This window comes from Sphingobium sp. (genome assembly GCF_003248505.1).
Lineage (GTDB): Bacteria > Pseudomonadota > Alphaproteobacteria > Sphingomonadales > Sphingomonadaceae > Sphingobium.
This window is the reverse complement of sequence record NZ_QFOA01000002.1, coordinates 1-115,343: the sequence shown is the minus strand read 5'-3', so window position 1 is coordinate 115,343 and position 115,343 is coordinate 1. Positions and strand designations below refer to the sequence as shown.

Genomic DNA, 115,343 nt, shown 5'->3' with positions numbered 1-115,343 from the left:
GCACCCGCGCCGATATTCAGGCGAGCCTTTCCGCCCCGCATGGTACTGAAGGGCCGATCTATCCGGGCACGTGCCGCGCTCTGGGGAAGGATGAACGGGCCAGCCGGATCGCCGGGGGAACGCCTCACGCTTGGCGCATCGACATGAAAAGCGCCGTGGCGCGCGCGGGGCCGCTCGGCTGGACCGCCCTGCCCTTCCCGCCCACGCCCGGTGCGCCCGTCGCCGAAATCGTCGCCCGCCCGCTCCTCCACGGCGACGTGGTGCTCGCGCGCAAGGACGCTCCGGCGAGCTATCACCTCTCCTGCACGCTGGACGATGCCGCGACGGGCGTAACGCACGTGCTGCGCGGCGAGGATCTGCGCGGAGCGACGGATATCCACCGGCTGTTACAGGCGCTTCTCGGCCTGTCATCGCCCGCCTATATCCATCATCCGCTGCTGGTCGGATCGGATGGCAAGCGGCTGGCAAAACGCGACGGGTCGATCGCGCTGGCCGATCTGCGCAGGCAGGGTGTCGCGCCCGACGCACTTACCCTTGCCCTAAGAGACAGGCGCTTTCCGGTTGGCATCGGTCTGGCAAGCGCTTAGGCTCCGACCCATGAACACGATCCTGGTCATCGCCCTCATCCTTGCCATGATCGCGACGCTGGTCGCGTTGATCCGGGGGATCGTCGCCTTCCTCCAGACCACGAAGGAGGATCTCAACCGCCCCGAAAGCGAAGGGCCGAGCCCCGCACGGCTCAAGCAAAACAAGATGATGATCAACCGTGTGCTGTTCCAGGCGGCAGCAATCATCATCGTCGCCATCCTGTTGCTGGCGAAGGGCCACGGCTGACGTTAAGGACTGCGGCCATGGTGAAGCTCAACAAAATTTATACCAAGACCGGGGACAACGGCACTACCGGCCTCGTCGACGGCAGCCGCGTTGCCAAGGACGCGCCGCGGATGCAGGCCGTGGGCGACGTGGACGAAGCCAACAGCGCCATCGGCGTTGCGATCGCGACGCTTGGCGACCGGCCCGAAACCGCTTGGCTCACCACCATTCAGAACGACCTGTTCGATCTCGGTGCCGATCTCGCCACACCCATTCCCGAAGGAGCGGACGAACCCTGGGCGCTACGCGTCGTGGAAAGCCAGATCGCGCGGCTTGAAGCGCAGATCGACGACATGAATGCCGATCTTGCGCCCCTCGACAGTTTCATCCTCCCAGGCGGTAGCGCGGGTGCGGCGGCCCTTCATCTCGCTCGCGCGATCACGCGCCGGGCGGAGCGCAGCGCGGTGGCCGCCGCGCAGCGCGATGCCCTCAACCCGCAGGCGCTCGCCTATCTCAATCGCCTGTCGGATCTGCTGTTCGTGATGGCCCGGCGGCTGAACGGCAATGGTGCCCGCGACGTGAAATGGGTGCCGGGCGCATCCCGCTGACCCGCCATCCACCATCCTTTCGACTCACCTCAGGCACGGCCCGCCCGGTACCGCTCGGTTAACCCTGTTCCTTCAGCCGTGGTTTAGGCGCTTGGCAGGATGGGTGCAGGGACATCATCAGGGGCCGTCCGTGCAATTTTACCTCGCCACATCCTTCCTTTTTCCCCGCTCGCTCCGCCTGAGACTTTTCAGCCTTTGCTTCATCGCGACCCATCTGCCGCTTGTCGGCTATCTTGTATGGGGCTTTGCGGGCGGCCGGATCATGCTCGGCGAATTCCTGTTCCTCACTGCGATGACCGTGGTCGGCACGGGCATCGCGCTGATCGGCATCGGCGCATTGCTGACGCCGATACAGGCGCTGGCATCCGCGCTGCAGCCCGGAACGACCAAGTCGGAAACGCTGCCCGAGGTCGGCGATATGATCCGCTCGCTCTATACCGGGCTTGATCGCGCTGCCCGCGAGACGGGCGACCGGATCGACCGGCTGCATCGCGCAGCGCATGAAGACGCACTGACAGGCATCGCAAACCGGCGCGGATTTCTCGCTCATCTGGCGCAGCGTCCGGATGGAAGGAAAAAGGGGTGCGTTGCCCTTATCGACATCGATTATTTCAAGCGGGTCAACGATCTGCGGGGGCATGAGGAAGGGGACCGGGTGCTTGTCGCCTTTGCAACCCGATTGTCCGCGCTGGTGCGCCGCGCCGATCTGGTCGCGCGCTGGGGCGGGGAGGAGTTCGCGATCTTTTTCGAGGACTGCATCGAGGACGAAGCGAGCTGGACGCTCGCCCGTATCGCGGCTCAGTTGCGCGACCGACCAATCAGTGAAGTCCATGGTCGCCCGATCAGCTTTTCCGCCGGGATAGCTCGCTGGAACGGTGCCGATATCGGGGAAGCGATTGCCCGCGCCGATGCCGCCCTTTACGATGCTAAACAACAGGGGAGAGATCGAATTTCCCGTGCCATGCCGTCACCGCAAAACGCCTGAAGCGACATCTCAAGGGAACAAAGCTCCGTCCCGTTCGCTTGGAGTTTAGAGAGGGGCTCAACCCTATCGAGAAGGGGGCAGACATGGCCAAAAGCTGGATGGATGCCCGGCAGGACGATTTGGCGGCGCGCTATAGCGCGGTTCGCGAACTGACCAATGCTCTTACCGCGCCGCTATCCGATGCCGACGCCACAGTTCAGTCCATGCCTGACGCTTCACCGGCGAAATGGCATCTCGCCCATGTCAGCTGGTTTTTCGAAACATTTGTGCTGCGGGATCATGTCGAAGGCTATCGGCCATTCGATCCGCGTTTCGCTTTTCTGTTCAACAGCTATTACGAGGCCGAGGGTGATCGCCATGCCCGGCCCCTTCGTGGCATGCTGACCAGGCCAAGTCTGGACGACGTGCGGGCCTATCGCGCTCATGTCGACGAAGCGATGATCCGCGCGATTGGCCTTTTGCCGCATGCGGCGCGGGCTCTGGTCAACTTGGGCCTCCATCATGAGCAGCAGCATCAGGAATTGTTGCTAACGGATCTGCTGCACCTGTTTTCGCTCAATCCCCTCGAGCCTGCTCTGTTCGTGTCGCCGCCGGCTGCGTCGGTTGACCTGCCGGGCGCCTTGCACTGGATCGAAGGGCGTGAGGGCCTGGTCGAGATCGGCGACGACGGACGGAGCGACTTTTCCTTCGACTGTGAAGGCCCCCGTCACCGCGCAATTCTGCACCCCCACGCCCTTGCGCATCGACCTATAACCAATGGCGAATGGATCGAATTCATCGAGGATGGTGGATATCGCACGGCCTCTCACTGGCTGTCCGATGGCTGGGCGTGGGTGAAAGAGGAGCGGATCGGCGCTCCTATGTACTGGAAACATGGTGAGCAGGGATGGACGCGGTTCGGGCTCGACGGACGCCAACCTGTAAATCCCGCAGCGCCCGTCACCCACATCAGCCTTTATGAAGCGGACGCCTATGCCAGTTGGGCAGGCGCGCGCCTGCCGACGGAAGCCGAATGGGAAAGTGCCGCGCAGAACATCCCTCCCGCCAGCGGCAATCAACTCGACGGAGCGGGTTGCCCTCGCCCTCGTCCGGCTGATCAGGGAAGTACGCTCGACCAGATGTTCGGCGACGTGTGGGAATGGACCGGCAGCGCTTACCGTCCCCACCCCGGCTTTCGCACCGCACCGGGCGCTGTCGGGGAATATAACGGCAAGTTCATGTCCGGTCAGTTCGTGCTGAAAGGCGGCAGCGCCGCGACGCCGCGCGGCCATATGCGCACCAGCTACCGCAACTTTTTCTACCCCCATCAACGTTGGCAGTTCACAGGGCTGCGCCTCGCAAAGGATCTGTAACGACATGCTGCTGACCGAGCGGACCCCGACTTTCTCCGCAGCCATAGATCCTGCGTTCCGCCGTGACATATTGGAGGGCCTGTCCCGCTCGCCCAAGGCGACGCCGCCGATCTGGTTCTACGACCGAAAAGGGTCTGAACTGTTCGAGCAGATCACGGACCTTCCCGAATATTATCCCACGCGCACCGAAACGGCATTGCTGAAGACGCATGGCAACGATTTCGCAGCTGCGGTCGGTCAAGGCCGTGCGGTCGTGGAATTTGGCGCTGGCTCGTCCCGCAAGACGCCGCACCTCCTTCGCGCGATCTCGCCTGCTGCCTATGTGCCCATCGATATCAGCGGCGACTTCCTTCACACGAGCAGCGCCGAACTGGCCGGTGCATTTCCGGGCCTTCCCGTTCTTCCGGTCGTCGGGGATTTCAACGGCCCGCTCGATTTGCCCTCCGCCATTGACGGGATGCCGCGCCTCGGCTTCTTCCCCGGATCGACCATCGGCAACATGGAACCATGTTCCGCCGTCGATCTCCTCCGAGCGATGCGGGAGCTTTTGGGGCGCGATGCCATGCTGCTGATCGGCATGGACCGCATCAAGGACCGCGATCGGCTGATCCCCGCCTATGACGATGCGGCGGGTGTAACTGCCGCATTCAACATGAACCTCATCGAACGGATCAATCGCGAGCTGGACGGTGACATGCCGCTTGACGGTTTCACCCACCGGGCGATCTGGAACGACGCGAAAGCCCGGATCGAAATGCATCTGGAAGCTTCGCGGTCGTTGCAATTTCACGTTGCTGGCCAGCCTTTCCAAATGGATGCGGGCGAAACCATCCACACCGAAAGCAGCCATAAATATGGCGAACGTGACCAGCGACTTCTTCTGCGCGCAGGCGGTTGGGAACCAGTTGAGGAATGGACCGATGACGAGGGTCTGTTCGGCATCGTCCTTGCCAAAGCGGGCTAGCTCGTCGCCATCAGCAGATCACGCAAATCTGTAAGGCTCGGCAACACCGCCGCGCAAGCGAGCGTCAGTTCGTCGGTGGGCGGCAGTAAGTCGGGCACCATCACCGTTGCCATCCCCGCCGCCGCTGCCGAGCGTACGCCCGCATGGCTGTCTTCCACCGCGACACAATGCGCAGGATCGGCGCCTAAACGTCGCGCAGCCAGCAAATAGGGCTGCGGATGGGGTTTGGGTCGCTCCACGTCGCTCCGCGTTACCACGACATCGAAATATCGAGCCAGCCCCGCCCGCTCAAGCCTCTGTTGCGCGTAAGGGGCGGCCGTCGATGTCGCCAGCGCCATGGGAATGCCTGCGTGAGCGAGATGCTCCAGCACCAATTCCGCGCCGGGCCTCAGATCGATCCCCGCATCCACCGCCGCCTCGAACAATGCGTCGCTGTCGGCGTAAAATCGGTCGAGCGGGAAATCCGGCCCCATCGCCCGGGCCAGCATCCGCTCATTTTCGTCGCGGTGGATGCCGACCATCGACAGCAGCAGCGCCTCGGACATCGGCCAGCCAATTGCTGCGCCGGTATCTCGGAACGCCTGCCGATGGGCCGCTTCCGTATCCAGCAACGTGCCGTCCATGTCGAAGATGACGGCGTTGATCGGATCGGGAAGCACCGTGCGGGGCGGGGCGGAGGCGCGAGAGGCGAGTGTCATGCAGTCCCATATGGCACCGGCACGTTCCATTTCCATTGCAAAGCGCGCGCCTGCGATTGCACTTGCCCGGTTATTGTATGACCTGCGCTGTCCAGGTGGTGATCCATCTCCATGCGCCCCGACATTCACCCATCGAAGACGCTTCCACCAGACGGAAGCGCGCTCCGTCCCAGACGTAGGTTTCGGCATTGCCGCAATCGCCGATCCCGCGCCCCTTGGCATAGCTTGCCAGTTCCGCCTTGTCCGCCGTCCAGCCGGCATTGACCAGGACGAACCGGCCCTCCGGCTCACCGAAAGCCGCCCTATAATCGAAATCGGCCAAGTGAAAGCTGCGCCGTCCCTGTACGCCCGTGGCGATGACAGGAACGGCCGTCATATTATAGGCACCGCTTCCGCAAGGTACGAGGATCAGCGTCTGTGTGCGTGACAGCGGATGCTGGTCAGGTGCCTCCGCCTCCTTCATCTCGTCAGCGCAGCCGGTCAATTTACCGAGCGTCGTCAACTCTTCGCGCCACAACGGGGCGGGCGGCGGCAATGTGGGAATGACGGCGCGGCGGATCGTAACGAACGGCGGCGCAGGCCGTACGGCATTCGCACCCAGGGGACCGGTGGCGACCAGCGCAGAACTCGTCCCCGCCCGCCCCTGCCGTGCATCCATGTAACGCAACGCAGCCCCCGCTCCGGCAAGCGAAGGCTTGCCCAGAACCCGGGTGCCGTCGCGAATTTCGAGCATGCTCCCGCGCGCCAGGGCAATAGCGAGCGCATCGGCCTGCGCGCCTCGCACCGCCGCTTCGCCATTACGGCTTTGCACGGTCGCCACAGCCCGCCCGTCGACGATGAAACGCATAACGCCCGATCCCCGCGCGTCGCGGCTGGCCCACACTTCGGTAACGCCGCCGGGACCGGCTTCGCGCGCGACCCCGACCATTACCGGATTGTCGGGGATCGCCCCGTCCTGCGGCAACAGCGCGACAGCTTCGCATCGGTTGCGATTGTCGCAGCCGATCGTCCAGTCCTTATAGGTTTCGAGCGTTCCCGGCCTTGGCGCCTGCGCGCTCGCCGTCATCGCCCAGCCCAGTGCCGCCAGCGCGGTCACGCCGTAAGAAAATGCCCCCATGACGTGCAGCTTAACCTGCCCACCGTGGTTGCGGCAAGACCCCGTATCAGAGGCTGAGCATCAGACCCGCCAGCGCTGCGCTCATCAGGTTGGCAAGGCTGCCTGCGACCAGAGCCTTCAGCCCCAGCCTTGCGATCATCGGACGCTGGTTGGGCGCAAGGTTGCCCGTCACCGCCATCTGGATCGCAATCGAACTGAAATTTGCAAAGCCGCACAGGGCGAAGGTAATGATAGCGATGGTCGCAGGCGACAGCCCGCCCTGCGCCTGGCCCAGCGCGATATAGGCGACGAATTCGTTCAGCACGACCTTCGTCCCGAACAACCCGCCCGCCACTTGCGCTTCGGCCCATGGGATATTGAGCAGGTACATGACCGGCGAAAAAACATAGCCGAGCAGCATCTGGAAGCTGAGGTTGGGTTGGCCGAACCATGCACCGATGCCCCCCAAGATGCCATTCGCCAGAGCCACCAGAGCCACGAACGCCAGCACCATCGCGCCTACCGCAACCGCCAGCTTGACGCCTGTCTGCGCGCCCTGCGCCGCGGCCATGATGAGGTTGGCGGGCTTTTCCTCATCGTGGGTGGCGACCGGCATCGGCTCGCCGGGTGTGGTTTCCGCGTTGAGCGCTGCGGGGCCTGCACCGCTGCGGCGTGCCTCGGGCAAATGGATATCGTCTTTCAATGGCAGTTCGGGCTCGCGCGCGGGCTCATCGGGCATCATGATCTTGGCCATCAGCAGCCCGCCCGGTGCCGCCATGAAACTCGCCGCGAGCAGATAGTCGATCTTGATCCCCATCGATGCATAGGCAGCCAGGATCGTACCAGCGACCCCTGCCATGCCGCTCGTCATCACCGCAAAGAGTTGCGGCGGCGTCAGAGCCGCCAGATAGGGGCGGATGACGAGCGGGCTTTCGCTCTGCCCCACGAAGATGTTGGCGGCGGCGCACAGGCTTTCGACCTTGGACACGCCCGTCACCTTTTCGATGGCTCCGCCCACCCAACGGACGATGAACTGCATGATGCCCAGATAATAGAGGATCGAAACGAGGCTGGCGAAGAAGATGATGACCGGCAGGGCGGCAATCGCAAAGCTTGCGCCGCCGATGTCGGGCCGGGCGAGCGGGCCGAAGATGAAATCCGTCCCCGCCTGCGCATAGCCGAGCAGGTTCGCCACGCCCTTCGACATGGTGCCGATAATCGTGCGCCCAGCCGGAACATAAAGCACCAGCAGCGCGATCCCCGCCTGCAACAGGAACGCCGCGCCCACGACGCGCGGACGGATGGCGCGACGGTTGGACGAAAGAGCGAAGGCGATAGCGAGAATGAGGAGAATGCCGGCCAGGCCGATAAGAAGATGCATGAAACGCTTTCGCGAGGAGAACAAACCGCGCGACTATATGGGCGGGCGCGCCGGTGCGCCAGTTTTTTGCGTCAGATGTCCGGGCCGAAGGTCAACGAGAACCAGCTACTCATCGCGTCGATCGCGAGCGGGGTCAGCCGCAACGCTCGGCGGCGGCGGCTGTTGGGCGATCCGCGATATTCGAAAACCAGTCCCCGCCGCTCCAGAACGCCTACCTGCCCGATGGTCGCGTTGAGAGACAGACGCCCCGTTTCGCTCAACTGCTCCAGCGTCAGCGCCTCGTCCTCCAGATCGGCCTGGAACAGCATCAGCAGGATATCCCAAGCCGGATCGGAAAAGAGCGACTGGCCGAACAGCATCGCACGCGCCCGTCGAGCCTGAATATATCGGCCCAGCGCCGCACGACGGTCGACCGCCTCTCCATCCAGGATTGGCGGCACGGCCTGGTCGGCGTGAAAGCTGGTGAGGCAGCGTTGCAGGGCGACGACCAGATCGACCGCCTGCTGGCTGTCGACCGCCCGCTCAGGCGGGTTGTGAACGGTCATGGAACGCCTTCCGATCCAATTCTATGCCGATGATGGTAAAGAGCAGCAGGGGAATGACCCACACGGTGCTCAATCCCGCATATATGCGGTCGGAAAAACTGCCGAGAAGCAATGTGACGACGTGGGTGAGCACGGTCAGGAACTGGCTCGCCGCTGCCCATATCGGCCAGTAATAGCGGCTGTTGAGCATCAGCCAGAACATGAAGGCGAACAACGCGCCGTCGACCATCATCAACCAGATCTGGGTGGCGTGCCATGATCCCGTCAGCTGGGCGGGAATGGTGAGGACCACGGATCCGAGGAAGACGGCCGTGAACCACCGCCCCTCACGTCCACCGAAAAGTACGGCGAACAGGCATCCGGCCAGCGTCAGGAGCCAGAAGCAGATAGATACCAGGTAGGTAAAGGAAGCCGCCGGCATCTACATCTCCAATTGAGAGGGGGGCCAAAAAGTTATGCAGATGCCGACGACTTCCCACCTGATCAAGCGACCAGGGTCAGGTGACGCGCCGTTTCCTGCTGTTCCAGTTCCAGGCCGATGGGACAGCCGACGGAGGTGACAGGAATGGCCCTGTGTTCGAGACAGCGGGTGAGAAGTGCGGTCGCGCGGATCATGTCGCCGCGTCCCTCGATGATCTTGGTGGCACTTTCGTGAATTTGCTTGAGAATACGCTGGCTTTCCGTTGCCGTGAGGCCCGATCCTTGCGAGGCGGTCAGAAAAGCAGCCGTCAGTTGAGCGGCCTGTGCGAGCGCGCTGTCCATTGCGGCAAAAGCTTCGCGGTTCTGGTCGGCAACGGCCTGTGTTTTTTCGCGGTCAAGGTTCAGCACAAGTCTTCTCCTTCGCACAGACGCCCTTCCAGGCGGTGCGTTCGTCAGCATGGCGATGGCGGCAGGATCAACCCAGAGCGCGAAAGGCTCCGGCAATCAGAAGCAGCAAGGTGACGACACCGACCCCGGTCAAAACCGCAGCGCGGACCATCGCCAATATGCGGCCGTCGATACTCAGTTCATTGATCGATCCCCCAAGCGGCGGGCCGAAAGCAAAGATGCGGCGCGGGAACGATGGGCGTTCCGTTTCCGCATCCGGGCTGTCCGGCTGATCCGTCGATGGGGCAGGTTCGGCATCGGAGGCAAGCGGCTCCGATTGATGTATCAAAGGCTGATATGTCTCGGGATGGGGCGCCAACTGCTGGTGCGAAACGAAAAGCCGCGCCGCTTCCTTGCGGGACGGGACGCCGAACTTGCGCAGGCTCGTGCGGACGCGCTGATCCACCGTGTGCTCCGACACGTGCAGCTGGCGCGCGATCTCCTTGGAGCTGAAGCCCTGCGCGACGAGGCGCAGGCACTGCTTTTCCCCTTCGCTCAGAGCCGGCAGAGTGTCGACCACTCCCACTATTCCTCCTGCATGGTCCAATCCGGTAACGCATGACCGGGCCGGGCGGTCCAGCCGCGTGCCCGGCGTAGCCGGGCAAGGTTGCGATTCGGTTCCTGTCGGCAGCAAGGTGCCACGACCCGGCGCGATTGTGAATGGATGGGCGGTGGGACGAATCATCCGTAGCGTTTCAGCCCCATGAAAAAGGGGCGGGGAATTGGCCCCCGCCCCGTTTCTCGCTTCAGGCCGCTGCCTTCGCGCGGCTCATCCGCTTGCGTTCGTTGGGGTCGAGGAACCGCTTGCGCAAGCGGATGGTCTTGGGCGTCACCTCGACCATTTCGTCGTCGTCGATATAGGCGATGGCCTGTTCCAGCGTCATCTTCTTGGGCGGGGTCAGGCGGATGCTGTCATCCTTGCCGCTGGCGCGGAAGTTCGTCAGCGCCTTGGACTTCATCGGATTGACTTCGAGGTCTTCGGGCTTGGCATTCTCGCCGATGATCATGCCTTCGTAGAGCGCTTCGCCCACGCCGACGAACAGGATACCGCGTTCTTCCAGCGGACCCAACGCATAGGCATTGGCTTCACCCGCGCCGTTCGAAATGAGAACGCCGTTCTTGCGCCCTTCGATCTTGCCCTTGTGCGGGCCATATTTTTCGAACAGCCGGTTCATGATGCCCGTGCCGCGCGTGTCGGACAGGAATTCGCCATGATAGCCGATCAGGCCGCGCGAGGGCGCGGAGAAGGTGATGCGGGTCTTGCCGCCGCCCGAGGGGCGCATGTCGGTCATTTCCGCTTTGCGGATGTTCATCTTGTCGACAACCGTGCCGGAAAATTCATCGTCCACGTCGATGACGACGGTTTCATACGGTTCCGTCTTGCCGCCATTTTCATCTTCGCCAAACAGCACGCGCGGGCGGGAAATGCCCAGTTCGAACCCTTCGCGGCGCATCGTTTCGATGAGCACGCCCAGCTGGAGCTCGCCACGGCCTGCGACTTCGAAACTGTCCTTGTCTTCCGATTCGGTGACCTTGATCGCGACGTTCGATTCCGCTTCGCGGGCCAGGCGGTCGCGGATCATGCGACTTGTCACCTTGCTGCCCTCACGACCGGCCATCGGCGAATCGTTGACGGCAAAGCGCATCGACAGCGTCGGCGGGTCGATCGGCTGCGCCTTGATAGGCTCGCTGACCTGCGGGTCGGCGATGGTGTTGGCGACGGTCGCGACGGTGAGGCCAGCCAGCGAGATGATGTCGCCCGCCTTGGCTTCGTCCACCGGCACGCGGTCCAGGCCGCGGAAGGACAGGATTTTCGACGCGCGCCCGGTTTCGATCACGTTACCGTCCACATCGAGCGCGTGGATCGGCTGGTTGACCTTGAGCGTGCCCGACTGGACGCGACCGGTCAGGATGCGACCCAGGAAATTGTCGCGGTCGAGCAGCGTCACGAGGAAGCTGAAGGGCGCATCTTCGTCCAGCGACGGCGGCGGCACATGATCGACGATCTTCTGGAACATCGGCTCCAGCGTGCCTTCGCGACGCTGCGGATCTTCGCTGGCATAGCCGTTGCGGCCCGAAGCATAGAGCACGGGGAAGTCGAGCTGCTCGTCGGTCGCGTCCAGCGTCACGAACAGGTCGAACACTTCGTCCAGCACTTCCTGGATGCGTTCGTCCGGACGGTCGACCTTGTTCACGACGACGATGGGCTTGAGGCCCAGCGCCAACGCCTTGCCGGTCACGAACTTCGTCTGCGGCATCGCACCTTCCGACGAGTCGACCAGCAGGATGACGCCGTCGACCATCGAGAGGATGCGCTCCACCTCGCCGCCGAAGTCCGCGTGGCCGGGCGTGTCGACGATATTGATGCGGGTGCCGTTCCATTCGACCGAGGTCGGCTTCGCCAGAATGGTGATGCCGCGCTCCTTTTCCAGGTCGTTGCTGTCCATCGCACGCTCTTCCACGCGCTGATTGTCGCGGAACGTGCCGGACTGCCGGAAAAGCTGATCGACGAGGGTTGTTTTGCCATGGTCGACGTGCGCGATGATGGCGATATTACGCTGGGACATGAACGGCCTTTGTGGAACGGGCTTCCCGACCGGCACAACGCCAGCCCGGAACTATCGGGCGCGCCCCTACAGGAAATGACGCGGTGCGGCAAGGGCTGCGGGTCCGATGGACCAGTCTGGGGATGGTACAGGATATCATGGAATCCCTTGCACACTCGTATAACTGTCTTATGGAGGCAACGCAGGTTGCCCATCAGAAACAAGGATTGCCCATGCGGTTTGCCGCCACGATCAGCTTCGCTTCCCTCCTCGCCCTCGCCGCCCCCGCGCTCGCGCAGAAGGACACGCCGGATGCCGCCAAGCAACATGCTGAAAAGGTCGCCGACGATGTTGCCGCCAACTGGGCCAGCGCGCCGGTGGAAGAAGCCAATGTGAGCAGCAAGGGCACGGCTCGCGTCGACGGAAAGTCCATTCCCTACACCCAGACCGCCGGCACCCTCACCATTCGCGACGAAAAGGGAAAGCCGGTCGCGAGCATGTTTTACACTGCCTACACGGCGGCGGGCAGGAACCGGCCCGTGACCTTCTTCTATAATGGCGGGCCCGGCTCCTCCTCTCTGTGGCTGCGCATGGGCAGCTTCGCGCCGATGCATGTGCGCACCGGCGACCCGCAGGCGGTCAAGCCTGCGCCCTTCGACGTGGGGCCGAACAACGACAGCCTGATCGGCAGCACAGACATGGTCTTCCTGGACGCGATCGGGGCAGGCTATTCGCGCCCTCTGGGCGATGCCAAGCCTTCGGATTTCTACGGCGTCGATCAGGATGTCGATGCCTTTGCCAAGGCGATCATCCGCTACGTGACGAAGAATGGGCGCTGGGGCGATCCCAAATATATCTTCGGCGAAAGCTATGGCACGACCCGCTCGGGTGCGCTTGCCTACCAGTTGGAGGATCGCGGGCTGGCGCTGAACGGAGTCGTCCTTCTGTCCTCGATCATGAACTACGGTGTGCGCCAGTCCGGCTTCGACACGATCTATATCGGTTATCTGCCGAGCTACGCCGCGACCGCCTGGTATCATAACCGCGTGCCCGGCGGTCGCCCCGCCAGCCTGGAAGCGTTCGTCGAAGAAGCGCGCGTCTTCGCCAACGGCCCCTATGCGACGGCCCTGCTCAAGGGGCAGGACATCACGCCGCAGGAAACCGACCAGATCGCCCAGCAGTTGAGCCGCTTCACAGGCCTCTCGGTCGATTATCTCAAACGCGCCAACCTGCGCGTCAACCTGTCGCGCTTCCGCAAGGAATTGCTGCGCGACGGGCATTCGACCGTCGGTCGCTTCGACAGCCGCTACACCGGGATCGATGCGGACGCGGCAGGCGAGGAGCCGGAATATGATCCGTCGAGCACCGGCATCACCGGCCTCTATGTCGGCAGCTTCCTCGATCAGGTGACGCGGCAGATCGGCTACAAGACCGACCTGTCCTATCGCCTGAGCGCGCGGGAAGGCGGCGACTTCAAGTGGGACTGGAGCCATGAGGCGCCCGAGGGCGGCAAGCAGAATGTGGCCGACGTCACCGCCGATCTTTCGTCAGCCATGCGCACCAATCCGCATCTGCGCGTCCTGTCGCTCAACGGCTATTACGACATGGCGACGCCCTTCTTCTCGACCGAGCGAGACCTCAAGCATATGATGCTTGAACCGCAGCTGCGCCAGAACCTCCAGTTCCATTACTATCCTGCGGGCCACATGGTCTATCTGAACCCCGAAGCCCTGCACCAGATGCGGCTCGACATGGAACGCTACTATGCGGAGGGCGCGCGCTGATTGCATCGGGCGCGGAGCCGGGCCATATTCGCCATTGAAGACGACTGTTATAGTCACATATAACAGTCAGTGCGATTTCGCCGTTGGGAGATGACATGGCCAGCACCGCGCCCACCACGACTGCCGATACGCTAAACCTGACGCCGCCGGACCCGGTACCGACGGTCGCGCCGGAAAAGGCGGCGGGGCTCGTCCCGATCGAGGAAGGCACCCGCAGCAAGCTGGATGAAAAGGTCGACGCGTTCATTGACGATCTGGTGGCGCAGGACGCCAACTCCCCCGAATTCGGGAAGCGCGTCGACCAGCTGACCAATATGGGCCGCAAGGAAATCGCCGAGGCAGCAGGACATTCGAACCGCTTCCTCGACCGCCCCGTCCGCGCCATGGACAGCGACAGCAAGGTCGGCGCGGACCTTGCCGAGCTGCGCCGGACGGTGGAGGATCTCGATCCCGGCAAGCGCGGCAGACTGCTCGCGCCCAAAAAGCTGTTCGGCATCATTCCGTTCGGCAACAAGATGCGCGACTATTTCGACGGTTACAAAAGCGCACAAGGCCACATCAATTCCATCCTGGGCAGCCTGGCGAGCGGGAAGGACACGCTGATCAAGGACAACGCCGCCATCGATGTCGAGCGGCAGAATATGTGGGCCACCATGGGCCGCCTCGAACAGATGATCCATATCAGCAAGACGATGGACGCCAGGCTGGAGGCCAAGGCTCTGGAGCTGGACGCGACCGATCCCGCCAAGGCGAAGGCGCTGCGCGAAACCGCGCTCTTTTACATTCGCCAGCGCACGCAGGACCTGCTGACGCAGATGGCGGTGACGGTGCAGGGCTATCTCGCACTCGACCTCGTCAAGAAGAACAATGTCGAACTGGTGAAGGGCGTGGACCGCGCCAGCACCACGACCGTCGCGGCGCTGCGCACGGCGGTGACGGTGGCGCAGGCGCTGGTCGGGCAGAAGCTTGTGCTCGAACAGATCACGGCGCTCAACGCCACCACCGCCAACATGATCGACCGCACCGGCGAGCTGCTGAAAAGCCAGACGGCGCAAATCCACGAGCAGGCCGCGTCCAGCACCATTCCCATCGAAACGCTCCAGCGCGCGTTCCAGAACATCTACGACACGATGGACAATATCGACAGCTTCAAGCTGAAGGCGCTCGAAAACATGAAGACGACCGTCAACACGCTGTCGAACGAGGTGGAAAAATCGAAGGGCTACATCGCTCGCGCCGAAGGCCAGGCGCAGGCCGCGCAGGAAGCGCGCATCGACAATCCGCTGCTGAGCGCGATCGAGGGATAGGCGCGTGAGCCGATCCGACCGGGTGCTGGCCGATGCCGAAGCCGTGCTGCGTCGCCACAGCGACCGTGGCCGCAGCCTTTCGGCGCGCGCGCGCGAGCGGCGCAATGCGGGGCTGATCCGCAAGGTTAAATATGCTTTCTGGGCGGTGCTGGCCGTCCTGCTGGCCAGCGCGGTCGCCGGGTTTATCGTGCCGCTGGGCGTAACCGGGGTGATGGTGGCGCTGGGCGTCATCGTCGCCGCTCTCATTCTCATCGCACTTATTCCTACGGAAAGCCGGGTGCGGACCGAAACACTGGCGCAGACCGATCTGGCCGCCCTGCCGCTCAAGACCGAAATCTGGCTGGAAAACCAGCGCAAGGCCCTGCCCGCCCCCGCGATCACGCTGGTCGACAGCATTGGCGTTCGGCTCGAAACGCTGGCGCCGCAGCTGGAGCGCCTGGGCGAAGGCGATCCTGCCGCGCAGGAGATTCGCAAGCTGCTGGCCGATCACCTTCCCGAGTTGGTCACGGGCTATCGATCCATTCCCGAACCCCTGCGCCGCGAGGAGCGGAACGGACGGGTGCCCGAAAAGCAGCTGGTCGACGGCCTGTCCGTTATCGACGCGGAAATCGCGCGTATGAGCGAGACGCTGGCGAGCGGCGACCTCGACAAGCTGGCGGTGCAGAACCGCTTCCTCGAAATCAAATATCAGGAAGCGAAGGAACTGGGGCAGTAAGCCCGGCGCTTGCCCCGTTCATGATCCACCTGACACTCATCATCGTCGATTTCCTGACCGGCCTGCTGGCTGCCGGCGCATGGGCGCTGGCGTCCGCGGGCGGCGCCATCGCGGCGCTGCTGGGGGGCGGCTTTGCGGGGGTGACTTTATGGCGGCGGTGGCGGCGCAAATAGCGTCAGATCTCGAGCTGCGACCCCAGTTCCACCACCCGGTTTACCGGCAGTTTGAAGAATTCCATCGGGCTTTCCGCGTTGCGGATCATCCACGCGAACAGCTTTTCCCGCCAGATCGCCATGCCCGGTCGCGATGACGCGATCAGCGTCTGCCGACTGAGGAAATAGCTGCTGTCCTTGATAGTGATCGGTCCGCCGCAATCGTGGACGCTCTTGAGTTCGGCGGGGATATCGATCTCCTCCATGAAGCCGTGGTTCAGGATGATACGATAAAAACCTGCGCCATGATCCTCCACCCGCGACCGCTGCGTCGAATGAAGGTGCGGCACACCATGGGTTTTTACCGTCAGGATGATGTTGCGTTCATGCAGGATGCGGTTGTGCTTCACATTGTGCAGCATAGCGGGCGGCACGCCCTCGGTGGTCGACGACAGGAAGATCGCCGTCCCCGGCACCCGTTTCAGGCTGTCCATGGTGGACCGGATGAAGAGGTCCAACTCCATCGCCCCGTCGCGCAGCCGCTCGCGCATGATCCGCCGCCCGGTCGCCCAGGTCGTGAGCCCGACGAAGGCGATGCCCGCGACCAGCAGCGGGAACCAGCCGCCATCGGGAATTTTGGTCGCATTGGAAGCGAAATAGGCGCCGTCCACGATCAGGAATACCGCCGTGACCCCGCCCGCTGCAACCGGGGGCCATTTCCAGACCTTATAGGTCAGAATGCCCAGCATACAGGCGGTGATAAGCATCGTGCCGGTCACCGCAATGCCATAGGCCGCCGCAAGATTGGTCGAATTGCCAAAGCCCAGCACCAGCAGGATGACGAAGGCAAGGAGCGCATAGTTGACGAGCGGCACATAAATCTGTCCCGCCGCCGATGCGCTGGTGTGCTGGATGCGCAGGCGCGGCAGGAAGCCCAGTTGAACCGCCTGCTGCGTGACGGAGAATGCGCCGGATATCACGGCCTGGCTCGCGATGATGGTGGCGAGTGTCGCCAGGATCACCAACGGCAGCCGCGCCCAGTCGGGGGCCATCAGGAAGAACGGATTTTGCGCTGCATCGGGTTGGTCGAGCAGCAACGCCCCCTGCCCCAGATAGTTGAGCAGCAGGCATGGCAATGCGGCATAGAGCCAGGCGATACTGATCGCCTTACGCCCGAAATGCCCCATATCGGCATAAAGCGCCTCCGCACCCGTCACCGCCAGCACCACAGAGCCTAGCGCCAGGAAAGCGAGCTTGGGATCGAGCGCGAAGAAACGGACGGCCCAGAGAGGATTGACGATGGCGAAGATATCGGGGTGGCGCAAAATATTGGCGATGCCGAGCGTTGCGAGGACAACGAAGTAGACAGCCATCACCGGCCCGAACATCGCGCCCACCCGGGCCGTGCCATGGCGCTGGATCAGGAACAGACCGACCAGGATGACGATCGCGATCGGCAGCACCAGCTGCGTCATACCCGCTTCCACCACGGTCAACCCTTCGACCGCTGACAGCACGGAAATCGCGGGCGTGATGATGGCGTCACCGTAAAAGAGCGCAGTCGCCAGAACGCCCAGCGTCGCGATCAGCGGGGTCCATCGCGATTCGCCCAGCGTCCGGCGCACCAGCGCGAGCAACGCCATGCTGCCGCCCTCGCCATGATTGTCGGCGCGCATGACGATAAACACATATTTGATCGTCACGATCAGCGTCATCGTCCAGAAGATCAGCGAGAGCACGCCGTAGATATGCAGCCTGTCGACCGTCAGCGGATGATGGCCGACGAAACTTTCCTTCAGCGCATAGAGCGGCGACGTCCCGATATCGCCGAACACGACACCCAGCGCGCCAAGTGCCAGTGCACCGGTGCGTTGTTCCGGCCCGGCATGGGAATGCGCCGGGTTTTCTCCTGATTCGTCCATCACCGCCCTGACCCTCGCCGACCTTCGAGGATGGGGAATGCCACGGGATGGGGTTTAGTTTCCATATGAAGAATGAGGCATCCGCATAGTGTTTGCATAGGATGGCGCGGGCCTTGCGCACAATCCTATGAAAATACAACGGACGCGGTCGGTTCCCGCTCTCGAATTGCTATGGCGCGACGGAATATATGGCGGGCGTTTTCCGGGCATGGAAGGGCGCAGCTATGGAACAATGGCAAGCTGGCGCGGCGGCGCAGATCGGGTTGAGGATCGTCGGCCTTGGCCTGTTGGCGGGACTGGTGCCCGAAAGCCGCTGGCTCCACGCGGCGGTCGCGCGGTCTGCCGCGATTACTCCGGTGCAGGCACTGCTGGCGATGCTGTGCTTCCTCACGGCGAGCGCCGGGGCGGCGTTGCTGACGATGGGACCGGAACTTTGGAGGCCGGTAGCGGTCGCACCACGCTGGTGGTCGATCGACGATCGGGCGGGATAGCCCCGGACAACCCGCGAGGCGCGTGCAGTTCGCCGTCGGGCTGTCCGGGATCGCAACATCGTCAATCTTGGAGAGGACGTGACAACGCTGTCCCGTTCCGACTACATCGTCCGCTTCCCCGGCGCAAGCCTCATTCGAAAGGGTCGGATCGGAAAAATGCGCCCCGTTGTCTCACGGTCAGCGCTTGACCGTCAGGCGGTAGATCATTTCGTGATGATAGGGCTTGCCCGGATCGACGCGCGCCGACACGAACGCCGGTTTATTGGGTGCGTCGGGGAATTTTTGCGGCTCCAGTGCGATGCCGTCGCCCATGCGATAGACATGGGCATTCTTGCCGACGAACGTGCCGTCGAGGAAGTTGCCGGTATAAAATTGCACCCCCGGCTCGGTCGTCAGCACTTCCAGCACACGGCCCGACGCCGGATCCTCCAGCCGCGCAGCCAGCCCCGGCGTCTTGGTCAGTCCCTTGTCCAGCGCGAAATTATGGTCGTAGCCGCGGCCCGCCACGATCTGCGGATCGTGCCCGTTGCGAATGCCGTCGGCCACCCGCCGCCCCTGCCTGAAATCGAACACCCCGCCATCGACCGACTTCAATTCGCCTGTGGGAATGAGGTTGGCATCGACCGGCGTGTAGGCTCTGGCCGGAATGGTGAGCCTATGGCCCAGCGCGCCGTCCGGAGACCCTTCGCCCGCGAGGTTGAAGATCGCATGGTTGGTCATGTTGACGATGGTGGGCTTGTCGGTCTTCGCGTCGAAGACGATGCCCAGATTGCCCGCTTCGTCGAGCGTGTAGGTCACGGTTACGTCCAGCTTGCCGGGATAGCCTGCATCGCCGTCGGGACTGGTATAGCCCATCACGACGCTCGCCTTCGGTCCGCTCCTGATCGACAGGATCTTGAAGACCTGCTTGTCGAACCCCTTGCCGCCGCCGTGAAGCGAATTGACCTTGTCGTTGATCGGCAACCGGTAGGACTTCCCGTCGAGCGTGAACTGGCCGCCCGCGATGCGGTTGGCGTAGCGGCCTACGGTCACGCCGAAATAATTGGGCAGCTCGACATAGCCCTTGAGGTCATCGTAACCGAGCAGGACATCGGCCTGCCTGCCCTCCCGGTCCGGCGCGTAAAGCGACTGGAGCGTCGCGCCATAGGTCAGGATCTTCGCCGACACATCATGACCGTTGGAAAGAGTGACGGTCTCGACCGCCGCGCCGTTCGCGGTTCCGGCAGGAGCGCGGCTCGCTTCGGCAGCGTGCGCAACGCTCGCGGCCCCCAGCGCCAGTCCCATCGCCAACCCGCAGGACAACACCGCTTTTCGACCGAAGACCTTTGCCACGCACTTCCTCCCGATGATATCGACGCCCATTGACGAGCGGTTGGACGATATATACTCGGACATATTCACGGGAAGCAAGCCTCGACATCATCGGGTCGCAGGGCCGCCCCGCAGGGAGAAGGATCGATGGCAGGACCGATTTCGTCAGGCGCAGGCGCAACCGCGACCCATACGCCCGGCACGCGCTACGGCCCCGCGCTCGCGTTGCTCGCCAGCCTCTTCTTCATGTGGGGCTTCATCACCGTCATCAACAACACGCTGCTGCCCCACCTGCGCAGCGTCTTCGACCTCAGCTATACCCAGACGACACTGATCGAATCGGTGTGGTTCATCGCCTATTTCTTCGCCTCCATCCCCTCGGCCAAGCTGATCGAGCGGGTCGGCTACCAGAAATCGATGGTGATCGGCCTCCTCGTCATGGCGGCAGGCGCGCTCGGCATGACGCTGGCGGCGTCGATCCCCTCCTATGGCGTCACGCTCGTCATGCTGTTCGTCATCGCGAGCGGCATCACCCTGCTTCAGGTCGCGGCGAACCCCTATGTCGCGGTCGTCGGCAAACCCGAAACCGCCTCCTCGCGGCTCAACCTGGTTCAGGCGATGAATTCGATGGGCACCTGGCTCGCACCGTCCTTCGGCGCCTATCTCATCCTCGGCCGGTCCAAAAGCGGCACGGCGCAGGCAGGCACGGTCCTGACGCAGGCCGAACGCCTGGCCGACGCGCAATCGGTCGTTCTGCCCTATGCGCTGGTGGCGGGCGTCCTGATCGTGCTTGCCATCGTCATCGCCCGCTTCCCGCTGCCTGCCATGGGTACGGCGACGCAGCGCCATGACCGGGAAGAGCGCAAGAAATATTCGCTGTGGAATCACCGCAACCTCGTCTTCGGCATCCCTGCGATCTTCATCTATCTGATCGCGGAAATCGGCGTCGCCAACCTCTTCATCAATTTTGTCAGCCAGCCGCAAATCGCCAACCTGACGCACGAGCAGGCGGGGAATTATCTGACGTTCCTGTGGGGCGGGATGATGGTCGGCCGCTTCGCCGGATCCGCGATCATGCAGAAATTCGACGCAGGCCATGTCCTTGCCGTCTTCTCGGTAGGCGCGTTCCTCGTCATGCTGGTGACGGTGTTCACGACCGGGCCGGCGGCGATGTGGTCGCTGATCCTCGTCGGGCTGTTCCACTCGATCATGTTCCCCACCATCTTCACCCTCGGCATCAAGGGGCTGGGGCCGTTGACCGAGGAAGGGTCCGGCCTGCTCATCATGGCGATCGCGGGCGGCGCGCTGGTGGTGGTGCAGGGCTGGCTGGCGGACCGGTACGGCCTCCAGACCAGCTTCCTGCTGACCGCTGCGTGCGAACTCTATGTGCTTTTCTATGCGCTCTGGGGATCGAAGGTGACCAACGCGTTGCCGGACCAGCAGGCCGAGGAGTAACCACCGGGGCCTTGCCCTAGCACGCAACGGAACGCATCCCGGCATCGCGCTGGTCGTGTCCTCCTGTGCCATGCCGTTCCCTCCGCCGTGGACACAAGCATTGCCATGGGCACTGCCGTGCAATATGTCGGAGTAAATATCGTTTGAAAGTCGGAAGGGAATGAGCATGTCGTTGCGCCTGTTGCAACATCGGTCGGGCGAAGGCGTGCGATCCGTCATCGCGGCACAGGGCGATGCCGCCCACATCGTCCCCGGCTTCGCCACCGTGCGCGCGCTGGCGCTTCGGGCGATCCGGGAAGGCATGTCGATCGCGAAACTGGTCGAGAGCGCGGGCCGGGGCGATGCCGTCGATATCGAAGCGGAATATGCCGCCGGTCGCCTTCTCGCTCCCATCGACCATGAAGACGGCGCCCACCTCCTCATGACCGGCACCGGCCTCACTCACCTCGGTTCGGCCGAGGGGCGGGACAAGATGCACCGCGAAGCCGCTGCCGCCGAAAAGCAGACCGATTCGATGCGGATGTTCCTCGAAGGGCTGGAGGGCGGAAAGCCCGCGCCCGGCAACGTAGGGCAGCAGCCGGAATGGTTTTACAAGGGCGACGGATCGCAACTGGTCGGCCCCGGCGCGCCGCTTGCCATGCCTTCTTTCGCGAAGGACGGAGGGGAAGAGCCGGAGCTGGCGGGCGTCTACGTCATTGCCGACGACGGCACACCCTACCGCATCGGCCTGGCACTCGCGAACGAGTTCAGCGACCATGTGACCGAACGGCACAATTATCTCTGGCTCGCGCACAGCAAGCTACGGCAGGCGGCGCTCGGGCCGGAACTGCTCGTCGGGCCGCTGCCCACCCATGTCGAAGGGGTCAGCCGGATCGTGCGCGACGGGGCTGCGATCTGGGAAAAGCCGTTCCTGTCGGGTGAAGCGAACATGTCGCACAGCTTCGCCAACCTCGAACATCATCATTTCAAATATGATCTCTTCCGCCGCCCGGGGGACGTGCATGTCCATTTCTTCGGCACGGCCACCCTCTCCTTCTCGGACGGTGTCGAGACGCGGGAAGGCGACCTTTTCGAGATCGAGGCCGCCCCCTTCACCCTGCCCGCCCGGAACCCGCTGATCCGTGCGCAACCTGTCCACGTCGCTGTTCGCGATCTGTAACGGCGAAAGGTGAAAGCAAGGGCAGGGAAGGAATACGACGACCCTTACCCTGCCCAGCCAGGCCCGCAACGCCCCGCCTCCAGCAATGGTGTAAAGGCACGTAGTAACGTCGAGTTCTGCGGCGGATGCATCGCCGTCCGCCCCGCCATCGTCTGCGCCGGTGCCATCCCTGCGGTCGGCGAAACAGGCGTTACCGCGTCACGAAGGCGCGATTTCCCCTTGCCCCGACGCGTTCCCCATGCACAGAGCTTGCCAACCGCTCCCAAGGACGCCATTTTTCACGCGCGCAACCAAGGGCGACCGCCTGCAAGGACGAGATGATGGACGATGTGATGACCCCTGACCGCACCGCAGGTCCCCGCCCCCAGGTCCCGCATGAGGTGGGCGACGGGCTTTCGGTCATCTCGATCGCCAAAAGCTACGACAAGCGCGTGGTGCTGTCCGACGTGTCGCTGACCGTGGGCAAGGGCGAGGTCGTCGGCCTGCTCGGCCCCAACGGCGCGGGCAAGACGACATGCTTCTATTCGGTCATGGGCCTCGTGCGTCCGGACCACGGTCGCATCGTGCTCGACGGGCAGGACATCACCAACCTGCCCATGTATCGCCGCGCGATCCTGGGCCTTGGCTATCTGCCGCAGGAAACGTCGATCTTTCGCGGCATGACGGTCGAGCAGAATATCGGCGCGGTGCTCGAACTGGCCGAACCCGACAAGACGGCGCGGGCTGCGCGGCTGGAGCAGTTGCTGGAAGAATTCGGCCTCATCCGCCTGCGCGATTCCGCGGCGATGGCGCTATCTGGAGGCGAACGCCGTCGCTGCGAAATCGCCCGCGCGCTGGCCGCCAACCCGTCGATCGTGCTGCTCGACGAACCCTTCGCAGGCATCGATCCGCTCTCCATCGCCGACATCCGCGATCTGGTGAAGCAATTGAAGACGCGCGGCATCGGCGTTCTCATCACCGACCATAATGTGCGCGAGACGCTGGAGATCGTGGATCGTGCCTGCATCATCTATGGCGGGCAGGTATTGTTCGCCGGCAGCCCCACCGAACTCGTCGCCAACGCGGAGGTGCGCCGCCTCTACCTGGGCGAGAATTTCCAGCTCTAGGATGGCTTTCATCCCCGCCTTCGCCATGGACCGGGACGTGCCCTGATGGCGTTGGGGCCGCGCCTCGACATTCGGCAAAGCCAGTCGCTGGTGATGACGCCGCAGCTTCAGCAGGCGATCAAGCTGTTGGCGCTGTCCAATCTGGAGATTGAGGCATTCGTCGCGGCGGAGCTTGAAAAGAATCCCTTGCTCGAAGCCGGTGGCGACGATCCCGCGCCGCCGGCGGACGGCATCGACCGGGTGGAGGATCGCCCCACCCTCGCCGCCGAAACCGGATCGGCGGACGACCTTATCGCACAGGGCATGGGCGCGGGGGACAGCCCGCTCGACATGGATCAGGGCGCGGACATCTTCATCGACGATAGCCCGGCGGACCGGATGGCGGGCCCCGGCGGCGGCCTGGATCTGGGCGGCGGCTATGCCGAAGACGCGCCCGATTTCGACAGCTTCGCCGCGCCCGCCACCAGCCTGCACGAATATCTGATGGAGCAGGCCCGCGCCGCGCTGTCGGGCATGGACCTTGTCATCGCAACGCAATTGATCGGCCAGATCGGCGAGGCGGGCTATCTGGAGGCGAACCTTCTTCAAACAGCCCATGCGCTTGGCATCCCACTCCATGATGTAGAGCGCGTTCTGTCCGTCATCCACGGTTTCGATCCCACAGGCGTGGGCGCGCGCTCGCTATCCGAATGCCTTGCGCTCCAGGCGAAGGAGGCGGACCGCTACGATCCCTGCATGGCGCGGCTGCTTGCCAATCTCGACCTGCTGGCAAGGGGCGCGCTCCCGCAGCTGCGCCGCATCTGCGGCGTGGACGAGGAGGACATGACCGACATGATCGCCGAATTGCGGGCCTATGATCCCAAGCCCGGCCTGCGTTTTTCGCAGATCAGCGCCGCGCCGGTCACGCCCGACCTTTTCGTGCGTCCGACGCGGGATGGCTGGGCGATTGAGATCAACAGCGCCACCCTGCCCCGCCTCCTGGTCAACCGCACCTATTATGTCGAATTGTCGAGCGGACCGCAGGACCGCACCAGCAAGGCGTGGCTCACCGACTGCCTCGCCAGCGCCAACTGGCTGCTCAAGGCACTGGACCAGCGGCAAAAGACCATCATCAAGGTGGCGAGCGAAATCCTCAAACAGCAGGAAGCCTTCTTCCGCGAAGGCGTCGCGCATCTGAAGCCCCTGACGCTCCGCGCGGTGGCCGATGCCATCGGGATGCACGAAAGCACGGTCAGCCGCGTCACCTCGAATAAATATCTCGCCTGCCCGCGCGGCCTTTACGAACTCAAATATTTCTTCACCAGCGGCGTTGCGGCGGCGGGCGGCGACGGCGCGGTGTCGGCCGAAGCGGTCAAGAGCCACATCAAGGCGCTGATCGGCGCCGAAGACCCGCAAGCGATCCTGTCCGACGACACGCTTGTCGATCTGCTACGCGCGAAGGGAATGGACATCGCCCGCCGCACCGTCGCCAAATATCGCGAAGCGATGGGGATCGGATCGTCGGTGCAGCGGCGGCGGCAGAAAGCGCTCAAGGGCAAGGCTGCCTGACGGCTTGACCCGGCCCACCCGATCGGCAAGAGCGACGCGCGACCCGACCCGATCAGGAGCCACCGTTCATGTCCATCGCCTGTCTGAACGGCGCATTTCTCCCGCTGGAGGACGCACGCATCTCCCCGCTCGACCGGGGATTCCTCTTTGCCGAGGGCATCTACGAAGTGGCGGCGGTGATCGACGGCAAGCTGATCGACAGCGCCAGCCATCTCGCCCGGCTGGAGCGGTCGACCGGTGCCATCGGCATCGCCCTGCCTATGCCTCTCAAAGAGATCGAGGCGATGCAGAAGGAATTGATCGCCCGCAACGCCCTGACCCAGGGGATGGTGTATCTTCAGACCACGCGCGGCGCGGACCGGTCGCGCGACTTCCTCGCCCCGGCCGACCTCTCGCCCACCCTTTTCCTGTTCGTCCAGCACAAAGACTTTCTCGATACGCCAGCCGCACGCGAAGGCATCGCCGTCGCGACCATGCCGGACCTGCGTTGGCAGCGGCGCGACATCAAAAGCGTGGGGTTGTTGGCGCAAGTGATGGCGAAGCAGGCTGCGCATGATGCGGGCGCGCAGGAAGCCTGGATGGTGGAGGACGGTTTCGTGACCGAAGGCGCGTCGTCCACCGCTTTCATCGTGACGGACGAAGGCATCGTCACTCGGCCCTACAGCCATGCCGTGCTGGCAGGCTGCACTGCCACCGCAATCAACGCACTGGCAACGGAAAGCGGCATCGCGGTCGTCCGCCGCTCCTTCACCGTGGCGGAGGCACTGGCGGCGAAGGAGGCGTTCATCACCAGCGCGTCGACGCTATGCCAATCGGTGGTGAGGATCGACGGCCAAGCCATCGGCGAGGGACGGCCCGGCCCCCTCGCGACCCGTCTGCGTTCGCTCTACATCGACTTCGCGCGACAGACCGCCGTCTAATTGAATCCATTATGGATGGATCTATTGAAAGCCGATTTGCCGCCGATCCGGAGGAAAGCCCCCTATCCGCCCGCATTGGGAGGCGCCACCGACACTGACCCGTCGTTATTGAACCTATTTTGGTCCGACATCGAACGAAATCGCAGTGATTCAATCCGTTCTTGCGTTATCCTTGAGAACGAAGGTAGAACAGGAGACGATGATGACGCTGGATTTCGCCTATCCGTCCGCAGGGGACAGCCATCCGATAGCGTCGCCCGACGCTCGGCTCGGACTGTTGGTGATCGGCGATCGGATCGATTTAGACGATGTGTCCCCGATTGCGGATGCCGCAGGGCTGCGGCTGCTCGGCGTCACCGGCCTCGACCAGGCATCCACGCGCCTTGACGATCAGACGCGTTGCGACACGCTGCTGATATTTTGCCCCGTTGGCGGCACGATGCTGGAGCGGTTGCTGGTTCAGGCGGAAACGCAGGCGATCCAGACCGGAATGGCGGTGATCGTCGTGGCCGGATGGGACACGATGGACCTCGCATATGCCTGCATACGCAGTCCCTATACCCAGCTTCTATGCGATCCGGACCGGACCGAACTGGCCGCCGCGCTGGTCGCGTCGGCCGACCGAAGGCCTCAGCACAGTCTCGTCCATGACATCAACGGCGAAAGCGCACGACTCCAGCGATTGAGCGAGGAAGTCGGACGGCTGGCGCGCACCATCGATGCGTTGAGTCAGCGCCCGCACGGTGCCGCGCCCAGTTTCGATCTTGGCCCCCGCATCTCGGACCGACCGAGCGACTATATCGGAATGCCGTCGGCGATGACCGACGCGGACCTTCCTTATGCCAGGAAGGCGGACGGAAAGGATACGCACCGCCCCGTCACGGCGTCGCAGATCCGCGACCTGTTGCGCGCGCGCCGATTGAGGGGCGATTTCATGCCGGGCGACCTCTTTGCAGACCCCGCATGGGACATGCTGCTCGACCTGCTGGCCGCGCATCTGGATCAGGGCCGGGTGTCGGTATCCAGTCTTTGCATTGCCGCTGCGGTTCCGCCGACCACCGCGTTGCGCCATATCCGCACGCTCACCGACCGAGGACTGGTGGAACGGCAGGCCGACCCGCATGACGGCCGCCGCGTCTTCATCGCTCTGACGCAGGACACCGCCGACTCGCTGATTCGCTGGTTCGGTGCGAGCCGTCGATTGATGTGCGGCTGACGTGACGCTTGACCGCCGCGCATTTTGCTCGCAATAGGCCCCGACCCGCAAACGGGGGCGATTAGCTCAGTTGGTAGAGCGTCTCGTTTACACCGAGAATGTCGGCGGTTCGAGCCCGTCATCGCCCACCAGTTTCCCGTCAAACCGGCCTCATCCGCTCACCGGCACGGCATCGCGCTCCGATATCGCATCGGGACGGTTACGCTGTCTCCTCGCCCCTTCGCTCGCGAGCGCAAAGGCCATATTGCGACGCTGCGGACGCGCTGCTAACGGCTTTCGACATGATCCAGCCGCCTGAAATCATCCGAGTCTCGAAATCCCGCGTGTCCTGCGATGGATCGGGGGACATTCCCGCCGCTTTGGGCCACCCGCGCGTCTTCCTCGAAATCGACGAGCATGGCTATGTCGACTGCGGTTATTGCGACCGCCGCTTCGTCCTGATCGGCGGGGTCGCGGATACAGCGGACGTCGGCGCGAAGCCCGATATCGCGTCGGGCGCGAGCCTCTAGGCTCATTCCGAGATAGCAGCGCCGCCGCGTCGCTGCGTTTTTGCTGTTGGGCAAGTGGGGGAGCGCGCCTATATCGGGCGCATGACCGATCTCGCTTCCCATTTCACTGACGCTCGTGGCCTCCTTTATCGACCCGGCCTGCTCGATCCGGATGCCGCACGCCGCCTGACAGCCGATGCGCTGCAAAGCTGCGACGATGGCGAGCTCTATCTCCAATATCGTGCGAGCGAGAGCTTCGGCTTCGACGACGGACGGCTCAAGACAGCCGATTATTCGACCGACGCGGGCTTTGGGCTACGCGGCGTGTCGGGCGAGATGACGGGCTTTGCCCATGCCAACGACCTGAGCGAAGCGGCGATCCGCAAGGCGGCGCAGACGCTGACCCTGCTCGATCCGGCGAAGGGCCAGCCCGCCCCGCCGCCGCAGCGGACCAACCGCCATCTCTACACCGACGCCAACCCGCTGGAGATCGTCCCCTTCGCGGAAAAGGTGGCGCTCTGCGCGCAGATCGACGCCGCCGCCCGCGCTCGCGATCCCCGCGTGGCGCAGGTTTCGGTGAGCCTTGCCGGCAGCTGGTCGGTGGTGGAGATCGTGCGCGCCGACGGCTTTACCGCAACCGATATCCGCCCGCTCGTCCGCCTCAACGTCTCTGTCATTCTGGAGGAGAATGGACGCCGCGAAACCGGCGTGTTCGGCATCGGCGGGCGTTATCTTTACGACCGGGTGACGGACCCCGCGGTCTGGAACCGGGCCATCGACGAGGCATTGGCACAGGCGCGCGTCAACCTGATGTCGGTCGCCGCGCCTGCGGGGGAAATGACAGTGCTGCTCGGATCGGGCTGGCCCGGCGTGCTGGTGCATGAGGCGATCGGCCACGGCCTGGAAGGCGACTTCAACCGCAAGGGCACCAGTGCCTTTTCCGGGCGCATCGGCCAGCGCGTCGCGGCGTCGGGCGTGACAGTTGTGGACGATGGCAGCATCATGGACCGGCGCGGATCGCTCTCCATCGACGACGAGGGCACGCCGACGCAGGAGAATATCCTGATCGAGGACGGCATCCTGCGCGGCTATATGCAGGATCGCCTCAATGCGCGGCTCATGGGCGTCGCCCCAACCGGCAACGGGCGCCGCGAAAGCTACGCCCATGCCCCGATGCCCCGCATGACCAATACCTTTATCAAGGGCGGGCAGGACGATCCCGCCGAGTTGCTGTCGCGCGTGAAGTCGGGCATTTTCGCCAAGAGCTTCGGCGGCGGCCAGGTCGACATCGTGTCGGGCAAGTTCGTCTTCTCCTGCACCGAAGCCTACAAGGTCGAGAACGGCAAGCTCGGCGATCCGATCAAGGGCGCAACGCTGATCGGCGACGGCCCCACCGCGCTGACCAAGGTGATCGGCGTGGGCAACGACTGGGCGCTCGACGAAGGCATCGGCGTGTGCGGCAAGGGCGGGCAGAGCGTGCCCGCAGGCGTCGGACAACCGACGTTGCTGATGGAAGGTCTGACCGTCGGCGGCACCGCAACCTGACCCAATTCGCGTGGAGGCACGGAACCGCCGGGCCTCTACGTCATTGAGTCAGCATGACATCCTATGCCGACAGCCATGACGCCGTGACCGCTGACTGGGCCGCGAGCCTGCTCGATTTCTGGTTCAACGAAGTTGGCGAAGAGGGGTGGTGGAGCCACGACCCGAATGTCGACCGGGCCTGCGCCGATCGGTTTCACGACATATGGGATGCCAGACGGACTCAGCATGCCGAACAGTTTTTGGGGCGTGCCGACGAGGCGCTGGCGGCGATATTGTTGTTCGACCAGATACCCCGCAACATGTTCCGGGGCGGCGCCGACGCCTTTGCAACCGATCCGCTGGCCCGCGATATCGCGCGGGGCGCGGTCGCGCATGGCTATGACGTGCAGATCGGCGGCGCGGGGCGCACCTTCTTCTACATGCCGTTCATGCACAGCGAAGCGATGGAGGATCAGGATCTCTCCGTTTCGCTGTTCGAAGCGGCAGGATCGCCCGAGCATCTGGATTTCGCCCAGAAGCACCGTGCCATAATCGTGCGTTTCGGGCGCTTCCCGCATCGCAATGCCGCTCTGGACCGACCGACGAAGCCAGAAGAACAGGATGCCGTAGCGCAGGGTGAAGCCTGGTAGACCGGATGCCTGTTTTTTAGGCAGAGCCAACCAGCTGCTCAAAAATGCAGCGCGCGTTCGCATTCCTTACTTTCGAAAAGGCGCATTAACGCGTCATTAGCAAATTGGCACGGCCCTTGCTGGTATGTCCCCGCACACCAACAAGGGGGCGACATGAAACTTGTCATGGCTATAATCAAGCCGTTCAAGCTCGACGATGTCCGCGAGGCACTATCCTCGCTGGGCATCGCGGGAATGACGGTCAGCGAAGTGAAGGGCTTCGGTCGCCAGAAGGGGCAGACCGAAATCTATCGCGGCGCGGAATATTCGACGAATATGGTCCCGAAGATCAAGATCGAGGTGGTCTGCGACGACGACCTCGCGCCCCGCGTAGTCGAAGCGACGCAGGCCGCCGCCAATTCGGGCGCCATAGGCGATGGCAAGATTTTCGTCCTCGACGTGGGTCAGGCGGTGCGCATCCGCACCGGCGAGACCGGCGAAACCGCGCTGTAAGAAGGGGGGAATGATGACCTTTTTCAAGAAAATTGGCAGCGTTGCGGGGGCGGGCGTCCTGACGCTCTGCGCCGCTGCGCCTGCCTGGGCGCAGGCCGCTGCGGCCCCTGTCGCCACCGTCAACAAGGGCGATACCGCCTGGATGATGATTTCCACCGTGCTGGTGCTGGCGATGATCCTGCCGGGCCTCGCACTGTTTTACGGCGGTCTGGTTCGTACCAAGAACATGCTGTCGGTCATGACGCAGATCGGCGCGGTCGCGTGCCTCGCGATGCTGATCTGGGTGATCTACGGCTATTCTATGGCGTTCGGCCCCGATTATACCAACGGGCTGTCCAACTTCATCTCCACCTTCGACAAGGCGTTCCTGAAGGGCATCACGCCCGCGTCGCAGGCTGCGACCTTCACCGCCGGTGTCGAAATTCCCGAATATGTGTTCGTCTGCTTCCAGATGACCTTCGCCGCGATCACGGTCGCGCTGGTGCTGGGTTCGGTGGTCGAACGGATCAAATTCTCCGCCGTCATGGTTTTTGCCGCCGTTTGGCTGACGATCGTCTACTTCCCGATCGCGCACATGGTCTGGGCGGCGAGCGGTCTCTTCTTCAAGGCCGGCGCGCTCGACTTTGCAGGCGGCACGGTGGTGCACATCAACGCGGGCGTATCCGCTCTGGTCGCGGCACTGATCCTGGGCAAGCGCCTGGGATTCCCCAAGGAGCCGATGGCTCCGCACAGCCTCACCCTGACAGGCGTGGGCACCGGCCTGCTGTGGGTCGGCTGGTTCGGGTTCAACGCCGGTTCCGCGCTGGAAGCCAATGGATCGGCCGCGCTTGCCATGATCAACACCTTCGTCGCCACCGCATCCGCCGCGCTCTTTTGGATGCTCGCCGAGCGTCTGAACGGGCACAAGGGATCGGCACTGGGCTTCTGCTCGGGCATCGTCGCGGGTCTCGTCGCCGTCACTCCGGCTGCGGGCAACTCCGGTCCGTTCGGCGCCATCGTGCTGGGTGCGGTCGCCTCGATCATCTGCTTCTACGCCGTCACCGTCCTCAAGCCCAAGCTCGGCTATGACGACAGCCTCGACGCCTTCGGTATCCACGGCATCGGCGGCATGATCGGTGCGATCGGCACCGCCATCGTCTATGCCCCCAGCCTCGGTGGCCCCGGCGCTGCGGACTATAACATGGCGGCCAAGCTGATCGTCCAGATCGAAGCGGTCGCCACGACCATCGTCTGGGCGTCGATCGGCACCGTGATAGCCATCTTCATCGCCAAGGCCGTGACCGGCCTGCGGGTCAGCCAGGAAGTCGAGTATGAAGGCCTCGACCTCGGCGAACATGGCGAGCGCGCCTACAACCCGTAAGTTTCCACCATTGGGCCGGGCGGCGATCCTGCCGCCCCGCCCCTCACGATGTTCCTCCTGCGAACACGCCTGGGCCGATGCGAAAGCGTCGGCCCTTTTTTGTCGGGTCAGCGCGGACGGGTCCAGAGCGATGACGGGCGCGGCGTCGCACGCGGCCAGCGGCGCGCGCGGCCTATCGCCTGAACTCCTGCCTTCGCGACCCAGGCCAGCTTCTCGGCCTTTCGCGTCACCACCCGGTCGTCCCAAGCCCCACCGCCCCGCCGCGCGACTTCGCGGGCGATATCGCCATAGATGCCCGCCGCTGCCAGCACCGCCCAGGCCGCGCGCGGCGGCAAAGCGCCGGTCCCGTGACGCGCACTGTCTTCGTAGGCCGCCGCGCGTTCCGCCAGCCGCCGCCCAAGGATCGTCAATCGGGGCCGCGCGTCCCGCGTCATCAGGCGCGCGGGGTCGATCTCCGCCTCTGCCAGCCATTCGGCGGGCAGGTAGCAGCGCCCCGCCACCGCATCCTCGCCGATATCCCTCGCGATGTTGGCGAGCTGGAACGCCAATCCCAGATCGCACGCCCGGTCCAGCGTCTCTTCGTCACCCGGATCGACCCCCATCAGCACGGCCATCATGCAGCCGACCGCGCCCGCCACATGGTAGCAATAGCGCATCAGATCGCCTTCTGTGACCGGTCGCCATTCCTGCGCATCCAGTGCGAAGCCGTCGATCAGATCGTGGGCATAGCGCGCGGGGATGGCGCATTCGCGCATGACCAGGCCGAAACCGTCGAACGCGCGATCGCCGGTGGGTTCTCCCCGCAACGCCGCGTCGGTGCGTGCCCTCATGTCGGCGAGCCTTGCCGGGCCGTCCGTCACGCCTGCCAACGGGCCGCCATGGTCCTGCCCATCGGCGATGTCGTCACACTTGCGGCACCAAGCGTAGAGCAGCCAGGCGCGTTCGCGCGTGCGCGCGTCGAACAGTTTCGACGCCATCGCGAAGCTGCGGGACCCGCGCGCGATGCTGTCACGCGCATGAGTGACGAGGGCGGGTCGATCGTAGCGGGGGGCATCGGTCATGAAGGTGCCATGCCCTCCCCCGCTCGCCGCGTCGAGGGGGCTTACAGGCGATCCGCCTTCATCGCGAATATCGTCTCGTGCGGTTGATAGGCCGCCATGGCATCCACCAGTTCTTCGATCCCGTCCGCATGGATCAGGATGCCCGCATGCTGCGCACGGATAAAGCCCGCTTCCACCATCTGCCGGTTGAAGCCGATCAGCTGGTCGTAGAAGCCCGCGACGTTCAGCAGGCCCACCGGCTTGTCATGATAGCCCAGCTGAGCCCAGCTGATCGCTTCCCACAGCTCGTCCATCGTGCCGACCCCGCCCGGCAACGTCACGAAGCCGTCGGACAGGTCGGTGAACATCTGCTTGCGCTGGTGCATGGTGTCGACGACGTGCAGTTGCGTGCAACCCTTGTGCGCCACCTCCGCACCGACCAGTGCCTGCGGGATCACCCCGATCACTTCGCCACCCGCTTCCAGCGCCGCGTCCGCAACCGCGCCCATCAGGCCGAGCCGCCCGCCGCCATAGACGACGCCGATGCCCCGCTGCGCCAATGTACGCCCGACATGCCGCGCCGCGTCGATATAGGTAAGGTCGGCGGGTGTCGCCGACCCGCAGTAAACCGCCAGTCTCTTCATCTAAATCCTGCCAAGATCTTCCAGCATCAGCGCCGCGGTCGCCTTGGCGCTGCCCACCACGCCGGGGATGCCCGCGCCGGGATGGGTGCCGGCCCCTACCAGATAGAGATTGGGAATGACATCGTCCCGATTGTGCGCGCGGAAGAAAGCGCTCTGCGTCAGCAGCGGCTCCAGGCTGAAGGCGCTGCCCATATGCGCTGCCAGATCCCGCCCGAAATCCTTGGGCGTATAATGGAACTGGGTGACGATGCGCGACCGGATATCGGGGATCAGGCGGTGCTGGATTTCGTCCAGGATGCGTTCGGCATAAGCGGGCGCGAACTGGTCCCAGTCGATCGGCAGCTTGCCCATGTGCGGTACCGGGGCGAGCGCATAGAATGTCGAATGCCCCTCCGGCGCCATCGACGGATCGGTGACGGTCGGGTGGTGCAGATAGAGCGAGAAATCCTGCGGCAGCACGCCATGATCGTAAATGTCGGTCAACAACCCCTCGTATCGCGGCCCGAACAGGATCATGTGGTGCGGAATGCCGGGCCAGCTGCCCTTGATCCCGAAATGGAGGACGAAGAGGCTGGGCGACCAGCGTTTACCCGCCAGTTTCTGTCCCTGCTTCGCGCCCCGCGGATGATGGGCAAGGAGGTCGCGATAGCTGTGCATCAGGTCGCCGTTGGTCGCGACCGCGTCCGCCTCAGCCCGCCATCCCGATGCTGTGTGCACGCCCGTCGCCCGGTCGCCATAGGTTTCAATCCGCGTTACCGGATCGCCCAGCCGCATGACGCCGCCCAGCCGCTCGAAATGCGTGGCCATCCCCTGCACCAGCCGGTTGGTCCCGCCCTTCGCGAACCAGACGCCGCCATCCTTTTCCAGCTTGTGGATAAGGGCATAGATCGAACTGGTCTTCATCGGATTGCCGCCGACCAGCAGCGTGTGAAAGGACAGCGCCTCGCGCAGCTTCTCGTTCTTCACGAAGGACGAAACCATCGAATAGACCGAACGCCAGGCCTGATAGCGGGCGAGCGCGGGCGCGGCCTTGATCATGGACGCGAAGTCGAGGAACGCGACCGAGCCGAGCTTGCGATAGCCCTCCTCGAACACGCCCGCCGCATAATCGAGGAAGCGGCCATAGCCTGCGACATCGTTGGGATCGAGCTTGGCGATCTCCGCGCGCAGTTGCGCTTCGTCGTTGGAATAGTCGAAGTTCGTCCCGTCGCGCCAGTTCAGGCGGTAGAAGGGCATGACCGGCATCAGAGTCACGTCCTGCGCCATGTCGTGACCCGACAGGCGCCATAATTCGGCCAGGCAGTCGGGATCGGTGACGACCGTGGGCCCGGCGTCGAAGGTGAAACCGTCCCTTTCCCACACATAGGCTCTTCCGCCGGGGCGGTCGCGCGCCTCCACCAGCGTGGTCTGGATACCGGCGGACTGGAGGCGGATGGCCAGCGCCAGCCCCCCGAAGCCCGCACCGATGACGATCGCGGTTCTGGACATCAGGCGGGCGGGTTCAACAATGTTCGCATGGCGCTCCTTATGGGGACCGGGGGCTTGCCGCACAAGATGCGCAAACGGTCAGACATGCTCGATTGCCCGGCGTAGAAGCGCTGGATGAGCGCCGGGTCGAGCCGGTAGAACCGCTCGAAAATACGCCAGCGCTCATCGGGGCGGGCGGCACCGAACAGCATCCGGCCCAGCATCCGGTAATAGCCGCCCCGCCGCCAGTGCGCGCTGGCATAGGCGCGGGCGGCGCGGGGCAGATCGTCGAGCGGCCGGTCCGCCATCCGCAGGGCGAACCGGACCGCGTCGGGCAGCGAATAGCCGGTCATCGGCTGGAACAGGCCGGCGCGCACCCCTGCCCGCGCCACCGGATCGCTCGGCGGCCAGTAAAGATCGAAATCGCCGCCATGCACCACCGGCAGCACGCCTTCTTCCCGATGGACGATGTCGTAGCGCCAGCCGCGTTGCGCTGCATAGGCGGCGATCCGCGCGTCGATGGCAGGCACGTCGAGGTCCGGCGTGTCGCTGTAATAGGTGTCTTCGACGAACAGCGTGCGTTCGTCCCACGGCAGCAGGTAGACGAAGCGGTAGCCGTCGATCTGCTCGACCGTCGCGTCCATGATGACCGGGCGGTCGATGCCGTGCGGCGCTTCGCAGCGCAGGGCGTGCCCGACGAATTTCTGCCAGCCGCAACGCAGCGCGCTCATGTCCCCCGGACCGCGCGCATCGATGACGGCGCGCGCCGTGATATCGCATCCTTCGGCGAGCGTCACCGCATGGCGTGCGACCCCGCTGACGGCTGCGCCGGTCAGCAAGCGGTCGCCCAGCTGCCGTTCGAGTGCGACAGCGAAGTGGACAGATGTAACGCTGTTATACGGGGTCGAAAGCTCTCGGCTGTGACCGGGGAAATGGACGGCATGGCCCTGCGGCCAACGATGCGCGACGAGCGGATCGATCAGCCAGCGATGCTCGCGCGCTACGTCGCCGTCGAAGAAAGACCAGATATGGTTGCCGCCGGGCCGATCCCCCGCCTCGACCAGCAGCAGGCGCACTTCGGGCCGCAGCGCGGCGAACGCCAGTGCGATCAGTCCGCCTGCCAGCCCGCCGCCTACGATGACGAGGTCATGCTCTGTATCCATGACGTTGCTGGTAGGGGAAGCGGCGCGGCAAAGGAACCGTCCTTTCGCACGCGCTTGCCGAGGGGCGGATTATAGGATAGGGGGGTATGCTATGCATATCGTGGCTGACAGAGACAAGTTGCTGGCGCGGGTGCGCCGTATCGCAGGGCAGGTCGCGGCGGTGGAGCGGCAATTGACAGGCGACGCAGGGTGTTCAGAAACCCTGCAACTGGTCGCCTCCGTCCGGGGTGCGGTTGGCAGCCTGATGGAGGAACTGATCGAACAGCATATGCGCGAACATGTCGCCCGCCCCGGTCTGTCCGATGAAGCCCGCGCCGCGGCAAGCGACGAAATGCTGGCCCTTATCCGACGCTATGGGAAATGACGATGCACGACCATCACCACCATGCCCATGATCGTGACCATGCGCCGGAATATGATTCGACTGTCCACATCGCTGTCTCGGACGAAGGCGAGGAACGCCACTATTTCGACCATGTCTACCTTACGGACGGGCATGACCGGAACGAGCGGCGGACGATCTGGGTCCTGTGGTTGACCGCAGCGACCATGGTGGTCGAAATCGCGTTCGGCTGGCTTAGCGGGTCGATGGCGCTACTCGCCGACGGCTTCCACATGGCGACCCATGCCGGGGCCATGGGTGTCGCCGCAGCCGCGTATCGCTACGCCCGAAAGCACGCACGCAGCGCCCGCTATACCTTCGGGACCGGCAAGGTCGGCGATCTGGCGGGCTTTGCGTCGGCGCTGGTGCTGGCGATCACTTCCATCCTGATCGCAATCGAATCCGGCACCCGCCTGTTCCAGCCTGTGACCGTCGCGTTCGGCGAAGCGGCGCTGGTCGCCGTCATCGGCCTGCTCGTCAACATCGCCAGCGCTTTCATGCTGGGACACGATCACAGCCACGACCATGGCGACGGGCACGCGCACGACCATGCCGACAACAATCTGCGCGCCGCCTACATCCATGTGCTGACCGATGCGCTGACGTCCGTGCTGGCGATCGCGGCGCTGGCGGCGGGTTATTATTTCGGCTGGTGGTGGATGGACCCGGCGGTCGGCCTGCTCGGCTCCATCGTGATCGGGAAATGGGCGTGGGACCTCATGAAAGACACGTCCGCCATCCTGCTCGACGCAGCGGAACCCGCGCTGACGGCACGGATCAAGGTCGAGGTGGAGGCGCTGGGCGGCTCGATTCGCGACCTGCATGTCTGGCGTATCGGCCCCCACGCCCACGCAGCCATCGTCAGCCTCGCTGCCGGAGCGGACGATGCCGCGATCCGGCAGCGGATCGGCGCGCTGCCCCGCATGGCGCACGTCACCGTGGAATGCCACCAGGACGCTAAGGCCGCTCGTCCCACCGCAGCAGTCTGACCGCGCCGCCCTCCACCGTCAGCTCGCCCCAGGCCCCGGTTCGCAGCTTGAGGCTCGTTGTCGGCAGGCCCGCCGCGATCGGGGCGAAACGGGCGGCTCCGTTGCTCGTCACCAGCAAGTCGACGCCCTCGTCCGTTTCCCCGAAAAAGGCGCGCCAGCCCGCAATCCGTGCGTCCGCGTCCACTGCCCAGCCGGGCGGCGCGATACCGCGTTCGTCCCAGTCGGCGATGGCCTGCGGCCCCAGCCGGGCGACGACCTCCGCCTCCGGCTTTCCCTCGTCGGGGCCATGGTCGATTTCCGAAAGCCAGTCGCGAATGCCGTCGATCCCGTGTCCGGTCGCGTCCGCAATCGCCTGCGCCGTCTGTCGCGCGCGGAGAAGAGGGCTGGAAAGCAGCCGCGTGACGGCGAACGGGCGCGCCGCGAACCACGCCCCCAGGGCCTGCGCCTGCCGATGGCCGCTTTCGACCAGGGGGATGTCGGTGCGGCGACCGATGCGACAGGCCTGCGCGCTGCTGGCGAAGGTGTTGCCGTGACGGATGACGAAGATGCGGCGCATCAGAGCGGCGGCGTCGGATCGCCATGGCGCGCGATCAGGGCTTCGACCCGCGCGATATCGGCTTCGGTATCGATCCCGCTGCTGTCGAACGACGGTGGATCGACCGCCACCGTCGTCACCGGTAAGCCGAGTTCGAGCAGGCGCAATTGCTCCAGCCCCTCCAGCTGTTCCAGCGCGGTTGGCGGGCAATCCTCGAACCGGCGCAGCGCGTCGAGGCTGTAGCCATAGAGGCCGACATGCCGCCACACCGGCGACAGCGGCTGCGTCACCCGCAGCCTGTCCTCATCGCGAATTGCGGGGATGATCGTCTTGGAAAACCAGTAGGCCCGCCCGTCCGGCGCGCGCGCGCAAGTGGTGCCGCTGAACGGCGAGCGCGTCTTATGATCGCGCAACGCATCGAGCGCGGCCCAGTCGAGCGCGATGACAGGCGTCGCCACCTGCGCTCCGGTTCGCAGAGCCGCGATCACCGCCGCCAGAGCGCCCTGCGGCTGGAAGGGCGAATCCCCCTGAAGGTTGACGATGAGTTCTGGCAGCGCGGGCTGCGCCAGCGCGGCGGCAAGGGCGCGACCCGATCCCGTCGCAATGGCGCTGTCCGTCATCACCGCTTCGCACCCCGCAGCGCGCGCGTGATCGGCGATGGCGTCGTCATCGGTCGCGACGACCAGCGACACGTCGGACTGCACCCCGATAGCCGACCGCGCCATCGCGACGGTGCGGTGAAGCAGCGTCCGCCCGGCGATCAGGCGAAGCGGCTTGCGCGGCAGGCGGGACGATCCCGCCCGCGCGGGAATGACGACGAGAAGGCTCAGGCGACCCCGGCGTGCAGCAGGTCGTGCATATGCAACGCGCCCACCAGAGCGCCATTTTCACACACGAAGAGCAGCGTGATGTTCCGCTCATGCATCAGGCGGAGCGCTTCGGACGCCAGCTCATCGGGGGCGACCGCCAGCGGCATCTTCGTCATGAAGCGACCCACGGCTTCGGTCAGATTCTGCTTACCGGTGACTGCACGGCGCAGGTCGCCGTCGGTAAATGCGCCGATCAGGCGACCGTTGCGATCCACCACCGCCGTGCCGCCTACCCGCGCGCGCGTCATTTCGATGGTGGCGTCGAGCAGCGTGGCGTCTTCGCGTACCATCGGCACATCGTTGCCGGTCGCCATCAGTTCGGCGATCTTGATCAACTGGGCGCCCAGACGGCCATTGGGATGAAATTTGTGGAAGTCGTCCGCGGAAAAACCGCGCATCTCCATCAGCGAGATCGCCAGCGCATCGCCGAACGCCATCTGCACCGTGGTCGATGTCGTCGGTGCGAGTAGGTTGGGGCAGGATTCCTCGACTTCGGGCATCAACATGCAGTGATCGGCGGCCTGCGCGACCGTGCTTTGCGCGCGGGCTGTCATAGCCGCGAGCGGAATGCCGAAGCGTTTGCAATATTGGATGATCGGTCCGAGTTCGGTCGATTCGCCCGAATGCGACAGCATCAGCACCACATCGTCAGGCGTAATCATGCCCAGGTCGCCGTGCCCCGCATCGGCGGGATGCAGGAAGATGGCGGGCGTGCCGGTGGATGTCAGCGTCGCGGTCATCTTGCGCGCGACGATGCCGCTCTTGCCGATGCCGGTCACGATCACCCGGCCCCGCACCTGCATGATGACGCCGACGACACGAAGGAAAGTGGTGGAAAAATCCCGATCCTCGAACCGGGCCTCAAGCGCGGCCAGCCCCGTCGCGGCGATGGACAGACTGCGGCAGGCGCTTTGCACGATACGGCCACCCGATCCGAACGGAACGACCTTTGAAACTGATGTCGACACAGCTTAGCCCTTTTTTCCGCTTTCTTTCCGACAATTCGGTCCGATTGCGGCGACGATCCATCGCATTCGATGCGTCGTCCTCTTTCCGTTGCGCGACCCCCCGACCGGTCCCAACCAGCCTGCTCTTTGGCTTACGCCCTTTCCACGCCCAAAGGCAATCTGTTTTGCAACTGCGAAATCACTTTTGTCGATTGCCAAGAAATGTTTTGAAATAAAGGGGTTAAGCCGGTCGAAGGACGGGACGAAAGGTGGAACAATTTCTTCCCTATGGCAAGAATGTCACGGTTCATTCGGCTCCGGATATGCTTCCATCGCGCAAACTCGCGGGATTTAGCCTTTCCCTAATCTTTCCCGTCTAACGCGGACGCATGGATATGGCTTCCCATCCCACGCTGCCGCGTCGCGGTGCGCCGGCGGCTGCGCAATGGCAGGCGCTGGCGGCTTCGGCGGCGGAGGCCAATGCGTTCTATGCGCCCGATATGTTGATCCCGGCCCTGACGCATCTGGCGCGGGGCGACGACGTGCATGTGATCGAAGCATGGGCGGAAGATCGACTGATCGGGCTGCTGCCCATCAACATTCGACCGCGCCATGGCCGACTGCCCCTTCCCTGCATCGGCAACTGGATGCATCCGCATTGTTTCTTCGGCACGCCCATTGTGCTGGCGGGGCGCGAGCGGGAGGCGTGGACGATGTTTTTCGACCGGCTCGATGCCGCGCCATGGGCCAGAGGGTTCCTGCATCTCGAAAGCATCGACGCCGCCGGTCCCAATGCCGCCGCCATCGAAGCGGTGTGCGTCGCGCAAGGGCGCGGACGGCAGGAAATCCACCGCTACGAGCGCGCGATGCTGCGGTCGGACCTCGACGCCGACGCCTATTGGGAAGCGCAGGTCCGGTCGAAGAAGCGCAAGGAATTGCGCCGCCTGCAAAAGCGGTTGGCGGATATGGGCACGGTGACGACACGCCTGCTGGAAGACGCGGCGGATCTCCCGGAATGGTGTGAGGCGTTCCTGACGCTGGAGGCTGCCGGATGGAAGGGCGCGAACGGGACCGCCATGGCCGACCGTGCCGATCATGCCGCCTTTTTCCGCGATGCCTGCGCCGCCGCCTTTGCTGGGGAACGGTTGCACATGCTGCGCATGGACCTTGACGGCCAACCCGTCGCCATGCTTGTCAATTTCCGCCATCTCGACGGCGCGTTCTCCTTCAAGATCGCGTTCGACGAAGCGCTGGGCCGCTTTTCGCCCGGTGTCCTGATCGAAATCGCCAATCTCCACGCGGTGCAGGGCGATCCCGAAATCGCGTGGATGGACAGTTGCGCCGCGCCCGATCATCCGATGATCGACAGCCTCTGGGCGGAACGCCGGACCATCGTGCAATATCGCATCGCGCTGCGCGGCCGGGGATGGTCCGGCCTACGCCGCCGGATCGCCTTTTTCATCGCCGACCATGCCGAAACCCTTGCCCGTAAATTGAAAGGATTGCGATGACCGTGCATCGCCCGATCGCCCCGGCAACCCACGCGACCTTTCCGCCCGCCGCCCGTTCGCTCTTCGCGCAGGCCTATCCTGACGAGGCGGTCAAGCTGACCCATGAGATGGCGGGTCATCCGTTGCTGACGCTAAACGCGCTCGCGGCGCTGGCCGAACGGATGCCGCCCCAAAGCGTCGAATATAATCTGGGCCGGCTGCCGCTGGGCGTGCGTGCCGAAGACACGCCGTCCAACGGACTGACGCTGGGCGAAACCATCCGCACCATAGACAGCAACGGCAGCTGGGCCGTGCTCAAATATGTCGAGCGCGATCCGGCCTATGGCGCTTTGCTCGACGACGCGCTGGCGGAATTGGCGCCCATCGTCGCGGACCGGACCGGACCGATGCTGCATCGGGAAGCCTTCATCTTCCTCTCCTCCCCCGGCAGCGTCACGCCGTTCCACATGGACCCGGAACATAATATCCTGCTTCAGATCATGGGCACCAAGACGATGACCGTCTTTCCCGCCCGCGACGAGGAACTGGTGCCCGCCCAAAAGAGCGAGGATTTCCACGGCGGCGGGCATCGCAACCTCGCCTGGCAGGACGGGTTCAAGGCACGCGGCACAGCGGTGACGCTGATGCCGGGCGAGGCGATCCATGTGCCGGTGAAAGCTCCGCATTTCGTCGAGAACGGTCCCACCGTGTCGGTCAGCCTGTCCATCACATGGCGGTCGGAACGCAGCGTGGCGGAGGGGGAATTGCACGGCTTCAACGCTCTGCTGCGCAAGCGCGGACTGCCCGTGGGCGCGGTTAACGCCATGCCGGAGCGTCAGAGGCTACGCCGCCTCGCCTACCGCATCATGCGGAAGCTGGGCGTTTGAGCATCCGGCGCAACAGCGCCTCGGCTTCCAGCCGGGGACTGAACCGTTCGAGCACCCACCATTCGAGCACATCCTCGCAGGTCGAGAGGCTCTGTTTATACCGATCCTTCCCCGCCAGAAGCGAATAGCGGGCCAGACCGCGGTCGGCATAATGCCCGACCGCCGCCGCGTGACATAGAAGTCCCGGCTTGTCCTTCGCACCCAACGGTTCGGCAAAGGCGGACTGGTAATTCATCGCAACGCCGCCGTGGACGAAATTGACGAGCAGGCCGACGACGCCTTGCGGATCGACGAACCGGAGCAGCTCGACAGACCCGTCCGCAATTCCGCGCGCGCAGAGCGTCGCGACGAAACCGCGAAAAGCCATATCGTCCCATGCATTGTCCGCATGGCGACCCGCGTTCAGCGCCGCCATCGCGTCAAGCCAGGGCGCGACCAGATCGAGCGTGGCGCGCTCGACCTGCGGCAAGGCGCCACCGCGATCCTTCATCGCGCGGCGAATCTGGCTGCGCGTATTCGCGCTGACCAGCGAGAGATAGTCGCCGTCCGCTCCGCGCACGGCGTCGAGGTCGACCTGATAGACAGGCGAGCTATCGACACGCACCCGACGCCGTGCGGGAAGGTCGAGCAGGGCAGAGCCCGGCACGACCCCACTTATGCGAATGACGCGCCAGTCCTTTCGGCGGGATAACGCATCGATCGCTGCGGCATGGGCCCGCGCCTCCTGCCCCCGTTCCATGAGCAGGCCGTTATATTCGACATAAGGCCGATCCGCCGCCGTTTCGCCCGACTGGTTGAGGCTGATCGTAGCGACCCGCCCCAATGGGCGCGATTGCATGGCATGGCCAACCAGCGCTAGCGCGACGTCCCGGCCCTCCCCATCGGTCACGGCGAGCAGATCCGGTTGCACGGCATAGCTGTCGAGCCAGGCAGCCACCCAGGTCCAGCGCAGAAAGAAGGATGCGTCGCTCCGCGCTTCGAGCGCCTGCCAGCGCTGTGCCAGCGTTGCCCGGTCGGGCCGCGAAAAGCCTGCGGAAAATGCCATCGCCCTCCCTTGTGGCAGAGCGGGCGGCACGGTCAAGCGCGGTTCAGGGAGCGATCCGCTGCGCGGGATCGACCGACCCGTCGGGGCGCACCCCTGCCCTTGCGAGATCGCGACCGATACGCCGTGTCAGAAACCGCTGCCACATGACGAAATCCGCGCGCAACGACCAGAGCGGGTAGCGGAAGGTCGCGGGCCTGTTACGCTCGATCAGGCCGTGCGCCGCCCATGCGAAGCCGTAGCCTGCCACGGGTAGCGCCGCCAGCATCCAGCGCTGCCTGGCGAACGGCGCAGCCGCCAGCAGCGCCACGACGATGCTGGTCCCGGCATAATGCATCGCCCGCGTGCCGGGACGGGCATGTTCCTGAAGATAATAAGGCCAGAAATCGCGAAAGCGGCGCAGACGGGTCACGGCATCCTCTCAATCCTTGCCCTGCCGTAATCGCTGCTGTGTGGCTTTTTAAGCGGCGTGCGACCGACCGTGCGCCCTGTCGGGGGCATAGAGGAAATAGTCGTAGGCGGCACGCGTCGCTTCGGCGATGATGCGGTCGCGTGAAGTATGGCCGCGGCTGTCCTTCATAACGAATACGGCAATCGCGAATCGACGCCCATCGGGCAGCCGGACGACCCCCACATCGTTGCCGATGCCGTTCATCGACCCGGTCTTGTGAGCGACGGCGGTGCCGGGCGGCAACATACCGGGAATGCGCGCCTTTCCGGTTTCGCAATGGCCCATGATGGCGAAAAGCCGCTGCGTGCTGTCCGCCGAAAGCGCGCGCCCGCTGTCGTAAGCCGTCAATAGATCGAGCATCGCCGTGGGCGTCGATGTATCGCGCGGGTCGATGACGAAGGCAGGGTTGGGCAGGTCCCGCGCATCGCGCACCGCGATTTGCGGATCGGCGCGGCGCGCCGCCTCCACATTCGCGCGGAAGCTGCCCGATTGCGGATTGATGCCCATCGCACGGTAGAGGAGGTGCGCGGTGTCGCTGTCCACTTCCAGCCCCTTGATGCCGAGGCCCGTGACGAAAGCGGTGACCGCCTGCGGCCCACCCCCGCGCGCGACCAGCACGTCGGTGGCGTTGTTGTCGCTCTTGGTCAGCATGAGTTCCAGCAATCGCTGGACCGGCAGTGTCGCGCCGGGGCGGGAGAACATCCATGCGATCCCCCCCTCGCTCGCCAGGGCGGGGTCAAGTGCCAGTTGGTCATCGATCCGCAGTTTCCCAGCATCGATCAGTGCAAAGATGCGCCCGGCGACCGCAACCTTGTAAGCGCTCGCCATAGGGAAAAGCGTGTCGCCGTTCAGCGCCTGCGTTTCCCCGGTTTGAAGATCGCGCACGCCGATGCCGACCGTTCCATCGGACAACGCCGCAAACCGCGCGAATTCGCCCAGCAGCTTCGCCTCGGCCGATTGCTGGATCGGGGGCCGGGGCGGCGGCCCGAAGGCGTCGGCGGATGGGAGCGGAGCGAGGAACAGGCCAAGTGCAGCGAGCATGGCGGCGGGACGAAGAGGGAGCATCCGCCGCTTCTTGCGGATCGGGACACGCTTCGCAAGCCCCGTTGACAGCAGTTCGCGCCGCGGTCCATCTGTCGGTCATGACCGACATGATCAGGCTGCACGAAAGCTGGCGCACGCCGCTGGCCGCGCAATTTTCCGCCCCTCATATGCAAGGCCTGAAACGCTTCCTCGAAGCGGAAAAGGCAGCGGGCAAGCGCATCTTTCCCAAGGGTCGCGATTATTTCCGCGCGCTCGACCTGACGCCGCTGGACCGGGTGCGGGTCGTGATCCTGGGGCAGGACCCGTATCATGGCGAGGGGCAGGCGCATGGCCTTTGCTTTTCGGTGCAGCCGGGCGTGCGCACGCCGCCGTCTCTGGTCAACATCTACAAGGAAATGCAGTCCGACCTCGGCATCGCGCCGGTCAGGCACGGCTTCCTCGAATATTGGGCGCGACAGGGCGTGCTGCTGCTCAACAATGTGCTCACGGTGGAAATGGGCCGTGCCGCCTCCCATCAGGGCAAGGGGTGGGAACCGTTCACCGACGCTATCGTGCGGCTCGTCGCGGATAAACCGGAGCCTGTGGTCTTCATGCTGTGGGGTGCCCATGCCCAGCGCAAGGCGGGATTCGTCGACAAGGACCGCCATCTGGTGATCCGGTCGGCGCACCCGTCCCCGCTGTCGGCGCACAACGGATTCCTTGGATCGCGGCCTTTTTCGCGCGCCAATGCCTTTCTGGAGGCGCACGGTCGAGGGACGATCGACTGGGCACTGCCGCCGGTGCCGGAGGCAAGCCCGAGCGCATCGTGACATGTTTCGACCGCGTTGCGTAACGATCCTGAACGAAGGATAACATTGCGGTTCAGCTTCGGCGCATCATGGGAACGGCATAACGCTCCTCACAGTTTTCAGATTTTGCATGTTCTGGAGGAGAAGATCATGATGATTCGCAAAGCCATTCTGGCCACCGCCCTTGCCGCTGCCACCGCGACGGCTTTCGTCCCCTCGACCTCTTTCGCGCGCGACCATCATCGCTACGACCGCTATGATCGGTACGAGCGCCGGGCGGATTACCGCGACGACCGCCGCTATCGTTGCCGCAAGGGCAGCGGCACGACCGGCCTGCTGGTGGGCGGTGTGGCAGGTGCCCTGCTGGGCCGCGCAGTCGATACGCGAGGCGACCGTGCACCGGGCACGATCATCGGCGCGGGTGCCGGTGCGCTCGCAGGCCGCGCCATCGACCGCAATTCGAAGTGCTGATCCGTCAGCGTCGATCATCGAGGAAGGGCTCGCCATCCGGCGGGCCCTTTTTCATGTGACGGCAAAAATATGGGCCCGGTCCCGCTGACGCGGGCCGGGCCTCATTCCCTCTCCAAACTTGACCGCAGCCGATCAGCCGTCGTAGTCGCCGCCGATATTCTGGTTACGCGGCGGCGCAGCGGCGGTCAGGCGCAGAGCCTCCGCCGACTGGGCGAGCGAACCGATCTCGTCCGGCGTGTCGTCGTCATCGACCTGCACCTTCTGAAGCGAACCGACGAGCGAATCGTGCAGTTCGTCAGGCAGAACGGTTTCTTCCGCAATCTCACGCAAGGCAACGACAGGGTTCTTGTCGCGATCGCGATCCAGCGTCAGCTCAGCGCCGCCGGAAATTTCCCTGGCGCGCTGCGCTGCAAGCAGAACGAGATCGAAACGGTTGGTAACCTTGTCGACGCAATCTTCGACGGTAACGCGGGCCAAACAGGGCCTCCTGCAAACAACGAATGGAAATCGTGAACCGGGCGCCTAGCAGTCGGTTGTCCCGGTGTCAAGAAAAGGCCATGAGGGCCAGCCAGGAGCACGAGGGAGTTCGATGGCGACGGTAAGACCCGAAAGGGATTGCGGGGAACATGATGTCGTGGAGGCCACGATCTGCGACAACCGCCTGCGCCTGCTGACGCGCGGCTCCGCCCTGCGCGAAGCGCTGCTGGGCTTGATCGCAGGCGCACGGCACAGCCTCAAGCTCTATTACTATATCTTTGCCGCGGACGAGAGTGGGACGCTGGTTCGCGACGCGCTGGTCGCAGCAAGGAGGCGCGGGGTCGCGGTCACTTTGATGGTCGACGCGTTCGGTTCGGGCAGCACGCCCGACGCATTTTTTGCGCACCTCGTCGACGCAGGCGGGCATTTCGGACGGTTCGGCACCCGGCGGTCGACCCGCTACCTGATCCGCAATCACCAGAAAATGGCCATTGCCGACGACGTGCGACTGATGATCGGCGGCTTCAACGTGGAGGACGGCTATTTCGGCATTCCGGCGGAGGATTGCTGGCGCGACGTCGGACTGCTGATCGAAGGCAGGAGCGTCGACGCGATGGTAAGCTGGTATGGCCAGTTGTGGCGATGGACCGAAACGCGCAAGCAGCGCTTCCGCACGTTGCGGCAGATGATACGCCATTGGCGGGGCCCACGGGGCGCTCATTCACGCGATGCGTTGCGCTGGTTGATCGGTGGACCGACGCGGCGGTTCAGCCCCTGGGCGACGGTGGTGAAGCACGATCTGGAACGGGCACGCCGGGTGGACATGGTCGCCGCCTATTTTTCGCCGGGGCGCGGGATGTTGAAGCGGATCGCACGGGCAGCGCTGCGGGACGGCGCCCGGCTGATCCTGCCGGCACGGTCCGACAATGGGGCGACGGTCGCTGCGGCACGTCTGCTTTACGGTCCGCTGCTCAAGCGGGGCGTCGAGATTCTCGAATATCAGCCTTGCAAGCTGCATATGAAATTGATCGTGATCGACGATGCCGTGTTCGTGGGATCGGCCAATTTCGACATGCGCAGCCTGTTCCTCAATCTGGAGATTATGCTGCGGATCGAGGATGCGGGGTTTGCCGCGCAGGTCCGCCGCTTCATCGATGGGGAAGCGGGGGACAGTCGGGCCATCAGCCTGACGGATCATCGCGCCAACCGGTCGGTGCTGACGTTGGCCAAGCAATGGATCAGCTATCTGCTGGTCGGCGTGCTCGACTATACCGTCACGCGGCGGCTCAATTTCCGCGATCCCGACGCGGACTGAGGAGAGCGCGAGCGCCCTCCCCCATCGTCTTTATCCATGGGTCGCGTTGCGGAACATCACGATTGCGATGACAACGAGATAGACACCAAAGATCTTTTTGAGCGGACCGGCAGGCAGGCTGTGCGCCGCCGCAACGCCCAGCGGAGCGGTCAGCATAGACATCGAAGCTATGGCGATCGTGGCAGGTACGTTGATGTAGCCCAACGACCCCCAGGGCAGGCCCGTTTCCTTGAAGCCGATGATGGCAAAGCCGATGGTCGTGGGGATGGCGATCAGCGTCCCGATACCCGATGCGGTCGCAATGGCGCGATGGATGGTGCGACCGCACAGGGTCATTACCATGATCGCAATCGTGCCGCCGCCGATGCCCAACAGCGAGGAAAAGGTTCCCAGCCCGCCGGCGATTCCCATGCGCACGAGGCCCGAGGGCATGGTGTCGCTCACCACCTTGCTGCTCACATTGGGAAGCAGGAAATTCAGGGACATGAGGGCCACGCCCACCGCAAAGATCATTTTGAGCACGTTGCCGTTGACGTGCCCTGCCAGCAACACGCCCGCACCGCAGCCCAGCACGATCCAGGGCGCCCAGCTCTTGAGCACTTCGAACTCCACCGCCCCGCGCTTGGCATGCGCCAGGAGCGAGCGGATGGATGTGACGATGATCGTAGCAGCAGAGGTGCCGATCGCGACATGCGCGATGGCGTCGTGCGTTCCGCCCAGCAGCGGCAGAACCACCAGCAGCGCGGGCACGACGACGAATCCACCCCCGATACCGAAAACACCGGCGGCGAAGCCGGCCACCAGCCCGGCCACCAGCATCGAGACGAGCGGCACCAGCCAGGTCATGACATCGCCGTGCATCACCGCGCTCCCTTTTGCCTGGTGCGCTCGTCGCGCAGGTTGCGGCCCTTGCCCTGACGAATCAAAGCGGCGAATGTCAGAATGTCGACCATGACGTGCGTACCATGCCCCTCTTCGGCGAAACCAGATGGAAGAAGCATGGCCATGCCTCTTTCATCCCGCTCAACGAAGCAGACGGCAGAACCCGCACCCTCCTGCCCCGCGCGGTAGACAGAAAACGGAAAAGATCGACCCGCAGGACAACGCAAAACGGCGCCGCCCCGCCAGGGACGACGCCGTCATGTGGCGCGGCCTACAGGGATGCCGCGTCAGGCGATGGCTTGGTCCACCGGGGTGTAAGGAAGCCCCAGATCTTCGGCAACCGCCTGATAAGTAACCTTTCCGTCCCACACATTCAGGCCCGCGCGCAAATGCGAGTCGCGGCGCAGCGCTTCCTTCCAGCCCAGTTCCGCGATTCGCAGGGCATGGGGCAGCGTGACGTTGTTGAGGGCATAGGTGCTGGTGCGGGCCACCGCGCCAGGCATGTTGGCGACGCAATAATGCACGACCCCCTCGACCACATAAGTGGGCTCGGCATGGGTGGTCGCGCGGCTCGTTTCGAAACAGCCGCCCTGATCGATCGCCACGTCGACGAGCACAGCGCCCTTCTTCATGGTCTTGAGCATGTCGGCAGTGACGAGCTTGGGCGCGGCGGCGCCGGGGATCAGCACCGCGCCGATGACGAGATCGGCTTCGGCCACGCATTCGGCCAGGTTCGCCTTGTTGGAAAAGCGCGTCTTGGCGCGCGCCTCGAAATACGTGCCCAGCTTTTCGAGCACTTCGGGGCTGCGGTCGAGAATGGTCACGTCCGCACCGAGACCGGCGGCCATTTGCGCCGCGTTGAAGCCGACGACGCCGCCGCCGATAACGGCGACCTTGGCGGGCAGAACGCCCGGCACGCCGCCCAGCAACACGCCGCGACCGCCGTGCGCTTTTTCGAGCGCGGTGGCGCCCGCCTGGATGGACATGCGGCCCGCGACCTGGCTCATCGGCTTGAGCAGCGGCAGGCCACCTGTGGCGTCGGTCACCGTTTCATAGGCGATGCAGGTCGCGCCCGACTTGATGAGATCGCGGGTCTGCTCGGGATCGGGCGCGAGGTGCAGGTAGGTATAGAGAATCTGGCCGGGGCGCAGCATGGCGCGCTCCTGCGGCTGAGGCTCCTTCACCTTCACGATCATCTCGGCGGCGGCAAAGATGTCAGCGGCGGTGGCGACGATTTCCGCCCCAGCCTTGACATAAAGGTCGTCGCCCGCCCCGATGCCCTCGCCCGCACCGGTTTCTACCAGCACGCGATGGCCGTGCGCGGTCAATTCGTGCACGCTTTCCGGCGTCAAGCCGACGCGATATTCGTGATTCTTGATTTCCTTGACGGTGCCTACAATCATCCTCGGGCCTCCAGCTAGATTTGGCGCATTCGCGCCTTGCGGGCGGGATCATAGCGCAACAGGGGAAACGAATGTTCCCTAACTAAGCCCCTATTTAATGCCTGATCGGGATGCTATCCCGCCGAATATTCGAATTTCGGGACAGGATGGAATGGATCGTTTGGACATTGCCTTGCTGGAAGCGCTCCAGTCGGATTCGCGACGCTCGATGGCGGAACTGGGCGACCGGATCGGCCTTTCCTCCTCGGCATGTCATCGCAGGATCAAGGCGCTGGAGGAGGCAGGCGTGATCGCGGGATATGCCGCGCGGCTCGACGCCACGGCGCTCGGCCTTTCGCTTCACGCGTTCGTCGAAATCTCGCTCACCAGCCAGAGCCGCGAAACCATGGACAGGTTCGAGGGGGCGGTGGCGGATTTCCCCGAAATCCTCGAATGCCACCTGATGGCAGGACAAGCGGACTATCTGCTACGCGTTGCGGCTGCGGATCTCAACGGCTTCGATACGATCCACCGGGATTGCCTGGCGCGCCTCCCCGGCGTGTCGGCGATCCGCACCAGCTTTGCGATCCGGCGCATTCGCGACTGGCAGGGTTACCGATTGCGGGGACTTTAAGCGCCCTAAGGGGCTACGCGGATCGGCACCGGTGCGTTGCACAGGTCCACGCCGCCTGCCGGGCGAATGTAGAAATCATCCTTCCGATTGGCACGTAGGCGCAAATAGGCGGCAAAGCTGGCGGAGCCGACATCCATCACCTCGAACCGGGGGCGCTCCTTTGCCGGAAGCTCACTCGCCAGCCTGACCGACAGGATCGGCACCCGGTGTTCCTGCGCCGTGTAGAAGCCGAGATCGCCCGATCCGCGCGGCAGGCTGGAGAGATGCGCCATCCCGTCGATCACGCGCCCCACCACCGCGATATTGCGATCGAGCTGGCGCGGGGCCTGGCCGACGACAGCGTAAAGCTCCGCCCCCGTTCCGGCATCCGGCGCCATGTTTCGACCGACACCGACATAGCCATAGCAATGCGGCAACCACGCCGCGTCGCTGTTCATGGCCACCGGCCACCCCCCGACATAACCGGTGGAGGGCGCGTAGGGATCGACGCTGGTGGCAGGCGTCACCGCGAGACGCTTGTTGGCGAGGGCCACCGTATAGTCGGCTTCGCCGGTAGGCGCGAGCCCCTTGGGCAAAGGTTTCTTTTCGGTGGAGTCGCCCCATTGGACGACATAATTGTCCTGCACTCGGTTGATGCTGGTCCCGTCCCACCAGTGCGCCTGCGCCAACGTGCGGATGTTGGCGACGTGGTGCGGCGCGAAGCCGGGCGCGAGCTGGATGACGACGCGCTTTTCGCCTTTGATCGTCATGACCAGCAATTCGTCGGCTGGAATGGTGCGCCATGCCGCCGATGGCGCGGCCGCGACTACGGCAGAGGGTGTCGCGGGCGCATCCTGCGCCTGCGCGGGGGCAACGACGAGCGCCGCAAGAGCGGCGAGGCGAGAGACCTGGTTCATCGCTCCAAAAGACAGGGGCGGCGCTCCGCTGTAAAGCCCCTCCGGATCAGATATTCCCCTGGTCCTCCTCAGGCACGTCATCGTCCGGTCCGTAATAGAGGCGCGCGCAGTCCTCCTTCAGGCATCCGCCTTCGATCACGATATCGTCGCGGTAGGCGTCGGCGATGAAGCTCAACGTGTCGATGTGCCGATCCTCGAAGTACATTTTATGGACATCGTCGCGTCCCGCGCCATAGACGACCCGCCCGACCTTAGACCAGATCGACCCCATGGTGCACATGCCGCAGGGCTGGAGCGTCGAATAGAGTGTCGCTTCGCGCAGTTCCATGTCGCCGATGCTTTCGCAGGCCCGGCGGATCGCCATCATTTCCGCGTGAGCGGTCGCATCGGGAAGCTCTTGCGTCTGGTTGCGCTCCGCCGCCAGCACCTGACCGTCGCGCACGATCACGCAGCCGAGCGGCGAAGTGGACGGATCCGATCCTTTCGAAACGGCGACATCGATCGCCATACGCATCCATTCCCGGTCGTTTTCGCTGAACATGCCATTCCCTCCGCTGCTTCAAGTACGGTTAAACACTTGAAATGATGATGTGATCCTTTTGAAGTAGGGGCGTAGTGCATTTGCCAAATCGGCAAGTAGCTGGCGAGCAATTCGTTTCGCTTTCAGTAAAGAGTTCTTAAAGCCTCCGTAAGTATACGATCCGGAGCGGAGTAAATTTTCGTTTCGTATCAAGAGGCGTAACAGTGTCGGTTCAATCTTCTTTCCTCGGCCGCCTGAGTCGCAATCAGGCGGGCAACGCGCTGGCCATCGTCGCCGCGTCGATCATCCCGGTCGTCGGGATGCTGGGCGGCGGGCTTGATATGGCGCGCATTTACCTCGTGCGGTCGCGGATGCAGCAGGCGTGCGACGCATCCGTCCTGGCCGGGCGCAAGTCGATGGTCGGCCTGACCTGGAACAGAAGCACGGACGAGGCGCAGGCACGCCGTTTCTTCCAGACCAATTTTCCTGACGGCTCGCTCGGCACCAGCCCGGTCGACCTCAATTATGCGGTGGACGACCTGGGTAACGTCACGGCCAACGCATCGACCGTGCTGCCGATGACGCTGATGCATGTGCTGGGCTTCGACAGCAAGGCAGTGGCAGTGACATGCCGGGCGGAACTGCAATTGCCCAATACGGACGTGATGTTCGTCCTGGATACGACCGGGTCGATGGCCGACACCAATCCGGGCGATTCCACCAGCAAGATCGTTTCGCTGCGCACCGCAGTGCAGAATTTCTACCAGACGCTGGAAAACGCGCGGACTTCGGGATCGGTCATCCGTTACGGATTCGTCCCTTATTCGGAGTCCGTCAATGTCGGAATGCTGCTGAAGCGCGACTGGATGGTCGATGAATGGACCTATCAGTCGCGGCGGCCCAATGGCCCTCCCGAGACAGGGACAGCAAGCTCGACTTCGAATGAAACCGTCACATATACGCCCTGGGTGCATCCAGATGGAAAGGGGAAGGCGGAAAGCATCAAGTCCTACCTGCCTCTCGAGGCGTGCGTAGCACCGGCCAACAACTTTACAAACTCGAGCAAGGTCACGGATACCCGGACCGGCACAGATTCCGATGGAAATCCCAAAACGGAGAAGGATTGGGAACGCGTAACGAATGGTAGCCAGTATAAGACCGAGGTCAAAAACGGACAGTGCATTCTGACAGAAACAAAATACACCGATTACATCACTACCCAAACTGAAACGCGTATCAAGAAAACGACAACAAGCACGTGGACGTACACAAATTATTACTGGGATTACGGCCCGATCAAATATGACGTCAGCGCGTTGAAAGGTAACCTTGCGACGGGAATGATGGCGGGCGGATCGATCACCGTGCCGGTCAACAACAACTTTCAAAATCGCACGATCACCTGGAACGGATGTATCGAGGAACGCGATACCGTGACGGGCACCAATTATGCCAACGCCCGCGATATGGATATCGATGCCGTGCCGACGACCGACCCGGCGACGCGGTGGCGCCCCGCACTTCCCCAGTTGGTGTTCGCGCGCACGTCGATGACCAGTTACAATGTCGCGCCGGTCATTCGGACGACCAGCAACTGGCAGAATGTCGGCGATTACATGTCCGGCAGCTACGCCGTATGTCCATATCGGGCATCGCGGTTGCAGACCCGCACCGCGACCGAAATTTCCAACTACCTCACCAACCTTACACCCGCCGGCAAGACCTATCACGACATCGGTCTGATCTGGGGCGGGCGTCTCATTTCGCCCACTGGTATTTTCGCTGAGGACAATTCGTTGGCGGCCAATGGCGGTTCGATCTCGCGGCACATGATATTCATGACGGACGGGCAAACCGACACCGAAGTCAACCATTACGACGCCTATGGCTTCCCTGGCCTCGATCGCCGTCGTTCGGCCGGGTTGCAGACGAAGGAGCAGCAGGACGCAACCGTCGCCGATCGAACCGCCGCGATCTGTACCGCGATCAAGGGCAAGGGGATCACGCTGTGGGTCATCGCGTTCGGCACTTCGCTCAACACGCTGCTGTCGAATTGCGCGAGCCCGGGGCGCGCTTACCAGGCCAACAACACCGCCGAACTCAACGCACGCTTCGCCGAGATCGCGACGCAGATCGCGCAACTGCGGATCACGGACTGACCCATGGCGCATCCATTATCCAGGCCCCGGCACACACTGCGCCGTGACGAACGCGGCATCTCCATCGTCGAATTCGCGTTGATATCGCCGGTGTTCCTGACGCTGCTGATGGGGGTGTTCGACATCGGGCATCAGCTCTATGCCCGTTCGGTGCTGGAAGGCGAAATGCGGCGGGCGGGGCGGTCGTCGACGCTGGAAACCGCGGTCACGGCGCGGCAGGATCAACTCGACGAAGATGTCCGCTCGCAAGTGCTGCGCGTGGCGGGACAGGGCGCAACCGTGGATTTCACGCGCAAGGCCTATCTGACCTACCAGGCCGCGCAGGCGAAGGCGGAACCGTTCATCGACGCGAACAATGACGGGTTGTGCGACAACGGCGAAAGCTTCGACGACTGGAACGGCAACGGGCGGCGCGATTTGGATGGTGCGCGTACGGGCCAGGGCAATGCGCGCGACGCCGTCGTCTACACCGCGCGACTGCGCTATCCCCGGCTATTCCCGATGGCGGGCCTTGTCGGCTGGTCCAACGATGTCGTGATCGAAGCGTCGACCGTGCTGCGTAACCAGCCCTATGGCGACCAGGCGGCCGTCGCGCTCGGGAAATGCCTGTGATACGCGCGCGCCTTCTTTCGCTCTGGCGGTCGATGTCGGGGATAGCGATGACCGAATTCGCGCTCTGCCTGCCCTTCGTCGTAATGCTGGGTACGCTGGGGATCGAATATACCCGCTACATCGTCGTCAAAAAACGCGTGTCGGACATCGCGGCGCAGATCGCAGACAACGCCTCGCGCATGGGCAATGCGTCGGTCCTGACCAACAAGCCGGTCAGCGAAGCCGAGATCAACGACCTGTTCATCGGCGCGACGATGGAAGCGGGAGATCAGATGGATTTGCCGCATAAAAGCCGCATCATCCTGTCGAGCCTGGAGATAAACGGCGACAACGGCCAGTGGATTCACTGGCAGCGCTGCTTCGGATCGAAATCCTATGCGTCCCACTACGGCGTCGAAGGCGATGGGGAAACCGGCACGGCATTCGAAGGGATGGGCCGGGCGGGATCGAAGATCATGGCGGTCAAGGGATCGGCGGTGATGTTCGTCGAAATGTCCTATAGCTATACGCCCGTCATCGGGCTTTTGCCGGTGTCGATGCAGGACATCGTCGAGGTTTCCGCCTACAATGTCCGCGACAGCCGGGACCTGAGCCAGATCTACCCGGTCACCGGCATCACGAAGTCGGCCTGCTGAGCCCCGTCAAGCGGGAGGCGGCGGCCCCAGATAGGACGGTGCGACAGGCACGGTCGCCAGCACCAGCTTTTGCAGGACGACATTGTCGTCGATGCGCCAGATGCGGATACGGTGACGCCCCGCCGACAGCGGTCCGACGTCCTGGCGTAGTTCCACGACATTGTCCGATACCGCCTTCGACCAGCGTTTCTGGGCATCCGTGTCTTCGGGACCGCCGGTCGGCTCAAGCCGCGCCTCGACGATCCGGACCGGGCCATCGTCGATGGACAAGCCCAGCTTGACGCCACTTCCACCCAACGTGTCGAGCGTCGGGGCCAGATAGAGCGTGACGCTGCCATCGCCGCCTTTCGTCAACGTGGTATCATACTCGACCCAGACGCCATCCTCTATCCCGGTCGGCGGCAATCCCTGCGGCAACGCCACCAACGCGCCTTGCGTGCGCCCCAGATGCGGGATGCGCGTCCACCGCAGCCCCTGCCCCGATCCCGTACGGGTGAAGGCAACGGCCTCGATCGCGGCAACCCCGGCGGGCGCCGGGCTTCTGGGTACGAAGCGGGGTACGATCTTTTGCCGATCCGTCGGCGTGTCGGCGCCCACGCGCACGATGCTGGGCATCGTCTGCCGCGTGGGGTCGTTCCAAGTGACGTAGCTCATGTGAACCTGCGCCATCATGCCGTCCCATTTGCCACCGTTGATGCTGTGATATTGGCGCGTCAGGTCAGCGTCGCGCGCAAAGGTCCGCTCCACCTGATCGGCGAAATAATTGGCGCGCGGGTCGTTGTCGGCCGCAAGCGCCCGGTTCCAGGCGGTGGCGTAATAGAGGCGATAAAGATTTGCCAGCGCGCAGATCGGATATTCCAGCAGTTGGAAATAGGCAGCACGCTGGTCGGCGCGCAGCCCGTCGCGAACGCGCAGCATCTGCGTTTCCAGCGCATCCCACTGCGCCACCAACTCGCCGAATTCGCCACCGTCCAGCCCTTGAGCGGTCACGCCGCCTAGCGGAAAGCTGTCCTGGTCGATCAGTTCGGGTTTGCGGCGCGCGGCATATCGGCCATAGTCGGTGACCATGCGGCCGATGGTGTCCCCATGCTCCGCCCCGAAGGTCGCCGCTGCCCACTCGCGCGGATAGGATGCAAGGCGGGCGGAGTCCATCGCCTCTGGGTTCCATGCCATCGCAAGGAAGAAGCCGAGCGGATATTCCATGGGCTTGATATCGCCCACATTGACGATCCACATCGCCCGCGCATCGCGTCGATAGGCCAGGTCCATCTGCTGCCAGACCTTTTCGACCTGGTTGGTGTTGATCCACTTGTAATTGCGCGGACCGCCGACATAGTCGAAATGATAGTAAACGCCGTAGCCGCCCTGCCGCCGGGGCGATCCGGGTGGCGGCAGGCGACGGATCTGACCCCAGTTGTCATCGGAAAACAGCAGGATGACATCGTCCGGCACCTTCATGCCCCGGTCGTAATAATCCTGAACCTCCTTGTAGAGTGCCCAGAGCTGAGGCTGCTTTTCAGCCGGGCGGCCCGTCACCTCCGCAATGATGCGCCGCTGGTCGCTGACCACGCCCTCCAGCAGTCCGATCGCGGTGCCCTCGCCCATCGCCTCGTCGCCATCGCCGCGCATGCCGACGGTCACGACCGATTCATAGCCGCGTCCATCGCCCTTCGACATCATCCGCTCGATACCGCCGCGCCAGAATGTCCGAAGATTCTCCCGGTTGCGCGCATAGTCCCACGGCCCCTGCCCGCGGTCCGGCCCACGGTGCCATTCGCTCTGCGCACGCAACATCGGCTCGTGGTGGGAATTGCCCATGACCACGCCCATGGAATCGGCCAGCGCGACATTGTTCGGGTCGTCGAGCGCGAACGCCTTGCCCCACATGGCCGGCCAGAGATAATTGCCCTTCATGCGCAACAGCAGTTCGAAGACATGCGCATACATTGCCGCGTTCACGCCGCCGAACGCCTTGCGTGCCCAGCCGCTGAGGCATGGGTCCTCGTCATTGATGAAGAAGCCGCGATAGCGCACCTTGGGCTCGTCCAGCGCGCGCGGGATCGGGAGCCTGAGGTCGCGGCGTTGCACGACGGGCACGTCGGCGAACCAATGCCAGGGCGACACGCCCATCCGCTCCGACAGATCGTAAGTGCCATAGACCGCTCCGCGACGGTCCGAGCCGATCACGAACAGTGCGTCGCGGACGCCGGGGAAGGGGTTGCGCACAACCACTCGGCGAAAGGCTTCCCAGCGGCCCTTGAGGTCATCGACGGACAGCCTGCCGTCCGCGACGAGCCGGTCGATGAGGGCGCTTTGCCCGACCACGCCGATGACGACCAGCGGTCGGCGATCCGGGTCGGGGCGATCCTTCAGCAACAGCGCGTTGCCGTCGCTGACCCTGTCGAGATCCGCCTTGAAGCTGGCAGCGACATTCTGGACTGCGGGGTCGGCGGCGGCATCGATCAGGACGTTGGCGGGGATTCCGTTTGCAACGACGGGGAAGGAGATCGCGTCGGCAGCCATGGCAACACCGGGTCGGGATGCCGCAGCGGCCAGCACGGCGGACCCTCCGAGCATCGTCCGGCGCGAAAGGCGGAACCTTCCCCCTTGGGTCATCATCTCTCTCCACATCGATGGTATCGTTACCATTTGTAGGTGAGACTGTCAGGTTGTCAATCGCTGCCCGGATGTGGCGAGCCGCCGCTATTTCTACTTGATCGGTGGACAAATGCAGATAAGGTCGAGTGCGATACCAAATTGTGCGCCCGATGACTGCCTGCTCCCCTTCCCCATTCGATCCCCTTTCCTCCCCAGCCGAATATGGTAGGGCGAGCGCAACATGATCGAATTGCGTTCCCTTACAAAGCGCTTCCCGGACGGCACGACCGCGCTGCGTGACATCCACCTGACCGTTCGACAGGGCGGGATATTCGGCATCATCGGCCGTTCCGGTGCGGGCAAATCCACACTATTGCGCCTGATCAACGGCCTTGAACGCCCCAGCGAAGGCGAAGTGCTGATCGACGGTCAGCCTTTGGCCGCGATGGATCGCGCCGGGCTGCGCATTCTGCGGCGACGTGTCGGCATGATCTTTCAGTCGTTCGGTCTGATGGCCAACCGCACCATCGCGGGCAATGTCGCTTTGCCGCTCGAACTGGCGGGGGTTCCCCGGGGGGAGCGGGATGCGCGTGTCTCGGAACTGCTGGAGCGCGTAGGGCTGACCGACCGCGCGAACGCCTATCCCGCGCGCCTGTCGGGCGGCCAGCGCCAGCGTGTCGGCATCGCCCGCGCCCTGGCGACCCGGCCCGACATCCTGCTGTGTGACGAAGCGACCAGCGCGCTCGATCCCGAAACCACCCGGTCGGTGCTGGCGCTGCTGGCTGACCTCAATCGCGAAATGGGTCTGACCATCGTCCTCATCACTCACGAGATGGAGGTCGTTCGCGCGATCTGCGACCATGTTGCCGTGCTCGATCAGGGGGCGCTGGTGGAAGCCGGGCCGGTCGGCACGATCTTTTCAGGGTCGAGCGAAGCGGCCACGATGGCGCTGCTGGGGCAGGACGGGTGATGCAGGACGGCTTTTTCCAGAATATTTCCTGGCCCGACATCGCCCAGGCTACGGGCGATACGCTGCTGATGCTGGGCGGATCGCTTTTGCTGACGTTGCTGCTGGGGGTGCCGCTCGGCGTCCTGCTGTTCCTGACCGACGACGGGCAGATCGCCCAGAGCCGCGTCGCGAACCGCCTGCTCGGCATCGCGGTCAACATTCTGCGCTCCATTCCGTTCGTCATCCTGCTGATCGTGATGATCCCGCTGACGTTGCTGATCGTAGGAACGTCGCTCGGCGTCGCGGGAGCGATCCCGCCCCTGGTAGCGGGCGCTGCCCCCTTTTACGCGCGGCTGGTCGAGACCGCGCTGCGCGACATTCCGCGCTCCACGATCGAAGCGGCGCAAGCGATGGGCGCGACGCGAGGGCAGATCATAGGGAAAGTGCTCTTGCCCGAAGCGCTCCCCGGCCTCGTCTCCGGCGCGACCGTGACCGCCATCGCGCTCGTTTCCTTCACCGCCATGGCCGGGGTCGTGGGTGCCGGCGGCCTCGGCGATCTTGCCATTCGTTACGGATATCAGCGGTTCCAGGCGGACGTCATGCTTGTGACCGTCGCGCTGCTCGTGCTGCTGGTCCAACTCATTCAATGGTCCGGCGACTGGCTCGCCCGCCGGGTCGATCACCGATAGGAATCCCGATGAAACGCCGTGCCCTGCTGATCCTGCTGCCCGCTCTCTTCGTTGCCGCCTGCGGTGGCTCGACAAAGGACGCCTCGTCCGATCCCGCCACGCTGACGGTCGCCGCGACCGCCGTGCCGCACGCCGAAATCCTGGAGCATATCAAGCCCGCGCTGGCGAAGGAGGGCGTCAACCTCGATATCCGGGTATTCAACGATTATGTGCAGCCCAACCTTCAAGTGGAACAGGGCCAGATCAAGGTCAGCTATTTCCAGACCGGCCCTTACCTCAAGGAATTCAACGAGGCGCATCACACGCACCTCGTCCCCATCGCGGGCATCCATATCGAACCGCTAGGCGCCTATTCGCGCAAGTGGAAGGCGCTGGACCTGTTGCCGGTCGGCGCTGTCGTCGCCATCCCCAACGAGCCGAGCAATGGGGGCCGGGCGCTGCTGCTGTTGCAAAAGGCGGGCCTGGTGTCGCTGAAGGACCCGAAAAACCCGCTTTCCACGATCCGCGACGTGACCGCCAACCCCCGCAAGCTGGTGTTCCGCGAACTTGAGTCGGCAACCTTGCCGCGCACGCTGGACGAAGTCGATCTGGCGCTTATCAACACCAACTTCGCGCTGGACGCGAAGCTCAATCCCATCCGCGATGCGCTCGCCATTGAGGACAGCCGTTCGCCGTATATCAATTATGTCGTGGGTAGGGACGACGCCGCCAAGGATCCGCGTGTGCAGAAACTGGTCGCTGCGCTGCAGAGCGAGGATGTGAAGCGTTACATGGCCGATCATTACAAGGGCGCGGTGCTGCCCGCGTTCTGATCGGCGGGACCGCGCCCGGATGTCAGCGCTTCAGCGGCAACGAAAGTCCGGCAGCCACCAGCACGACTTCGTCCGCGATTGCGGCGATCTGTTGATTGAGCCATCCCGCTTCGTCGCGAAAACGGCGGGCAAGCGCGTTGTCCGGCACGATGCCCAGCCCCACCTCGTTCGCGATCAGCACCAGCGGCACGTGCGCCTCGCGCACTGCCTGTGCCAGCATCGCGCGTGCCTCTGACAGGTCGTGCCCGCCCAGCATGAGGTTGGACAGCCACAATGTCAGGCAATCGACCAGTACCGCGTCGGCGCGACGGGATGCAGCCGCGATCGCGGCGGCCAGGTCGACCGGGGCTTCGACGGTTTCCCAGCAAGAACCGCGGTCGGCCCGATGGCGTGCGATGCGATCGGCCATTTCATCGTCGCCCGCCTGCCCGGTGGCGATATAGATCAGCCTGCCTCCGATGGCTTCGCAGCGCGCCTGCGCGTAGCGGCTCTTGCCCGACCGTGCGCCGCCCAGCACCAGCAGCCGCGTCATCGCCCCGCCCCCTGTGCCAAGGCGACCAGCGCATCGATATCGACATGCTCCTCCAGCGCTGTGGCAAGCTGGTCGAGCGCGGTGTCCACTCGTTCGGCATGGTCCACCCCGTCGCTGCGCGCGCCGATCCGCCCCAACAGCGCATGACGCAGGGCTGGTCCGCTCAAAAGACCATGGCAATAAGTGCCGAGGACACGCCCGTCCCTGCTGATCGCCCCGTCGCTGCCACCGTCCCGTAAACGGGCGAAGGGCTGCGTGCAGTCCGGTCCGCTCGTTTCACCCAGATGCATCTCATACCCATCGAACGGAACATCCAGCGCGACACCGGCTACCTTGCGAAGCGCCTTGCGCGGGGTGAGTTCGGTTTTCACGTCGAGCAGGCCAAGGCCCGCAACACGGCCCGCAGCGCCCTCTATACCGAGGGGATCGGCGATCGTGCGCCCCAGCATCTGGTAACCGCCGCAGATGCCGAACACAGCCCCCCCCTGCCGGTGATGATGCAGAATGTCGATGTCCCAGCCCTGTTCGCGAACGAATGCGAGGTCGGCGATGGTGGCTTTAGAACCCGGTAGCAGGATCAGGTCCGCCTCCGGCGGAATGGACTGGCCAGGCGGCACCATCGCCAGCTCGACATCGGGTTCGTGCCGCAACGGGTCGAGATCGTCGAAATTGGCGATGCGTGGGAACATGGGGCAGGCAATCATCCTGCGCCCGGATCGTCCCGGCCGCACGCGGTCGAGCGCCACCGCGTCTTCGCTCGGCAGGGTGGCGACGCATGGCAGCCACGGAACCAGCCCCAGACCGCGCCAGCCAGAAAGGCGCTCTATCGCCGCGTAGCCATCGGCGAACAGGGCAGGATCGCCGCGAAACTTGTTGACGATGAAGCCCCGGATCATCGCGGCATCCTGCGGATCGATCACCGCACGCGTTCCGACCAGAGAGGCGATCACCCCGCCCCGGTCGATGTCGCCCACCAGCACGACCGGCAGGTCGGCCGCCCGCGCGAAGCCCATATTGGCGATATCGCCGTCCCGCAGGTTGATTTCGGCTGGCGACCCCGCTCCCTCGACCACGACGATATCGCAGCGAGCCTGCAAGCGCCGCCAGCTATCGAGAACCTCGGGCAGGAGGGTACGCCGGCCCTCCCGGAAGTTCGCCGCGCCCAGCCTGCCGCGCACCTTGCCATGCACGACCAGTTGGGATGTCCGGTCCGCCTCGGGCTTCAGCAGGACGGGGTTCATGTCGGTGTGGAGTTCGGCCCTGGCGGCGAGAGCCTGCAAGGCCTGCGCGCGCCCGATCTCTCCGCCGTCGGCGGTCACCGCCGCATTGTTCGACATGTTCTGAGGCTTGAACGGCAGGACACGCAGCCCCCGATTGGCAAGCGCGCGGCACAAACCCGCCACCAGCACCGACTTGCCGACATCGGACCCCGTCCCCTGCACCATCAGGCCAGCCATGCCACTCCTCCCGCCAGTCCCCAGCCCAGCGCGCAGGCACGATGATAGATCCGCCTAGCCCGCTCCATCGCGACCACATCCGCGTCGCCGCCTTCGCCGATCCACGGCTTGTTCGCAACCGCGCCTTCATAGCTGACCGGCCCCGCCAGTCTTATGCCCAGAACGCCCGCCATCGCCGCTTCGGGCCAGCCGGCGTTGGGGGAGGCATGGGCGCGGCGATACCGCCACCCGATGCGCCATCCGCCGGGGCCCGCAAGGCAGATCAGCAAAGCGGAAATTCGCGCGGGCAAGAAGTTCATGGCATCGTCCAGCCGCGCCGCGGCCCAACCGAAGTCACGCCACGGATCTTCCTTGTGGCCGATCAGGCTATCGGCGGTGTTGACCGCCTTCATCGCCCAAATGCCCGGCAACCCTGCTACCATCAGCCAAAACAGGGGCGCGACGACGCCGTCGCAAAAGCTTTCGGCAAGGCTTTCGATCCCGGCGCGGGCCACTCCGGCCTCATCCAGCGCTGCGGTATCGCGCCCGACGATCATGCCGACCGCCCGCCGCGCCCGGACCAGATCGCCTGCTTGAAGGGCCGAGACCACCGGGACGAAATGCTGGTCGAGGCTGCGCTGCGCCAGCGCGGGCCATGCCAGTATCGCAAGGGCGATCCACCGGGCCGCACCCGGCAACAGCCCGGCAGCCAGCGTCAGGAGGACGCCGCCCCCTCCCGCGATGGTGACCAGAACCGCCACGGTGAGAACTCCGCCGACCCGGCGTGCGCCGGCGCGCCACGTGCGCCGGTTCCACCGCTGTTCGCAGCGCGCAATGACCCTGGCGAACAGTCCGACCGGGTGGCCGATGCGCGCATGGAGCCAACGTGGCCAGCCGAGCGCCGCATCGATCGCCAGCGCTACCAGCGCAACCGGGTCAGCCAAGTGCCGCCTCCAGCCGATCGAGCGCCCGGTCGTCCGCCGGCAGGCCGATGCGCAACAGATCGGGATGGTTGGCGAAGGGCCGGGCCAGAATCCTGTGCCGGGCGAGCGGCTCGAACAAGGCACCCGCACCGGGCGCGGCGACGAGGCGAAATAGCGGGCAGGCCCCTTGGGGAGTCAGCCCGTGCCGAACCAGCACGGCGTCCAGAGCCGCAGCCCGGCGGGGGAGGTCGCGGCGGGTCGCGGCGATCCACGCCGCGTCGGCATAAGCAGCGCTTCCGAACGCCAGCGCCGCCGCATGGAGCGGCCAGTCGCCCAATGCTTGCCGCACGCCCGCCAATATCGCAGGCGGCGCGATCACGAAGCCGAGCCGCAGCCCGGCGAGGCCGAAGAATTTCCCGAACGATCGCAACGCGATCAACCGCCGCTGCGTGCAGACATCGGCAGCGATGCTCCAGCCGGGATCGCAGTCGGCAAAGGCTTCATCGACGACCAGCCAGCCGCCATGCCGCTCCTGATGGTCGAGAAGCGCGAGCAGGTCGTCGCGCGCGAACAGTTTCCCATCGGGATTGTTGGGATTGCCCAGCACCAGCGCGGTGGCGCGGGCGGGCAACGCCAGCGGATCGGCCAACATGTTCCTTTGCGCGAAAGCGGCGCGATAGGTGCCGTAGGCCAGAGACTGATGCAGGCCAGGCAGATCGAGCAGGGGCGCCAACAGCCGCAACCCGGTTTCGCTGCCGGGCACGGCGACGCACAATGCGGGATCGCAGCCGAAATAGCGGGCCGCCATCTGTTCGAGCTGTGTCAGCGCATTGGCATCGGGCAGGCACCGCCAATCGATGGCAAGCGGTTCGGCCGGTCGCCAGCCATTCGGGTTGATGCCGGTGGAGAGGTCGATCCATTCCTCGGGACGCCCGCCGAAACGGTCGCAAGCTTCGCGAAGCCGCCCGCCATGATGGGCAAAGCCCGCCGTCATCGAGCCAGCACCAGTGCCAGCAGCGCGGCGGTTTCGACAAGTTCGATCCCCGCGCCATGCCCATCGCCCGAAATACCCCCGATCCGCGCCCGCAGCCACAGCGGCCAGAGGCCGAGGACCGGCACCGCCACCAGCAGCAGCGGCGCTATCGCCATCGCGCAAAGGCCCCATGCGAGAAGCCACACGATCGGTACCGGCAGAGTCGCGCCTTGTCGAAACATAGTGCCCAATCCTTCATGCAGCGGCGGCAGCCAGCGCGCCCAAAGGATCGGGCCGATTCGCGCCAGTATCGGCACGAGGGCGAGGGCCGCGAACATGCCCGCTTTCAGCACCAGCCCTGCCAGCACGAACTTCGCCAGGATTTGCAGCGCGATGGCTGTCACGCCGAAGCTGCCGAGATGCGGGTCGGCAAGCACTTCGCGCACGCGCTTCGGGTCGCCATGCGCCGCGCCCGCCGCATCGGCCATGTCGCCAAGCCCGTCGAGATGCAGCGCCCCGGTCAGGCCCACCCAGGTCGCCACGGCCAGCATCGCACCGAGCGCCGGATCGCGCTGCACGCCCAGCCATCCGGCGGCCACGATACCTGCCCCCACGACCGCACCCGCCAACGGAAACCAGCGGATCGCCCTGCCGAAATCCTCCGGGGTGGCAGCGATGGACGGCAGCGGGAGGCGCGTCATGAACTGGAGAGCGAGGATCGCGCTTTTCATCCCGGCAACCGAACGCGAAGACCGACGATCTGCCCCGAAAGCGGCGTTGTCGGCCAGATCCGCATACTCAGCAGCGCTGCGTAGGGAAGGTCGAGCGCCCATACCTGCCGACAGTCCAAGCCGGTGAGCACGGCGATGGCCGCCCGCATCGCTCCGCCATGCGTCACCACCAGCGTATCGGGCGGCAAAGCGGCCAATGCCTGCCCGACCCGCGCGACGAGGGCCGACCAACGCTCACCGCCCGGCGGCGGGTTGGTGTCCGGATCGTCCCAGAACCGTGCGAGCGCATCGGCATCCATCTGCCCTGGCGCAGCCCCGTCCCATGACCCGAAATCCAGTTCGCGCCACCGGCTGTCGACCGTGACGGCAAGCCCCCGCGCCTGCGCGAGACTGTCCGCTCCGGCCCGGGCACGGCGCAGATCGGAACTGACGACCACGCCGATCGGGATATCGTCCGGCACGGCTCCCGCCAGTCCTCCGTCCGGGGCGGCAGGGGGTTCGTCACCATGGCCGTGCAGCAGGCCGGGGCGCAAGGGCGGACCGTGGCGCAGCAAATGGATCAGCCGTCCGCTCATATCGCCTGCGTCACGGCGGCCTGTGCGAATGTCGCCATGCCGTTGTGGGTGGCAAGCGCCGCGCGCACCAGATGCACGGCCACCGCCGCGCCCGACCCTTCACCCAGCCGCATGCCCAGCTGCAACAAGGGGGACAGCCCGAAATGGCCGAGCAGCCGCGTATGCCCTTGTTCAGCCGAGCAATGACCGGCAAGGCAATGGTCCAGGAACCCGTCCTGCGCGACGACCAGCGGCGCGACGCTGGCGCAGCAGATAAACCCGTCGAGCATGACCGGCACCCGTTGCAACCGCGCGGCGAGGATGGCGCCCGCCATCGCCGCAATTTCACGCCCGCCCAGGCGGCGCAGCGTTTCGAAGGGCGTAGTGCAATAAGGACCGTGCTGCGCCATGGCCGCGTCAACCGCCGCGATCTTGCGCGCAACGCCCATGTCGTCCACCCCGCTGCCGCGCCCACACCAGTCCTGCGCCGCACCGCCAAAGGCATTGAGGCATAGCGCCGCAGCCGGCGTGGTATTGGCGATGCCCATTTCGCCGACTATGAGCAGTTGGGTGTCGTGCGCGACCGCCGCCGCCCCGGCATTGAGCGCGTCGAGGCACTCTTGGGGCGACATGGCGGCTTCCCGCGTGATGTCGCCGGTCGGTCGATCCAGATCGAGCGCCACCACCGAGAGCGACGCGCCGCAAATGTGCGCCAGCTGATTGACGGCCGCGCCGCCCTCTTGAAAGTTGGCGACCATCTGGGCCGTCACCTCGACGGGAAAAGCGCTGACGCCCTGCCCCGCCACGCCATGGTTGCCGGCGAAGATCGCAATGTGAATCCGGTCCAGCGCTGGCATCGCGGTGCCCTGCCAGCCGCAGATGAAGGCAGCGATATCCTCCAGCCGACCCAATGAACCGGCAGGCTTGGTCAGACTGGCCTGCCGTTCGCGCGCCAGCCTGACCCAAGCAGGATCGGACAAGGGGAGTCTTTCCAGAGCATGGGCAAACGCCCGTTCGTCGTCGAAGCGGATCACGTGCATACAAACCCATCCGGTGGCGTGCGGGTGATGAAATGTCCCCGTACCCCCTGCGGCCACTGTGCATAAGGCACCGTACCTTCGGCGCTGTCGGCATGCAGCGCCGCATACTCCAGGATCGCGCGCGCCGCTTCCGCCCCCGGTTCGAACCGACCGAGCACATAGCCGACCTTGCCCGGGGCGCGCACATGGACAGTGCAATGGCTCTGGCAGGCGAACAGGCACGCCATTTCCTGCACCTGCACGCGCTGAAGGCGCGGTTCGGCCTGTTGCGCGTCGCGCATTGCCTGCGCCAGCAGCGCGCCGCCGCGACGACCCTCCGCGTCTTCGCGCAGCTCGGACGAAAGGCGGCAGGTGGAGCACACCACCACCGCCGGACCCGGCTCCACCGCGCGCAACATCAGAAGCGGCTCCGAATGCCGAGATAGACCGTGCGTCCCAACGCACCGTAGCCGCCCGCCGTCTCGTATCGCTTGTCGGCCAGGTTTTCGACACGTCCGTGTACGGTCAGCCCCTGCGCAAGGCGCCATTGTGCGCGCAGATCGACCAGCCAGTAATCCGGCAACTCCGCCGCATTGCCTGCCCGATCGAACGTCCTGCCCGAATACCGCGCGGCTACGCTGGCGCGCAATCCCTGCGGCAGATCGACGCCGCCCTCCACATTGGCCAGATGCCGGGGCACGCGAGCCAGTTGCCGCCCGAAGTCGCTGCTGCCCGAGGATCGATCCTCGGAGGCGATCCAGCTATAGTTGCCGGACGCGAAAAGGACGCCCACCTGCGCACGCCCTGCCAGTTCGACGCCCTTCGCGCGCGCCTTGCGCACATTGGCGTAATAACCGAACCGGCTGGTGGTCGTGCCGGGAATGAAACAAGCCGCGGGCAAGGTGCCGACAGTCGGACAATTAGCGAAATCGATGAGATTTTCGGTGTCCCGTTCGAACCATGTCGCGGACGCGTGGAAGGCGTCGCCCAATGCGTGTTCGGCCCCGACCGACCAGCCTTTCGCTTTTTCCGGCTGAAGCGATGCCGAGCCGTAGATGCTGAATAGCTGGTAGAGCGACGGTGCCTTGAACCCTTCGTCATAGCTGGCGCGGATCACCGTGCGACCGGCGTTGGGCGTATAGACCGCTCCGCCGGTGAACACCGTGTTTCCGCCAAAGCGGGACTGGTCGTCATGGCGCACCCCGCCATTGACGGTAAAGCCTTCGAACGGGGTGACGCGCAGTTCGGCATAGACACTGTTGGTGTCGGCGCTTTGCGGCACCAGAGCATAAGGAACCCTGTTGTTACCGGGCGACGCGGTGGTCATCCGCTGCTCCTCCCGCTCGGCCCCGAACACCGCCTGCAACATATCGGAGACCCTAAGCGTCCCCTGATATTCGAAGCGGCGCACGCGGCCATGCGCGTCGAAGTTCAGGGGGCGGATCGCACGGGCAGGATCGTAATTCTCCCGGTCCGTTTCGGTCTGAAGCACCGCGAACCGGTTGGCAAGGCGACCGTCGAACAGAGCGAGGTTGACGCCCGCATAGCCGGTCCATTCCGTCGTCAGGCCATAGGCCCGCGAATCGCCTGACGTACCGTCGAATTCGTTCCGGGCGTCGGCCCAATAGCCCCGCAAATCCACCGAAAGATTTGGCGCAAGCTTGAGCGTCGCCGTGCCGCTGGCCGATTTGCGGCGATAGCCGTCCGCTTCGGTGCCGTTGCTGCGTGCCGAAATGCCGTCTGTGGCGAACGTCGATCCAGACACGCGCCAGTCGAGCAGAGGTCCGGTGCCGCCGATCCCGGCCTGGGCGTTGACGGTGGAATGCGTGCCCGCTTCGACCGCCATGCTCCCTTCCAGCGGCTGCTCGGCCCGGCGGGTCAGCACGTTGACGACCCCACCGATGGCGTCGCTGCCCCACAGGATCGATTGCGGCCCACGCAGGATTTCGACGCGTTCGATGTCGTCGATCAACAGGTTCGAGAAGGAGTATCCGCCCCCCGTCGCCGACGGATCGGAAATCCGTACGCCGTCGATCACCATGACCGTTTGCGAAGCGTCCGCGCCCCGGATGCGAAGGGAAGTGGTCGTGCCGAACCCGCCGTTGCGGCTGAGGCTGATTCCCGGCGTGCGCAGCAGCAGATCGGTGAGCGCTATGGGTTGCTGCGCCCGGATTTCCCGTTCATCGAGCACGGTGACGGTCGCAGATACACGGGTCTGTTCGACGGGGCTGCGTAGCGCCGTAACGACGATAGACGGATCGGGCGCGTCGGCAGGCGCAGCCTCCTCCGCAAGCGCGGGAGACGAGAGGAGAGCAAGCATGGCAACGAGAGAAAGACTGACAGGACGCATGGTGCGGTTCCCCCCTGACGAACGGCGTTGACCTGCCGTCACGCCCCGCGAAAGAAGCGCGCGCCAAGGACTGTGCCCCTGACGGGACCAGACGAGACATCGCTTCCCGCGCGGGACATCCCGGCCGGCGGTGGCTGTCGTTTCGCGAGGGATATTGCCGACTTCGTTTAAGAAGGCGGCAACCTCGAACGTTCGGTGCACCCTGCCCGAACGAAGAACGACGGCGTCAGGCAGGTCTCCTGGCTCACGGGTCAGGGCCGGTCCGGACGCCTTCTCAGGATCGTGAAATCCCAATGGCTTAGTAGCCGGTCGGCTCGCCGCTTACAGTTGCAGGGGCAGCCGGGGTTTTACACCCCGTTCCCTCTTGATCCCCTTTCGGGGAACCTGTCGCTGGAAGCGGCAAGTAACGGCGCGTCCAGCGCGCGGCAAGTACCAATAGTTGCGCATGGCGAAGACTTCGCATAACGATGCGCCCGCAACAGGTGCTCGAAGGAGCTTAATCGGGAAGTCCGGGCGATGGCAGCCAGCCATCCTATCCGGCGCTGCTCCCGCAACTGTGACCGGTGAGCGCGTCGCCACTATGCCATTGGGCTTTGTCCCCGAGAAGGCGGCGACAGGCGCGACGATCCGGTAAGTCAGGAAACCGGCCTGTTGCGGTCGTTTCTCTGCGCGGGCGGGATGTACCGGGCGGACGAAGGCACATCCTTCGCGGACGACACGATGATGCGTTGTTGTCGAAGGGAGCCTTGAAATGACCAGCATCTAAGATCGCAAAAGTGCGCCCATAAGGATGCGCATCGCACTCCCTCGCGCGCTCCGCATGACGGGGTGTCGCTAATTCTTCCGCCCCCCCCGTCAGGAGGCCTCCCATGATCCGCCATTCGCGTTTCGATCTCGCCCTGTTCGGCGTGCTCGCTCTCGTCATGCTCGTCACCCGCACCCATTCCCTCAGCGACGTGGTGCACCTGCCCAACACCAGCCTCGCCAGCTTCTTCGTACTGGGTTTCCTCGTGCGCCGCGCCATGGCCTTTACAGGCCTTTTCCTGCTGGCGGTCGGCATCGATCTGATCGTGATCGGCTGGCTCGGTCATTCGAGCTACTGCTTCACGCCGGCCTACTGGATGCTGCTGCCTGCCTATGGCACGATGTGGATTGCCGGGCGGTTGGGTGCCGAAAAGATCGGCATTGCGCCCTCCGCGTTGCCGATGCTGCTCCTTATCCTGGTAGCAGCGACGCTGGTGTCGCAACTGTTTTCGAGCGGGGGATTCTACTTCCTTGGTGGACGTTCAGCCGATCCTTCGCTGGCAGGCTTCATCCCCCGCCTCGCCCGCTACTTCCCGCCCAACCTCTACGCTACCCTGCTATGGAGCGGCGTCGCCGCCGTCGCCTATGCCCTGCTGGCCGCGACGCGGCCCGCCATGCTTGCCCGAGCGCCCGAATGAGCGCGAGCTAGGACGCCCATCGCAAGAGCGCTAAAAAACGCAAGACCGTCGTCAATGCCAAGATCGCCGCAGCCACATGCGACAAGGGATTGCTGCTAGTCCTGACCAGTAACGGCAAGGGCAAATCCCTAAGCGCCTTCGGCATGGTGGCGTGAACGGTGGGCTACGGTCGAAAGGTAGCGGTGTTCCAGTTCATCGAGGGGCATCGGGACGGGGCAAGACCATGGTCACGGCAGCGCTCGCCCGTCGCCACCGGCAGGCCGGGCGGCGCGTGCGCGTGTTCAAATGCGGGCCCGACTTCGTCGATCCGATGATCCTCGAACGCGCAAGTGGCGCGTCGATGCCGACTTGCCCGGAGGCACGCTGCGCGGCCACAGTCTTCACTATTCCACTCTCGCAACGCCGCATGCGCCGCAATGGCATTCGACGGGCAAGAATGGCACGGCGGGGGAGGCGATCTATCGCTCCGGCCCGCTATGGCGAGCTATGTCGACGGTTACGTGCCAACCGCTCCTTCCGCCATCGCCGCGGTACTCGGTTCAAATATTTGGCAAAATTTCGAGTGACCCCGTACTTACCACGCGAGCCCTCAAGAATTGACATGCCTGCATCGATATCCGGGAGATCGACAACCTATAGATGCCGGACATACGCGAACCGTATGCCGACAATCAATGGGGCATAGAGATCATCCAAATCCTCGAGTGACAATGGATGAAATCAGCCTATATCCGAGCTTTCATCATATGAGGGCCGCAAGTCATGAACGATACCGACGATAATCAACATAACGAACTGCTCGTGACACTCACCGCCGATATCGTCGCTTCCCATGTCAGCGCGAACTCCGTTGCCGTAGGGGACGTCGCAACCCTGATTGCCAATGTGCACGCAGCGCTTGCAGGACTGAACAAGGCTCCCGAGCCTGTCGATGAAAAACCCAAGGGGGCAGTTTCCGTCCGCGCGTCCGTCAAGCCCGACCATCTTGTCAGCATGATCGACGGCAAGCCCTACAAGATGCTGCGGCGGCATCTGGCGCAAAATGGATATACGCCGGAAAGCTACCGGGAGACCTTCGGTCTTCCTCGCGATTACCCCATGGTTGCAGCAAGCTATACCGAGCAACGCCGCGACCTTGCGAAAAAGATCGGATTGGGCCGCAAGCCCGGAACCAAGACCAAGGTCCCCGCTCCCAAGGGGCGCGCCAAAAAGGCCGTCGATCCGGCTGCGTCCGAATAAGACGCATCGTAGCATTATCGATAGTCCAAACGACCGGCGCGGCTCATTGGCTGCGCCGGTCGTTTCAGATAGGCATATGGCGAGCAAAAGTAAGCCGGAGATTCGGACGATACTGCCTCGCTGCTATCAGAGGCGCATGACAACCGCCCCGGCGTACCCGTAGGTTTTTGGACCGACCTTCGATGAAGGATTCGACCGGCCGTAATCCGATCATTCCTATAGCGGCTTACCGCGATCACCACGCGTCGATCCGCCCGGGGCGGCAATCGCCTCCGTCCCCTTTTTGTCGCATAACTCTGATTCAATGGCCTTGGAGGCCAACCGCCCGTTGACAAAAAAAGGCCGGCGTTTCCGCCGGCCCGTAAATAAACCTGACGCGCTTCGTCAGAAGTTAGCGCGGATACCGGCGAGTACAGTACGACCCGGATAATAGACCGAGTAAGGCGCACTATCATATTCGAAGTTGGTGCGGATCGGCTCGTTGGTGATGTTGAGTGCATCGAGCGTCAATCGCAGCGCTTTGTTGAAGAACGGCAACTGATACCCAGCCGACATATCGAACTGCCCGCGCGCCTTGGACCGCAGGGAGGCGTTCTGGATGCCATTCTGCGGACGATTCACCGCGATCGCATCGTCGTTCCACACATAATTCAGACTGATCGAAAGGCCGTCATTTTCATAGAAACCCTGAAGGTTGTACGAATATTTGGACACACCGGTCGCAACCAGACCCGAAGAGGACGACTGATCGAGATACGTACCGTTGGCCGAGAAACCGATCCCCTTCACCAGGAAGTCGAGCGGCTGCACCCACGTCACTTCCAGCCCCTTGATCTTGAGATCGGAGAGGTTGATCGGGCGGTTGACCGTAACGGGCAGGTTGGCGACCGGCACGCCGGTCTGCAACGACCGGTCGTTAAGCGCGTTCTGCTGCGTTGCGATCAGGCTTTCGAACGGAATATTGAGCGAACCGAATGTCACTTCCTGCGACCGCGTCACGGTGAAGCCCTGGATGTTCTTCATAAAGGCCGAGACACCGACATAGCCGATGCCGCCGGTGTAGATTTCACCGCCGATATCGTAGTTGTCAGACGTATAGGGCTTGAGATCGGGATTACCCGCGCTCGCCACCAGCGCCGACGGATCGGAGAAAGTAACACCCGGCAGGATCTGGCTAGCGTCGGGCCGCGTCATCGTCCGCGACGCCGAAGCGCGGAGCTTTACATTGTCCATCACATCGTAGGTGAGGTTGATCGACGGCAGGAAGTTTTCGTATGTGGACTGCGACGTGATATCGACGATGGTCGTGCCGATCTGGCTGGGTCCAACCACGAACTGCTTGGTGTGGGCGTAACGCATACCTGTGTTGATGTGCAGGTCGCGACCGGCAATCGTCGTTACGCCGTTCAGCTCGAAATAGGCACCAATGACCTTTTCATCCATATCGCCGGTCGCGCCGCCGGTGACGGCTCCACGTGTTTCCGGCGCGCCATCGCGGAAGCTGGCATAGTTGGTTGCCTGCTGGATCGCACCGAAGTCCGGGCGAATGAACTGAGTGAGACCGATATTGCCGCTCGCCAGATGACCGAAATTGGTTGTCGTTCCGGGAGTGAGGAAGCCGGGGATCGCGCTGGTCGGGATCGATCCGGTTGCGCCCGTGCACCCCGCGCCGCAAACCGACAGCTGATAGGCCGGGCTGTTGTCATAGGCGCGAATGGTGCGCTGGGCCCGATCATAGGCCGCGCCGACTTTCACGTTGAACATATCGTCGCCGTACATGACGTCCAGATGCGCACCGCGGGTTTCGGTCGTGCGGCGTACCAGTGCGACGTTCTGGCGATACCATTCCCACAATCCGTTGTTCGGATTGTTGAGATCGACGTTGGTGGTAATCGCTGGATAATCGCCCTGCCCGGTATTGTCGAAATAAACGTCGACGCCCGACTGAGGCCGGGTCTGGAATGCCCAGGTCGGCTGTTCGCGGAAGAAGCGGCTCTTCGACCAGTTAGCGCTCAAATCGACCTTCAACATGTCGCTCGGCTTCCAGCTTACGCTGGGGTTGACGTTCCAGAAACGAGTGGTCTGCTTGAACTGGCTGGCTTCGAGGAAGAAGGACGAATTGGCGAAAGTGCCGTTGGTGACGACGCCGTTATCGTCCAGCGTCAGGCCGATGGGGATCATGCCGCCGGTCGATTGCGCGCTGGTGCCGGGGCCGGAATTCCGGACCTGCCAGTTCATGATCAGACGGTCATAATTGCGCTTGGACTTCGCCCAAAGGCCGTCGAGCGCGAAATGCAATTCGTCGCTGGGCCGCCATTCGAGCGCGGCCAGCGCCGAGATGCGGGAGCGATCGCCCTCGGTCAGAGCCTGACGACCGAGACGTGGGATCAACGCGGTGCTGAGCTGGCTGCGCGTCAGCCCCGAAGTTGCGACCACGTCGACCGGCTGCCCGGCAACAAGGCCATGCCCTGCATTACGCGGAACGACCGAGGCATAGCTGAAATTGTTGCCGCCCGGATCGCCGACGCCCAGATTACCGTCGGTCCAGCCCAGCGTTTCGAAGCCGTCGACGCGCGTCTTGGTCTTGACGCCAGCCACACCGAGAAGAATGCCGAACGTGTCTGTCGTATGGCTGGCGACGATTGCGCCGCGCGGGGAAATCTTGTCGTTGCTGTCGGTATATTGTCCCTGGGCGACGACCGTCACGTGCGTGCCGGGCTTATCGAAGGGACGCGCGTTGCGCAGGTTCACCGTACCCGCGATGCCGCCTTCAAGGGTCGAGGGCGACGGGCTTTTGGCGAGATCCAGCCGGGTGAACAGTTCGGACGGGAAGAAGTCCAGATCGACTTCACGGTTCGCGCTGCCACCGTTTGTGCCGCCGTCGGAAGCAACCTGAAGTTGCGATCCATTCAAGAGAACGCGCGTGAAGCTTGGGCCGAGACCACGGATGGCAACCTGCGTGCCTTCGCCGTTGATATCACGGTTAAGGCGGACGCCCGGCATACGATTGAGGGTTTCGGCAAGGTTCGTGGCAGGCAGCTTGCCGATATCTTCAGCGAAAATCGAATCGCCGAACGCAACCGCGTCCTTCTTGGCATTGGTCGCACTTTGCAGCGAACCACGGATGCCGGTCACGACGATATCGGCGACATCGCCGTCCTGCGGCGAAGCCGTTTGCGCTGCGTCCTGAGCAAAAACAAGCGACGACGCAGACAGTGTCCCGATCGCGGATGCCGCAAAAAGCGCGGCGCGAACATAACGTTGGCGCGAAAACATGAAGAACCCCTCTCCTGAACGCTTTCCCGATACATCGGGGAAGTCTTTAAGTGGTAACGCTATCAGACAGCTATAAAAGGTGTTCCGGTCCGATTGTCAATCTCAAAAATTGCCGAATGGTAGCGTTACAAATTATCGCTGGTGTGTGCGAGACGCCTCTATCTCCGTCGTGGCGTCTGCAAGACCGTCGACATGAGCGCTCACTTTGATCTTGCCGGAATGCCCTGCGTCTGCCTCGACAATGGCGAGTGCGAACCCATTGAACGCGGCCCGCGATTTGGATGGGAAGACTGTCATGTCCGTTGGATCGCCGTTGTCGGTGGCGACGATTCGACCCGGGCCTGCAACCGAAAATTCGATCTTCTGCTTGGCGTAAGGCACGACGTTGCCATCTTCATCGACGATCTTGACCGTGACAAAGCTGAGATCGCGACCGTCATTGTCGATGATGCGCCTATCGGGCACGAGCGACAGCTTGACGGCCTTTCCGACCGTGCGGACCGTTTCGGTGGCCCACGGCTGCCCCTTCTTCCATGTGACCACCTTTACCTCGCCAGGCTCGTAAACGACATAATCCCAACGGAAGCGATATTCATAATCGCGCTTCTTCACCTTGCCCTGGGACTTGCCGTTGACGAACAGTTCGGCGTCGTCGGCTGACGAGAAGACATGCACCGGCGTGATCTGACCTACCCGGTCGGGCCATGTCCAGTGCGGCAGGATGTGGGCGAACTTGAGATCCGGGCGCCAGCGCGATTGATACAGCCAGAACCGGTCCTTGGGGAATCCGGCCAGGTCGAGAATGCCGGAATAAGAACTGCGCGATGTGTAATAGGGTGTAGGCTCACCAAGATAGTCGAAGCCTGTCCATACGAACTCCCCCGCCACATAGGGATTTTGATCGTCCGCTGCCCAAACCCTGTCGGGCGAGGATCCAAAATCGGAGGCGTGCATCTCATAGGCCGAAACCTGATGCGTCTCGGGATTGCCGCCCGACCAAGGGCGTACGGGGCCGCTGATCGCCCCGGCCACGGGAAAGATATACTCGCCGCGACTTGAGAGGGCGGATGCACTTTCGGACGACAGGATCACCTTGTCGGGAAACTTCGCACGGAAGGCGGGATACTGCCCCAGGATCCCGCGAATTCCCGCGCCCTGATAGTTGAGGCTGATGACATCGACCGTGGCAGGCAAAGGCATGTCGGCCTTGGCAAAGTTCATCGCACCGGTTGCAAGACGACTCGGGTCCTCCTCATGGGCGATCGCGATCAATTCCCGACCGATCTTGGCCCCTGCCTCACCGTCATATTGTTCGCCGACCTCGTTCCCGATGCTCCACAGGATGATCGAGGGGTGATTGCGGTCCCGGCGCACCATGGCGCGAGCATCCGCCTCATGCCAGTCCGGGAAGATCAAATGGAAATCATGCGGCGTTTTCTTCTTTTCCCAACTGTCGAAAACTTCGTCCATGACCAGGAAGCCCATCCGGTCGGTGAGTTCGAGCAGTTCCGGAGCAGGCGGGTTGTGGCTCATCCGCACGGCGTTTGCGCCCATGTCGCGCAGGATTTCCAGCTGCCGTTCGGCCGCGCGTACGTTGAAGGCGGCACCGAGCGCGCCGAGATCATGGTGATTGTTAACCCCGCGCAGGGGGATGTGTTCGCCGTTGACAATGACGCCCCTGTCGGGATCGAACTTGACATCCCGAACGCCGAAACGGGTTTCGTAACGGTCTATCGTCTTGCCGCCCTGCGTGATCGTCGACACAGCGACGTATCGATTGGGCTGCTGGGTCGGCGGCGGTCCCCACAGGCGGGGATTGGCGAGAACGGTAGATCCTTGCAGGACGGCTTTCGCACCCGGCTCGATCCTGATCGACTGGCGCGCGATGCTGGCAACAGGGCGCTTCGACTGCCGCCCGTCGGGATCGAGGGCATACAGCGTCGTCGCGACCTGCACATCCGCTGCCGTATTGCCATCATTGTCGAGGCTCAGACTAACATCGACGGTGGCCCGGTCCTTGCTGACTTCGGGCGTGCGGACGACCCCGCCCCATTGGCCGACATGAACCTTGTTGGCGGTGGTGAGATAAATGTCGCGGTAGAGCCCGCCGCCCGGATACCATCGCGCGGACGCTGCCGGATTGTCGAGCCGGATGGCAAGCTGGTTCTTCCCGCCGGCGATGGCATAAGGCGTCAGGTCGAGACGGAAGCTGTTGTAACCATAGGGCCACCCGCCCACGAGCTTTCCGTTGAGCCAGACGGTGGCGTAGGACATCGCGCCTTCCACATCCAGAAAGATGGACTGCCCTTTCGCGCTGGCAGGGATATCCAGCGTCTTGCGATACCAGCCGATCCCCCAACTCGGCAGACGCCCCATCCCGCCATAAGGGCCATCCACGATGAAAGGTCCGGCAATCGCCCAGTCATGCGGCAGGTCGACGCGAGTCCATCCACTGTCGTCATAATTCGCCTGAACATAGGACACATCGCCACCGGGGTTACCGGCCGGGCGAACATGGCGCTTCGCCGGGTCCTTGATGAAGGGATTGGCGCTGGGAAGAATCCAGGGTTTGAGAACCTGCGCGTTCCCATCGTCGACCTTCACCGCGGCATCCGGTCGCGCGTCCGCCACCTTTCCGTCGCCCGTATCTTCAATGGGTGGGCGGACATCGTAACGCAGGTCCGTCGTGAGCCCGGCGGGATCTCCCCGAGTGAAGCGCCACCCCTTGCTAATCGATACGCTTTCCCTTGCCGCCGCCCATTCGGCGGGGATCAGGAGGCAGGCCGCAAGGACAAGCCTGCCAGCACATGTCAGGGAGCGACCGCGAAATGGGGATATCGTCATAAGCGTTAAATGACCCTGTTTAATTGACTGTCGGCTACAGCGCAGAAGACAGAGGGATAGATACCGTCCTCCACACCAGGAAAACCTGTAGCGAACGGCCTTCCACGACCGCGTTCACCTACCGCTGCCGAAAAGCCGACGTGAGGCACCGGAGCCGGAAGATAATTGGTATCGTTACCATTCCCAACGGCAAAGCTTTTGTCAATGTCGTATTGGCCTGCGATTTTGGGCTTCGCCCCAGCAGATTTGGCCCTGCCCCAAGGGATACAGATACGGAAAGCATATCGCCCGACGGTTTTTCAGCAGGTTTTAAGGACCCGAATTACATCGCCAATCGGTGAGGGTGTGCTGGCTCATACACCCAAAAATGTAGCGAAAACATCATCACCCACCCCGTGCTCCGTCGGGATTTTCGCGCCCAACCGTCACTCAATTGCGGGCCGTGATCGATAGTGCTGGATCAGGGATCCAGCAGCAAGCGGCGCAGGCCCGGGTTCATGGATGATTTCCTGACGCGGGGCATGCAAATTCGCGAAGCGGCGATCTTCACCGCCGCTACGCGCATATTTGCTGCGAGCGCCAACGCCCGCTCCGTTGTGAAACGGTCTGCGGTCTGTCAGGCCGTCAGTTCTTTCCGGACAATCGCCGCGCCGGCGCCCAAGGCTTTAAGCTTGCCCAGCGCGACCTGACGCGACAAGGGCGCCATGCCGCAATTGGTGGACGGATAAAGCTTGTCTGCATCCACGAATTCCAGCGCCCTTCGCAGCGTATCGGCCACTTCCTCCGGCGTTTCGACGGTATCGCTCGCCACGTCGATGGCACCGACCATCACTTTCTTGCCCCGGATCAGTGCGATAAGGTCCATCGGAACATGGGAATGGTGGCATTCCAGCGAGACAATATCGATTGTCGATTTCTGAAGATTGGGGAATGTTTCTTCGTACTGCCGCCATTCGGATCCCAGCGTCTTTTTCCAGTCTGTGTTAGCCTTGATGCCGTATCCGTAGCAGATGTGGACCGCCGTTTCGCATTTCAGCCCCTCCGCCGCTCTTTCCAAAGTGGCGATGCCCCAATCGTTCGCCTCGTCGAAGAAGACGTTGAAGGCCGGTTCGTCGAACTGGACGATGTCTACCCCGGCGGCTTCCAGCTCCTTTGCTTCCTGATTGAGGATCTTCGCAAACTCCCAGGCGAGCTTCTCGCGGCTTTTGTAATGGGCGTCGTACAGCGTATCGATCATCGTCATGGGGCCAGGCAGCGTCCATTTGATCGGCTGATCGGTTTGCGCGCGCAGATATCTGGCGTCCTCCACAAAGACAGGCTTCGTCCGGGCAACAGCATCCACGACCGTTGGCACACTGGCGTCATACCTGTTGCGAATCCTGACGGTCTCGCGCTTCTCGAAATCCACGCCGCTCAAATGCTCGACAAAGGTGGTGACGAAATGCTGGCGCGTCTGTTCGCCGTCGCCGACGATCGTGATGCCGGCCTGCTCTTGATCGCTTACCGCCAGGCGCAGCGCGTCCTTCTTGCCCTCCGACAATTGTTCGTCCTGTAATTTCCACGCCGCCCAGAGCTTTTCCGGCTCCGCTAGCCAAGAGGGCTTGGGCAGGCTGCCGGCGGTCGAGGTGGGCAATAATGTCTTCATGAATAAGGCCTCGCAAAGGGGGTGGATCAGGCGGCTACAGCGTCGACGGCAGCGGCATGGTTCGACGACCATTGGTCGAGCGCCGCTGCATATGGCTTGATGAAATGCTCTTCGGCGAACCTGCCCTGTTCGACCGCGAGCCTGCCGCGCTCTTCACGGTCGTAGACGATGCGGGTCAACGAATAGTCCTCGTAATTCAGGCTCGGCTGGTAGTCGTGCGCGGCGACGGAATTGGCGTTGTAAATTTCGGGGCGATAGATTTTCTGGAAGGTTTCCATCGTGCTGATCGTGCTGGCGAGCTCAAGATGGGTATAGTCGTCGAGCAGGTTGCCGAGGTGATAGAAAGCCAGCGGCGCGACGGCATGCGGCGGCATGAAGTATCGAACCTTCATCCCCATCTTCGCAAAATAGGCGTCAGTCGCGGAAAATTTGTCGTTCCTGTACTCGATGCCGAGGACGGGGTGGACATTGGCTGTCCGGTGATAGGTTTCCCGGCTCGATACGCTCAGGCAGATGACCGGCGGCTTGTTGAACTTGTCCTTATAGGCGCTGGAATCGAGGAAGTGCTTGAAAAGCTTTCCGTGCAGATCGCCGAAGCCTTTCGGCACGCCGCCATGGGGGTTCTGTTTCAGGTGGTTCGGCAGCAGGATGCTGAAGTCATAGTCGCGAACATAAGAGGAGAAATTGTTGCCGACCATGCCGGGGATGCGGCGGCCGCTATGCCTGTCCATAACGGTTGTCTGAAGAATTTCGATCAGCGGGAAGCGATCGTCATCCTCCAGCGCGCCGACCTTCAATTCTGCTGAGATGATCGTCAGCTCGAGTGCGTAACGATCCCCAGCGGGATTGTCCCAATGCACGATCGAATTGAAGCGATTGTCGATCATCTTCAAGGTGTTGCGCAAATTCTCCCGGCGGCTCTCTCCCCTTGCCAGATTTGCGAAATTGGTGGTGATCCGCGTAGCGTCGGCAGGGCGATAATCCTCGTCGAACGGGATGCTGCTGATGGAAAAGGTAAACCCGCTATTGGTCATGACACACCTGTTTTTGCCGAACAGGAGGCCAAAGGAAGAACGCGCAGGGCAGGCCCGGACGGCGCTAGAATCCACGAGCCTTCGCTTTTAGCGCGATCCACCGGAGGAACCCCCGTCCGAGGAACGTTATCGCGTCGCAGGCAGGTCTCCTGGCTTACGGGTCATAGCGGTGGTTCCGGCCTTCCCGAGCCTCTTGCGGAAGCCCAGTGACACAAAATGGAACCGCCGCTCGCCGCTTACAGTTGCGGGGGCAGCGCCGGAATTTGTCTATCGGGACATCACCGGCTTCCCGTCTTAGCCCCGCCGTCACGCCTGAAGCGGGGAACCTCGACTATTGACTTACACATCATCGCTACGAGCCTGTCAAGCCGCATATAAAGATTTCTTTATATGCGGCGGATGGCTCGTTGCACGGCAGGCGCGCCGAATGGGAGAGCCGCAGCCATATTGAAGACCCCACCCATCCCGATGGATGGATCCGATGCCTTGCGATCAGGGCGTTCCCCCTTTCAAGCCGCCGGATAGGGCGTCTGCGCGCTGCGATTTTCGTCGATGGCGATTGCGCGACCGACAGGTGGGAAAGCGCGCTGCGGACAGGCTTTACGCTCGCAAACCTTGCATCCCGCGCCAATGGGTGTCGCAGCGGTCGGATCGCTGAGGTCGAACCCGCGCGCATAGACGAGGCGCGAAGCATGGCGAATATCGCAACCGAGCCCGATGGCGAAAGTCTTGCCCGGCTCACCGAAACCGATATTCGTGCTTCCTACGGTCCGCGCAATCCACAAATAGGTGCGCCCGTCGGGCATCTGCGCGATCTGGCGCAGCACGCGTCCAGGCTGGGCGAAGGCTTCATAGACTTTCCACAACGGACAGGTGCCACCGACACGCGAGAAATGGAAGTCGGTTGCAGACTGGCGCTTGGATATGTTCCCGGCGCGATCGACCCTTACGAAGAAAAAGGGGACGCCGCGCGCTTCGGGTCGCTGGAGTGTCGAAAGTCGATGGCACACCGTTTCGAAACCCACACCGAACCGGCGGCCGAGCTTTTCGATGTCGTAGCCTTCCGCCTCCGCTGCGGCGAGGAACTCTCCATAGGGCAAAATGAGCGCACCGGCGAAATAGTTGGCAAGGCCGATACGCGCCAGCCTTCGCGCTTCGTCGCTGGTCAGGATTTGATTGTCCGTAAGCGTGGCGATGATGTCGCGATGCTCGAGAAAGGCCAGTTGGGTGGCCATCTGGAACGCCTGCTGACCCTGGTCCAATTGGTTGGAAATATAGAGCGTGCGCATGGACGGATCATAGCGGCGTTGGGCCGTATCGCTGTCGCTGCCGACAACCTGTACGCGATGCCGTTCGCCTAGCAATGCGATGAGGCCGGCGTGGATCGAACGAGGGGTTAGGCCGGCCTGACGATAAAGGCGCTCGGCCGCCTCATCCAGGGGTTCGACATGATTGTGCCGGGCGTAGAAGAAGTCGCGCACCTGTTCGAATGGCATGCGAGCCGGACCGCCGCTGATCCACTCGTCACCCAGTTGCGCCGCCATGGCCTCGCTGCGTTCGACGGTTTCACGGTAACGGCGGTGCAAGGACACAAGCGTGCGCCCCACCGCCGGCATGTTGGTCGCCAGTTCGCGGATTTCAGCCACGGATATGGGCTCCACGCCGTCGGTCAGCGCATCGCGCAGGTCAGTGATAAGCCGCGCCTCCTCGTCCTCGGAGAAGAGTTGCACATCGACGCCGAAGACCGCGTTGATTTTCAGCAAGACCGGCACCGTCAGCGGCCGCTGGTTCTGTTCGAGCTGGTTAAGATAGCTGGACGAGATACCGAGCGCGCTGGCCAGTTCGACCTGTTTGAGATTTCGCTCTTCCCGAAGACGTCGCAACCGAACGCCCATGAATGCTTTACGCATATGTCTACCCGCCATTAACAATATTCGCAATTTTGCAGCTTTTTGTCCGCAAATCTTCGCAAATTCAGTGATTACTAGCCTAGCAGATAATGTGGATGTTGCGAAGTGAAAGAGACTTTGCAGCAGGGTGAACATGACGAAGCGTATCGAGCGACTGATGGTCGCCAACCGTTCGGAAATTGCGATTCGTGTATTTCGCGCGGCAGCGGAGATGGATATCGGCACCGTAGCCATTTATGCAGAGGAGGATCGCCTATCGCTGCATCGCTTCAAGTCGGACGAGGCTTACAGGGTGGGCGCAGGCAAAGGCCCGCTGGCCGCGTATCTCGATATCGCAGCGATCATCGAAACCGCAGTGCGGGCGAAGGTCGATGCCATTCATCCCGGTTATGGCTTTCTTTCGGAAAGCCCCGAATTCGCGGAGGCGTGCGCAGCGGCAGGAATCATCTTCATCGGCCCTACACCCGATACGATGCGTCAGTTGGGCAACAAGGTGGCAGCGCGTAACCTTGCCATATCCGCAGGTGTCCCCGTCATGCCCGCGACCGATCCGCTACCCGACGACGAGGCGAAGATAAAGAAACTGGCGGCGGAGATCGGTTATCCGGTGATGCTGAAAGCCAGTTGGGGCGGCGGCGGTCGCGGCATGCGACCGATCGAGAGCGAGGCGGGGCTCATCGATGCGGTCTCTGCCGCCCGGCGGGAGGCCGCTGCGGCCTTTGGCAAGGATGAAGTCTATCTGGAGAAGCTCGTCCGCCGTGCGCGCCATGTCGAGGTACAGTTGCTGGGCGACAGCCATGGCAACCTCGTCCACCTGTTCGAGCGCGATTGCACCATCCAGCGTCGACATCAGAAGGTAATCGAACGCGCGCCAGCTCCCTATCTGGACGATGCGCGGCGGCACGAACTGGCCGATGCAGCGCTGCGCATCGGTCGCGCGACCGATTATGTGAGCGCCGGTACAGTCGAATTTCTGATGGACGCCGATACCGGCAATTTTTATTTTATCGAGGTCAATCCGCGCATACAGGTGGAGCACACGGTGACGGAAGTCGTCACCGGGCTCGACATCGTAAAAGCACAGATTCGTATCGCCGAGGGCGGTCACATCGGCCACGTCGAGGAAACCGGCATCCCGGATCAGTCCACCATAGCGCTCGACGGCCATGCCATGCAGTGTCGTGTGACGACGGAGGATCCGGAGCGGGGTTTCGCGCCGGACTATGGGCGCATCACGGCCTATCGCGGGGCGACCGGCTTTGGCCTGCGCGTCGATGGCGGCACTGCCTATTCGGGTGCGGTGGTCACGCCTTTCTATGACGCCATGCTGGAAAAGGTGACCGCCTGGGCGCCAACGCCGCAAGAAGCAATCGCCCGCATGGACCGTGCGCTGCGGGAATATCGCATCCTGGGCGTGGCGACCAACCTGCCCTTCCTTGAGGCAGTACTCGCCCACCCCCGCTTTCAGGCGATGGACTATACGACGCGTTTCATCGACGAAACGCCCGAACTGTTCAACCTGCCCAAACGCCGCGACCGCGCCACCAAGCTGCTTACCAGCATCGCCAACGTCACAGTCAACGGCCATCCGGATATGAAGAGTCGCACGCCCGTTGCCACCGACCGACGCGCAGGGCCGGCGCCGGATTTCTTACCGACCGTGCCGGAAGGATCGAAGCAGCGCTTCGACATGTTGGGCGCCGCAGGTTTTTCCCGCTGGATGCGCGGGCAGGATCAGGTGTTGATCACCGATACGACAATGCGCGACGCGCACCAATCGCTGCTGGCGACGCGGATGCGCAGCTTCGATCTGGTTCCGGCTGCGCGATCCTATGCCACCGGTCTACCCGATCTCCTTAGTCTCGAATGTTGGGGCGGGGCGACCTTCGACGTGGCGATGCGCTTCCTGAACGAGGACCCATGGGAGCGGCTGGCTGCGATCCGGGAAGGCGCTCCCAACCTGCTGCTTCAGATGCTGCTCCGCGGTGCGAATGGCGTGGGTTACACCAACTATCCCGACAATGTGGTCCGCTTCTTCATCAAGCAAGCGGCGGAAGCGGGCATCGACCTGTTCCGGGTGTTCGATTGCCTGAACTGGGTCGATAATATGCGCGTCGCTATCGACGCGGTATGCGAGGCGGGCAAGATTGCGGAAGGTGCCATCTGCTACACCGGCGATATTTTCGATCCGGACCGCGCGAAATATTCGCTCAGCTATTATGCCAGCCTCGCGTGGCAACTGGAAGGCGCGGGCTGTCAGGTGCTGGCGATCAAGGACATGGCGGGGCTGCTTCGTCCGCCAGCGGCGCGGGCCTTGATAGCCGCGATCCGGGACGTGACGGATTTGCCTATCCATCTTCACACCCACGATACGTCCGGCATCGCGGGGGCGACACTGGTCGCGGCAGTGGATGCCGGTGTGGACGCCATCGACGTCGCCACCGATGCCATGTCCGGCACCACATCGCAGCCCTGCCTGGGGTCGATCGTCGAAGCTTTGCGCCATACGCCGCGCGACACGGGGCTGGCCATGGAAGCGATACGGCGGATCAGCTTCTACTGGGAGGGTGTACGGACACTTTATGCTCCGTTCGAAAGCGACCTGCGTTCCGGCGCGTCCGAAGTCTATCTGCACGAAATGCCGGGCGGCCAGTTCACCAACCTCAAGGAACAAGCGCGCGCGTTGGGCCTTGCCGACAACTGGCATGACGTCGCGCGCGCCTATCGGCAGGCGAATGATCTGTTCGGAGACATCGTGAAGGTCACGCCCTCCTCAAAGGTGGTGGGCGACATGGCGTTGATGATGGTGGCGCAAGGCCTGACGCCTGAAGATGTGGTCGATCCGGAACGCGATATCGCCTTCCCCGGCTCCGTCGTGGAAATGCTCCGCGGCGATTTGGGACAGCCGGTCGGCGGCTGGCCGGCCGCCGTGCAGAAGAAGGCGTTGAAGGGCGAACAGGCCATTACCGTTCGCCCCGCTTCCCTGCTGGGAGAGGCAGACCTCGGCGCGTTGCGCGCCGAAGCGGAAGCGGCGATCGGCCGACCGCTGAGCGACCCTGAATTGGCGTCCTGGCTCATGTATCCCAAGGTCTTTACCGATTTCGCGCGCGCCTCTGCGGAGGGTGGGCCTGTTTCGGCCCTACCGACTCCGGTCTTCTTTGGCGGGATGAAGCCGGGTGAGGAAATCACGGTCGAGATCGAGCCGGGCAAAACGCTGGTCGTGCGTCTTCAGGCGATTGGCGAGCCGGATGCGGACGGCCATGTCAGCCTGTTCTTCGACATGAACGGTCAACCGCGCGGTATTCGCGTTCTCGCCAGAAGTCGCGCTGTCGCGAGCAAGCGGCGCAAGGCGGAGGATGGCAATGACCGCCACATTGCCGCGCCAATGGCCGGTGCCATCTCCTCCATTGCTGTGCGCAAAGGACAAAAGATAGCGATGGGCGAACCCTTGTTGACGCTGGAAGCGATGAAGATGGAAACGACGCTCAGCGCCCCGCGTGCCGGGGTCGTGGCCGAAATCGCCGTTTCGGCGCGGGACAGCGTGGAGGCCAGGGATCTGCTGGTCGTGCTCGAATAATGGAAACCACCCCGGATCGTGGCGCGATCGGGGACAGTTAAACACCAGATTTTCAGGCTGCCAGGTTCCTGAGCACATAGGGCAGGATCCCCCCACCCAGGAAATAACCAAGCTCATCTGCCGTATCGATACGGCAGAGCGTCTCGAAAGAGAAAGCCGATCCATCCACGCGCCGGCCCGTCACCGCCACGTTCTGGCGCGGCTGGATGCCGGCAACGTCCATGACCGTGAAGACCTCCGTACCGTCGAGGGCCAGCGTCTGACGGTTCGTGCCGTCGACGAACTGGAGCGGCAGCACGCCCATTCCGACAAGGTTGGAGCGGTGTATCCGCTCGAAACTTTCCGCAATCACGCAGCGGATACCGAGCAGCGCCGTGCCTTTGGCCGCCCAGTCGCGCGAGGAGCCGGTGCCATATTCCTTGCCCGCGATCACCACCAGCGGTGTCCCCGCCCCCTTATGCGCCATCGCCGCGTCGTAGATCGGCACGCTCTGGCCATCCAGCAGTGTGTTGCCGCCCTCCGCGCCGCCCATCATCTCGTTGCCGATGCGGATATTGGCGAACGTGCCGCGCATCATGATCTCATGATTGCCGCGACGGCAGCCATAGCTGTTGAAGTCGGCGGGTTGGACCTGCCGCTCCATCAACCACTGACCGGCGGGCGAGGTCGGCTTGATCGACCCGGCGGGTGAAATATGATCGGTGGTGATGCTGTCGCCGAACATGGCGAGGCATTGCGCGTCGACGATATCGACGATTGGCCTTGGCGTGCGCTCCAACCCCTCGAAGAAGGGCGGTTTGGCGACGTAGGTGGAGGTGAGCGGCCAGTCATAGGTGTCGCCGGTCTTGACCTCCAGCGCCTTCCAACGGTCGTCACCTTCGTAGACATTGGCGTAGCGGCGGGTAAACATCTCCGCATCGATGGTCGCAGCGATGACATCGGCCACCTCCCGATTGCTGGGCCAGACATCCTTGAGAAATACCGGCTGGCCATCGCTGCCGGTGCCGAGTGGTGCGGTCATGATGTCCTGCGCGACGCTCCCGAGCAGCGAATAGGCGACCACCAGCGGCGGCGAGGCGAGATAATTGGCGCGGACATCGGGCGAGATTCGCCCCTCGAAATTCCGATTGCCTGAGAGAACGGCGGCGGTAACGAGTCCATGGTCATTGATCGTTCTTGAAATCTCCGCGTCGAGCGCACCCGAATTGCCGATGCAGATCATGCAGCCATAGCCGGTAAGATTGAACCCTAGCGCGTCAAGATCCTCCTGAAGGCCTGACTTCTCTAAGTAATCGGTGACGACCTGGCTGCCGGGCGACAACGTGGCACGCACCCAAGGCTTGGGTTTGATGCCCAGCGCCCGCGCCTTGCGGGCGACCAAACCGGCGGCGACCAGCACCGAGGGGTTGGAAGTGTTGGTGCAACTGGTGATGGCGGCCATCGCGATGTCGCCATGGCCAAGCTCGAAATCGGCACCGGGCACAGGGACGCGGCGGCTCATTTCCTCAGCTTTGGCGTAGCCGTCAGCCAGTTCCGAGCGAAAGCCTTGAGCAGCGTCCTTCAGCAGCACGCGGTCTTGCGGGCGGCGCGGGCCGGCAACCGACGGCATGACGGAGGAAAGATCCAGTTCCAATATGCTGGTGAAGACAGGGTCGGGCGTGCTGGCCTCGCGCCAGAGCCCCTGTGCCTTGGCATAGGCCTCCACCAGCGCGATGCGATCCGCTTCGCGACCGGTGAGGCGTAGATATTGGAGCGTTGCCTCATCCACCGGGAAGAAACCCACGGTCGCGCCATATTCGGGCGCCATATTGGCGATGGTTGCGCGGTCGGCGAGCGCCAGCGCATCGAGGCCGGTGCCGAAAAATTCGACAAATCGTCCGACCACCCCATGTTTGCGCAACATCTGCGTGATGGTGAGGACGAGGTCGGTTGCGGTAACGCCCTCATGGAGCGCGCCCGACAGGCGAAAGCCGACGACATCGGGGATCAGCATCGAGACGGGCTGACCGAGCATCGCCGCCTCTGCCTCGATCCCGCCCACGCCCCAGCCAAGGACGCCCAGGCCGCTCACCATGGTCGTGTGGCTGTCGGTGCCGACACAGGTGTCGGGGTAGGCGAAGGTGGTGCCATCGCTCGCGGGGCTGGTCCACACAGTCTGCGCGATATGTTCCAAGTTGACCTGATGACATATCCCGGTTCCCGGCGGCACAACCTTCAGATTGTCGAGCGTCCGCGCGCCCCATTTGAGGAAAGCGTAACGCTCCGAATTGCGTTCATATTCGATTTCGACATTGCGGTCGAAAGCGGCGGGGCTGCTGGCCTCATCCGCCATGACGCTATGATCGATGACGAGATGGATCGGGATTTGCGGGTTGATCTTCGATGCGTCCGCGCCCCACCTGTTCATCGTGTCCCGCATGGCGGCCAAGTCGACGATGCAGGGCACGCCGGTGAAATCCTGCATCAGGACGCGGGCCGGACGATACTGTATTTCCCGATTCGATCGGCGATCCTTTTGCCAGTCGATCAGGGCCCGAATATCCTCGACCGTGACGGAGGAGCCGTCTTCAAACCGCAGCAGGTTTTCCAGCAGCACTTTCAGGCTGAAGGGCAAACGGCTGACGTCGCCCAGCTTCGCGGCGGCCTTGGCCAGACTGAAATAAGCAACCTCCCTGCCGGGCAAGGAGAGATTGTCACGGGTTTCGAGCGTGTCCTGGCCAATCGCCGTCATGATGCTTGTCCAATTTTCGTGCAAAAAGGACCGCTCCCGACCGTACGCGCCGGAAGCGGTCAGCGGCCTATGCAGGACCGCGGTGACGGAAAGCAGGCGTGCCTTATGCGTCCTGCGGCATTCCCTGTGGCACGATAGTCTGGATGATGTTGGCATCCAGTTCCTCGAACGCGTGCAACCCTATCGTGTCATAGAGTTCCTGCCGGGTCTGCATGCGGTCCAACATCTTGTGAGTGCCGCCCTCCGCCTTGATCGAGGCGTAGAGTTCGGCCTGCGCCTTGTTGGCGATACGCAGCGACGATACCGGCCAGATCACCATCTTGTAGCCCATCGCCTCGAACTCAGAGGCGGTGAAGAAGGGCGTCTTGCCGAATTCGGTCATGTTGGCGAGCAGAGGCACGTTCGGCATGGCCGTATGGAATTTCTCGAACATTTCACGGCTGGTCAGACCTTCCGGGAAGATAGCGTCGGCCCCGGCTTCGACGTAGAGCCTCGCCCTTTCGATGGCGGCGTCGAAGCCCTCCACCCCGACGGCGTCGGTGCGTGCGACGATCACGAGATCGCGACGCGCCTTGGCCGCGGCGGCGACCTTGGCAGCCATGTCGGTGGGAGAAACAAGGCTTTTGCCATTGAGATGCCCGCATTTCTTGGGCAGGATCTGGTCCTCCAGATGCACCGCGCCCGCGCCCGCATCTTCGAAGGTACGGACCATGTGCATGACGTTGAGCGCCTCACCGTAGCCGGTGTCGCCGTCGACGAGCAGCGGCAGGCCGGTCGCGCGCACGATCTGGCGGATGAAGAAGGCGACTTCGTCCACGGTGATGATGCCAAGGTCCGGCAGGCCCATACTGGCCGTCATCGCCGCGCCGGAGAGATAAAGGCCCTCGAAGCCCGCCTGCTTCGCCTGAATCGCAGCCTGCCCGTTATGCGCACCGGGCAACTGGTAGATGCCGGGGCGCTCAAGACCGGCACGGAAACGCTTGCCTGCCGGTTCGGTGGGAAGATCGGCGGAAAGAAGATAAGGCATGGATGGTCCTTGTTCAGCAGTCGCTTCCGCAAGGGGAAGCAGGGAATGTCAGCCACGCTCGGCCAGCGGGACGAACTTCAGATCCTCCGGCCCGACATAGTTGGCGCTGGGGCGGATGATCTTGTTGTCAACGCGCTGTTCCATCGCATGCGCCGCCCAGCCCGACGTGCGGCTGATGACGAAGAGCGGCGTGAACATGGCGGTCGGCACGCCCATCATATGATAGCTGACGGCGGAGAACCAATCGAGGTTCGGGAACATGTTCTTCACTTCCATCATCACCGATTCCAGCCGTTCGGCGATGTCGTACATCTTGGTCGATCCCGCCTCGTCCGACAGGTTCTTCGCAACGCGCTTGATGACGACATTGCGTGGATCGCTAATCGTGTAGACCGGGTGGCCGAAGCCGATAATGACTTCCTTCGCCTCCACCCGACGACGGATGTCTGCCTCCGCTTCGTCCGGATTTTGGTAACGCTTCTGGATTTCGAACGCGACTTCGTTGGCGCCGCCGTGCTTGGGCCCGCGCAGCGCGCCGATGGCGCCAGCGATGCAGCTATACATGTCGGAGCCGGTTCCGGCGATGACGCGGCTGGTGAAGGTCGACGCGTTGAACTCATGCTCCGCATACAGGATGAGCGACGTGTGCATGGCGCGAACCCAACTCTGTGGAGCAGGCGTACCATGGAGAAGGTGCAGGAAATGACCGCCGATGCTGTCGTCGTCGGTTTCCAATTCGATCTCCTTGCCGTTGTTCGACAAGTGATACCAGTAAAGCAGCATGGAACCGAGCGACGCCATCAGCCGGTCCGCGATGTCGCGGGCGTCGGCAGCATTATGATCGTCCTTTTCCGGCAACGCGCAGCCCAGCGCCGATACGCCGGTGCGCATCACGTCCATCGGATGGGCAGCCGCAGGAATGGCGGCCAGCGCTTCCTTGACCGGCAGAGGCAAGTTACGCAGCGCCTTGAGCTTGGTCTTGTAGGCCTTGAGTTCCGCCGCATTAGGGAGCCAGCCATGCACCAGCAGATGCGCGATTTCCTCGAACTCACTAGTCTCCGCGAAATCCAGAATGTCATAACCGCGATAGTGGAGATCGTTTCCCGAACGACCGACCGTGCAGAGCGCGGTATTGCCGGCTGCGATGCCCGAAAGGGCCACCGACTTTTTAGGCTTGAAGGAGATATCGTTCATCAGGAGCCTCTCAATGTCAGAAGGCGCCGGCGCATGGGCCGGTCGAGAGAATGAATGGGAGCCGGGTTATGCGCAATATTTCCGCTTGCCGGTCAGAGTGGTGAAAGTGAAACGGCCACTGGCCGCAGTGGCGATGCTGCCGTCGTCATTGGCGCCCATCGCGAACACTGACACGACGATCGCCTGATGATCGGCGAAAAGGGGCCAGGTTTCGATATCGACGTCACGGGTTGTAAAGCCCTCATGGACCTGCACGTCCTCGCATCTGGCGAAGCGGATCACTTCCAGAAAGTGCGAGGACGCCCGCTCCGCCGCCGCGGCGACCATCGCGTCCATGAGGTCGAGGCCTCGCTCTGGCAGATTGGAAAGCATGGCGTACATTATCCGCAAGCTTTGGCTGGCGAATACGGCTGAAAAGGTGGAGATTTGCGAACCGAAAGTTGCGAATTTGCAAAGATTGCTAAAGCTGAAATCGGCTCTTTCGCCGGAACGCGCTTGTCAGCCAGTCGTTCGATATGGGAAGGAGAAAGACTATGGCAGACACGCTCAGGACCGATGGCGTTGAGCAGGTGACAGACGATCAGGAAGTGAAGAAAGGCCAGCTTACCCCTGACGAGAAGCTGGACATTGCGCTCGAAGGATCGATGATGACGTCCGAACCGCCGCAGATTACCGAACCCCGGCGCGCCGACGACCTTGCTTGACAAGGCCATCGGCTTGTCCGTTAGAAACTGTCTGCCGGTACGCGCACGTTACCGTCCATCAGGATACGCGCACTGCGGCTCATGATGGCCTTGGTGACCGTCCATCGTCCATCGACCTGCACCGCCTCAGCGCCAACGCGCAACACACCTGAAGGGTGCCCAAAACGAACGGCACGCCGTTCGCCCCCCCCAGCCGCCTGATTCACGATCGTGCCAGGGATCGCCGCTGCGGTCGCTATAGCAACCGAGGCGGTTCCCATCATCGCGTGATGCAGCTTGCCCATCGAAAGCGCGCGGACGAGCAAGTCGATCTCACCGGCCCCTACTTCCCTTCCGCTGGATGTCCGATAATCGGTCGGTGATGCTACGAAGGCGATTTTCGGCGTATGCTGGCGTTTGGCGGCATCTTCCGGAGTCTTGATGAGACCCATCTTCAATGCACCGATCGTTCGCAAGGTTTCGAAGCGCTGCAACGCTGCGGGATCGCCATTGATAGCCTCGCGCAATTCCGTGCCGGTATAGCCGATATCTTGGGCATTGACGAAAATGGTCGGGATACCCGCCGTGATCATCGTTGCCTTAAGCTTGCCGCCCGCGACGAGTTCTTCCGGCACATCCAATTCGTCGATGAGGTTTCCGGTAGGGAACATGGAGCCCCCCCCTTCCCCCTCTTCGGCAGGATCGACAAATTCCAGTACGACCTCAGCGGCGGGGAAAGTCACGCCGTCCAGTTCGAAATCGCCAATCTCCTGCACCTGGCCGCCAATCACGGGTACATGGGCGATGATGGTTTTGTCGATGTTAGCCTGCCAGATTCGGACGGTGCGGATCCCATCCTCGCCCGCCGCGACATAGCCGGCATGGATTGCAAAGGCACCCGCCGCCGTCGAGAGGTTGCCGCAATTGCCTGACCAGTCGACAAAATCTGTGTCGATCGACACTTGGCCGTAGAGATAGTCCACATCATGCCCTGCTCTCGCGCTCGGGCTGATGATGACGCATTTGCTGGTGGACGACGTGGCTCCGCCCATCCCGTCAATCTGCGCGGCATAAGGATCGGGACTGCCAATCACCCGCTGAAAAAGCCTGTCGCGGGCCCGCCCCGGCACTCGGCAGCTTTCGGGCAGGTCTTCCAGCCGGAAGAACACCCCTTTGCTCGTTCCGCCGCGCATATAGGTGGCGGGAATGCGCATCTGCGGTGCGGGCGGCATCAGGCGGCCTCCGGTTCCGAAGCGAGGAAATCCTGGGCGAAGCGCTGAAGCACGCCGCCTGCTTCATAGATGGAGGCTTCCTCCGCCGTGTCGAGGCGGCAACGCACCGGCACGCTGAAACTCCCGCCATCGCGACGCCGCACGATCAACGTCAGTTCCGCGCGCGGTTTGCGCTCGCCCGATACGTCGAACGTCTCGGTGCCGTCGAAGCCCAGCGTCAGACGCGTGGTGCCGGGCATGAATTCCAGCGGCAGCACGCCCATGCCGATCAGATTGGTGCGATGAATGCGCTCAAATCCTTCGGCGACGATGGCTTCTACCCCGGCGAGGCGCACGCCCTTGGCCGCCCAGTCGCGTGAGCTGCCCTGCCCATAATCGGCCCCGGCGATAATGATAAGCGGCTGGCGACGGTCGAGATAGGTTTCGATCGCCTCCCACATCCGCATCACCTTGCCTTCCGGCTCCACACGAGCGAGCGAACCCTTCTTCACCGCGCCGTCGACGATGGCCATCTCATTGACCAGCTGGGGATTGGCAAAAGTTGCACGCATCGCGGTCAGGTGGTCGCCGCGATGGGTGGCATAGCTGTTGAAGTCCTCTTCCGGCAGGCCCATTTTCGTCAGATATTCGCCCGCCGCCGAACTGGCGAGGATGGCGTTTGACGGCGACAAGTGATCGGTCGTGATATTGTCCGGCAGGATTGCGAGCGGTCGCATGCCCGAAAGCGTCCGCGGGAAAGCGGCGAGCGCGCCGACACCTTCGGTATCCCAATAAGGCGGACGACGGATGTAGGTGGATTGCGGACGCCAGTCGTAAAGCGGGTCGGCCTTACCGGTGTCGCGTGGAGCGAACATCGGATCATAGACCTGCCGGAACTGTTCGGGCTTTACGCTCGCTTCGACGATGGCGTCGATTTCCTCGTCGCTCGGCCACAAATCCATGAGGCGGATTTCCTTGCCGTCGACCGTGGCCAGCACATCCTTCTCGATGTCGAAGCGGACCGTCCCCGCGATCGCATAGGCGACGACCAGCGGGGGAGACGCGAGGAAGGCTTGTTTGGCGTAGGGATGGATCCGGCCGTCGAAATTGCGGTTCCCCGAAAGCACGGCGGTTGCGTAAAGGTCACGATCGATGATTTCCTGCTGGATCTTCGGATCGAGCGCGCCTGACATGCCGTTGCAGGTGGTGCAGGCATAAGCGACGATACCGAAGCCCAGTTTTTCCAGTTCAGGCAGCAGCCCCGATTCCATGAGATAAAGGCGCGCGACCTTCGATCCCGGCGCGAAGCTGGTCTTGACCCAGGGTTTGCGAACGAGGCCCAGCGCATTGGCTTTTTTCGCGAGCAGGCCAGCGGCGACGACATTGCGCGGATTCGACGTGTTTGTGCAGCTGGTGATCGCCGCGATGATAACCGCGCCATCGGGTAGCAAGCCTTGCTTTTCCTCGGTCACGGCCTTGTCGAGGTCGATGGCGATACCGCGCTCCTCCAACGCACTGGTGGGCAGGCGGCGATGGGGGTTCGAGGGACCGGCCATGTTGCGGACCACGGTGGACAAGTCGAATTCCAACACGCGTTCATAGTCGGCTGTCTTAAGGGAGTCAGCCCAGAGTCCCGTCAGTTTCGCGTAGTTTTCGACCAGCGCGATCTGCTCTGGCTCACGGCCGGTCAGGCGCAGATAATCGATCGTCTGAGCGTCGATATAGAACATGGCGGCCGTGGCGCCATATTCCGGGCACATGTTGGAAATGGTCGCCCGGTCGCCAATCGAAAGGCTGTCCGCACCTTCGCCGAAGAATTCGACCCAGGCGCCGACCACCCGTTCCTTTCGCAGGAATTCCGTGATGGCAAGCACGATGTCGGTCGCGGTGATGCCAGGCTGACGCTTCCCGGTGAGATTGACGCCGACAATATCGGGCAAGCGCATCATCGACGCGCGCCCCAGCATCACCGTTTCCGCCTCGAGCCCGCCGACGCCGATGGCGATCACGCCCAACGCATCGACATGGGGCGTATGGCTATCGGTGCCTACACATGTATCGGGGAAGGCGACGCCATCGCGCGCCTGGATCACCGGCGACATCTTCTCCAGGTTGATTTGGTGCATGATACCGTTGCCAGCCGGGATAACGTCGACATTCTCGAACGCCTTCTTGGTCCATTCGATAAAGTGGAACCGGTCCTCGTTGCGGCGATCTTCCACTGCGCGGTTCTTGTCGAAGGCCTGCCTGTCGAAGCCGCCATATTCCACGGCCAAGCTGTGGTCGACGATCAGTTGGGTCGGCACAACCGGGTTGATCTTGGCTGGATCGCCACCCTCGTCGGCGATCGCGTCGCGCAGGCCAGCCAGATCCACTAGCGCCGTCTGGCCCAGAATATCGTGGCAGACGACACGGGCCGGATACCAGGGAAAGTCGAGATCCCGCTTGCGATCGACGATCTGCGTCAGCGCATCGGTCAGTAGCGCCGGATCGCAGCGTCGCACCAACTGTTCGGCCAACACGCGCGCGACATAGGGCAAACCGCCGTAGCTTCCGGGTCGGATCGCCTCAATGGCTTCGCGAGTATCGAAATAGTCGAGGTTCGTCCCCGGCAGCGGCTTGCGGAAAGCTGAGTTCATCGACGCGTTTCTCTTGTCTATAGGGCTCTATCGTCCATGCCCCTACCCCCGCGCGCGGATGAATGGACAGTTCTGAAAAGGCGAAGGTTTGCAAAGAGAAATCTGCAAATCAGCTAATTCTGCTAATTTCTGAAACGGGCGCGGCAGTAATGCTGCTTATCGCGGAAAATGGCGGGGCAGATGGATTTTCCGTGTGAAGTTTGCAAATCCCGCTGCCCCTCGCTCATTATGATCAAGGGTGGCCCGGCTCCACGACATTAAACGATCACCCTATCCTTCACGCCGTCCGTCCGACAAGGACGAACCGCTGCATAGTCGTGGCCTGCCCACAAGCTAGTGATATCGCCACTCATCAATCCACAGAGACGACGGGGTTGATAGCGCAACGCACCACGACCAGAAAATGATCGATCAGCGTGGGTGCTCACTGAAGGGATGAATGGACCTGAATGCACGCGGGGATATTACGGTTGATTATATATTCCCAAGATCGGCCATCCGACCCCATAAGGCTTTGAAGTATATTTCTATAAAAATTCGGCAGGCGTAATAGAAATCACGCCTGCCGTTATCGCCGGTTATCCATAAAACCGGTTATAGGATTTTTAGCGCGAAGCGACCGCTGCGGGCGTCAGGCCCTTGGCTGCGGTATAGCTGGCTTCGACGGTCGGAACCCAAAGGGTAGCGACCTGCCGCAGGGCCGGATCGCTGCCTTCGAGCGAATAACCCTTCTGAAGAGCCCAAATCGAGGGCGCCTCTTCCGCCATCTGCGTCAGATAAAGATTGTCGAAATCATCCTTGCTCTTCTTCAGCAAATCGATGGATGCCGCACGCTTCGAGGAGAGGGTCAAAGTGGGCTTGTTGATCTTGCGATCTTTGTTCGACAGCGCGGCGAACAAGGACGCCTGCTGCTTCTTGGCCTCGGCAAGATCAGCCTTTGCATAGGCCTTCACGTCGGCCCGCTCTGCTTTACGGAGGGCGATCTCAGACGCCGAAATGCGATAGTTGAGAGCATCGGCGCTCATTTTGACATAATCGGCAGCCGAAACCTGGCGCTGGGGCTGGACCGAAAACAGCGTGGTGGTCACGCCTGCCTGATTGGTCTGCGAGATGCCCGAAACAGTCTGGGCATGGGCTACCGGAACGAGAGTGGCGGCAGCGAGAACGGCACCGATAAGATAACGCATTGCTTTCTCCTTGATGTTTGATGGATCGCAATACGTTGTCGCGTCCTTCTCGTTCCCAGGATCGATCATGAAAAAGCGCTGCGAAGGACGCAAGATCAAAGGCCTGCAGGCAAATTTACCCACATCATCAAGCATTTAGATTGTGCGCATTATAATTGTAAAAAATTTAAACCCGGCTTGCAACAGCTTGACGCGCATATCGGCCGCTGGTGGCAATAACGGTCGTATCGCACCCCATGGCGCAGGCCAACAAACTTATAATCGAGCTGGGTTCCGCAGGCAGGAACCTAACCGAAATCGAACCATAAACTTGAAACCAATTATATTGCGCACAATATGAATAATCCAGACAATATGGAGATTGTATGAGCACGCTTTACAGCACGAAAGTCACGGCAATCGGTGGGCGAGCCGGCAAGGTCAGCAGCGACGACGGCTTGCTCGACCTGCAACTGGCGCTTCCAAAGGCGCTTGGCGGCAAGGGCGATGCCACAAATCCGGAACAGCTGTTTGCCGCCGGATATGCGGCCTGTTTCGAGAATGCGGTGATTCATGTGACACGGGCTGCGTCCGACAAGGTGAAGGATGACGCGATCGTCGTCATCGCCGATGTGGGCATGCAGCCAAATGACGCGGGCGGTTTCGCACTGACCGTTGCGCTTGATGTCACCATTACCGGCATCGACCAAGCTGCGGCGGAAGAGATTGTTGCAAAGGCCCACGCAGTCTGTCCATATTCGAACGCTGTGAAGGGCAATATCGACGTCGCCATCGCGGTGTCGGTCAACTGAGGATGAATGTGGTGGACCTGCCGGACGATGTCGATCTTCTGGACCTTGACCGGCAGGTCTGCTTTCCGCTTTATGCGGCTTCCAACCTGATCAATCGGCTGTACCGTCCGATCCTGGGCGAACTGGGCCTGACCTATCCGCAATATCTGGTAATGCTCGTGCTCTGGAAGGCATCGCCCCAGACCGTCGGTTCTCTGGGCACCATGCTGCACTTGGACAGCGGCACATTGACGCCGCTTCTCAAACGAATGGAAATGGCCGGGCTGATCAGCCGTACGCGCGATGCGCATGACGAACGCCGTGTTCTTATCGAATTGACGGCGACAGGCGAAGCTCTTCGTACGGGGGCCACGCAGGTGCCGGCGATACTGGCATCCCGGCTGGCCATGGACAAAACGGCCATCATCGAACTGCGCGATCAGGTCCGTTCGCTCGTCCAGGTGCTGGAGCAGGCTTGAGGGCCTTTTGTCGTTCCCATATCTTTAACGCAGACGTATCGACGGTGAAAATATCTCGCTCGGTTCGAACCAAAACGGCCGTAATATGAACGTCCCCGATGCGACGTTCAGCCACCGTTTTTATGTGGCGAGGTTCGGACGAACCGCTTTGGGATGTTCTTCATTGCTCCAGTACCTCGGTCCGCCTTGCTGGAGCGCACGCCCATTATCATGCTTGAAACGATAACTATGATGATGCCGATATCCATGAGCATGACTATCGGATGAGCCGAGGCCCGCAGAGCTGCGTGCAATAGCAAGGTTAATATGATCATTCCCCCAAGCGCCCATCGAAAGCTGGTTGTCGTTGTCGACAATGAACGATGGACCATTGCCGCGCCCCAGCACACAGCCGTGAGCATCCAGTAACTCAGGGTCGTGGGCGCGGGGCCCAGCAGGGTTAATAGGGCGACTGTTACAATCACCAGCGGCTGGCCCCAGACCAGCGCCACCCACAGGCGTTCCAGGCGCGGCACGGCGCGCCCCTGCTCGCGGCGCCGAGCCAACCAGACATTGCCGCCGGTTGCGACGATCAGGGTCAGGCCCATGCCGAGCAAGGCATAGATGATCTTGAGCGCCACGCCGCCATATGTGCCGTAATGGAGCGGGGTAATCATGCCGTAGATGCGCATTCCCGCATTGCCGTCGGTCAGACCTGCCCGCCATTTCAAATGCCCGTCCGCGCTGAAAAGGAAGGCTTCGTTGCGCGCCAGATGTCGGGGTGCTGCCACCATTACGCGGACCTGTTGCCCGAGGGTTCCTGCATGTTCTATCGCCAACTGGGTGACGTTCGCGCCGGGCGCGCGCATTTGGATATCGCGCAACATCCGCGCAATGTCAGGCGGCGGTGCCGCGCGTGCATCGACGACAGCCTGCGGCCCGAACAGCGAGGCAGTCGCCCTTTCCCGGTCGCCCTTATAGGCGACCATGGCGAGAATGATTATGATGAGGCCGGCAAGGCCCAGTAAAGATCCCGTCAAAGCCACGATCAGATGGAAGGGCAAGGCCCACACACCCACGCGATTATGCAGGTCGGCATTGGTCAACCGTCGCGATCCACCCCAGCGCATACGAAAAGCATCCTTGATGATGCGGCGATGGGCCAGCAAACCGGTGACGATGCTGGCAAGCAGGATCGTACCGAACATCCCAACGATATATCGCCCGATCGCGCCCGGCAGGGTGAGGTTGAAATGGAGGCGTTGCATGAACTCGAGCCAGGGAGTTCCCACGTGAGGCAATAATTTCCCCGCCGCGTCGACATTCCATTCGCGATGATTGCCCTTCTCATCATATCCCGCGACGGTCATGCGCGGCAGTTCGTCCGTAGGCATTTTCATGTAGATATCGTGCGCGACACCTGCCGCCTGCGCCTTGGCAAGGGCGCGAACGGATATGGCCGCGATCTCGGAGTCCGACAAATGGGCAATGGCCGGCGCTCCCGGCCTTTCCCAGATGGTAATCTGGTCGACCAAGACCAGGATCGATCCGGTGAGGCACAGAATATAGACGACCGCGCCAAACAGAACGCCAAGCAGGCCATGGCCTTCCATCGCGGCACGGGTCAGGCTCTTGGGTATCTGCATGGATCAGGCTTTGATGAAGGTCATGCCGACGCTGGTCGCGGCGAGGCCCAGGAAAACGCCGGTCTGGAGCATGACACGGCGATCGCATACCGTCCAGGCAATCGCCCCGCACCAGAGCGAGGGCATCGCAAGCGCTGCGAGGATGAGGCGCGTCTGTTCCGCCAACGGCGCGCGGGTCGCAAACACCATCGCCAAGCCCATCGCAGCGGCAAAGCCCAGCAGTCCCGCCGTCAATCCACGCGCAATCCCGCGCCCATAGCGGCGGCGCGGCAACGGCGGCGCCATCCGATCCCTTGACACCTGCGCCGGGCGCACCTCGATCCGGGTAAGAATGAAGGCAAAAGCCAGCAATGCCGCTGTCTCAAGTGCGAGCGCAATGCCTACTTCCGGCCCGAAACCGGCAATCCAGGCCCAGGTCGACAGACCCCACAGCGCCGCAGCGCCAAAGCACACACGCCAGCCCAGCGCGTGGCGCGTCCACGCGCGCCAGCACAGCAATATGCCAGCGAGCGATGCGATCAGCGCCATGAAAACCAGAAATGCCGCCCCCATTCGCAGTCTCCCTGACGCATCCATATCGCTAATGATATTGACTCGCAACATACATTTTTTTACGGGATGCGCATCTTGTGGGGGATAAATCATGTTTTGTCGTTTTTTCAGCACTGCCTTGCTGCTCGCAAGCACGCCGCTTGCGGCTTATGCTCAGGCGGCGGACGCCGGTCCGGCCGGATCATCGACCGACAATAGCGACATCATCGTCACCGGACAGAAGACCAACCGTACGCTTCAGGAAACCCCCGCCAGTGTCGCCGTGGTTACCAGCGAATCCATCGCCAACCAGAATTTGCTCAACGTCTATGACATATTGGAGCGGACGCCCAACCTCGCGGTGGACGGCAACAAGACGACCTTCTCGATCCGCGGCATCGACGCCTTCAACGTGTCGGGCGGCGGCGACGGCGCGCTGGCCAGCGTCTATCTGGATGGGGCGGTCATGCCACGCACAGCGCTGACTGCAGGGCCGCTCGACCTCTATGACATCGCCCAGGTGGAAGTGTTTCGCGGGCCGCAATCGACCGTGCAGGGACGCAATGCCCTGGCCGGCGCGGTCATCATCCGCACCACCGATCCCGGCTATGAATGGAGCGGTCGTTTTCGCGCGCTGATGACCGACAAGGATGGCCAGCGCCGGGTCGGTGCCGCGATCGGCGGACCGCTGGTCGATGGACAGGTCGCTTTCCGTCTCGCGGGCGAAATTTCCCGGGCCGATGGCCTGATTCACAACGTGACCACGCACAAGGACGCGGACCGCCGCGAGTCGGAGACGGTCCGAGCGAAATTGCTGCTGACACCAGACATCCTGCCCGGCCTACGCGTCGTCGCGACCTTCATGCATGACCGGCATCGGCGCGGCATGTTTTACAGCGAGTTCGATGCGCCCTACAACCGCCGGGACCGGATCGCCACCGAGGACGTCATGGACGACCAGACCGTCAAGAGCGACATCGGGACGGTAGAGATCGGCTATGATCTCGGCAGCGGCCTCAGTATCACCTCCGTCACCAACTACAGCGACATCCGCTTCCGCTCGGTCGGAGATCCCGATCGCGGACCGACGCCGGGCCAGACCAGCCGCATCTATAATCCGGACAAGACTGTCCAACAGGAGTTGCGGTTCAATGTCGATAAAAGCTGGGTCCATGGCCTGATCGGCGGCTATTATCTGCGCGACGACAACCGCGGCTATCGGTTCGAAGCGACGCAGAGCCTGAACCTTACCCGGTTAGGCGTCGATCGGCAGTTGCTGGCGATGGGCCTGCCGCAGGCCACCGTTAGCGCCGTGCTCAATCTCTATGGCGGTGTGGCGCCGATCCGCAACCGCCTGTCGCAGCCGCGCCTGACCGAGAATTATGCCGGTTTTGCCGACCTGACCTTCCCGATTACGGATCGCCTGCGGATCAATACCGGCCTACGCTACGACCACGAAACGCAGGAACGTGGCGCTACGCAGACGGTGGTGATCGACCGGACGTTGCCGGATCCCGCCAACCTGCCGATCCCCGCACTGGCGCCGATCGTCACGCGACTCAACGCCATATTGAGGGCTACAGCAGCGGACGCCAACAGCATCGAACCGGTACGCCCCGTCACCTACACCGCCTGGCTGCCCAAGATAGGGCTGACTTATGATCTGGCGCAGGATGTGTCGCTCAGCTTCACCGCCCAGCGTGGCTATCGCGCTGGCGGCTCAGGTCTGAACCAGCAGCGAGCCGCAACCTATAATTTCGATCCGGAATATACATGGAACTATGAATTTGCGCTGCGGTCGGAATGGTTCGACCGCCGCCTGACGCTCAACGCCAACGCCTATTGGATCGATTGGAAGGACCAGCAGGTATCGGTCCAATTGACCCCCGGCGCGGTATTCGACACGCAGGTCGTCAATGCCGGCAAGTCGCGTCTTTATGGGGCAGAGCTCGAACTGAGCGGCCGACCGACCTCGACGCTCAATCTTTATCTCGGCGCTGGCTACAGCAATACCAAATTCCAGGAATTCGACATCACGATCGGATCGCTCTCTGCGGCTGCGCAAGGCAACGAATTTGCCCGCGCGCCGCACTGGACGGTGTCGGGTGGCGCCACTTTCCATCATCCCAACGGACTGTTCGCCAATCTCAACGCCAATTATCGCAGCGCCTATTATCGGGACACCGTCGATCAAGCGTTTCGCGACATTCCGGGCCGTACGCTCGTCAACGCCAAGATCGGCTGGCAGGGTGAACATTTCGGTGCCTTCCTGATCGCAAGCAACGTATTCAATGTGCAGAAGCCCAACCAGTTCTTCGTCGATTTCGACGGGCGGGTGCGCGGCACGCTGATCGAGCCGCGAATATTGGGGTTAAGCTTCGAAGGCCGCTTCTAAATTGAGCAGCTCAGCGCGAGGGCGGACTGAAATGATCCGCCCAACCGTGGCCTTCAATGCTTCGAAAATAAAATCCGGCCTTTACGAAGCGCCCAAGATCAAATCTTGCCGCGCCGGACGGTCGCCTGATTGGAGCTGACCTTTCCGCTATTTCCGGGGAGCGGCTTGCGCATATGTGGGCCTGAGGGCCCACCCCCGTCAACTTTCCAAGCGATCGGGAACGGGCCTCTGGCTGCGCCGCTTCACGGTCAGCGCGAAGGCAATGCCCGACTTGTCAGGTGCCTCCGCATCTCTTTTGCCACTGGGTCGTTATGACATCTCTGGCATGGAGAAGTTCGGATTTTGATCAGATCTCTTGAAAATCACGTCGTCATCGTGACGGGCGCCAGTTCCGGCATTGGATTGTCGGTAGCGCAGGAGATGGCGAAGGCGGGCGCGGCAGTTGTGTTCAACTTTCACTCGCATGGCGAAGAGGCGCAGCATGCGGTCGACGATGTTCGCAGACTTGGTGGACGGGCCATTGCGGTACAGGCGGACGTGTCCAAAGAAGACGAGGTCATAAGTCTTTTCGACCGATGTATCGACGCGTTCGGGCGCGTGGACATTCTGGTTTCGAATTCGGGAATGCAGCAGGATGCAGCAATTGCCGAAATGACACTGGCGGACTGGCAGGCGGTCATCGACGTAAACCTGACCGGGCAGTTCCTGTCGATGCGCGAAGCGGTCCGCCGCTTTCGCATGCAAGAGCCATCCGGGCGTCCGGCCCGCAGCGCAGGCGTCATTGTCGCGATGAGTTCGGTCCACGAAATCATCCCTTGGGCAGGGCATGTCAATTATGCGGCGAGCAAGGGAGGCATTCGCATGCTCGTGCGTTCGCTCGCGCAGGAAGTCGCCGCAGACGGGATCAGGGTGAATGCCATTGCGCCGGGCGCCATTCGCACGCCGATCAACAAGGAGGCGTGGGAAACCGAAGAGGCGCTGGAGAAACTGCTGCGCCTCATCCCCTACGGTCGAATCGGCGAGCCGGAAGATGTCGCCCGCGCCGCGTTATGGCTTGCATCGGACAACGCCGATTATGTGACAGGCACGACGCTTTTCGTCGACGGTGGCATGTCGCTCTACCCGGAATTTCGCGATAATGGCTAAACCCGTCAGGCCGATCGGCGAACATGGCATCGTAGGCGATCTGGAAACGGCCGCCCTCGTCGCACAGGACGGGACCATCGATTATTTATGCTGGCCCTCGCTCGACAGTCCCACCGTGTTCGCCGATCTCCTCCACCCGCATGAAGGCGGCGCGTTTTTCATCACGCCGCAACTATCGGATCCGCGAACCAGCCAAATCTACGTTCCCGACACGAATGTCCTGATCACCCGCTTCATGGCGAAAGACGGAGCGGTTGAGATCGTCGACGTCATGCCTCTGCCAGGCGAACGCAGTCACCCGGATCAGACCGAGCGTTGCCTGATCCGCAAGGTCACTGTCACGCGAGGTAAAGTTCGCCTGCATGCCTCATGCTCCCCCCGTTTCGATTATGCGCGTATTGTGCCCGATATCAGCTCCGACGATGGCGTCACGACGTTCGACGGCGGTGGTACGACGCTGACATTGTGCTCATCGGTGGCTCTGGAGTCCGGAGAAGGCAAAGCTTCGGCAGAGTTCACGCTAAAAGCGCGTGAAAGTGCGTGGTTCATTCTGGGTGACCGCCCGCAAATGCAACCGACCGACGAAATGGTCGATCAGGAAATCGCGGCAGCCACCGCCGCGTGGCGGCGTTGGATCGGTCAATCGACCTATAAGGGACGCTGGCGGGATGAGATTTATCGCTCTGCCTTGGCCCTGAAGCTGCTGACGTCGGCCCGGCATGGCTCGATCGCGGCAGCGGCGACGTTTTCGCTACCTGAAGCGACGGGGGCAGGACGGAACTGGGACTATCGCGCGGTTTGGATTCGCGACGCCTCCTTTACCAATTATGCGTTTATGCGGCTTGGCTTCTTCGAAGAGGCCAAGGCGTTCTACGGCTGGATGAGCCGCCGCATAGCAAGCACGCGTCACGGCGATAACGCAATGAAGATCATGTACGCCATCGACGGAAGCGAGGCGATGGCCGAACGGGAACTGTCCCATTTTTCGGGCTACGCGGGCAGTCGCCCGGTTCGCATCGGCAATGCGGCGCACTCCCAGACCCAGCTCGACATCTTCGGCGAACTGCTCGACAGCGTCTATCTTTTCAACAAATATAGTTCGGCGATCAGCCATGAAGGATGGCTGCATGTCTGCGGCATCATCGACCATGTCATGGCGCACTGGGAGGAGGCCGATGCCGGGATTTGGGAAATCCGCGATCAACCGCGCCATTTCCTGCATTCGCGCCTGATGTGCTGGGTGGCGATGGACCGGGCGGTGCGCCTCGCCAACAAGCGCTCGCTTGCCGCGCCGTTAGCCTCATGGATCGAATGCCGAGACAACATCGCATCCGACATCTGGACCAATTTTCGTCACCCGGAGCACGGGTACTTCGTGCAATCGCGCGGGGGCACCGAGCTAGACGCGGCTCTACTGATGATGCCGCTCGTCCGGTTCGTTTCTGCCACCGATCCTGTTTGGCTCAAGACACTCGATGCGATCAGCGACCAGTTGCGCGACGACGGCATGATCTATCGCTATCGCAACGCAGACGGACTGGAAGGCGGCGAAGGGGCCTTTACCACTTGCATCTTCTGGTACGCTGAATGCCTCGCCCGCGCAGGCCGGGTTGACGATGCGCGACTGATCCTGGTGGAGGCGATGAGCTACGCCAACGGGCTCGGCCTTTTCTCAGAAGAGCTCGACCTGCGCGGCGATCCCCTCGGCAATTTCCCGCAGGCTCTCACTCACCTTGCCTTCATCAGCGCCGCCTATTTCATAGACCGCCGCCTCGACACCGCTCAGAATCCGCATTGGCAGCCGTGATGTTGATCGAGCCCCGAACGCTGGTGCGAAATCCTCTTTGCGCGAATTTGTTCTGATATGGAAATCCACGTTCATCGTGCAGTGCGAGTTCAAAGTTTTCGCTACGCCGGCAGGGTGAATATGATCGGCGCAGTGAACTCGATGCGTTCGCCCGGTAGTTCGACAGGTGCGCGGGGATAGGGGGAGGCGCGACGTAGCATCGCCTCGGCCTCATCGTCCAGCACGGCATTGCCCGATCCCTGGACGACCGCGCCTTCCAGCAACATGCCCGTGCGGTCGAGCACGAAGCGGACTTGCACCCGCCCCTCCTCCCGCCGCATCCGGGCCCGGCGGGGATAGATTTTATGGGCATAGAGCCAGGATCGGACCTTGGCGGCGTAGCTGCGGCTGGTGCCGGATGGCGCTTTCACGTCCAGCCCATCCGCAGCGCCGCGGCGGGGCGAAGGCGCTATCGAGGCAGCCGGCGTCCCTGTTTCCGAGGTGGGCGGTGCTTGCGCTGCAGACGGATCGGATGCCGATGTGGCAGACGATATCGGCGTGATGGGGGAAAGACGCGATGGTACCGCCACGACCGGAGGCGGTGCAGCGGTTACTGCGGTTTGCTTCGGCGCAATCGGTTGTGTGACCATGGGGGACAGAGTGGCGGCAGGCGTATTGGGAACTGCCGCATCCGCCTTTTCCTCACCCTGCTCCGAGCCTTTGAGCAGAGCGAGCGACAGCACCGTCAGCGCCGGGGAGTCGCTCCGGCGGCTGACATGCCCCATGCCAAGGTTCAGCAGCGCTGCGACCAGCAGTCCGTTGACCAGCAGCGATGCCGCCGCTGGCCCGCCGATCCGGAAAGGATTTGCCGCCCGTCCCATGGCGTCAGAATGTGTTTGCCACGGTAAACCGGAAGCTCTGCCCTTCCGCAGCGAGCGCGGACAGGTGGCGGCGATATTGTTTGTCGAAGACATTATCCATGGCGATGCGGAATTCGAACCCCTTGGCCGGGCCGCTTTGCGGCTTGAAGGCGAAAAACAGGTTATGGACGGTGTATGCCGGCGTCGGCAGGCCCGATCCGGCTGAGGCGAAGGCGCTGGGCGTCACCTTGTCCTGCCGCTCCGCGAACTCACCGGTCCAGCCGCCCAACAGGCCGGATGCAGCGTCGGAATAGCCCAGCGTCAGGCGATAGTCGTTGGCAGGGACGGTGTTGAGATATGCGCCGGTCAGCCGGTTCCGGCCATCGATGAAGGACGCATTGGCGCGGGCGAAGAAGTCGCCGATGCCATATTCGGCCTCTACTTCCACGCCCTTCAGGCGCCAGTCTCCGTAATTCTGGAAATAGCTGGTGCCGCGCAGGGCTGTGGGCACGTTAGAGTAGGTGACGATCAGATCCTCGACATCGTTGCGAAACAGCGTGGTCTTGGCGCGAAAACGATCATGTCCGCTCAAAAGGCCGTCGAAGCTCAACGTCAGGCCAGCCTCGACATTGTCCGACTTTTCGGGGCGCAGGCCGGGGCTGTAACCGATCGCCGCCGTGCGCGTGAAGATTTCATCCACATTGGGCAGCCGGACGGTGTGGGCGTAGGAACCGAAGACTCCTACCCAATCGGTCAGATTGTACAGCGCGGCGATCTTGGGCGAAACGCCATCCTGTTTGGTGAGGCGGGGCGTGATGCCGCCGACCACTGGCGATGCACCCGGCTTCAGCCTCGCCCAGTCCACACGGACGCCCGGCATGATGGTCAGCTTGTCGGACCAGACGATTTCCAACTGGCCGAACACACCATAGCGATCCATGTCGCCTTCAGGATGCGTGCTCGCGCCCGGCGTCACCTTGCCGTTGAGCGCGACACGCGGATTGCGCCGTTCCTGCCTGCTCCACTGGCCGCCCAGAATCAGGAAGGTCGTCCAGTCGCCACCCATGTCGAACTCGCTGGTGTTCTGAACCTTCGCCTGCCAGCTTTCATAGGAAAAGTCGGAATAAGCGAGCGGGCCAAGGAAAGCGGTTTCGGTCTGGTGCACCTTCGACAGCGAATAGGCGACCTGCGCCTCGACATTGAAAATCTTGCTGCCGTCGAAGTCGTTGACATAGCCCAACACGGCCGTCTTGTCATGGACGCGGCGGCGCATCAGTGCCGCGCCCGTGGCGGCGGACACCTGATCGTAGACCTGCGGCGCGTCGCTGATCCAGTCCTGATAGCTGGCCCAAATGGCATGTTTTTTATTGCCGCCGATCGCGATGCGGCCCTTGACCAGCCAACTGTCGGACAGGGTGGCGGAGGCGGCGACGGTGTCGCCATTGCCGCTCTTGTAATCGTCGGTACGGCGATAATTATAGCTGCCCAATAGCTCGACGCCTTCGGTCGGCTGGATAGCGACGATGCCCGAAAGAGTGTGTGCCTGCGCATTGGTTTCGGTCGCGGCCTTGAGGCGCACCGCCAGCGGATCGCCGTCGCTCAGAAAGTCGGACGCGTCCTTGGTGGTAAAATTGACCACGCCAGCCAGCGCACCGGCGCCGTAGAGGGTGGAAGAAGCAGGACCGCGCAGCACTTCGACCCGCTTATAAAGCTCCGGCTCGGTAAAGAGCGCGCCCATGCGATATTGCTCGTAGAATTTGGTGACGCCATCGACCGTCAACAGAATGCGATTGTCGCTGTCTCCGATCGCCGTGCCCATACCGCGAATATTGAAGCCCTGCCCCAACTGCCCCACGCCGCCCTGGACGTTGACGCCCGGCATGCCTTCCAGCAGATCACCGATGGTGGTCGCCTGAACCTGGTCGATGTCCTCCTGGTCGAGCGTGCTGACCGCTTGCGGCGTGTCGATGGCCACCTTTTCGGTACCGGCAGAAATGACCATGCGGTCGAGCGTCATGCGGATGGTTTCCGGTGCTTCAACCTCATCCTGCGCCAGCGCCGACATCGGCACGACAAAGAGCGCAGTTCCCAGCAACAACGGCAGTTTGGTTTTCTTCATGGCTAACGCCCCCCTTTGGCAATGTGCAACGGGACTTGGATGTCCCGGATGTCACAGCACCTAACACCTCAATATGATATTGCAAGTGAGTCGCATTAGATATACTGACTGCTTTCATAAGGGGATTTTCATGAGAATATTGCGATACCGATCCGCGGCCCTGCTGCTGGCTCTCCTCGGCGCTTCGTCCGCCCACGCACATATGCCCTATGTGCTCCCAACCCTGTTCGACCTCGGCAAAAGCGACCATGTCACCGTGGAGGCCGCCTTTGCCGAGGACGCGTTTTTGCCCGAAGTTGCGATGCGCGACGCACCCTTTCATTTGATCGCGCCCGATGGGGCGCGGTTGCCCACCGGCACCGTCACCCATTTGCGTGACCTCAGCATCTTCGAGGCAGCGATCCCGGCCGATGGCACCTATCGTGTCACCAGCGGCCAGCGCGCCGGGCGCAAGGGCAAGCTGTTCAAAGTCGGCAACGAATGGAAGATGCGCGGCGAGGGCGGCGAGCCGCCCGCCCATGCCGCGCAGGTGGATGTACAGAGCATGACGCTGGCGGACGCCTATGTGACACGCGGACAACCCAGCGATGCGGCGCTGAAACCGCTGGGCAAGGCGCTGGAGATCCGGGCGATCACGCATCCCAACCGCATCGTTGCCGGATCGGACGCCAGCTTCGCCCTGTTGTTCGACGGCAAGCCGCTGGCCAATGCCGACATCAGCCTGTTCCGCAGCGCCGGTGTCTACGACGGACGCAAGATGGTGGCGCAGGTCAAGAGCGGCGCCGATGGCCGCTTTAGCCTGAAGCCCGAGGATGCCGGGACATACCTGATCCTGGTGCGCCATCGTAGCACGGCACCAGCCGGGTCCGAGACGCCCTATCGCAGCTATACCTACACCTTGACCTTCGACGCGGTGTGATCGCTGCGTCGCATTCATTCGGAGATACTATGAAAATCTATATGCCCCTCGCCGCTGCCCTGCTGACGATCGCCGGAACCGCTGCCGCAGCCCCCCATGAAGGGTCGGCTTTCATCCATGACTATGACGCCAACCATGACGGGCAGGTCACGCGCATGGAATTCGACGCCGGGCGCGTCAAAAGGTTCGACGCGACCGATGCCAATGGCGACGGCTGGGTTTCCGAGGAGGAATATGTCAACGAATATCGTGCCCGTCTGGAGCGGCAACTCGCCGCGTCCGACGACAGCGAAGACAAGAAAACCGAGGAACGTCAGCGGCAGATGCGCCAGGCCCATGTCCGTTTCGGCGTGCTGGACAAGGACAAGAACGGCAGAATGTCCAAAGCTGAATATGACTTGTCAGGCGCTCGTGCCTTTGCCGAGCAAGATAATGACAAGGACGGCACAGTGACCGCTACCGACGCCGCGGCAACTGCTGCGCGCCAGCGGGCCGACAGGGAAAAAGCTGGCCAATAATCGTCGCTGGCAGCCGCTCTGAAAAGGGGGTGCCTCTCAATCGATTGAGGCATCCCCTTACCATTGGCAAGATCCATGGGGGCTCGACCGGTTTCACGACCGAAAGATCCCAGGGCGATACAACTCAATATCGATAACGGCGGTCCCACGGGCGCGCTCTTGCTAGCCGAACAAGCGGATAGAGGAGGCATGAAGGCCGGTTCGGGTCGATCAGCCCCGCCAACCTGTCAAGCGATGACATCGGTTGCAGGCCACCGGAAAACTCCAACTGATCATGGCTGACGCAGTTGAAGAGCGATGTTCCCTGCGTTGATCGAACCGTCTGTTTAGGCGACGCTTAGGTGAACGACCGCAGGTTCTACTCCGTATACCGAGCGCGAAGAGCGGCGAGATCGACCTTGGTCAAGCCGATATTCTGCGTGAGATAGGCATCGACCGACCCCCACTTCTTGTCAATCTCGTCGAAGGCATAGGTGAGGAAGGCGGTGCCGTCAGGGTCTTTGAGGGGTTGCGGCTTGGCAGCGGCCGGATTCTCCTGATATTTTGCGAACATCATCGCCACTGGATTGTTGGCCTGCGCAACGATGTCGATTTTCGGCATTTCCCATTCCGGGCGGCGATAGCTGGTCGACAGATGATAGTCGGCCACGATGGTATCCCGGGGCACTCCAAGCGCCGACAGGATTATCGCGGTAACGAAACCGGTACGATCCTGCCCGGCCGAGCAGTTATAGGCGATCGCGCCCTTGTCCGCGAGCAGGTCCTGGAAAATGAGGCGTAGCTGAGGCGCCATGAAAGTCGGCATGGTGCGATAGACGCCCTCTCCATTTTTCGGGACCCCGCTGCCCATCAACCCTTTCATCGAATAGCCGACGGCCTGATAGGGGACGCCCTCGATCCGCGTAGGCGCGATCACTCTTTCTTCGCTCGAGCGCAAATCTACGAGATTGGCGAGCTTGAGCGTCTGGATATCCTTGAGATCTGCGTCGCTCAGCATCGGCTGGCCAGCGGACCGGTAGATAAGGCCCCAGCGAACATGCTTGCCGCCAGCGGCCGGATAGCCGCCGATGTCACGAAAGTTCGACGATTGCTGAAACGGCAGCAACCGTTCGGCGACCCGGGCGGTCTTGCCGGTCTTCGTGTCGCGCAGCAAAAAGTAGATACGCTCCCCCGGCGCGACGCTCAGCGTCTCGGCCCCGTCTCTATCGCCCTTCGAGACCAACGTTGCGGTACGGACTGTCGCGGCGGGATCGTCCGACCGGAAAACGTCCACCGGATCGGCATCGGTCCAGCGAACCGTCAGCGTGTTGGAGGCGCTTCTGGTCACGACCGGCGCATCGATCGTCCCGGCGGACGCAGCGCCAGCGAGCAGGAGGGTGGCGAGTGTGGAGGCGATAGAACGCGTCATCATCTGGATCTCCTGGGCGGACGCAGCGGCATTGCCTGCCATCGTTGCATCCGTATGACATGCCTCAATATGATGGAGGGGCGTACGGGCGCGCGCCCATACGCCCCCTATATTCAGAACTTGACGTTCAATTCGCCGCCGAAGGTGCGCGCTTCGTTGAAGAAGCCCGCGACGCCCGTGGTCGCCGCGGCCGTTTTCAGGAAGATATGCTCTTCGTTGAACAGATTGCGTGCCCAGATCGAGGCAGTCAGTTTCGCGCCGTTGTTGCCAAGGTCGATATCGGCAAGGGCGATGCGACCGTTGAAGACCAGTCCTTCGTCGCCCTTGGGCTGCTTGTAGGTGACAACGCCCGTCAGGGAATTGAAACCGGGGTCGGTATAGTTGCCGTAGTAGCCACTGTCGTAATTGCCATCCAGGTGGAAGCGCAGCGTCATATTGTTGAACGGGATATCATAATCGATCGCGCCGCTGGCCGAGTGGGTCGGCGTATAGACCTGATAGATGGGCACGGGGAAAGGACTGGGCCGGCCGTTATTACCCGCCTGCGGGAAGGGATTGAGCGCGGGCGGGATCTTGACGCTGTTGTAGGAATAGCTGGCGCTCAGCGTCAGGCCATCGACGGGCGCAAGCGTCAACTCGGCCTCGACCCCCTTGAGCTTGGCCTTGCCCGGGTCGTTGACGGTGTTGGTCGTGGTGCGGGTGGTGGCTACGCGCACCCCGTTGACGACATCTTCGTAGAGGCCGCTAAAGTCCAGCTGGATGTTCTTATAGTGACCATAATAAGCGGCGACGTTGAAGCGGGCGCGGTGATCCCAGAATTCGGTCTTGGCGCCCACTTCGAACATCGACACGGTTTCGGGATTGAACGGCTCGTAATTGGTCGCGCGCGAGTTGGCGCCTCCCGATTTGTAGCCGGTGCTCCATTTGCCGTAGACATGGACGTCCTGGCTCAGATCGATCGCGGCATTCACCATCGGATCGACGCGCGACCAATGCGCGTCCAGGCCGATCGGCGCCTGTACGTTCACCCCATTTACCGGCAGGATAGGTGCCGCGTTGTTGACGATGGTGAGCGCACCCTTTTTTGCGTCCCGCGTCCAGCGAAGACCGCCCGTCAAATGCAGGATGTCGTCGGCGAAGGACGGGGTCCACGTCGCCTGACCATATGCCCCGATGCTGGTCGTCTTCACATGACTGGCGCGATCGATGTTACGGGTTGCCGGATCGATATTCAGTACGCCATAGGCGCTGCCCCGCGCATCCGTGAAATAATTGGTGTTGAAGGCCTGCGCATTGTCGCGGACCTTTTCCTGATAATAGAGCGCGCCGACGGCATATTTCAAGCTATCGCCGAAATCGCCGATCGCCTGCAGTTCCTCGCTGAACTGGTCCTGCTTGAAATAAGCAAGACTGTAACGACCGAAGGCGAAGCCGGGGTAGCTGGTCACGAAACCGGTTCCCGCCGTGGTCACGGTCGAGGGCCGGTTGAAATCGGGATTGGGATTGGAGGTTGTCCTGGGTTGCTGCGCGGATGTCGCTGCCGACCCGTTGTCGAACTGGCTCTGCGTCAGCTTGCGATAGGCAGTGATCGACTTCAGCAAAAGTGAAGGCGACGCCTGATATTCGAGGTTCAATCGAACGCCGCCTGATTTACCGACGCTGGGTTGTTCCGGCACGCCAAACACGGCGGTTTTCGCTCGCTCGGGCTGAAGCCTGGCGGCAGCGGCAAGGATGTTGGTGCCTGCGGAAATCTGCTGCTGGTACAGCGTCGTCGTCGCGTCGTAGCTATAGTCGCCGGCCAGATCGACGGTGAAGTCGGGCGACGCCTTCCACAGGATTTCGGCGTGAGCGCCGCGCTTATCGTAACCGTTGAAATCTTCCGCGCTCTTCAACGGATTGTCGATCAAGCCATCGCGGTGCGTGACGACGGCGTCGAGCTTAACGGAGATGTCGTTGAATTCCGGCAGGTCGATATGGCTTTCCACCTTGTAGCTGCCATAGTTGCCGAAGCCCAGAGTCGTGTTCGACTTGAACTCACCGCTCGGGCGCTTGGTCACGATGTTGACCGCGCCGCCTTCGGTATTGCGCCCGAACAGCGTGCCCTGCGGCCCTTTGAGAACCTCGATATTCTCGATGTCGTAGAGCGCAGCACCAAGACCCTGAGGCCGGCCCATATAAACGCCGTCGATATAGATGCCGACACCCTGATCGCGGGCAGGCTGATTGGAGTCGGACAGGACGCCGACACCGCGAATGTTAACGATGAGCGCGCCGGGACGCGAAAAGAAAGGTGCCACGCGCAGCGACGGGATCGCGCCATCGCCCATATCGGTCAGCGACTGAACGTGGCGATTGGTCAGGTCTTCCGCCCGCATCACGGACATGGAGATCGGCGTTTCCTGGAGATTTTCCTTACGCTTCTGCGCCGTCACGACGATTTCGGTCAAGCCGCCGGAATCGGCCATGTCCGCCGACACTGCGGCTGGCGCGGTCTCGCCCTGATCGGCGGCGTGGGCCATGCCCGTACCGAGGGCAACAAGAATTAGGCTGGAGGCCGAGGTGGCCCGCCAGCTGCGCTGGATCTTCATCTGATGTCCCCCAAAAGCGACCCGCTTTCTCAGCGGTCGAAGGGTCCGTTAGGGCATCGATGTTTCAACCGAGAGACCGGATGATGTCTGATCCGTGACTCATTATTTCCGATTGCTACAAGTGAGCAAAACAATGGAGCCCACAAGAGCCGGAATCAGTCGTCCGATTGCTGCGATTGTGCCGCACTTGAATGGCCAGGGCCGGGACTTGGTGCCGCTTGGGAAAGCGGCGAGGGATGACCGCTATGAAATTGCGACAGTCTGACTGACCGGTCCGTCGGGTCAGGCAGCCTTGATTGCAGGACTTCCTTCTGCGGTAAGCATCGCGCCAAGCGTGCTTGCCGTGACCGGACGACTGAACAGATAGCCTTGCAGATGGGTACAGCCACTAGCGACCAGAAGACGCATCTGCTCTTCCGTCTCGATGCCTTCTGCGACGATACCCATATCGAGCGCGGTCCCAAGACCGACGACGGCCTGAACAATCGCCTTTGCCGCACGCGAGGTTACAATTTCGTCGATAAATGATTTGTCGATCTTCACTTTATCGAATGGGAAGCGCTGAAAGTAGCTCAGCGAGGAATATCCTACTCCGAAATCATCGATCAGCACTTGAATGCCAAGTGCGCGCAGTTCCTCCAACTGCCGGAAAGTGCTTTCAACATCGCGGATGACAAGCCCCTCGGTAACCTCGAGTTGGAGGCGGTCGGCACGAAGGCCAGAATCGTCAATTGCCTGTTGAACGGTCGCTACGAGCTTACCCGAAAGGAATTGGAGAGGGGAAAGATTGACTGCGACACGCACGTGATCTGGCCACTCCTGCGCGTCGCGGCAGGCGCGACGCAATAAATGCTCGCCGAGCCGGTCGATCAACCCGCATTCCTCAGCGAGGGAAATGAAAATGTCAGGCCGAATCGGTCCCCGATCGGGATGCGTCCAGCGGGCCAGCGCTTCGGCACTGGTGATCTGGCCTGTTTTGGCAGAAAGCACGGGTTGGTAGGCAAGTTCGATCCCGTCTCTCTCGATGACCTCGCGAAGGTCGGTCTCTAGCTTGCGCCGATCCTGCGCGGCGGCATCCATTTCGGCGTTGAAGAAGCAGACCTTTCCTTTGCCCATCTGCTTGGCCCGATATAACGCGATATCGACATTTTCGCGCAGTTGACTCGTTGTTCGACCATCCTCAGGCGTCAACACGATGCCAATCGAGGCACCAGCATGCGCGACCACGCGACCGGTTGTAAATGGCTCGGCAACGCTGGTCAGAATGGCGGTTGCGATCTCATCGGCCCGCTCACGCCGCCGCGCACCGGTGAGCACCGCAATAAACTCGTCGCCACCGATGCGCGCCACCCAACCCTGCGATGGAACTAGCGCGCGCAGTCTATCACCGACTTGCGCCAGGACTGCATCCCCGACGGGGTGCCCGAATTGATCGTTCACTGCCTTGAACCGATCGAGATCGATGCTGAGCATCGCGAACGGCTCCCCCTTGCGAACAAGGCCGTGCAACCGATCGGTGAAGCTGGCGCGGTTGAGCAGGCCGGTCAACGCATCATAATGTGCCAGACGAAGCACTTCCGCCTCCGCCTGCCGGGTCGCGGTCACGTCTTCCGATATACCAAGAACATATTGATCGGGTCGGTCCGGACCATCGATCAGCGTGCGTGTGGTACGCAGATGCACAGTTTCGCCGTCATCGCGCACAAACTCGCTCTCGAACGTCGTGGCTGACGGGGATGCGATCGCCTCACTGTCGCGATCCTCGTATCCTCCGCCATAATCGGGAAAAAGCTCTCGATCGGTGCGACCGACAATCTC

The 115,343-nt window shown here is 62.8% G+C and carries 103 protein-coding genes, 1 tRNA gene and 3 riboswitches (1 of these 107 running past the window's edge); of the genes, 49 read left to right on the top strand and 55 right to left on the bottom strand.

The genetic code is table 11. The features are described 5' to 3' along the window. The 6 genes from gluQRS to egtD all read left to right on the top strand — a co-directional run. Positions 1-587 carry the 3' portion of a tRNA glutamyl-Q(34) synthetase GluQRS gene (gluQRS, locus tag DI606_RS01645; RefSeq protein ID WP_293979260.1) on the top strand. The gene continues 319 nt to the left of window position 1, outside the view, so the window shows 587 of its 906 coding nt (coding positions 320-906); its start codon lies beyond the left edge, outside the window; its stop codon occupies positions 585-587. Between the two features lie 10 nt (positions 588-597). Further along, positions 598-834, top strand: coding sequence for a twin transmembrane helix small protein (locus tag DI606_RS01640; protein ID WP_293979259.1), 237 nt, complete (start codon positions 598-600; stop codon positions 832-834). Positions 835-851: 17 nt separating this feature from the next. Next, positions 852-1,421: a cob(I)yrinic acid a,c-diamide adenosyltransferase gene (locus DI606_RS01635; protein WP_293979258.1), complete on the top strand. Its 570-nt coding sequence runs from the start codon at positions 852-854 to the stop codon at positions 1,419-1,421. Positions 1,422-1,551: 130 nt separating this feature from the next. Beyond that, on the top strand, positions 1,552-2,406 hold the full coding sequence (locus DI606_RS01630) for a GGDEF domain-containing protein (RefSeq protein WP_293979257.1): 855 nt from the start codon (positions 1,552-1,554) through the stop codon (positions 2,404-2,406). An 83-nt stretch (positions 2,407-2,489) separates the two neighbouring features. Further along, positions 2,490-3,758: an ergothioneine biosynthesis protein EgtB gene (egtB, locus tag DI606_RS01625; protein ID WP_293979255.1), complete on the top strand. Its 1,269-nt coding sequence runs from the start codon at positions 2,490-2,492 to the stop codon at positions 3,756-3,758. Positions 3,759-3,762: 4 nt separating this feature from the next. Beyond that, positions 3,763-4,722 (top strand): L-histidine N(alpha)-methyltransferase, encoded by a 960-nt coding sequence (gene egtD, locus DI606_RS01620; protein WP_293979254.1) that lies wholly within the window; start codon positions 3,763-3,765, stop codon positions 4,720-4,722. Here egtD and DI606_RS01615 read toward each other — a convergent pair. The 8 genes from DI606_RS01615 to typA form a co-directional block, all read right to left on the bottom strand. Continuing rightward, complete coding sequence (locus DI606_RS01615; protein ID WP_293979253.1) at positions 4,719-5,420, bottom strand: HAD family phosphatase; 702 nt, start codon at positions 5,418-5,420, stop codon at positions 4,719-4,721. The two genes, egtD and DI606_RS01615, sit on opposite strands and share 4 nt — an antisense overlap. 70 nt (positions 5,421-5,490) lie before the next feature. Beyond that, positions 5,491-6,537: a DUF1176 domain-containing protein gene (locus DI606_RS01610; protein WP_293979252.1), complete on the bottom strand. Its 1,047-nt coding sequence runs from the start codon at positions 6,535-6,537 to the stop codon at positions 5,491-5,493. 46 nt (positions 6,538-6,583) lie between these two features. After that, the gene (locus DI606_RS01605; protein WP_293979251.1) at positions 6,584-7,897 is read right to left on the bottom strand and encodes a NupC/NupG family nucleoside CNT transporter; all 1,314 of its coding nucleotides are present in this window, start codon (positions 7,895-7,897) and stop codon (positions 6,584-6,586) included. Between the two features lie 71 nt (positions 7,898-7,968). Then, positions 7,969-8,442 (bottom strand): ArsR family transcriptional regulator, encoded by a 474-nt coding sequence (locus tag DI606_RS01600; protein WP_293979250.1) that lies wholly within the window; start codon positions 8,440-8,442, stop codon positions 7,969-7,971. Further along, positions 8,420-8,863: a hypothetical protein gene (locus DI606_RS01595; RefSeq protein WP_293979248.1), complete on the bottom strand. Its 444-nt coding sequence runs from the start codon at positions 8,861-8,863 to the stop codon at positions 8,420-8,422. Before DI606_RS01595 ends, DI606_RS01600 begins: the two co-directional genes overlap by 23 nt. 62 nt (positions 8,864-8,925) lie before the next feature. Beyond that, a complete protein-coding gene (locus tag DI606_RS01590) occupies positions 8,926-9,270 on the bottom strand; it encodes a hypothetical protein (RefSeq protein WP_293979247.1) in 345 nt (114 codons plus the stop codon). A 67-nt stretch (positions 9,271-9,337) separates the two neighbouring features. After that, positions 9,338-9,829: a helix-turn-helix transcriptional regulator gene (locus tag DI606_RS01585; protein WP_293979246.1), complete on the bottom strand. Its 492-nt coding sequence runs from the start codon at positions 9,827-9,829 to the stop codon at positions 9,338-9,340. Positions 9,830-10,055: 226 nt separating this feature from the next. Further along, a complete protein-coding gene (typA, locus tag DI606_RS01580; RefSeq protein ID WP_293979245.1) occupies positions 10,056-11,876 on the bottom strand; it encodes a translational GTPase TypA in 1,821 nt (606 codons plus the stop codon). Between the two features lie 212 nt (positions 11,877-12,088). On the opposite strand from typA, the gene DI606_RS01575 reads away from it, so the two are divergent. From DI606_RS01575 to DI606_RS01560, 4 genes are all read left to right on the top strand, one after another. After that, entirely contained in the window at positions 12,089-13,639 is a 1,551-nt protein-coding gene (locus DI606_RS01575; protein WP_293979243.1) for a peptidase S10, read from the top strand. A gap of 95 nt (positions 13,640-13,734) precedes the next feature. Beyond that, complete coding sequence (locus tag DI606_RS01570) at positions 13,735-14,946, top strand: toxic anion resistance protein (RefSeq protein ID WP_293979242.1); 1,212 nt, start codon at positions 13,735-13,737, stop codon at positions 14,944-14,946. A 4-nt stretch (positions 14,947-14,950) separates the two neighbouring features. Further along, positions 14,951-15,661, top strand: coding sequence for a hypothetical protein (locus DI606_RS01565; RefSeq protein ID WP_293979241.1), 711 nt, complete (start codon positions 14,951-14,953; stop codon positions 15,659-15,661). Positions 15,662-15,681: 20 nt separating this feature from the next. Continuing rightward, entirely contained in the window at positions 15,682-15,834 is a 153-nt protein-coding gene (locus DI606_RS01560) for a hypothetical protein (protein WP_293979240.1), read from the top strand. Positions 15,835-15,836: 2 nt separating this feature from the next. Here the strand turns inward: DI606_RS01560 and DI606_RS01555 are convergent, their stop codons facing one another. Then, positions 15,837-17,735: a potassium transporter Kup gene (locus DI606_RS01555; RefSeq protein WP_293979239.1), complete on the bottom strand. Its 1,899-nt coding sequence runs from the start codon at positions 17,733-17,735 to the stop codon at positions 15,837-15,839. Positions 17,736-17,959: 224 nt separating this feature from the next. Between DI606_RS01555 and DI606_RS01550 the strand changes: the two genes are divergently transcribed. Further along, positions 17,960-18,226 carry a hypothetical protein gene (locus DI606_RS01550; RefSeq protein WP_293979237.1) on the top strand — a complete coding sequence of 89 codons (267 nt, stop codon included), beginning with the start codon at positions 17,960-17,962 and terminating at the stop codon, positions 18,224-18,226. 177 nt (positions 18,227-18,403) lie between these two features. On the opposite strand, the gene DI606_RS01545 is transcribed toward DI606_RS01550, so the two are convergent. Then, positions 18,404-19,510 carry an aldose epimerase family protein gene (locus tag DI606_RS01545; RefSeq protein ID WP_293979346.1) on the bottom strand — a complete coding sequence of 369 codons (1,107 nt, stop codon included), beginning with the start codon at positions 19,508-19,510 and terminating at the stop codon, positions 18,404-18,406. A 174-nt stretch (positions 19,511-19,684) separates the two neighbouring features. On the opposite strand from DI606_RS01545, the gene DI606_RS01540 reads away from it, so the two are divergent. The 12 genes from DI606_RS01540 to DI606_RS01485 all read left to right on the top strand — a co-directional run bounded on the left by DI606_RS01540 (position 19,685) and on the right by DI606_RS01485 (position 31,455). After that, positions 19,685-20,992 (top strand): sugar MFS transporter, encoded by a 1,308-nt coding sequence (locus DI606_RS01540; RefSeq protein ID WP_293979236.1) that lies wholly within the window; start codon positions 19,685-19,687, stop codon positions 20,990-20,992. Between the two features lie 166 nt (positions 20,993-21,158). Next, on the top strand, positions 21,159-22,151 hold the full coding sequence (gene araD1, locus DI606_RS01535; protein ID WP_293979235.1) for an AraD1 family protein: 993 nt from the start codon (positions 21,159-21,161) through the stop codon (positions 22,149-22,151). 332 nt (positions 22,152-22,483) lie between these two features. Then, positions 22,484-23,257 (top strand): LPS export ABC transporter ATP-binding protein, encoded by a 774-nt coding sequence (gene lptB / locus DI606_RS01530; RefSeq protein ID WP_293979344.1) that lies wholly within the window; start codon positions 22,484-22,486, stop codon positions 23,255-23,257. 45 nt (positions 23,258-23,302) lie between these two features. After that, positions 23,303-24,805: an RNA polymerase factor sigma-54 gene (rpoN, locus tag DI606_RS01525; RefSeq protein WP_293979233.1), complete on the top strand. Its 1,503-nt coding sequence runs from the start codon at positions 23,303-23,305 to the stop codon at positions 24,803-24,805. 68 nt (positions 24,806-24,873) lie between these two features. Continuing rightward, positions 24,874-25,725, top strand: coding sequence for a D-amino-acid transaminase (locus DI606_RS01520; RefSeq protein ID WP_293979232.1), 852 nt, complete (start codon positions 24,874-24,876; stop codon positions 25,723-25,725). 202 nt (positions 25,726-25,927) lie between these two features. Next, positions 25,928-26,941 (top strand): winged helix DNA-binding protein, encoded by a 1,014-nt coding sequence (locus DI606_RS01515; RefSeq protein WP_293979230.1) that lies wholly within the window; start codon positions 25,928-25,930, stop codon positions 26,939-26,941. Positions 26,942-26,996: 55 nt separating this feature from the next. Further along, positions 26,997-27,072: transfer RNA gene (locus tag DI606_RS01510), tRNA-Val, on the top strand. Between the two features lie 150 nt (positions 27,073-27,222). Continuing rightward, the gene (locus tag DI606_RS01505; protein WP_293979229.1) at positions 27,223-27,450 is read left to right on the top strand and encodes a zinc-finger domain-containing protein; all 228 of its coding nucleotides are present in this window, start codon (positions 27,223-27,225) and stop codon (positions 27,448-27,450) included. 81 nt (positions 27,451-27,531) lie between these two features. Continuing rightward, positions 27,532-28,974 carry a metalloprotease TldD gene (gene tldD, locus DI606_RS01500; protein WP_293979228.1) on the top strand — a complete coding sequence of 481 codons (1,443 nt, stop codon included), beginning with the start codon at positions 27,532-27,534 and terminating at the stop codon, positions 28,972-28,974. A gap of 53 nt (positions 28,975-29,027) precedes the next feature. Continuing rightward, the gene (locus tag DI606_RS01495) at positions 29,028-29,603 is read left to right on the top strand and encodes a DUF924 family protein (protein ID WP_293979226.1); all 576 of its coding nucleotides are present in this window, start codon (positions 29,028-29,030) and stop codon (positions 29,601-29,603) included. A 153-nt stretch (positions 29,604-29,756) separates the two neighbouring features. After that, entirely contained in the window at positions 29,757-30,095 is a 339-nt protein-coding gene (locus DI606_RS01490) for a P-II family nitrogen regulator (RefSeq protein ID WP_004209785.1), read from the top strand. A 13-nt stretch (positions 30,096-30,108) separates the two neighbouring features. After that, a complete protein-coding gene (locus DI606_RS01485; RefSeq protein WP_293979342.1) occupies positions 30,109-31,455 on the top strand; it encodes an ammonium transporter in 1,347 nt (448 codons plus the stop codon). 107 nt (positions 31,456-31,562) lie between these two features. Here the strand turns inward: DI606_RS01485 and DI606_RS01480 are convergent, their stop codons facing one another. Genes DI606_RS01480 through crtY form a run of 4 tightly spaced genes read right to left on the bottom strand, consistent with a single transcriptional unit; the run spans position 31,563 to position 35,769 of the window. Then, positions 31,563-32,516 carry a phytoene/squalene synthase family protein gene (locus DI606_RS01480; RefSeq protein ID WP_293979224.1) on the bottom strand — a complete coding sequence of 318 codons (954 nt, stop codon included), beginning with the start codon at positions 32,514-32,516 and terminating at the stop codon, positions 31,563-31,565. 41 nt (positions 32,517-32,557) lie between these two features. Beyond that, positions 32,558-33,139 carry a TIGR00730 family Rossman fold protein gene (locus DI606_RS01475; RefSeq protein WP_293979223.1) on the bottom strand — a complete coding sequence of 194 codons (582 nt, stop codon included), beginning with the start codon at positions 33,137-33,139 and terminating at the stop codon, positions 32,558-32,560. Then, positions 33,140-34,627 carry a phytoene desaturase gene (locus DI606_RS01470; RefSeq protein WP_293979222.1) on the bottom strand — a complete coding sequence of 496 codons (1,488 nt, stop codon included), beginning with the start codon at positions 34,625-34,627 and terminating at the stop codon, positions 33,140-33,142. It abuts the gene before it with no gap. Beyond that, positions 34,627-35,769: a lycopene beta-cyclase CrtY gene (gene crtY / locus DI606_RS01465; RefSeq protein WP_293979221.1), complete on the bottom strand. Its 1,143-nt coding sequence runs from the start codon at positions 35,767-35,769 to the stop codon at positions 34,627-34,629. The genes DI606_RS01470 and crtY overlap by 1 nt, the downstream gene beginning before the upstream one ends. A 91-nt stretch (positions 35,770-35,860) precedes the next feature. On the opposite strand from crtY, the gene DI606_RS01460 reads away from it, so the two are divergent. Both DI606_RS01460 and dmeF read left to right on the top strand, forming a co-directional pair. Next, positions 35,861-36,133: a metal/formaldehyde-sensitive transcriptional repressor gene (locus DI606_RS01460; RefSeq protein WP_293979220.1), complete on the top strand. Its 273-nt coding sequence runs from the start codon at positions 35,861-35,863 to the stop codon at positions 36,131-36,133. Continuing rightward, the gene (gene dmeF / locus DI606_RS01455; protein ID WP_293979218.1) at positions 36,130-37,140 is read left to right on the top strand and encodes a CDF family Co(II)/Ni(II) efflux transporter DmeF; all 1,011 of its coding nucleotides are present in this window, start codon (positions 36,130-36,132) and stop codon (positions 37,138-37,140) included. The genes DI606_RS01460 and dmeF overlap by 4 nt, the downstream gene beginning before the upstream one ends. Here dmeF and DI606_RS01450 read toward each other — a convergent pair. The 3 genes from DI606_RS01450 to DI606_RS01440 are packed head-to-tail and all read right to left on the bottom strand — an operon-like array spanning position 37,109 to position 39,461. Continuing rightward, complete coding sequence (locus DI606_RS01450; protein ID WP_293979216.1) at positions 37,109-37,696, bottom strand: histidine phosphatase family protein; 588 nt, start codon at positions 37,694-37,696, stop codon at positions 37,109-37,111. The two genes, dmeF and DI606_RS01450, sit on opposite strands and share 32 nt — an antisense overlap. Further along, positions 37,696-38,505 carry a 3-deoxy-manno-octulosonate cytidylyltransferase gene (locus DI606_RS01445; RefSeq protein WP_293979340.1) on the bottom strand — a complete coding sequence of 270 codons (810 nt, stop codon included), beginning with the start codon at positions 38,503-38,505 and terminating at the stop codon, positions 37,696-37,698. The genes DI606_RS01450 and DI606_RS01445 overlap by 1 nt, the downstream gene beginning before the upstream one ends. Next, complete coding sequence (locus tag DI606_RS01440; protein WP_367119449.1) at positions 38,502-39,461, bottom strand: SIS domain-containing protein; 960 nt, start codon at positions 39,459-39,461, stop codon at positions 38,502-38,504. The genes DI606_RS01445 and DI606_RS01440 overlap by 4 nt, the downstream gene beginning before the upstream one ends. Positions 39,462-39,880: 419 nt before the next feature. Between DI606_RS01440 and DI606_RS01435 the strand changes: the two genes are divergently transcribed. Both DI606_RS01435 and DI606_RS01430 read left to right on the top strand, forming a co-directional pair. Next, the gene (locus tag DI606_RS01435; protein WP_293979213.1) at positions 39,881-41,002 is read left to right on the top strand and encodes a GNAT family N-acetyltransferase; all 1,122 of its coding nucleotides are present in this window, start codon (positions 39,881-39,883) and stop codon (positions 41,000-41,002) included. Then, complete coding sequence (locus DI606_RS01430) at positions 40,999-41,868, top strand: cupin-like domain-containing protein (RefSeq protein ID WP_293979211.1); 870 nt, start codon at positions 40,999-41,001, stop codon at positions 41,866-41,868. Before DI606_RS01435 ends, DI606_RS01430 begins: the two co-directional genes overlap by 4 nt. Here DI606_RS01430 and DI606_RS01425 read toward each other — a convergent pair. Genes DI606_RS01425 through DI606_RS01415 form a run of 3 tightly spaced genes read right to left on the bottom strand, consistent with a single transcriptional unit; the run spans position 41,846 to position 44,426 of the window. Continuing rightward, complete coding sequence (locus tag DI606_RS01425) at positions 41,846-42,913, bottom strand: GNAT family N-acetyltransferase (protein WP_293979209.1); 1,068 nt, start codon at positions 42,911-42,913, stop codon at positions 41,846-41,848. The two genes, DI606_RS01430 and DI606_RS01425, sit on opposite strands and share 23 nt — an antisense overlap. Before the next feature lie 43 nt (positions 42,914-42,956). Further along, positions 42,957-43,322 carry a DUF962 domain-containing protein gene (locus DI606_RS01420; protein WP_293979207.1) on the bottom strand — a complete coding sequence of 122 codons (366 nt, stop codon included), beginning with the start codon at positions 43,320-43,322 and terminating at the stop codon, positions 42,957-42,959. Positions 43,323-43,370: 48 nt separating this feature from the next. Next, entirely contained in the window at positions 43,371-44,426 is a 1,056-nt protein-coding gene (locus tag DI606_RS01415) for a serine hydrolase (RefSeq protein ID WP_293979205.1), read from the bottom strand. Between the two features lie 77 nt (positions 44,427-44,503). Between DI606_RS01415 and ung the strand changes: the two genes are divergently transcribed. Further along, positions 44,504-45,214 (top strand): uracil-DNA glycosylase, encoded by a 711-nt coding sequence (ung, locus tag DI606_RS01410; RefSeq protein WP_293979203.1) that lies wholly within the window; start codon positions 44,504-44,506, stop codon positions 45,212-45,214. 129 nt (positions 45,215-45,343) lie between these two features. Then, entirely contained in the window at positions 45,344-45,664 is a 321-nt protein-coding gene (locus tag DI606_RS01405; protein ID WP_293979202.1) for a glycine zipper 2TM domain-containing protein, read from the top strand. Positions 45,665-45,796: 132 nt separating this feature from the next. On the opposite strand, the gene rpoZ is transcribed toward DI606_RS01405, so the two are convergent. Beyond that, a complete protein-coding gene (rpoZ, locus tag DI606_RS01400) occupies positions 45,797-46,141 on the bottom strand; it encodes a DNA-directed RNA polymerase subunit omega (protein WP_293979200.1) in 345 nt (114 codons plus the stop codon). 112 nt (positions 46,142-46,253) lie between these two features. On the opposite strand from rpoZ, the gene DI606_RS01395 reads away from it, so the two are divergent. Further along, the gene (locus tag DI606_RS01395) at positions 46,254-47,456 is read left to right on the top strand and encodes a phosphatidylserine/phosphatidylglycerophosphate/cardiolipin synthase family protein (RefSeq protein ID WP_293979198.1); all 1,203 of its coding nucleotides are present in this window, start codon (positions 46,254-46,256) and stop codon (positions 47,454-47,456) included. Between the two features lie 30 nt (positions 47,457-47,486). Here DI606_RS01395 and DI606_RS01390 read toward each other — a convergent pair whose 3' ends face one another. The 3 genes from DI606_RS01390 to ald all read right to left on the bottom strand — a co-directional run bounded on the left by DI606_RS01390 (position 47,487) and on the right by ald (position 49,741). Next, the gene (locus DI606_RS01390; RefSeq protein ID WP_293979338.1) at positions 47,487-48,317 is read right to left on the bottom strand and encodes a sulfite exporter TauE/SafE family protein; all 831 of its coding nucleotides are present in this window, start codon (positions 48,315-48,317) and stop codon (positions 47,487-47,489) included. Further along, positions 48,317-48,463, bottom strand: coding sequence for a hypothetical protein (locus tag DI606_RS01385; protein ID WP_293979196.1), 147 nt, complete (start codon positions 48,461-48,463; stop codon positions 48,317-48,319). The genes DI606_RS01390 and DI606_RS01385 overlap by 1 nt, the downstream gene beginning before the upstream one ends. Positions 48,464-48,625: 162 nt before the next feature. Further along, positions 48,626-49,741 carry an alanine dehydrogenase gene (gene ald / locus DI606_RS01380; RefSeq protein WP_293979195.1) on the bottom strand — a complete coding sequence of 372 codons (1,116 nt, stop codon included), beginning with the start codon at positions 49,739-49,741 and terminating at the stop codon, positions 48,626-48,628. A gap of 151 nt (positions 49,742-49,892) precedes the next feature. Between ald and DI606_RS01375 the strand changes: the two genes are divergently transcribed. After that, a complete protein-coding gene (locus DI606_RS01375; RefSeq protein WP_293979193.1) occupies positions 49,893-50,354 on the top strand; it encodes an Lrp/AsnC family transcriptional regulator in 462 nt (153 codons plus the stop codon). A 5-nt stretch (positions 50,355-50,359) separates the two neighbouring features. Here the strand turns inward: DI606_RS01375 and DI606_RS01370 are convergent, their stop codons facing one another. Further along, positions 50,360-51,250: a peptidylprolyl isomerase gene (locus DI606_RS01370; RefSeq protein WP_293979191.1), complete on the bottom strand. Its 891-nt coding sequence runs from the start codon at positions 51,248-51,250 to the stop codon at positions 50,360-50,362. A gap of 46 nt (positions 51,251-51,296) precedes the next feature. Then, positions 51,297-51,791 (bottom strand): nucleoside deaminase, encoded by a 495-nt coding sequence (locus DI606_RS01365; protein WP_293979189.1) that lies wholly within the window; start codon positions 51,789-51,791, stop codon positions 51,297-51,299. 203 nt (positions 51,792-51,994) lie between these two features. Here DI606_RS01365 and DI606_RS01360 point away from each other — a divergent pair, with 203 nt between their 5' ends. The 3 genes from DI606_RS01360 to DI606_RS01350 are packed head-to-tail and all read left to right on the top strand — an operon-like array spanning position 51,995 to position 55,176. Then, positions 51,995-53,929: a TadE/TadG family type IV pilus assembly protein gene (locus DI606_RS01360; RefSeq protein ID WP_293979187.1), complete on the top strand. Its 1,935-nt coding sequence runs from the start codon at positions 51,995-51,997 to the stop codon at positions 53,927-53,929. 3 nt (positions 53,930-53,932) lie between these two features. Beyond that, complete coding sequence (locus DI606_RS01355) at positions 53,933-54,541, top strand: TadE/TadG family type IV pilus assembly protein (RefSeq protein WP_293979185.1); 609 nt, start codon at positions 53,933-53,935, stop codon at positions 54,539-54,541. A 47-nt stretch (positions 54,542-54,588) separates the two neighbouring features. Next, positions 54,589-55,176 carry a TadE/TadG family type IV pilus assembly protein gene (locus DI606_RS01350; protein ID WP_293979184.1) on the top strand — a complete coding sequence of 196 codons (588 nt, stop codon included), beginning with the start codon at positions 54,589-54,591 and terminating at the stop codon, positions 55,174-55,176. A 6-nt stretch (positions 55,177-55,182) separates the two neighbouring features. Here DI606_RS01350 and DI606_RS01345 read toward each other — a convergent pair whose 3' ends face one another. Continuing rightward, positions 55,183-57,792: a glycosyl hydrolase 115 family protein gene (locus DI606_RS01345; protein WP_293979183.1), complete on the bottom strand. Its 2,610-nt coding sequence runs from the start codon at positions 57,790-57,792 to the stop codon at positions 55,183-55,185. Between the two features lie 223 nt (positions 57,793-58,015). Between DI606_RS01345 and DI606_RS01340 the strand changes: the two genes are divergently transcribed. The 3 genes from DI606_RS01340 to DI606_RS01330 are packed head-to-tail and all read left to right on the top strand — an operon-like array spanning position 58,016 to position 60,224. Then, entirely contained in the window at positions 58,016-58,744 is a 729-nt protein-coding gene (locus tag DI606_RS01340) for a methionine ABC transporter ATP-binding protein (RefSeq protein WP_293979182.1), read from the top strand. After that, complete coding sequence (locus DI606_RS01335; protein WP_293979181.1) at positions 58,744-59,412, top strand: methionine ABC transporter permease; 669 nt, start codon at positions 58,744-58,746, stop codon at positions 59,410-59,412. Before DI606_RS01340 ends, DI606_RS01335 begins: the two co-directional genes overlap by 1 nt. An 8-nt stretch (positions 59,413-59,420) precedes the next feature. After that, positions 59,421-60,224, top strand: a complete 804-nt coding sequence (locus tag DI606_RS01330; RefSeq protein WP_293979179.1) for a MetQ/NlpA family ABC transporter substrate-binding protein — start codon at positions 59,421-59,423, stop codon at positions 60,222-60,224. A 22-nt stretch (positions 60,225-60,246) separates the two neighbouring features. Here DI606_RS01330 and cobU read toward each other — a convergent pair whose 3' ends face one another. The 9 genes from cobU to DI606_RS01285 are packed head-to-tail and all read right to left on the bottom strand — an operon-like array spanning position 60,247 to position 68,742. Beyond that, positions 60,247-60,756, bottom strand: a complete 510-nt coding sequence (gene cobU / locus DI606_RS01325; RefSeq protein ID WP_293979178.1) for a bifunctional adenosylcobinamide kinase/adenosylcobinamide-phosphate guanylyltransferase — start codon at positions 60,754-60,756, stop codon at positions 60,247-60,249. Then, positions 60,753-62,213 carry a cobyric acid synthase gene (locus DI606_RS01320; RefSeq protein ID WP_293979177.1) on the bottom strand — a complete coding sequence of 487 codons (1,461 nt, stop codon included), beginning with the start codon at positions 62,211-62,213 and terminating at the stop codon, positions 60,753-60,755. Before DI606_RS01320 ends, cobU begins: the two co-directional genes overlap by 4 nt. Then, complete coding sequence (gene cbiB, locus DI606_RS01315) at positions 62,201-63,136, bottom strand: adenosylcobinamide-phosphate synthase CbiB (RefSeq protein ID WP_293979175.1); 936 nt, start codon at positions 63,134-63,136, stop codon at positions 62,201-62,203. The genes DI606_RS01320 and cbiB overlap by 13 nt, the downstream gene beginning before the upstream one ends. After that, positions 63,129-64,109, bottom strand: a complete 981-nt coding sequence (locus tag DI606_RS01310; RefSeq protein ID WP_293979174.1) for an aminotransferase class I/II-fold pyridoxal phosphate-dependent enzyme — start codon at positions 64,107-64,109, stop codon at positions 63,129-63,131. The genes cbiB and DI606_RS01310 overlap by 8 nt, the downstream gene beginning before the upstream one ends. Further along, complete coding sequence (gene cobS, locus DI606_RS01305; RefSeq protein ID WP_293979173.1) at positions 64,106-64,819, bottom strand: adenosylcobinamide-GDP ribazoletransferase; 714 nt, start codon at positions 64,817-64,819, stop codon at positions 64,106-64,108. Before cobS ends, DI606_RS01310 begins: the two co-directional genes overlap by 4 nt. Further along, positions 64,816-65,394, bottom strand: a complete 579-nt coding sequence (locus DI606_RS01300; RefSeq protein ID WP_293979171.1) for a histidine phosphatase family protein — start codon at positions 65,392-65,394, stop codon at positions 64,816-64,818. Before DI606_RS01300 ends, cobS begins: the two co-directional genes overlap by 4 nt. Continuing rightward, positions 65,391-66,407: a nicotinate-nucleotide--dimethylbenzimidazole phosphoribosyltransferase gene (gene cobT / locus DI606_RS01295; protein ID WP_293979336.1), complete on the bottom strand. Its 1,017-nt coding sequence runs from the start codon at positions 66,405-66,407 to the stop codon at positions 65,391-65,393. Before cobT ends, DI606_RS01300 begins: the two co-directional genes overlap by 4 nt. Next, positions 66,404-66,811 carry a DUF1636 domain-containing protein gene (locus DI606_RS01290; RefSeq protein WP_293979170.1) on the bottom strand — a complete coding sequence of 136 codons (408 nt, stop codon included), beginning with the start codon at positions 66,809-66,811 and terminating at the stop codon, positions 66,404-66,406. Before DI606_RS01290 ends, cobT begins: the two co-directional genes overlap by 4 nt. Continuing rightward, complete coding sequence (locus DI606_RS01285; protein ID WP_293979169.1) at positions 66,811-68,742, bottom strand: TonB-dependent siderophore receptor; 1,932 nt, start codon at positions 68,740-68,742, stop codon at positions 66,811-66,813. Before DI606_RS01285 ends, DI606_RS01290 begins: the two co-directional genes overlap by 1 nt. Before the next feature lie 211 nt (positions 68,743-68,953). Next, positions 68,954-69,145: riboswitch (cobalamin riboswitch) on the bottom strand. Positions 69,146-69,205: 60 nt separating this feature from the next. Beyond that, positions 69,206-69,409: riboswitch (cobalamin riboswitch) on the top strand. Positions 69,410-69,611: 202 nt separating this feature from the next. Here DI606_RS01285 and DI606_RS01280 point away from each other — a divergent pair. From DI606_RS01280 to DI606_RS01270, 3 genes are all read left to right on the top strand, one after another. Then, positions 69,612-70,184 (top strand): hypothetical protein, encoded by a 573-nt coding sequence (locus DI606_RS01280; protein ID WP_293979167.1) that lies wholly within the window; start codon positions 69,612-69,614, stop codon positions 70,182-70,184. A 151-nt stretch (positions 70,185-70,335) separates the two neighbouring features. Further along, positions 70,336-70,869, top strand: a complete 534-nt coding sequence (locus tag DI606_RS01275) for a hypothetical protein (RefSeq protein ID WP_293979165.1) — start codon at positions 70,336-70,338, stop codon at positions 70,867-70,869. Positions 70,870-70,946: 77 nt separating this feature from the next. Beyond that, complete coding sequence (locus tag DI606_RS01270; RefSeq protein ID WP_293979163.1) at positions 70,947-71,423, top strand: MucR family transcriptional regulator; 477 nt, start codon at positions 70,947-70,949, stop codon at positions 71,421-71,423. A 384-nt stretch (positions 71,424-71,807) separates the two neighbouring features. Here DI606_RS01270 and DI606_RS01265 read toward each other — a convergent pair whose 3' ends face one another. The 5 genes from DI606_RS01265 to DI606_RS01245 all read right to left on the bottom strand — a co-directional run bounded on the left by DI606_RS01265 (position 71,808) and on the right by DI606_RS01245 (position 82,132). Then, positions 71,808-74,699 carry a TonB-dependent receptor gene (locus tag DI606_RS01265; RefSeq protein WP_293979161.1) on the bottom strand — a complete coding sequence of 964 codons (2,892 nt, stop codon included), beginning with the start codon at positions 74,697-74,699 and terminating at the stop codon, positions 71,808-71,810. Positions 74,700-74,831: 132 nt separating this feature from the next. After that, positions 74,832-77,543, bottom strand: coding sequence for a beta-galactosidase GalB (galB, locus tag DI606_RS01260; protein WP_293979159.1), 2,712 nt, complete (start codon positions 77,541-77,543; stop codon positions 74,832-74,834). 616 nt (positions 77,544-78,159) lie between these two features. Then, positions 78,160-79,188, bottom strand: coding sequence for a methionine synthase (locus DI606_RS01255; protein WP_293979158.1), 1,029 nt, complete (start codon positions 79,186-79,188; stop codon positions 78,160-78,162). 26 nt (positions 79,189-79,214) lie between these two features. After that, positions 79,215-80,222 carry a DUF1852 domain-containing protein gene (locus DI606_RS01250; protein ID WP_293979157.1) on the bottom strand — a complete coding sequence of 336 codons (1,008 nt, stop codon included), beginning with the start codon at positions 80,220-80,222 and terminating at the stop codon, positions 79,215-79,217. A gap of 121 nt (positions 80,223-80,343) precedes the next feature. Continuing rightward, a riboswitch (cobalamin riboswitch) is annotated at positions 80,344-80,567 on the bottom strand. Between the two features lie 164 nt (positions 80,568-80,731). Beyond that, positions 80,732-82,132 (bottom strand): short-chain fatty acyl-CoA regulator family protein, encoded by a 1,401-nt coding sequence (locus DI606_RS01245; RefSeq protein ID WP_293979155.1) that lies wholly within the window; start codon positions 82,130-82,132, stop codon positions 80,732-80,734. A 133-nt stretch (positions 82,133-82,265) separates the two neighbouring features. Between DI606_RS01245 and DI606_RS01240 the strand changes: the two genes are divergently transcribed. Beyond that, the gene (locus DI606_RS01240) at positions 82,266-85,709 is read left to right on the top strand and encodes a pyruvate carboxylase (protein ID WP_293979153.1); all 3,444 of its coding nucleotides are present in this window, start codon (positions 82,266-82,268) and stop codon (positions 85,707-85,709) included. Positions 85,710-85,761: 52 nt separating this feature from the next. On the opposite strand, the gene acnA is transcribed toward DI606_RS01240, so the two are convergent. The 4 genes from acnA to DI606_RS01220 form a co-directional block, all read right to left on the bottom strand. Continuing rightward, positions 85,762-88,440 carry an aconitate hydratase AcnA gene (gene acnA, locus DI606_RS01235; RefSeq protein ID WP_293979151.1) on the bottom strand — a complete coding sequence of 893 codons (2,679 nt, stop codon included), beginning with the start codon at positions 88,438-88,440 and terminating at the stop codon, positions 85,762-85,764. A 103-nt stretch (positions 88,441-88,543) separates the two neighbouring features. Beyond that, positions 88,544-89,467, bottom strand: a complete 924-nt coding sequence (prpB, locus tag DI606_RS01230) for a methylisocitrate lyase (protein WP_293979149.1) — start codon at positions 89,465-89,467, stop codon at positions 88,544-88,546. A gap of 48 nt (positions 89,468-89,515) precedes the next feature. Further along, a complete protein-coding gene (prpC, locus tag DI606_RS01225; RefSeq protein WP_293979148.1) occupies positions 89,516-90,661 on the bottom strand; it encodes a 2-methylcitrate synthase in 1,146 nt (381 codons plus the stop codon). A 66-nt stretch (positions 90,662-90,727) separates the two neighbouring features. Then, positions 90,728-91,033: a hypothetical protein gene (locus tag DI606_RS01220; protein WP_293979147.1), complete on the bottom strand. Its 306-nt coding sequence runs from the start codon at positions 91,031-91,033 to the stop codon at positions 90,728-90,730. A gap of 161 nt (positions 91,034-91,194) precedes the next feature. Here DI606_RS01220 and DI606_RS01215 point away from each other — a divergent pair, with 161 nt between their 5' ends. Next, a complete protein-coding gene (locus tag DI606_RS01215) occupies positions 91,195-91,365 on the top strand; it encodes a hypothetical protein (RefSeq protein ID WP_293979145.1) in 171 nt (56 codons plus the stop codon). A gap of 20 nt (positions 91,366-91,385) precedes the next feature. Here the strand turns inward: DI606_RS01215 and prpF are convergent, their stop codons facing one another. The 3 genes from prpF to DI606_RS01200 form a co-directional block, all read right to left on the bottom strand. After that, the gene (gene prpF / locus DI606_RS01210; RefSeq protein WP_293979143.1) at positions 91,386-92,576 is read right to left on the bottom strand and encodes a 2-methylaconitate cis-trans isomerase PrpF; all 1,191 of its coding nucleotides are present in this window, start codon (positions 92,574-92,576) and stop codon (positions 91,386-91,388) included. Beyond that, a complete protein-coding gene (gene acnD / locus DI606_RS01205) occupies positions 92,576-95,194 on the bottom strand; it encodes a Fe/S-dependent 2-methylisocitrate dehydratase AcnD (protein WP_293979141.1) in 2,619 nt (872 codons plus the stop codon). Before acnD ends, prpF begins: the two co-directional genes overlap by 1 nt. A gap of 605 nt (positions 95,195-95,799) precedes the next feature. Next, a complete protein-coding gene (locus DI606_RS01200) occupies positions 95,800-96,381 on the bottom strand; it encodes a DUF4142 domain-containing protein (protein ID WP_293979140.1) in 582 nt (193 codons plus the stop codon). A gap of 365 nt (positions 96,382-96,746) precedes the next feature. Between DI606_RS01200 and DI606_RS01195 the strand changes: the two genes are divergently transcribed. Continuing rightward, positions 96,747-97,172, top strand: a complete 426-nt coding sequence (locus DI606_RS01195) for an organic hydroperoxide resistance protein (RefSeq protein WP_293979139.1) — start codon at positions 96,747-96,749, stop codon at positions 97,170-97,172. 2 nt (positions 97,173-97,174) lie between these two features. After that, a complete protein-coding gene (locus DI606_RS01190; RefSeq protein WP_293979138.1) occupies positions 97,175-97,630 on the top strand; it encodes a MarR family winged helix-turn-helix transcriptional regulator in 456 nt (151 codons plus the stop codon). Between the two features lie 107 nt (positions 97,631-97,737). Here the strand turns inward: DI606_RS01190 and DI606_RS01185 are convergent, their stop codons facing one another. Both DI606_RS01185 and DI606_RS01180 read right to left on the bottom strand, forming a co-directional pair. Beyond that, positions 97,738-99,255, bottom strand: coding sequence for a PepSY domain-containing protein (locus DI606_RS01185; protein WP_293979137.1), 1,518 nt, complete (start codon positions 99,253-99,255; stop codon positions 97,738-97,740). 3 nt (positions 99,256-99,258) lie between these two features. After that, complete coding sequence (locus DI606_RS01180) at positions 99,259-99,807, bottom strand: hypothetical protein (protein WP_293979135.1); 549 nt, start codon at positions 99,805-99,807, stop codon at positions 99,259-99,261. A gap of 118 nt (positions 99,808-99,925) precedes the next feature. Between DI606_RS01180 and DI606_RS01175 the strand changes: the two genes are divergently transcribed. From DI606_RS01175 to DI606_RS01165, 3 genes are all read left to right on the top strand, one after another. Next, positions 99,926-102,181, top strand: coding sequence for a TonB-dependent receptor (locus tag DI606_RS01175; RefSeq protein ID WP_293979133.1), 2,256 nt, complete (start codon positions 99,926-99,928; stop codon positions 102,179-102,181). 342 nt (positions 102,182-102,523) lie between these two features. Continuing rightward, positions 102,524-103,327 (top strand): SDR family oxidoreductase, encoded by an 804-nt coding sequence (locus DI606_RS01170; protein WP_293979131.1) that lies wholly within the window; start codon positions 102,524-102,526, stop codon positions 103,325-103,327. Then, a complete protein-coding gene (locus DI606_RS01165; protein ID WP_293979130.1) occupies positions 103,320-105,134 on the top strand; it encodes a glycoside hydrolase family 15 protein in 1,815 nt (604 codons plus the stop codon). Before DI606_RS01170 ends, DI606_RS01165 begins: the two co-directional genes overlap by 8 nt. 101 nt (positions 105,135-105,235) lie before the next feature. On the opposite strand, the gene DI606_RS01160 is transcribed toward DI606_RS01165, so the two are convergent. Beyond that, on the bottom strand, positions 105,236-105,994 hold the full coding sequence (locus DI606_RS01160; RefSeq protein ID WP_293979128.1) for an energy transducer TonB: 759 nt from the start codon (positions 105,992-105,994) through the stop codon (positions 105,236-105,238). Positions 105,995-105,998: 4 nt separating this feature from the next. Then, entirely contained in the window at positions 105,999-108,092 is a 2,094-nt protein-coding gene (locus DI606_RS01155) for a TonB-dependent receptor (RefSeq protein ID WP_293979126.1), read from the bottom strand. Between the two features lie 130 nt (positions 108,093-108,222). On the opposite strand from DI606_RS01155, the gene DI606_RS01150 reads away from it, so the two are divergent. Beyond that, positions 108,223-109,011: a DUF4198 domain-containing protein gene (locus DI606_RS01150; RefSeq protein WP_293979124.1), complete on the top strand. Its 789-nt coding sequence runs from the start codon at positions 108,223-108,225 to the stop codon at positions 109,009-109,011. A 29-nt stretch (positions 109,012-109,040) separates the two neighbouring features. Continuing rightward, on the top strand, positions 109,041-109,529 hold the full coding sequence (locus tag DI606_RS01145; RefSeq protein WP_293979122.1) for a hypothetical protein: 489 nt from the start codon (positions 109,041-109,043) through the stop codon (positions 109,527-109,529). Between the two features lie 358 nt (positions 109,530-109,887). On the opposite strand, the gene DI606_RS01140 is transcribed toward DI606_RS01145, so the two are convergent. The 3 genes from DI606_RS01140 to DI606_RS01130 all read right to left on the bottom strand — a co-directional run. Further along, positions 109,888-110,940: a tyrosine-protein phosphatase gene (locus DI606_RS01140; protein WP_293979121.1), complete on the bottom strand. Its 1,053-nt coding sequence runs from the start codon at positions 110,938-110,940 to the stop codon at positions 109,888-109,890. Positions 110,941-111,050: 110 nt separating this feature from the next. Further along, a complete protein-coding gene (locus DI606_RS01135; protein WP_293979119.1) occupies positions 111,051-113,525 on the bottom strand; it encodes a TonB-dependent receptor in 2,475 nt (824 codons plus the stop codon). A gap of 282 nt (positions 113,526-113,807) precedes the next feature. Then, a partial coding sequence (locus DI606_RS01130) for an EAL domain-containing protein (RefSeq protein ID WP_293979117.1) occupies positions 113,808-115,343 on the bottom strand: 1,536 nt, incomplete at its 5' end.

Excerpts from the sequence above, each read along its gene's own strand:
- DI606_RS01340 (WP_293979182.1), top strand. The coding sequence starts at position 58,016 with ATGATCGAATTGCGTTCCCTTACAAAGCGCTTCCCGGACGGCACGACC.
- DI606_RS01490 (WP_004209785.1), top strand. The coding sequence starts at position 29,757 with ATGAAACTTGTCATGGCTATAATCAAGCCGTTCAAGCTCGACGATGTC.
- DI606_RS01345 (WP_293979183.1), bottom strand. The coding sequence starts at position 57,792 with ATGACCCAAGGGGGAAGGTTCCGCCTTTCGCGCCGGACGATGCTCGGA.
- acnA (WP_293979151.1), bottom strand. The coding sequence starts at position 88,440 with ATGACGGCGATTGGCCAGGACACGCTCGAAACCCGTGACAATCTCTCC.
- DI606_RS01390 (WP_293979338.1), bottom strand. The coding sequence starts at position 48,317 with ATGCACGGCGATGTCATGACCTGGCTGGTGCCGCTCGTCTCGATGCTG.
- DI606_RS01610 (WP_293979252.1), bottom strand. The coding sequence starts at position 6,537 with ATGGGGGCATTTTCTTACGGCGTGACCGCGCTGGCGGCACTGGGCTGG.
- DI606_RS01255 (WP_293979158.1), bottom strand. The coding sequence starts at position 79,188 with ATGAAGACATTATTGCCCACCTCGACCGCCGGCAGCCTGCCCAAGCCC.
- DI606_RS01335 (WP_293979181.1), top strand. The coding sequence starts at position 58,744 with ATGCAGGACGGCTTTTTCCAGAATATTTCCTGGCCCGACATCGCCCAG.
- DI606_RS01395 (WP_293979198.1), top strand. The coding sequence starts at position 46,254 with ATGGCGACGGTAAGACCCGAAAGGGATTGCGGGGAACATGATGTCGTG.
- galB (WP_293979159.1), bottom strand. The coding sequence starts at position 77,543 with ATGACGATATCCCCATTTCGCGGTCGCTCCCTGACATGTGCTGGCAGG.
- DI606_RS01545 (WP_293979346.1), bottom strand. The coding sequence starts at position 19,510 with ATGGGACTGGCGCTGGGGGCCGCGAGCGTTGCGCACGCTGCCGAAGCG.
- DI606_RS01520 (WP_293979232.1), top strand. The coding sequence starts at position 24,874 with ATGTCCATCGCCTGTCTGAACGGCGCATTTCTCCCGCTGGAGGACGCA.
- DI606_RS01185 (WP_293979137.1), bottom strand. The coding sequence starts at position 99,255 with ATGCAGATACCCAAGAGCCTGACCCGTGCCGCGATGGAAGGCCATGGC.
- DI606_RS01460 (WP_293979220.1), top strand. The coding sequence starts at position 35,861 with ATGCATATCGTGGCTGACAGAGACAAGTTGCTGGCGCGGGTGCGCCGT.
- DI606_RS01550 (WP_293979237.1), top strand. The coding sequence starts at position 17,960 with ATGGAACAATGGCAAGCTGGCGCGGCGGCGCAGATCGGGTTGAGGATC.
- DI606_RS01560 (WP_293979240.1), top strand. The coding sequence starts at position 15,682 with ATGATCCACCTGACACTCATCATCGTCGATTTCCTGACCGGCCTGCTG.
- DI606_RS01430 (WP_293979211.1), top strand. The coding sequence starts at position 40,999 with ATGACCGTGCATCGCCCGATCGCCCCGGCAACCCACGCGACCTTTCCG.
- DI606_RS01135 (WP_293979119.1), bottom strand. The coding sequence starts at position 113,525 with ATGAAGATCCAGCGCAGCTGGCGGGCCACCTCGGCCTCCAGCCTAATT.
- DI606_RS01215 (WP_293979145.1), top strand. The coding sequence starts at position 91,195 with ATGGCAGACACGCTCAGGACCGATGGCGTTGAGCAGGTGACAGACGAT.
- DI606_RS01470 (WP_293979222.1), bottom strand. The coding sequence starts at position 34,627 with ATGTCCAGAACCGCGATCGTCATCGGTGCGGGCTTCGGGGGGCTGGCG.
- dmeF (WP_293979218.1), top strand. The coding sequence starts at position 36,130 with ATGACGATGCACGACCATCACCACCATGCCCATGATCGTGACCATGCG.
- DI606_RS01595 (WP_293979248.1), bottom strand. The coding sequence starts at position 8,863 with ATGCCGGCGGCTTCCTTTACCTACCTGGTATCTATCTGCTTCTGGCTC.
- egtB (WP_293979255.1), top strand. The coding sequence starts at position 2,490 with ATGGCCAAAAGCTGGATGGATGCCCGGCAGGACGATTTGGCGGCGCGC.
- DI606_RS01145 (WP_293979122.1), top strand. The coding sequence starts at position 109,041 with ATGAAAATCTATATGCCCCTCGCCGCTGCCCTGCTGACGATCGCCGGA.
- DI606_RS01370 (WP_293979191.1), bottom strand. The coding sequence starts at position 51,250 with ATGAACCAGGTCTCTCGCCTCGCCGCTCTTGCGGCGCTCGTCGTTGCC.
- DI606_RS01350 (WP_293979184.1), top strand. The coding sequence starts at position 54,589 with ATGACCGAATTCGCGCTCTGCCTGCCCTTCGTCGTAATGCTGGGTACG.
- prpC (WP_293979148.1), bottom strand. The coding sequence starts at position 90,661 with ATGAACGATATCTCCTTCAAGCCTAAAAAGTCGGTGGCCCTTTCGGGC.
- DI606_RS01570 (WP_293979242.1), top strand. The coding sequence starts at position 13,735 with ATGGCCAGCACCGCGCCCACCACGACTGCCGATACGCTAAACCTGACG.
- DI606_RS01475 (WP_293979223.1), bottom strand. The coding sequence starts at position 33,139 with ATGAAGAGACTGGCGGTTTACTGCGGGTCGGCGACACCCGCCGACCTT.
- DI606_RS01195 (WP_293979139.1), top strand. The coding sequence starts at position 96,747 with ATGAGCACGCTTTACAGCACGAAAGTCACGGCAATCGGTGGGCGAGCC.
- DI606_RS01385 (WP_293979196.1), bottom strand. The coding sequence starts at position 48,463 with ATGGCCATGCTTCTTCCATCTGGTTTCGCCGAAGAGGGGCATGGTACG.
- DI606_RS01435 (WP_293979213.1), top strand. The coding sequence starts at position 39,881 with ATGGATATGGCTTCCCATCCCACGCTGCCGCGTCGCGGTGCGCCGGCG.
- DI606_RS01515 (WP_293979230.1), top strand. The coding sequence starts at position 25,928 with ATGACGCTGGATTTCGCCTATCCGTCCGCAGGGGACAGCCATCCGATA.
- cobS (WP_293979173.1), bottom strand. The coding sequence starts at position 64,819 with ATGAAAAGCGCGATCCTCGCTCTCCAGTTCATGACGCGCCTCCCGCTG.
- DI606_RS01180 (WP_293979135.1), bottom strand. The coding sequence starts at position 99,807 with ATGGGGGCGGCATTTCTGGTTTTCATGGCGCTGATCGCATCGCTCGCT.
- prpB (WP_293979149.1), bottom strand. The coding sequence starts at position 89,467 with ATGCCTTATCTTCTTTCCGCCGATCTTCCCACCGAACCGGCAGGCAAG.
- egtD (WP_293979254.1), top strand. The coding sequence starts at position 3,763 with ATGCTGCTGACCGAGCGGACCCCGACTTTCTCCGCAGCCATAGATCCT.
- DI606_RS01355 (WP_293979185.1), top strand. The coding sequence starts at position 53,933 with ATGGCGCATCCATTATCCAGGCCCCGGCACACACTGCGCCGTGACGAA.
- DI606_RS01640 (WP_293979259.1), top strand. The coding sequence starts at position 598 with ATGAACACGATCCTGGTCATCGCCCTCATCCTTGCCATGATCGCGACG.
- DI606_RS01320 (WP_293979177.1), bottom strand. The coding sequence starts at position 62,213 with ATGGCTGGCCTGATGGTGCAGGGGACGGGGTCCGATGTCGGCAAGTCG.
- DI606_RS01575 (WP_293979243.1), top strand. The coding sequence starts at position 12,089 with ATGCGGTTTGCCGCCACGATCAGCTTCGCTTCCCTCCTCGCCCTCGCC.
- DI606_RS01280 (WP_293979167.1), top strand. The coding sequence starts at position 69,612 with ATGATCCGCCATTCGCGTTTCGATCTCGCCCTGTTCGGCGTGCTCGCT.
- DI606_RS01270 (WP_293979163.1), top strand. The coding sequence starts at position 70,947 with ATGAACGATACCGACGATAATCAACATAACGAACTGCTCGTGACACTC.
- DI606_RS01140 (WP_293979121.1), bottom strand. The coding sequence starts at position 110,940 with ATGATGACGCGTTCTATCGCCTCCACACTCGCCACCCTCCTGCTCGCT.
- DI606_RS01240 (WP_293979153.1), top strand. The coding sequence starts at position 82,266 with ATGACGAAGCGTATCGAGCGACTGATGGTCGCCAACCGTTCGGAAATT.
- DI606_RS01605 (WP_293979251.1), bottom strand. The coding sequence starts at position 7,897 with ATGCATCTTCTTATCGGCCTGGCCGGCATTCTCCTCATTCTCGCTATC.
- acnD (WP_293979141.1), bottom strand. The coding sequence starts at position 95,194 with ATGAACTCAGCTTTCCGCAAGCCGCTGCCGGGGACGAACCTCGACTAT.
- DI606_RS01200 (WP_293979140.1), bottom strand. The coding sequence starts at position 96,381 with ATGCGTTATCTTATCGGTGCCGTTCTCGCTGCCGCCACTCTCGTTCCG.
- DI606_RS01405 (WP_293979202.1), top strand. The coding sequence starts at position 45,344 with ATGATGATTCGCAAAGCCATTCTGGCCACCGCCCTTGCCGCTGCCACC.
- DI606_RS01190 (WP_293979138.1), top strand. The coding sequence starts at position 97,175 with ATGAATGTGGTGGACCTGCCGGACGATGTCGATCTTCTGGACCTTGAC.
- ung (WP_293979203.1), top strand. The coding sequence starts at position 44,504 with ATGACCGACATGATCAGGCTGCACGAAAGCTGGCGCACGCCGCTGGCC.
- DI606_RS01165 (WP_293979130.1), top strand. The coding sequence starts at position 103,320 with ATGGCTAAACCCGTCAGGCCGATCGGCGAACATGGCATCGTAGGCGAT.
- araD1 (WP_293979235.1), top strand. The coding sequence starts at position 21,159 with ATGTCGTTGCGCCTGTTGCAACATCGGTCGGGCGAAGGCGTGCGATCC.
- DI606_RS01365 (WP_293979189.1), bottom strand. The coding sequence starts at position 51,791 with ATGTTCAGCGAAAACGACCGGGAATGGATGCGTATGGCGATCGATGTC.
- DI606_RS01220 (WP_293979147.1), bottom strand. The coding sequence starts at position 91,033 with ATGCTTTCCAATCTGCCAGAGCGAGGCCTCGACCTCATGGACGCGATG.
- DI606_RS01330 (WP_293979179.1), top strand. The coding sequence starts at position 59,421 with ATGAAACGCCGTGCCCTGCTGATCCTGCTGCCCGCTCTCTTCGTTGCC.
- DI606_RS01425 (WP_293979209.1), bottom strand. The coding sequence starts at position 42,913 with ATGGCATTTTCCGCAGGCTTTTCGCGGCCCGACCGGGCAACGCTGGCA.
- DI606_RS01245 (WP_293979155.1), bottom strand. The coding sequence starts at position 82,132 with ATGCGTAAAGCATTCATGGGCGTTCGGTTGCGACGTCTTCGGGAAGAG.
- DI606_RS01310 (WP_293979174.1), bottom strand. The coding sequence starts at position 64,109 with ATGACGGCGGGCTTTGCCCATCATGGCGGGCGGCTTCGCGAAGCTTGC.
- cobU (WP_293979178.1), bottom strand. The coding sequence starts at position 60,756 with ATGACGCGGCTGCTGGTGCTGGGCGGCGCACGGTCGGGCAAGAGCCGC.
- DI606_RS01540 (WP_293979236.1), top strand. The coding sequence starts at position 19,685 with ATGGCAGGACCGATTTCGTCAGGCGCAGGCGCAACCGCGACCCATACG.
- prpF (WP_293979143.1), bottom strand. The coding sequence starts at position 92,576 with ATGCCGCCCGCACCGCAGATGCGCATTCCCGCCACCTATATGCGCGGC.
- DI606_RS01150 (WP_293979124.1), top strand. The coding sequence starts at position 108,223 with ATGAGAATATTGCGATACCGATCCGCGGCCCTGCTGCTGGCTCTCCTC.
- DI606_RS01265 (WP_293979161.1), bottom strand. The coding sequence starts at position 74,699 with ATGTTTTCGCGCCAACGTTATGTTCGCGCCGCGCTTTTTGCGGCATCC.
- crtY (WP_293979221.1), bottom strand. The coding sequence starts at position 35,769 with ATGGATACAGAGCATGACCTCGTCATCGTAGGCGGCGGGCTGGCAGGC.
- typA (WP_293979245.1), bottom strand. The coding sequence starts at position 11,876 with ATGTCCCAGCGTAATATCGCCATCATCGCGCACGTCGACCATGGCAAA.
- DI606_RS01600 (WP_293979250.1), bottom strand. The coding sequence starts at position 8,442 with ATGACCGTTCACAACCCGCCTGAGCGGGCGGTCGACAGCCAGCAGGCG.
- DI606_RS01375 (WP_293979193.1), top strand. The coding sequence starts at position 49,893 with ATGGATCGTTTGGACATTGCCTTGCTGGAAGCGCTCCAGTCGGATTCG.
- DI606_RS01505 (WP_293979229.1), top strand. The coding sequence starts at position 27,223 with ATGATCCAGCCGCCTGAAATCATCCGAGTCTCGAAATCCCGCGTGTCC.
- DI606_RS01555 (WP_293979239.1), bottom strand. The coding sequence starts at position 17,735 with ATGGACGAATCAGGAGAAAACCCGGCGCATTCCCATGCCGGGCCGGAA.
- rpoN (WP_293979233.1), top strand. The coding sequence starts at position 23,303 with ATGGCGTTGGGGCCGCGCCTCGACATTCGGCAAAGCCAGTCGCTGGTG.
- DI606_RS01300 (WP_293979171.1), bottom strand. The coding sequence starts at position 65,394 with ATGAGCGGACGGCTGATCCATTTGCTGCGCCACGGTCCGCCCTTGCGC.
- DI606_RS01485 (WP_293979342.1), top strand. The coding sequence starts at position 30,109 with ATGACCTTTTTCAAGAAAATTGGCAGCGTTGCGGGGGCGGGCGTCCTG.
- DI606_RS01635 (WP_293979258.1), top strand. The coding sequence starts at position 852 with ATGGTGAAGCTCAACAAAATTTATACCAAGACCGGGGACAACGGCACT.
- DI606_RS01495 (WP_293979226.1), top strand. The coding sequence starts at position 29,028 with ATGACATCCTATGCCGACAGCCATGACGCCGTGACCGCTGACTGGGCC.
- DI606_RS01285 (WP_293979169.1), bottom strand. The coding sequence starts at position 68,742 with ATGCGTCCTGTCAGTCTTTCTCTCGTTGCCATGCTTGCTCTCCTCTCG.
- DI606_RS01480 (WP_293979224.1), bottom strand. The coding sequence starts at position 32,516 with ATGACCGATGCCCCCCGCTACGATCGACCCGCCCTCGTCACTCATGCG.
- DI606_RS01250 (WP_293979157.1), bottom strand. The coding sequence starts at position 80,222 with ATGACCAATAGCGGGTTTACCTTTTCCATCAGCAGCATCCCGTTCGAC.
- DI606_RS01415 (WP_293979205.1), bottom strand. The coding sequence starts at position 44,426 with ATGCTCCCTCTTCGTCCCGCCGCCATGCTCGCTGCACTTGGCCTGTTC.
- DI606_RS01155 (WP_293979126.1), bottom strand. The coding sequence starts at position 108,092 with ATGAAGAAAACCAAACTGCCGTTGTTGCTGGGAACTGCGCTCTTTGTC.
- ald (WP_293979195.1), bottom strand. The coding sequence starts at position 49,741 with ATGATTGTAGGCACCGTCAAGGAAATCAAGAATCACGAATATCGCGTC.
- DI606_RS01290 (WP_293979170.1), bottom strand. The coding sequence starts at position 66,811 with ATGTTGCGCGCGGTGGAGCCGGGTCCGGCGGTGGTGGTGTGCTCCACC.
- tldD (WP_293979228.1), top strand. The coding sequence starts at position 27,532 with ATGACCGATCTCGCTTCCCATTTCACTGACGCTCGTGGCCTCCTTTAT.
- lptB (WP_293979344.1), top strand. The coding sequence starts at position 22,484 with ATGACCCCTGACCGCACCGCAGGTCCCCGCCCCCAGGTCCCGCATGAG.
- DI606_RS01450 (WP_293979216.1), bottom strand. The coding sequence starts at position 37,696 with ATGCGCCGCATCTTCGTCATCCGTCACGGCAACACCTTCGCCAGCAGC.
- DI606_RS01160 (WP_293979128.1), bottom strand. The coding sequence starts at position 105,994 with ATGGGACGGGCGGCAAATCCTTTCCGGATCGGCGGGCCAGCGGCGGCA.
- DI606_RS01615 (WP_293979253.1), bottom strand. The coding sequence starts at position 5,420 with ATGACACTCGCCTCTCGCGCCTCCGCCCCGCCCCGCACGGTGCTTCCC.